This is a genomic window from Rouxiella sp. WC2420, from assembly GCF_041200025.1.
In the GTDB taxonomy this organism is placed as follows: Bacteria; Pseudomonadota; Gammaproteobacteria; order Enterobacterales; family Enterobacteriaceae; genus Rouxiella.
Genome location: NZ_CP165628.1, coordinates 3,276,684 through 3,388,592, shown reverse-complemented (window position 1 = coordinate 3,388,592; position 111,909 = coordinate 3,276,684). Strand labels below are relative to the sequence as shown.

General features: G+C 48.2%; 121 protein-coding genes, 1 tRNA gene, 3 pseudogenes and 1 other annotated feature (2 of these 126 running past the window's edge). Of the genes and pseudogenes, 65 read left to right on the top strand and 60 right to left on the bottom strand.

Annotation, left to right across the window (positions count from 1 at the left end; genetic code table 11):
* From sapB to pspF, 3 genes are all read right to left on the bottom strand, one after another.
* Nucleotides 1-909, bottom strand: the 5' portion of a protein-coding gene (gene sapB, locus AB3G37_RS15620; RefSeq protein WP_009635952.1) for a putrescine export ABC transporter permease SapB. Its footprint begins 57 nt before the window's first position; 909 of the gene's 966 nt are visible here — the first part of the coding sequence; it begins with the start codon at nt 907-909; its stop codon lies beyond the left edge, outside the window.
* Nucleotides 906-2,642, bottom strand: coding sequence for an ABC transporter substrate-binding protein SapA (gene sapA, locus AB3G37_RS15615; RefSeq protein ID WP_369788406.1), 1,737 nt, complete (start codon nt 2,640-2,642; stop codon nt 906-908). The genes sapB and sapA overlap by 4 nt, the downstream gene beginning before the upstream one ends.
* Before the next feature lie 282 nt (nt 2,643-2,924).
* The gene (gene pspF, locus AB3G37_RS15610; RefSeq protein WP_369788405.1) at nt 2,925-3,947 is read right to left on the bottom strand and encodes a phage shock protein operon transcriptional activator; all 1,023 of its coding nucleotides are present in this window, start codon (nt 3,945-3,947) and stop codon (nt 2,925-2,927) included.
* Between the two features lie 222 nt (nt 3,948-4,169).
* Here pspF and pspA point away from each other — a divergent pair, with 222 nt between their 5' ends.
* The 6 genes from pspA (at nt 4,170) to AB3G37_RS15580 (ending at nt 8,327) form a co-directional block, all read left to right on the top strand.
* Complete coding sequence (pspA, locus tag AB3G37_RS15605; RefSeq protein ID WP_009635955.1) at nt 4,170-4,841, top strand: phage shock protein PspA; 672 nt, start codon at nt 4,170-4,172, stop codon at nt 4,839-4,841.
* A 73-nt stretch (nt 4,842-4,914) separates the two neighbouring features.
* A complete protein-coding gene (gene pspB, locus AB3G37_RS15600; RefSeq protein ID WP_369788404.1) occupies nt 4,915-5,142 on the top strand; it encodes an envelope stress response membrane protein PspB in 228 nt (75 codons plus the stop codon).
* Nucleotides 5,142-5,501, top strand: a complete 360-nt coding sequence (gene pspC / locus AB3G37_RS15595; RefSeq protein WP_009635957.1) for an envelope stress response membrane protein PspC — start codon at nt 5,142-5,144, stop codon at nt 5,499-5,501. Before pspB ends, pspC begins: the two co-directional genes overlap by 1 nt.
* A 147-nt stretch (nt 5,502-5,648) precedes the next feature.
* A complete protein-coding gene (locus AB3G37_RS15590) occupies nt 5,649-5,894 on the top strand; it encodes a phage shock protein PspD (protein WP_009635958.1) in 246 nt (81 codons plus the stop codon).
* Nucleotides 5,875-7,272: a YcjX family protein gene (locus AB3G37_RS15585; protein WP_369788403.1), complete on the top strand. Its 1,398-nt coding sequence runs from the start codon at nt 5,875-5,877 to the stop codon at nt 7,270-7,272. Before AB3G37_RS15590 ends, AB3G37_RS15585 begins: the two co-directional genes overlap by 20 nt.
* Nucleotides 7,269-8,327, top strand: a complete 1,059-nt coding sequence (locus AB3G37_RS15580; protein WP_369788402.1) for a TIGR01620 family protein — start codon at nt 7,269-7,271, stop codon at nt 8,325-8,327. The genes AB3G37_RS15585 and AB3G37_RS15580 overlap by 4 nt, the downstream gene beginning before the upstream one ends.
* Before the next feature lie 185 nt (nt 8,328-8,512).
* Here the strand turns inward: AB3G37_RS15580 and AB3G37_RS15575 are convergent.
* The 3 genes from AB3G37_RS15575 to AB3G37_RS15565 all read right to left on the bottom strand — a co-directional run bounded on the left by AB3G37_RS15575 (nt 8,513) and on the right by AB3G37_RS15565 (nt 10,236).
* Nucleotides 8,513-8,597, bottom strand: a tRNA-Tyr gene (locus tag AB3G37_RS15575).
* Between the two features lie 204 nt (nt 8,598-8,801).
* On the bottom strand, nt 8,802-9,650 hold the full coding sequence (purU, locus tag AB3G37_RS15570; protein ID WP_009635961.1) for a formyltetrahydrofolate deformylase: 849 nt from the start codon (nt 9,648-9,650) through the stop codon (nt 8,802-8,804).
* 121 nt (nt 9,651-9,771) lie between these two features.
* On the bottom strand, nt 9,772-10,236 hold the full coding sequence (locus AB3G37_RS15565) for a YchJ family protein (RefSeq protein WP_369788401.1): 465 nt from the start codon (nt 10,234-10,236) through the stop codon (nt 9,772-9,774).
* Between the two features lie 136 nt (nt 10,237-10,372).
* Between AB3G37_RS15565 and rssA the strand changes: the two genes are divergently transcribed.
* The 4 genes from rssA to AB3G37_RS15545 all read left to right on the top strand — a co-directional run bounded on the left by rssA (nt 10,373) and on the right by AB3G37_RS15545 (nt 15,011).
* Complete coding sequence (gene rssA / locus AB3G37_RS15560; protein ID WP_009635963.1) at nt 10,373-11,284, top strand: patatin-like phospholipase RssA; 912 nt, start codon at nt 10,373-10,375, stop codon at nt 11,282-11,284.
* A 97-nt stretch (nt 11,285-11,381) separates the two neighbouring features.
* Nucleotides 11,382-12,395 carry a two-component system response regulator RssB gene (rssB, locus tag AB3G37_RS15555; RefSeq protein WP_369788400.1) on the top strand — a complete coding sequence of 338 codons (1,014 nt, stop codon included), beginning with the start codon at nt 11,382-11,384 and terminating at the stop codon, nt 12,393-12,395.
* 255 nt (nt 12,396-12,650) lie between these two features.
* Entirely contained in the window at nt 12,651-13,994 is a 1,344-nt protein-coding gene (locus tag AB3G37_RS15550; RefSeq protein ID WP_369788399.1) for a UDP-glucose/GDP-mannose dehydrogenase family protein, read from the top strand.
* Nucleotides 13,995-14,003: 9 nt separating this feature from the next.
* The gene (locus tag AB3G37_RS15545) at nt 14,004-15,011 is read left to right on the top strand and encodes an NAD-dependent epimerase (RefSeq protein WP_009635966.1); all 1,008 of its coding nucleotides are present in this window, start codon (nt 14,004-14,006) and stop codon (nt 15,009-15,011) included.
* A 210-nt stretch (nt 15,012-15,221) separates the two neighbouring features.
* Here AB3G37_RS15545 and hns read toward each other — a convergent pair whose 3' ends face one another.
* Nucleotides 15,222-15,629 (bottom strand): histone-like nucleoid-structuring protein H-NS, encoded by a 408-nt coding sequence (gene hns / locus AB3G37_RS15540; RefSeq protein ID WP_009635967.1) that lies wholly within the window; start codon nt 15,627-15,629, stop codon nt 15,222-15,224.
* A 648-nt stretch (nt 15,630-16,277) separates the two neighbouring features.
* Between hns and AB3G37_RS15535 the strand changes: the two genes are divergently transcribed.
* On the top strand, nt 16,278-16,856 hold the full coding sequence (locus AB3G37_RS15535) for a thymidine kinase (RefSeq protein WP_009635968.1): 579 nt from the start codon (nt 16,278-16,280) through the stop codon (nt 16,854-16,856).
* Between the two features lie 282 nt (nt 16,857-17,138).
* On the opposite strand, the pseudogene AB3G37_RS15530 reads toward AB3G37_RS15535, so the two are convergent.
* Together AB3G37_RS15530 and adhE are read right to left on the bottom strand one after the other, a co-directional pair.
* Nucleotides 17,139-17,360: pseudogene (locus tag AB3G37_RS15530) on the bottom strand (hypothetical protein); the annotation flags it as partial.
* Nucleotides 17,361-17,545: 185 nt separating this feature from the next.
* Nucleotides 17,546-20,248, bottom strand: coding sequence for a bifunctional acetaldehyde-CoA/alcohol dehydrogenase (gene adhE, locus AB3G37_RS15525; RefSeq protein ID WP_369788398.1), 2,703 nt, complete (start codon nt 20,246-20,248; stop codon nt 17,546-17,548).
* 542 nt (nt 20,249-20,790) lie between these two features.
* Here adhE and AB3G37_RS15520 point away from each other — a divergent pair.
* From AB3G37_RS15520 to oppF, 6 genes are all read left to right on the top strand, one after another.
* A complete protein-coding gene (locus AB3G37_RS15520) occupies nt 20,791-21,435 on the top strand; it encodes a YchE family NAAT transporter (RefSeq protein WP_369788397.1) in 645 nt (214 codons plus the stop codon).
* Nucleotides 21,436-22,560: 1,125 nt separating this feature from the next.
* Nucleotides 22,561-24,207 carry an oligopeptide ABC transporter substrate-binding protein OppA gene (gene oppA, locus AB3G37_RS15515; RefSeq protein ID WP_009635971.1) on the top strand — a complete coding sequence of 549 codons (1,647 nt, stop codon included), beginning with the start codon at nt 22,561-22,563 and terminating at the stop codon, nt 24,205-24,207.
* Nucleotides 24,208-24,291: 84 nt separating this feature from the next.
* Entirely contained in the window at nt 24,292-25,212 is a 921-nt protein-coding gene (gene oppB, locus AB3G37_RS15510; protein ID WP_009635972.1) for an oligopeptide ABC transporter permease OppB, read from the top strand.
* A gap of 18 nt (nt 25,213-25,230) precedes the next feature.
* Nucleotides 25,231-26,139 (top strand): oligopeptide ABC transporter permease OppC, encoded by a 909-nt coding sequence (gene oppC, locus AB3G37_RS15505; RefSeq protein WP_009635973.1) that lies wholly within the window; start codon nt 25,231-25,233, stop codon nt 26,137-26,139.
* A gap of 11 nt (nt 26,140-26,150) precedes the next feature.
* Nucleotides 26,151-27,173 carry an ABC transporter ATP-binding protein gene (locus tag AB3G37_RS15500; protein WP_009635974.1) on the top strand — a complete coding sequence of 341 codons (1,023 nt, stop codon included), beginning with the start codon at nt 26,151-26,153 and terminating at the stop codon, nt 27,171-27,173.
* Nucleotides 27,170-28,204 (top strand): murein tripeptide/oligopeptide ABC transporter ATP binding protein OppF, encoded by a 1,035-nt coding sequence (oppF, locus tag AB3G37_RS15495; protein ID WP_369788396.1) that lies wholly within the window; start codon nt 27,170-27,172, stop codon nt 28,202-28,204. The genes AB3G37_RS15500 and oppF overlap by 4 nt, the downstream gene beginning before the upstream one ends.
* A gap of 87 nt (nt 28,205-28,291) precedes the next feature.
* Here the strand turns inward: oppF and AB3G37_RS15490 are convergent, their stop codons facing one another.
* Together AB3G37_RS15490 and cls are read right to left on the bottom strand one after the other, a co-directional pair.
* Nucleotides 28,292-28,615 (bottom strand): HI1450 family dsDNA-mimic protein, encoded by a 324-nt coding sequence (locus AB3G37_RS15490; RefSeq protein ID WP_009635976.1) that lies wholly within the window; start codon nt 28,613-28,615, stop codon nt 28,292-28,294.
* An 83-nt stretch (nt 28,616-28,698) separates the two neighbouring features.
* A complete protein-coding gene (cls, locus tag AB3G37_RS15485) occupies nt 28,699-30,159 on the bottom strand; it encodes a cardiolipin synthase (RefSeq protein WP_009635977.1) in 1,461 nt (486 codons plus the stop codon).
* Between the two features lie 243 nt (nt 30,160-30,402).
* Here cls and AB3G37_RS15480 point away from each other — a divergent pair, with 243 nt between their 5' ends.
* Complete coding sequence (locus tag AB3G37_RS15480; RefSeq protein ID WP_369788395.1) at nt 30,403-30,579, top strand: YciY family protein; 177 nt, start codon at nt 30,403-30,405, stop codon at nt 30,577-30,579.
* Nucleotides 30,580-30,647: 68 nt separating this feature from the next.
* Here AB3G37_RS15480 and AB3G37_RS15475 read toward each other — a convergent pair whose 3' ends face one another.
* Nucleotides 30,648-30,812: a YnfU family zinc-binding protein gene (locus AB3G37_RS15475; RefSeq protein ID WP_009635978.1), complete on the bottom strand. Its 165-nt coding sequence runs from the start codon at nt 30,810-30,812 to the stop codon at nt 30,648-30,650.
* A 135-nt stretch (nt 30,813-30,947) separates the two neighbouring features.
* Nucleotides 30,948-31,244, bottom strand: a complete 297-nt coding sequence (locus tag AB3G37_RS15470; RefSeq protein WP_009635979.1) for a YciI family protein — start codon at nt 31,242-31,244, stop codon at nt 30,948-30,950.
* Nucleotides 31,245-31,476: 232 nt separating this feature from the next.
* Here AB3G37_RS15470 and AB3G37_RS15465 point away from each other — a divergent pair, with 232 nt between their 5' ends.
* Together AB3G37_RS15465 and AB3G37_RS15460 are read left to right on the top strand one after the other, a co-directional pair.
* Complete coding sequence (locus AB3G37_RS15465) at nt 31,477-32,232, top strand: energy transducer TonB (protein ID WP_369790972.1); 756 nt, start codon at nt 31,477-31,479, stop codon at nt 32,230-32,232.
* Nucleotides 32,233-32,530: 298 nt separating this feature from the next.
* Nucleotides 32,531-33,556: a hypothetical protein gene (locus AB3G37_RS15460; protein ID WP_369788394.1), complete on the top strand. Its 1,026-nt coding sequence runs from the start codon at nt 32,531-32,533 to the stop codon at nt 33,554-33,556.
* 135 nt (nt 33,557-33,691) lie between these two features.
* On the opposite strand, the gene yciA is transcribed toward AB3G37_RS15460, so the two are convergent.
* The 3 genes from yciA to AB3G37_RS15445 form a co-directional block, all read right to left on the bottom strand.
* On the bottom strand, nt 33,692-34,132 hold the full coding sequence (gene yciA, locus AB3G37_RS15455; protein ID WP_037377773.1) for an acyl-CoA thioester hydrolase YciA: 441 nt from the start codon (nt 34,130-34,132) through the stop codon (nt 33,692-33,694).
* A 138-nt stretch (nt 34,133-34,270) separates the two neighbouring features.
* A complete protein-coding gene (locus tag AB3G37_RS15450) occupies nt 34,271-34,819 on the bottom strand; it encodes a septation protein A (protein WP_369788393.1) in 549 nt (182 codons plus the stop codon).
* A gap of 243 nt (nt 34,820-35,062) precedes the next feature.
* On the bottom strand, nt 35,063-35,815 hold the full coding sequence (locus AB3G37_RS15445; protein ID WP_369788392.1) for a YciC family protein: 753 nt from the start codon (nt 35,813-35,815) through the stop codon (nt 35,063-35,065).
* Nucleotides 35,816-36,132: 317 nt separating this feature from the next.
* On the opposite strand from AB3G37_RS15445, the gene AB3G37_RS15440 reads away from it, so the two are divergent.
* Nucleotides 36,133-37,164 (top strand): glycosyltransferase family 9 protein, encoded by a 1,032-nt coding sequence (locus AB3G37_RS15440; RefSeq protein WP_369788391.1) that lies wholly within the window; start codon nt 36,133-36,135, stop codon nt 37,162-37,164.
* Nucleotides 37,165-37,271: 107 nt separating this feature from the next.
* Here AB3G37_RS15440 and AB3G37_RS15435 read toward each other — a convergent pair whose 3' ends face one another.
* Nucleotides 37,272-37,637, bottom strand: a complete 366-nt coding sequence (locus AB3G37_RS15435) for a YkgJ family cysteine cluster protein (RefSeq protein ID WP_009635986.1) — start codon at nt 37,635-37,637, stop codon at nt 37,272-37,274.
* Nucleotides 37,638-37,924: 287 nt separating this feature from the next.
* On the opposite strand from AB3G37_RS15435, the gene ompW reads away from it, so the two are divergent.
* On the top strand, nt 37,925-38,560 hold the full coding sequence (gene ompW, locus AB3G37_RS15430; protein WP_009635987.1) for an outer membrane protein OmpW: 636 nt from the start codon (nt 37,925-37,927) through the stop codon (nt 38,558-38,560).
* 83 nt (nt 38,561-38,643) lie between these two features.
* Here the strand turns inward: ompW and AB3G37_RS15425 are convergent, their stop codons facing one another.
* From AB3G37_RS15425 to AB3G37_RS15400, 6 genes and pseudogenes are all read right to left on the bottom strand, one after another.
* Complete coding sequence (locus AB3G37_RS15425; protein ID WP_009635988.1) at nt 38,644-38,958, bottom strand: BON domain-containing protein; 315 nt, start codon at nt 38,956-38,958, stop codon at nt 38,644-38,646.
* Nucleotides 38,959-39,229: 271 nt separating this feature from the next.
* The gene (trpA, locus tag AB3G37_RS15420) at nt 39,230-40,036 is read right to left on the bottom strand and encodes a tryptophan synthase subunit alpha (protein ID WP_009635989.1); all 807 of its coding nucleotides are present in this window, start codon (nt 40,034-40,036) and stop codon (nt 39,230-39,232) included.
* A complete protein-coding gene (gene trpB / locus AB3G37_RS15415) occupies nt 40,036-41,226 on the bottom strand; it encodes a tryptophan synthase subunit beta (RefSeq protein ID WP_369788390.1) in 1,191 nt (396 codons plus the stop codon). Before trpB ends, trpA begins: the two co-directional genes overlap by 1 nt.
* Before the next feature lie 22 nt (nt 41,227-41,248).
* Complete coding sequence (gene trpCF, locus AB3G37_RS15410) at nt 41,249-42,613, bottom strand: bifunctional indole-3-glycerol-phosphate synthase TrpC/phosphoribosylanthranilate isomerase TrpF (RefSeq protein ID WP_369788389.1); 1,365 nt, start codon at nt 42,611-42,613, stop codon at nt 41,249-41,251.
* 3 nt (nt 42,614-42,616) lie between these two features.
* Nucleotides 42,617-44,220, bottom strand: a pseudogene (gene trpD / locus AB3G37_RS15405) (bifunctional anthranilate synthase glutamate amidotransferase component TrpG/anthranilate phosphoribosyltransferase TrpD).
* Between the two features lies 1 nt (nt 44,221).
* Complete coding sequence (locus tag AB3G37_RS15400) at nt 44,222-45,784, bottom strand: anthranilate synthase component 1 (protein WP_369788388.1); 1,563 nt, start codon at nt 45,782-45,784, stop codon at nt 44,222-44,224.
* 21 nt (nt 45,785-45,805) lie between these two features.
* Nucleotides 45,806-45,907: a sequence feature (Trp leader region), on the bottom strand.
* Nucleotides 45,908-46,198: 291 nt separating this feature from the next.
* Between AB3G37_RS15400 and AB3G37_RS15395 the strand changes: the two genes are divergently transcribed.
* Complete coding sequence (locus AB3G37_RS15395) at nt 46,199-47,074, top strand: PHP domain-containing protein (protein WP_369788387.1); 876 nt, start codon at nt 46,199-46,201, stop codon at nt 47,072-47,074.
* Nucleotides 47,075-47,142: 68 nt separating this feature from the next.
* The gene (locus AB3G37_RS15390) at nt 47,143-47,763 is read left to right on the top strand and encodes an L-threonylcarbamoyladenylate synthase (RefSeq protein ID WP_369788386.1); all 621 of its coding nucleotides are present in this window, start codon (nt 47,143-47,145) and stop codon (nt 47,761-47,763) included.
* Here the strand turns inward: AB3G37_RS15390 and AB3G37_RS15385 are convergent.
* The gene (locus tag AB3G37_RS15385) at nt 47,723-52,615 is read right to left on the bottom strand and encodes a hypothetical protein (protein WP_369788385.1); all 4,893 of its coding nucleotides are present in this window, start codon (nt 52,613-52,615) and stop codon (nt 47,723-47,725) included. The two genes, AB3G37_RS15390 and AB3G37_RS15385, sit on opposite strands and share 41 nt — an antisense overlap.
* Nucleotides 52,616-53,479: 864 nt before the next feature.
* Here AB3G37_RS15385 and rluB point away from each other — a divergent pair.
* A complete protein-coding gene (gene rluB, locus AB3G37_RS15380) occupies nt 53,480-54,439 on the top strand; it encodes a 23S rRNA pseudouridine(2605) synthase RluB (RefSeq protein WP_369790971.1) in 960 nt (319 codons plus the stop codon).
* A gap of 78 nt (nt 54,440-54,517) precedes the next feature.
* Here rluB and cobO read toward each other — a convergent pair whose 3' ends face one another.
* Together cobO and AB3G37_RS15370 are read right to left on the bottom strand one after the other, a co-directional pair.
* Nucleotides 54,518-55,108, bottom strand: a complete 591-nt coding sequence (gene cobO / locus AB3G37_RS15375; protein ID WP_369788384.1) for a cob(I)yrinic acid a,c-diamide adenosyltransferase — start codon at nt 55,106-55,108, stop codon at nt 54,518-54,520.
* A 14-nt stretch (nt 55,109-55,122) separates the two neighbouring features.
* On the bottom strand, nt 55,123-55,884 hold the full coding sequence (locus tag AB3G37_RS15370; protein WP_369788383.1) for a YciK family oxidoreductase: 762 nt from the start codon (nt 55,882-55,884) through the stop codon (nt 55,123-55,125).
* A gap of 365 nt (nt 55,885-56,249) precedes the next feature.
* Between AB3G37_RS15370 and sohB the strand changes: the two genes are divergently transcribed.
* Entirely contained in the window at nt 56,250-57,293 is a 1,044-nt protein-coding gene (gene sohB, locus AB3G37_RS15365; RefSeq protein ID WP_369788382.1) for a protease SohB, read from the top strand.
* Between the two features lie 104 nt (nt 57,294-57,397).
* Here the strand turns inward: sohB and AB3G37_RS15360 are convergent, their stop codons facing one another.
* The gene (locus AB3G37_RS15360; protein WP_369790970.1) at nt 57,398-57,649 is read right to left on the bottom strand and encodes a DUF2498 family protein; all 252 of its coding nucleotides are present in this window, start codon (nt 57,647-57,649) and stop codon (nt 57,398-57,400) included.
* Nucleotides 57,650-58,086: 437 nt separating this feature from the next.
* Here AB3G37_RS15360 and topA point away from each other — a divergent pair, with 437 nt between their 5' ends.
* The 3 genes from topA (at nt 58,087) to acnA (ending at nt 64,981) form a co-directional block, all read left to right on the top strand.
* On the top strand, nt 58,087-60,684 hold the full coding sequence (topA, locus tag AB3G37_RS15355; RefSeq protein ID WP_369788381.1) for a type I DNA topoisomerase: 2,598 nt from the start codon (nt 58,087-58,089) through the stop codon (nt 60,682-60,684).
* Nucleotides 60,685-61,000: 316 nt separating this feature from the next.
* Entirely contained in the window at nt 61,001-61,975 is a 975-nt protein-coding gene (cysB, locus tag AB3G37_RS15350; protein WP_009636004.1) for an HTH-type transcriptional regulator CysB, read from the top strand.
* 333 nt (nt 61,976-62,308) lie between these two features.
* Nucleotides 62,309-64,981, top strand: coding sequence for an aconitate hydratase AcnA (acnA, locus tag AB3G37_RS15345; protein ID WP_369788380.1), 2,673 nt, complete (start codon nt 62,309-62,311; stop codon nt 64,979-64,981).
* A gap of 69 nt (nt 64,982-65,050) precedes the next feature.
* Here the strand turns inward: acnA and ribA are convergent, their stop codons facing one another.
* Nucleotides 65,051-65,641, bottom strand: coding sequence for a GTP cyclohydrolase II (ribA, locus tag AB3G37_RS15340; RefSeq protein ID WP_009636006.1), 591 nt, complete (start codon nt 65,639-65,641; stop codon nt 65,051-65,053).
* A gap of 209 nt (nt 65,642-65,850) precedes the next feature.
* Here ribA and pgpB point away from each other — a divergent pair, with 209 nt between their 5' ends.
* The 3 genes from pgpB to lapB all read left to right on the top strand — a co-directional run bounded on the left by pgpB (nt 65,851) and on the right by lapB (nt 68,366).
* Complete coding sequence (gene pgpB, locus AB3G37_RS15335) at nt 65,851-66,621, top strand: phosphatidylglycerophosphatase B (protein ID WP_009636007.1); 771 nt, start codon at nt 65,851-65,853, stop codon at nt 66,619-66,621.
* A gap of 260 nt (nt 66,622-66,881) precedes the next feature.
* Nucleotides 66,882-67,190, top strand: a complete 309-nt coding sequence (locus AB3G37_RS15330; protein ID WP_009636008.1) for a LapA family protein — start codon at nt 66,882-66,884, stop codon at nt 67,188-67,190.
* A 6-nt stretch (nt 67,191-67,196) separates the two neighbouring features.
* Nucleotides 67,197-68,366 (top strand): lipopolysaccharide assembly protein LapB, encoded by a 1,170-nt coding sequence (gene lapB, locus AB3G37_RS15325; RefSeq protein WP_369788379.1) that lies wholly within the window; start codon nt 67,197-67,199, stop codon nt 68,364-68,366.
* 11 nt (nt 68,367-68,377) lie between these two features.
* Here the strand turns inward: lapB and AB3G37_RS15320 are convergent, their stop codons facing one another.
* Nucleotides 68,378-68,680 carry a hypothetical protein gene (locus AB3G37_RS15320; RefSeq protein ID WP_009636010.1) on the bottom strand — a complete coding sequence of 101 codons (303 nt, stop codon included), beginning with the start codon at nt 68,678-68,680 and terminating at the stop codon, nt 68,378-68,380.
* Nucleotides 68,681-68,891: 211 nt separating this feature from the next.
* Here AB3G37_RS15320 and pyrF point away from each other — a divergent pair, with 211 nt between their 5' ends.
* Both pyrF and yciH read left to right on the top strand, forming a co-directional pair.
* On the top strand, nt 68,892-69,620 hold the full coding sequence (pyrF, locus tag AB3G37_RS15315) for an orotidine-5'-phosphate decarboxylase (protein ID WP_369788378.1): 729 nt from the start codon (nt 68,892-68,894) through the stop codon (nt 69,618-69,620).
* A gap of 11 nt (nt 69,621-69,631) precedes the next feature.
* On the top strand, nt 69,632-69,961 hold the full coding sequence (gene yciH, locus AB3G37_RS15310; RefSeq protein ID WP_369788377.1) for a stress response translation initiation inhibitor YciH: 330 nt from the start codon (nt 69,632-69,634) through the stop codon (nt 69,959-69,961).
* Nucleotides 69,962-70,164: 203 nt separating this feature from the next.
* Here the strand turns inward: yciH and osmB are convergent, their stop codons facing one another.
* Nucleotides 70,165-70,386 carry an osmotically-inducible lipoprotein OsmB gene (gene osmB, locus AB3G37_RS15305; RefSeq protein ID WP_037377785.1) on the bottom strand — a complete coding sequence of 74 codons (222 nt, stop codon included), beginning with the start codon at nt 70,384-70,386 and terminating at the stop codon, nt 70,165-70,167.
* Between the two features lie 274 nt (nt 70,387-70,660).
* Between osmB and araD the strand changes: the two genes are divergently transcribed.
* Both araD and kdgT read left to right on the top strand, forming a co-directional pair.
* A complete protein-coding gene (gene araD / locus AB3G37_RS15300) occupies nt 70,661-71,356 on the top strand; it encodes an L-ribulose-5-phosphate 4-epimerase (protein WP_369788376.1) in 696 nt (231 codons plus the stop codon).
* A gap of 253 nt (nt 71,357-71,609) precedes the next feature.
* Complete coding sequence (gene kdgT, locus AB3G37_RS15295) at nt 71,610-72,605, top strand: 2-keto-3-deoxygluconate transporter (protein WP_009636015.1); 996 nt, start codon at nt 71,610-71,612, stop codon at nt 72,603-72,605.
* A gap of 308 nt (nt 72,606-72,913) precedes the next feature.
* Here kdgT and AB3G37_RS15290 read toward each other — a convergent pair.
* The 4 genes and pseudogenes from AB3G37_RS15290 to AB3G37_RS15275 all read right to left on the bottom strand — a co-directional run.
* Nucleotides 72,914-74,025 (bottom strand): IS3 family transposase gene (locus AB3G37_RS15290; RefSeq protein WP_369788375.1). Its coding sequence is split into 2 segments (ribosomal slippage): nt 72,914-73,764 and nt 73,764-74,025, totalling 1,113 coding nucleotides; the frame shifts between segments, so codons are not numbered across the junction.
* Nucleotides 74,026-74,910: 885 nt separating this feature from the next.
* Nucleotides 74,911-75,465, bottom strand: a complete 555-nt coding sequence (locus AB3G37_RS15285; RefSeq protein WP_369788374.1) for a GNAT family N-acetyltransferase — start codon at nt 75,463-75,465, stop codon at nt 74,911-74,913.
* A gap of 117 nt (nt 75,466-75,582) precedes the next feature.
* Nucleotides 75,583-75,888: a YbdD/YjiX family protein gene (locus AB3G37_RS15280; RefSeq protein WP_369788373.1), complete on the bottom strand. Its 306-nt coding sequence runs from the start codon at nt 75,886-75,888 to the stop codon at nt 75,583-75,585.
* Nucleotides 75,881-76,831, bottom strand: a pseudogene (locus tag AB3G37_RS15275) (carbon starvation CstA 5TM domain-containing protein); the annotation flags it as partial. The gene AB3G37_RS15280 and the pseudogene AB3G37_RS15275, both read right to left, overlap by 8 nt.
* A gap of 193 nt (nt 76,832-77,024) precedes the next feature.
* On the opposite strand from AB3G37_RS15275, the gene AB3G37_RS15270 reads away from it, so the two are divergent.
* Entirely contained in the window at nt 77,025-78,293 is a 1,269-nt protein-coding gene (locus AB3G37_RS15270) for a tyrosine-type recombinase/integrase (RefSeq protein ID WP_369788372.1), read from the top strand.
* On the opposite strand, the gene AB3G37_RS15265 is transcribed toward AB3G37_RS15270, so the two are convergent.
* The 18 genes from AB3G37_RS15265 to AB3G37_RS15180 form a co-directional block, all read right to left on the bottom strand.
* Nucleotides 78,283-78,471 carry a hypothetical protein gene (locus tag AB3G37_RS15265; protein WP_369788371.1) on the bottom strand — a complete coding sequence of 63 codons (189 nt, stop codon included), beginning with the start codon at nt 78,469-78,471 and terminating at the stop codon, nt 78,283-78,285. The two genes, AB3G37_RS15270 and AB3G37_RS15265, sit on opposite strands and share 11 nt — an antisense overlap.
* Nucleotides 78,472-78,473: 2 nt before the next feature.
* Nucleotides 78,474-78,689 carry a hypothetical protein gene (locus tag AB3G37_RS15260; RefSeq protein WP_369788370.1) on the bottom strand — a complete coding sequence of 72 codons (216 nt, stop codon included), beginning with the start codon at nt 78,687-78,689 and terminating at the stop codon, nt 78,474-78,476.
* A 3-nt stretch (nt 78,690-78,692) separates the two neighbouring features.
* A complete protein-coding gene (locus tag AB3G37_RS15255) occupies nt 78,693-79,355 on the bottom strand; it encodes an MT-A70 family methyltransferase (protein WP_369788369.1) in 663 nt (220 codons plus the stop codon).
* Nucleotides 79,356-79,563: 208 nt separating this feature from the next.
* Nucleotides 79,564-79,827 (bottom strand): DUF3850 domain-containing protein, encoded by a 264-nt coding sequence (locus AB3G37_RS15250; RefSeq protein WP_369788368.1) that lies wholly within the window; start codon nt 79,825-79,827, stop codon nt 79,564-79,566.
* Nucleotides 79,828-79,865: 38 nt separating this feature from the next.
* A complete protein-coding gene (locus AB3G37_RS15245; RefSeq protein WP_369788367.1) occupies nt 79,866-80,051 on the bottom strand; it encodes a hypothetical protein in 186 nt (61 codons plus the stop codon).
* A gap of 65 nt (nt 80,052-80,116) precedes the next feature.
* Nucleotides 80,117-80,347, bottom strand: coding sequence for a DNA polymerase III subunit theta (locus AB3G37_RS15240; RefSeq protein ID WP_369788366.1), 231 nt, complete (start codon nt 80,345-80,347; stop codon nt 80,117-80,119).
* A 34-nt stretch (nt 80,348-80,381) separates the two neighbouring features.
* Complete coding sequence (locus AB3G37_RS15235; protein WP_369788365.1) at nt 80,382-80,633, bottom strand: hypothetical protein; 252 nt, start codon at nt 80,631-80,633, stop codon at nt 80,382-80,384.
* Nucleotides 80,634-80,767: 134 nt separating this feature from the next.
* Nucleotides 80,768-81,583 carry a hypothetical protein gene (locus AB3G37_RS15230; protein WP_369788364.1) on the bottom strand — a complete coding sequence of 272 codons (816 nt, stop codon included), beginning with the start codon at nt 81,581-81,583 and terminating at the stop codon, nt 80,768-80,770.
* Nucleotides 81,573-81,836, bottom strand: coding sequence for a hypothetical protein (locus tag AB3G37_RS15225; RefSeq protein WP_369788363.1), 264 nt, complete (start codon nt 81,834-81,836; stop codon nt 81,573-81,575). Before AB3G37_RS15225 ends, AB3G37_RS15230 begins: the two co-directional genes overlap by 11 nt.
* Nucleotides 81,836-82,330, bottom strand: coding sequence for a hypothetical protein (locus tag AB3G37_RS15220; protein ID WP_369788362.1), 495 nt, complete (start codon nt 82,328-82,330; stop codon nt 81,836-81,838). The genes AB3G37_RS15225 and AB3G37_RS15220 overlap by 1 nt, the downstream gene beginning before the upstream one ends.
* Nucleotides 82,327-82,707 carry a zinc-finger-containing protein gene (locus tag AB3G37_RS15215; protein WP_369788361.1) on the bottom strand — a complete coding sequence of 127 codons (381 nt, stop codon included), beginning with the start codon at nt 82,705-82,707 and terminating at the stop codon, nt 82,327-82,329. The genes AB3G37_RS15220 and AB3G37_RS15215 overlap by 4 nt, the downstream gene beginning before the upstream one ends.
* 34 nt (nt 82,708-82,741) lie before the next feature.
* Nucleotides 82,742-83,128 (bottom strand): hypothetical protein, encoded by a 387-nt coding sequence (locus tag AB3G37_RS15210; protein ID WP_369788360.1) that lies wholly within the window; start codon nt 83,126-83,128, stop codon nt 82,742-82,744.
* Between the two features lie 17 nt (nt 83,129-83,145).
* Nucleotides 83,146-83,745, bottom strand: a complete 600-nt coding sequence (locus AB3G37_RS15205) for a DUF669 domain-containing protein (protein ID WP_369788359.1) — start codon at nt 83,743-83,745, stop codon at nt 83,146-83,148.
* Nucleotides 83,742-84,401 (bottom strand): ATP-binding protein, encoded by a 660-nt coding sequence (locus tag AB3G37_RS15200; protein WP_369788358.1) that lies wholly within the window; start codon nt 84,399-84,401, stop codon nt 83,742-83,744. Before AB3G37_RS15200 ends, AB3G37_RS15205 begins: the two co-directional genes overlap by 4 nt.
* Before the next feature lie 8 nt (nt 84,402-84,409).
* Nucleotides 84,410-84,580, bottom strand: a complete 171-nt coding sequence (locus AB3G37_RS15195; protein ID WP_369788357.1) for a hypothetical protein — start codon at nt 84,578-84,580, stop codon at nt 84,410-84,412.
* A gap of 106 nt (nt 84,581-84,686) precedes the next feature.
* Nucleotides 84,687-84,815, bottom strand: a complete 129-nt coding sequence (locus AB3G37_RS15190) for a protease FtsH-inhibitory lysogeny factor CIII (RefSeq protein WP_369788356.1) — start codon at nt 84,813-84,815, stop codon at nt 84,687-84,689.
* Between the two features lie 14 nt (nt 84,816-84,829).
* Nucleotides 84,830-85,855 carry a hypothetical protein gene (locus tag AB3G37_RS15185; protein WP_369788355.1) on the bottom strand — a complete coding sequence of 342 codons (1,026 nt, stop codon included), beginning with the start codon at nt 85,853-85,855 and terminating at the stop codon, nt 84,830-84,832.
* Between the two features lie 290 nt (nt 85,856-86,145).
* Nucleotides 86,146-86,586: a hypothetical protein gene (locus AB3G37_RS15180; RefSeq protein ID WP_369788354.1), complete on the bottom strand. Its 441-nt coding sequence runs from the start codon at nt 86,584-86,586 to the stop codon at nt 86,146-86,148.
* Between the two features lie 448 nt (nt 86,587-87,034).
* Here AB3G37_RS15180 and AB3G37_RS15175 point away from each other — a divergent pair, with 448 nt between their 5' ends.
* Both AB3G37_RS15175 and AB3G37_RS15170 read left to right on the top strand, forming a co-directional pair.
* Entirely contained in the window at nt 87,035-87,541 is a 507-nt protein-coding gene (locus tag AB3G37_RS15175) for a hypothetical protein (protein ID WP_369788353.1), read from the top strand.
* 997 nt (nt 87,542-88,538) lie between these two features.
* Entirely contained in the window at nt 88,539-88,742 is a 204-nt protein-coding gene (locus AB3G37_RS15170) for a hypothetical protein (RefSeq protein WP_369788352.1), read from the top strand.
* Between the two features lie 459 nt (nt 88,743-89,201).
* On the opposite strand, the gene AB3G37_RS15165 is transcribed toward AB3G37_RS15170, so the two are convergent.
* From AB3G37_RS15165 to AB3G37_RS15145, 5 genes are all read right to left on the bottom strand, one after another.
* Entirely contained in the window at nt 89,202-89,753 is a 552-nt protein-coding gene (locus AB3G37_RS15165; RefSeq protein ID WP_369788351.1) for a hypothetical protein, read from the bottom strand.
* Nucleotides 89,750-90,271 carry a Panacea domain-containing protein gene (locus AB3G37_RS15160; RefSeq protein ID WP_369788350.1) on the bottom strand — a complete coding sequence of 174 codons (522 nt, stop codon included), beginning with the start codon at nt 90,269-90,271 and terminating at the stop codon, nt 89,750-89,752. Before AB3G37_RS15160 ends, AB3G37_RS15165 begins: the two co-directional genes overlap by 4 nt.
* Nucleotides 90,272-90,460: 189 nt before the next feature.
* Nucleotides 90,461-90,802 carry a DUF3024 domain-containing protein gene (locus tag AB3G37_RS15155; RefSeq protein WP_369788349.1) on the bottom strand — a complete coding sequence of 114 codons (342 nt, stop codon included), beginning with the start codon at nt 90,800-90,802 and terminating at the stop codon, nt 90,461-90,463.
* Nucleotides 90,803-90,882: 80 nt separating this feature from the next.
* The gene (locus AB3G37_RS15150; RefSeq protein WP_369788348.1) at nt 90,883-91,224 is read right to left on the bottom strand and encodes a DUF3024 domain-containing protein; all 342 of its coding nucleotides are present in this window, start codon (nt 91,222-91,224) and stop codon (nt 90,883-90,885) included.
* Nucleotides 91,225-91,592: 368 nt separating this feature from the next.
* On the bottom strand, nt 91,593-92,279 hold the full coding sequence (locus AB3G37_RS15145; RefSeq protein WP_369788347.1) for a LexA family protein: 687 nt from the start codon (nt 92,277-92,279) through the stop codon (nt 91,593-91,595).
* Between the two features lie 116 nt (nt 92,280-92,395).
* On the opposite strand from AB3G37_RS15145, the gene AB3G37_RS15140 reads away from it, so the two are divergent.
* The 17 genes from AB3G37_RS15140 to AB3G37_RS15060 all read left to right on the top strand — a co-directional run bounded on the left by AB3G37_RS15140 (nt 92,396) and on the right by AB3G37_RS15060 (nt 102,795).
* On the top strand, nt 92,396-92,629 hold the full coding sequence (locus tag AB3G37_RS15140) for a transcriptional regulator (protein WP_369788346.1): 234 nt from the start codon (nt 92,396-92,398) through the stop codon (nt 92,627-92,629).
* A gap of 119 nt (nt 92,630-92,748) precedes the next feature.
* Complete coding sequence (locus tag AB3G37_RS15135; protein WP_369788345.1) at nt 92,749-93,072, top strand: hypothetical protein; 324 nt, start codon at nt 92,749-92,751, stop codon at nt 93,070-93,072.
* Nucleotides 93,073-93,418: 346 nt separating this feature from the next.
* Complete coding sequence (locus AB3G37_RS15130; RefSeq protein WP_369788344.1) at nt 93,419-94,099, top strand: phage antirepressor KilAC domain-containing protein; 681 nt, start codon at nt 93,419-93,421, stop codon at nt 94,097-94,099.
* A 53-nt stretch (nt 94,100-94,152) separates the two neighbouring features.
* Entirely contained in the window at nt 94,153-94,992 is an 840-nt protein-coding gene (locus tag AB3G37_RS15125) for a replication protein (RefSeq protein WP_369790969.1), read from the top strand.
* Complete coding sequence (locus AB3G37_RS15120) at nt 94,989-95,693, top strand: replication protein P (RefSeq protein WP_369788343.1); 705 nt, start codon at nt 94,989-94,991, stop codon at nt 95,691-95,693. The genes AB3G37_RS15125 and AB3G37_RS15120 overlap by 4 nt, the downstream gene beginning before the upstream one ends.
* Nucleotides 95,694-95,871: 178 nt before the next feature.
* Nucleotides 95,872-96,558, top strand: coding sequence for a DUF551 domain-containing protein (locus tag AB3G37_RS15115; protein ID WP_369788342.1), 687 nt, complete (start codon nt 95,872-95,874; stop codon nt 96,556-96,558).
* A gap of 3 nt (nt 96,559-96,561) precedes the next feature.
* The gene (locus AB3G37_RS15110) at nt 96,562-97,026 is read left to right on the top strand and encodes a recombination protein NinB (RefSeq protein ID WP_369788341.1); all 465 of its coding nucleotides are present in this window, start codon (nt 96,562-96,564) and stop codon (nt 97,024-97,026) included.
* The gene (locus tag AB3G37_RS15105) at nt 97,023-97,421 is read left to right on the top strand and encodes a MarR family transcriptional regulator (RefSeq protein ID WP_369788340.1); all 399 of its coding nucleotides are present in this window, start codon (nt 97,023-97,025) and stop codon (nt 97,419-97,421) included. Before AB3G37_RS15110 ends, AB3G37_RS15105 begins: the two co-directional genes overlap by 4 nt.
* Nucleotides 97,422-97,692: 271 nt before the next feature.
* Complete coding sequence (locus AB3G37_RS15100; RefSeq protein ID WP_369788339.1) at nt 97,693-98,109, top strand: hypothetical protein; 417 nt, start codon at nt 97,693-97,695, stop codon at nt 98,107-98,109.
* Nucleotides 98,102-98,683, top strand: a complete 582-nt coding sequence (locus AB3G37_RS15095) for a recombination protein NinG (RefSeq protein ID WP_369788338.1) — start codon at nt 98,102-98,104, stop codon at nt 98,681-98,683. The genes AB3G37_RS15100 and AB3G37_RS15095 overlap by 8 nt, the downstream gene beginning before the upstream one ends.
* A 291-nt stretch (nt 98,684-98,974) precedes the next feature.
* The gene (locus AB3G37_RS15090) at nt 98,975-99,742 is read left to right on the top strand and encodes an antitermination protein (protein ID WP_369788337.1); all 768 of its coding nucleotides are present in this window, start codon (nt 98,975-98,977) and stop codon (nt 99,740-99,742) included.
* Between the two features lie 492 nt (nt 99,743-100,234).
* Nucleotides 100,235-100,537, top strand: a complete 303-nt coding sequence (locus tag AB3G37_RS15085; protein ID WP_369788336.1) for a hypothetical protein — start codon at nt 100,235-100,237, stop codon at nt 100,535-100,537.
* Nucleotides 100,538-100,539: 2 nt separating this feature from the next.
* Complete coding sequence (locus tag AB3G37_RS15080) at nt 100,540-101,034, top strand: lysozyme (protein ID WP_369788335.1); 495 nt, start codon at nt 100,540-100,542, stop codon at nt 101,032-101,034.
* Nucleotides 101,031-101,450 (top strand): hypothetical protein, encoded by a 420-nt coding sequence (locus AB3G37_RS15075; protein ID WP_369788334.1) that lies wholly within the window; start codon nt 101,031-101,033, stop codon nt 101,448-101,450. Before AB3G37_RS15080 ends, AB3G37_RS15075 begins: the two co-directional genes overlap by 4 nt.
* Nucleotides 101,440-101,565, top strand: coding sequence for a hypothetical protein (locus AB3G37_RS15070; RefSeq protein WP_369788333.1), 126 nt, complete (start codon nt 101,440-101,442; stop codon nt 101,563-101,565). The genes AB3G37_RS15075 and AB3G37_RS15070 overlap by 11 nt, the downstream gene beginning before the upstream one ends.
* Before the next feature lie 80 nt (nt 101,566-101,645).
* A complete protein-coding gene (locus AB3G37_RS15065) occupies nt 101,646-101,879 on the top strand; it encodes an Ig domain protein group 1 domain protein (RefSeq protein ID WP_369788332.1) in 234 nt (77 codons plus the stop codon).
* A gap of 229 nt (nt 101,880-102,108) precedes the next feature.
* A complete protein-coding gene (locus AB3G37_RS15060) occupies nt 102,109-102,795 on the top strand; it encodes a Rha family transcriptional regulator (protein ID WP_369788331.1) in 687 nt (228 codons plus the stop codon).
* A gap of 119 nt (nt 102,796-102,914) precedes the next feature.
* Here the strand turns inward: AB3G37_RS15060 and AB3G37_RS15055 are convergent, their stop codons facing one another.
* Nucleotides 102,915-103,103, bottom strand: a complete 189-nt coding sequence (locus AB3G37_RS15055; protein WP_369788330.1) for a YegP family protein — start codon at nt 103,101-103,103, stop codon at nt 102,915-102,917.
* A gap of 273 nt (nt 103,104-103,376) precedes the next feature.
* Between AB3G37_RS15055 and AB3G37_RS15050 the strand changes: the two genes are divergently transcribed.
* On the top strand, nt 103,377-104,105 hold the full coding sequence (locus tag AB3G37_RS15050; RefSeq protein ID WP_369788329.1) for a YoaK family protein: 729 nt from the start codon (nt 103,377-103,379) through the stop codon (nt 104,103-104,105).
* Between the two features lie 99 nt (nt 104,106-104,204).
* The gene (locus AB3G37_RS15045) at nt 104,205-104,393 is read left to right on the top strand and encodes a hypothetical protein (protein ID WP_369788328.1); all 189 of its coding nucleotides are present in this window, start codon (nt 104,205-104,207) and stop codon (nt 104,391-104,393) included.
* Between the two features lie 67 nt (nt 104,394-104,460).
* On the opposite strand, the gene AB3G37_RS15040 is transcribed toward AB3G37_RS15045, so the two are convergent.
* Both AB3G37_RS15040 and AB3G37_RS15035 read right to left on the bottom strand, forming a co-directional pair.
* Entirely contained in the window at nt 104,461-104,715 is a 255-nt protein-coding gene (locus AB3G37_RS15040) for a hypothetical protein (RefSeq protein ID WP_369788327.1), read from the bottom strand.
* An 87-nt stretch (nt 104,716-104,802) separates the two neighbouring features.
* A complete protein-coding gene (locus AB3G37_RS15035) occupies nt 104,803-105,009 on the bottom strand; it encodes a hypothetical protein (protein WP_369788326.1) in 207 nt (68 codons plus the stop codon).
* 179 nt (nt 105,010-105,188) lie between these two features.
* Here AB3G37_RS15035 and AB3G37_RS15030 point away from each other — a divergent pair, with 179 nt between their 5' ends.
* The 7 genes from AB3G37_RS15030 to AB3G37_RS15000 all read left to right on the top strand — a co-directional run.
* Nucleotides 105,189-105,824, top strand: coding sequence for a putative metallopeptidase (locus tag AB3G37_RS15030; RefSeq protein ID WP_369788325.1), 636 nt, complete (start codon nt 105,189-105,191; stop codon nt 105,822-105,824).
* A 33-nt stretch (nt 105,825-105,857) separates the two neighbouring features.
* Entirely contained in the window at nt 105,858-106,325 is a 468-nt protein-coding gene (locus AB3G37_RS15025; protein WP_369788324.1) for a DUF2280 domain-containing protein, read from the top strand.
* A complete protein-coding gene (locus tag AB3G37_RS15020) occupies nt 106,309-107,652 on the top strand; it encodes a PBSX family phage terminase large subunit (protein ID WP_369788323.1) in 1,344 nt (447 codons plus the stop codon). Before AB3G37_RS15025 ends, AB3G37_RS15020 begins: the two co-directional genes overlap by 17 nt.
* A gap of 3 nt (nt 107,653-107,655) precedes the next feature.
* Nucleotides 107,656-109,188 carry an anti-CBASS protein Acb1 family protein gene (locus AB3G37_RS15015; protein ID WP_369788322.1) on the top strand — a complete coding sequence of 511 codons (1,533 nt, stop codon included), beginning with the start codon at nt 107,656-107,658 and terminating at the stop codon, nt 109,186-109,188.
* Nucleotides 109,112-109,894 (top strand): phage minor head protein, encoded by a 783-nt coding sequence (locus AB3G37_RS15010; protein ID WP_369788321.1) that lies wholly within the window; start codon nt 109,112-109,114, stop codon nt 109,892-109,894. The genes AB3G37_RS15015 and AB3G37_RS15010 overlap by 77 nt, the downstream gene beginning before the upstream one ends.
* 63 nt (nt 109,895-109,957) lie before the next feature.
* Nucleotides 109,958-111,448, top strand: coding sequence for a DUF2213 domain-containing protein (locus AB3G37_RS15005; protein WP_369788320.1), 1,491 nt, complete (start codon nt 109,958-109,960; stop codon nt 111,446-111,448).
* Between the two features lie 10 nt (nt 111,449-111,458).
* Nucleotides 111,459-111,909, top strand: partial view of a hypothetical protein gene (locus tag AB3G37_RS15000; RefSeq protein ID WP_369788319.1) — the 5' portion only. Its footprint extends 32 nt past the window's final position; the window shows 451 of its 483 coding nt (coding positions 1-451); it begins with the start codon at nt 111,459-111,461; its stop codon lies off the right edge, out of view.

Genomic DNA, 111,909 nt, shown 5'->3' with positions numbered 1-111,909 from the left:
ATCTGATAGCACGTTCACCAGAATAACCAGCGAACCGACTACCATCACTCCCGCTGAAATGGCGGCGTAATCCTGCTGGCGAACGGCGTTAACCATCCAGCGTCCCAGACCCGGCCAGTTAAATACTACCTCGGTTATCATCGCCAGCGTCAGCATGGTTGAAAACTGTAAACCGAGCTGCGGGATGATTGGCGGCAACGCATTATGCAATACGTGGCGGCGAATAATCGAGAAACGCGACAGCCCACGAGTCGCGGCGGCCTTGACATAATTTTTCGATAACACGTCGTCGGTGCTGATCCGCATCAGGCGGATAACCTCGGTAGTCGGTGCGACCGCCAGTGCAGCAATAGGCAGAATCATATGTTTGACTGCACTGACGATCATTTCGTGTCGATAGGGCGAATGAGACAGCCAGGCATCGATCAGCGTAAATCCGGTCACTGGCTTGAGCTGATAAAGTAAGTCTATACGCCCCGATACCGGCAGCCAGCCTAATTGCAGAGAGAAAAATAGCATCATAAGCAGCGCCAGCCAGAAGACCGGAATAGAGAAGCCCAGTAGCGCCAGCGTGCTGATGGCCAGGTCCGGCCATTTGCCGCGCATCGCACCCGCAGTGAGCCCCAGAGGAATCCCGACCAGCAAGGCAAGGAAGAATGCGAAAATACACAGTTCCATCGTAGCTGGAAAAACGCTGACAAGCTGAGCGCTGATCGGCTCACCGTTGATACTGGATACGCCAAAATCCAGCTGACACAGGCCGCTAAAGAAGAAACGATAGGCGTCCCACAGCGAAGCACCCTGCAATGGAGCATGGGGGGTGAAATAACTCAGGCTGAACGCCACCAGACTCAGTAGAAACAGGGTGATGATAAACAGCAGCAGGCGGCGCAAAATAAAGATAATCACGGCGTTTTGTCTCCTGCCTGAACGGGAATGTTGGCATCGTTATCTCTGCCGGTAGAGGTGTCGCGGAACACCCCTGCAAACGATGAGTTACCGAATGGACTAAGAACTAACCCTTTGATATCGTAGCGATAAGCCTGCAAGCGTAGCGATGAGGCAAGCGGCAATACCGGTAGCTGTTTTTCAAGAATGGCCTGGGCCTGCTGGTAGTAATCAATTCGCTGCGACAATTGCTGTGAAAGCAGAGCCTGATGCAGCAGCCCGTCAAACTCCGGACTACACCAGTGAGCATAGTTGGTCTGCGAATGAATTGCCGCGCAGCTCAGCACCGGGCGGAAGAAGCTGTCAGGATCGTTACTGTCGGTGGACCAACCTGATAGCGTCAGGTCATGGTTCATCTCCATCAAACGCGCTTCCTGGAAACGACCTTCTACCGGCACGATAATCACTTTGATGCCGATCTGCCCCAAATCGGCCTGAATCAGCTCGGCAGTTTTTAGTGGGCTAGGATTATAAGATTGCGAGACAATCGGCACCCAAAGATGCAGCGTCATATTCTTTTTGCCAAGGCTTTCAAGGATCTGCCGCGCTTTTTCAGGATTGTATTCTGTGACTTTGGCATTGCTGTCATAGGCCCACGACGCGCGTGGTAATACCGACGCCGCCGTTTCTGCCGTGCCGTAATAAATAGACTGCATCAAACGCTGATTGTTAATTGCCAGCGCAACCGCTTCACGCACGCGGACATCATCCAACGGCGGTTTACTGGTATTAAATGCCAGATACGCCACGTTCATTCCCGGGCGCAGTGTCAGTCGCAAACGCGGATCATCACGCAAAATTGACAGCTGGCTGGCTGCAGGATAGGCCAACACGTCGCATTCTCCGGTAAGCAGCTTTGAAAGACGACCGGTGCCGCCAACGCCCATGTCGATCACTACCTGCTGCATGCGCGGCACGCCTTTCCAGTACTGGCCGTTACGCGCTAGCCTCACGTATTGCCCGGCGCGAAAATCGGCGAGCTGGAACGGGCCAGTGCCCACCGGCTGGCGATCGATCTGCTCTTCATTACCGCTTTTTTGCAGCTTGTCGGCATATTCGGCGGAGAGTATCGGGGCGTAATGAGTTGCCAGATGCCAAAGGAAGGAGGCATCGGGATTATTTAATTTAAATTCAACAGTATAGTCGTCAATCTTTTTAACGCTTTTTACAGTTTTTGAAAATTGTAAACTGTCGAAATAAGGATAATCGCTGCCGTTAACACTGTGATAATGATTATTTTCGTCGATCACGCGTTCGGTGCTAAACACTACGTCGTCGGCATTCATCATCCGGGTAGGAGTAAACCACGGCGTAGTTTGAAAGGGGACGTCTTTACGCAGATGAAAACGGTAGGTTGCGCCGTTATCAAGCACTTCCCAGCTTTGCGCCAGTTCGGGGATCAGGCGATAGGTATACGGGTCTACGTCGAGCAGGCGATCGTAAAGTTGTGCGGCGAGGGTATCGACAACCAGCCCGCTGCTGGCTTTTTGCGGATTAAAGGTATTAACCATACCGTTGACACAATAAACAAAGCCGCTGCGGCGGATATCACTCTTTGGTGCAGGATTGGTAACTGGAGGCGTTTTTTCGCTGGCTGAGTGTGCAACAGGCAGGACTTCAGCCAGCGTTGTGGCAGCAAAACAGGACGACACGAGGCCGGCGAAAATTAGCATCCAATGGGTTAAACGACGCATAAGGGCTTCAAATGTAAGTAAGCAATCTGCTAAGTGTACCGCACTCTGTCAGCCACCCAAACCATTGCTTAAAACTATCCCGAAGAGTAGCCGTAAACTTGGTGTGGTAATGAGAAAAATTCTCAACAAAGTGCTTTACAAATGGTACTGATAACTATTATCATCTTTTAATCGGCTGCGGAGCGACTCGCCCTGGGACGTAAAACAGTCGATACGACATTGCTCACATTGCTTCCAGATTTACTTGGCCAGCTCGGGTGCTGGCTTTTTTTTGCCTGCGATTTACGTCTTTTCTTCACTATTTTCCTGCGCATTGACCTGCATTCCAAGCTTCTTCAGTATTCCTCTAAGTTGATGATAAGTAAGACCCAAAAGGTCTGCAGCGCGACGCTGATTAAATTTTGCCTGAGTTAATGCGTGCTCTATCAATGTTTTTTCAACCGTGCCTAGCCAGCTTTTACTGTCTACCGGCAGGGTGGGCAAGATCACAGGATGTTCATCGGACGTCAATGTCGGCTGGAAAACGGGCTTTTGCCGGCTAAAAGGATTGAGCACAATATTATCCAACGGCGCATCGCTGGTTCCGTGGCGATACATAGAGCGCTCGACCACGTTTTTTAACTCCCTGACATTGCCCGGCCAGCCGTAATCCAGCAAGGTCTGCCGCGCAGTGGGGGTAAACCCGGGAAACAGCGGCAGTGAAAGTTCACGGCACATCTGAATGGCAAAATGCTCGGCCAGTAACATGATGTCCTGCTGGCGTTCGCGCAGTGGCGGAAGCTGGATGACGTCAAACGCCAGGCGGTCTAGCAGATCAGCGCGAAACTTTCCGGCGGCAGCGAGCGCGGGGAGGTCGTCATTGGTGGCACACACCAGACGCACGTCAACCTGTAAGGGCTGGCTGCCGCCGACCCGCTCAAGATGCCCGTATTCAATGACTCGCAGCAGCTTTTCTTGTACCAGCATCGGGGCAGTAGCCAGCTCGTCAAGAAATAGCGTGCCGCCATCCGCGCGCTCGAAGCGTCCGAGATGGCGCTTTTGCGCACCGGTAAATGCCCCTGCTTCATGGCCGAACAGCTCGGAGTCAAGCAGGCTTTCATTCAACGCCGCACAGTTAAGCGAGATAAACGGCCCCTGCCAACGCTCGGATAGATAATGCAGCCGGTGGGCTATGAGTTCTTTCCCCGTTCCGCGCTCGCCAGTCACCAGCACCGGTTTGTTCAAGCGGGCAAGTTGCGAGACCTGTTCCAAAACTTCAATAAATGAATTGGCTTCGCCGAGCAGATTGTCGATAGTGGCTGTCATGGTGAAATTTACCAACCGTTAGTTAAATTAATCACGATAGAAATAAGCCTAGCAGAAGCTCAAAGAAAAAAATTGTTTTTATTCAGGTGGATAAAAAAGATTCCAAGTTGGCACGACTCTTGTAATAGCCCTAGCAGGAATGATGACGCCAACACTGAGTCATCTGCATTTTTTACCATCGACCCTATTGGGTCAAAAATAAGTCAAAGAGGAATGTTAACTATGGGTATTTTTTCTCGTTTTGCCGATATCGTAAACGCCAACATCAACAACCTGCTGGATAAAGCTGAAGATCCTCAGAAGCTGGTGCGTTTAATGATTCAGGAGATGGAAGACACGCTGGTTGAAGTTCGTTCGACTTCAGCGCGTGCGCTGGCCGAGAAGAAACAGCTTAATCGCCGCATTGAACAGGGTGAAGCACAACAAGCCGAATGGCAGGAAAAAGCCGAGCTGGCTCTGCGTAAAGACAAAGACGATCTGGCACGCGCCGCTTTGATTGAAAAACAAAAACTGGCCGAGCTGGTGGCGACGCTGAAAAATGAAGTGATCACCGTTCAGGAAACGCTGGACCGCATGAAGTCTGAAATCGGCGAGCTTGAAAGCAAACTCACTGAAACGCGCGCCCGCCAGCAGGCTTTAACGTTGCGCCATCAGGCTGCTTCATCTTCACGTGATGTTCGTCGTCAGCTCGACAGTGGTAAAATTGACGAAGCGATGGCGCGTTTCGAGCATTTTGAGCGCCGCATCGACAGCATGGAGGCCGAGGCTGAATCTATGAGCATCGGTAAAAAGAAAACCCTGGACCAACAGTTTGCCGAATTAAAAGCTGATGATGAAATCAGCGCGCAGATTGAAGCACTGAGAGCGAAAATGCAGGCCAACAAGGACGCCTGATTGCCTGTATATCGCTTTTCGCAATTAAGTGGTTCGCCACAATACTGTTCGCCACAATACTAAAGGAGTAGACATGAGCGTTCTTTTTTTAGCCATTCCATTGACAATATTTGTGTTGTTTGTCGCGCCGATTTGGCTATGGCTACATTACAGCAGCCGTTCACAAAGCGGCGGCCAGCTAAGCCAAAATGAATTTCAGAACTTGCAGCAGTTAACCGGTGAAGCCCAACGCATGCGCGAGAGGATCCAGGCGCTGGAAGAAATCCTTGATGCCGAGCATCCGAACTGGAGGCAATCATAATGAACACAACGCTGTCAGAACGAAAACTGTATCGTGTGCCGGAAGAGGGGGTGTTCAAAGGCGTGTGTGCCGGGCTCTCGCATTATCTGGGCGTACCGGTCAAATTGCTGCGAGTGATTGTTGTCTTATCGATGTTTTTTGGCCTGTTCATGTTTACCGTCGTGGCTTATTTCTTGCTGGCCTGGTTGCTTGAGCCAGCCCCGTCCAAGAGTTTTGACGGTGAGCAGGCGTTGTCGTCACATGAACTTCTGGCGCAGGCCGACCGCGAATTGCATGCTAGTGAACAGAGGCTGAGGCAGCTTGAGCGCTACGTGACCTCGGAAACCTTTGGCGTTCGCAGCCGATTTCGGGAGCTTTAAGCTCGACTTAAGAAGTTAATGGCACAGTAATTTATACAATATTTTTAATAGTTTCCTACAAGCGCCTTCGGGCGCTTATTCAATTTCCAGTCAACTCGCTCGTAATCGAAAGCATAGTTTTGATGGAATATTCAGGAGGGCAGTTTTATGCGCTATGCGGCAGCCGTAACATCATCGGCAAAAAGTGGCCTGTTGAAGAAGGCCTTCAAATTTATCATTATGCTAGTACTGACTTTTGCACCGGCAGGAGTTGCCGCCAAAGTTCTTGGCATACTGGGCAGAGGCCCGCTGCGCTATGTGCTGGCGTTGGTGCTGGAGCCTTTGGTTAGAAGGGTATTAACTGCGCTGTTTGGGCGCTATGCCAGGGAGAGCAATGAAAAGATTCCAAAATGAATTCAACTCAATGGTCAACCGTGGATTAGACCGTCATTTACGTCTTGCCGTTACCGGACTTAGTCGCAGCGGCAAAACGGCTTTTATTACCTCGTTGGTCAATCAATTATTGCACGTTCACAGCGGTGCTCGCCTGCCGCTGTTTTCAGCAGCCCGTGAAGAGAGGCTATTGGGGATTAAACGCGTTCCCCAGCGCGATCTCGGGGTTTCTCGGTTCACCTATGACGAGGGTGTTGCCCAGCTCTTTGGTACGCCACCGGCCTGGCCGACGCCGACCCGTGGCGTAAGCGAGATCCGGCTGGCGCTGCGATTTCGCTCTAATGATTCTCTTTTGCGGCATTTTAAAGACACCTCCACCCTATATCTGGAAATTGTCGATTATCCGGGAGAATGGCTGCTGGATTTACCCATGTTGGAGCAGGATTACCTAAGCTGGTCACGGCAGATGGCCGGTCTATTGCAAGGGCAGCGTTTGGATTGGGCGCAGCCGTGGTTAACTCTTTGCCGGCAGTGTGATCCACTGGCACCGGCCGATGAAAACCAGCTGGCGGCTATCGCGCAGGCTTACACCGACTATCTGGTGCGTTGCAAAGATGAGGGGCTGCACTTTATTCAACCCGGGCGCTTTGTGTTGCCGGGCGATCTGGCCGGCGCACCGGCGCTGCAATTTTTCCCCTGGCCGGAACTGCATCAGTACAGTGATGCTCAACTGGCACAGGCCGACAAGCACAGTAACTTAGGCATGCTTCGCCAGCGTTTTGACTACTATTGCAACAGTATTGTTAAAGGCTTCTATAAAGAGCATTTTGTTCGCTTCGACAGGCAAATTGTTTTGGTTGACTGCCTTCAGCCGCTAAACAGCGGGCCACAGGCCTTCAATGACATGCGCCTGGCGCTGACCCAGCTAATGCAAAGTTTTCACTACGGTAAACGCACGCTATTGCGCCGTCTCTTTGCTCCCTGCATCGACAAACTGATGTTTGCCGCAACTAAAGCCGACCATATTACCGGCGATCAGCACGCGAACATGGTGTCTCTGCTCCAGCAGCTGGTGCAGGAGGCCTGGCAAAACGCCGCCTTTGAAGGTATCAGTATGGATTGCGCCGGGCTTGCCTCGGTCCAGGCGACCGAAAGCGGCGTTGTTGATTATCAGGGGCAGCCAGTTCCGGCTGTGAAAGGTCATCGACTTGACGACGGTCAGCCGTCGACGGTATTTCCCGGCGAAGTGCCTTCCCGCCTGCCGGGGAATGCCTTCTGGGAGCAGCAGGGATTCCATTTTGACGCCTTTCGTCCGCGCCAAATGAACATCGACGTGCCGATGCCGCATATTCGCATGGACGCCGTGATGGAATTTTTATTGGGAGATAAAATGCGATGAGTGAGCCATTAAAACCGCGCATCAATTTTGATCAACAGGTCATTGAGCAAGAAGAGCCGGTTCTTCGTGCGGCGCAAAACTTTGAAGGCGCTCAGGCTGAAAAATTTCTAGCCGTTGCCGAAGCCGATCCTTTGTTACCCCCCGAGGGCCAGGCAGAGGCGGTGATCAGCCGCGCACTGAAACCACGTCGCAGTCTGTGGAGTAAAATGCTCCGACTGGGCGCAGTAGTATTTGCCGCAAGCGTGGTGGGCCAGGGCGTGCAATGGGTTCATCAGGCTTGGGTCCAGCAGGATTGGGTCGAGCTAGGCGCCTGCACTGCTGGCGGCTTAATCGTGGTGGCCGGCATAGGATCGATTTTGACCGAGTGGCGACGTTTGTACCGCCTGCGCCAGCGGGCCGATGAGCGTGAAACCGCTACCGATTTGCTGCACAGCCACGCGTTGGGTCAGGGGCGCGCTTTTTGTGAGAAGCTGGCGCGACAGGCAGGGCTTGACCAAAGTCATCCGGCATTGCAACGCTGGCAGGCGTTGTTACATGAAACCCACAGCGATCGTGAATTGGTCGAACTTTATGCCCGTTTGGTGCAGCCAGTGCTTGACGGTCAGGCTCGACGCGAGATAAGCCAGTCTGCTGCCGAATCTGCGCTGATGATTGCCGTCAGTCCGCTGGCGCTGGTGGATATGGCATTTATCGCCTGGCGTAACCTGCGTCTGGTTAATCGTATTGCTAATTTGTACGGCATTGAGCTTGGCTATTACAGCCGAATTCGTCTGTTCCGCCTGGTATTGCTGAATATTGCCTTTGCAGGCGCAACTGAACTGGTGCGAGAGATAGGTATGGACTGGATTTCTCAGGATCTTGCTGCCCGGCTTTCTGCCCGCGCTGCGCAGGGGATTGGCGCCGGATTACTGACCGCTCGTTTAGGAATTAAGACTATGGAGCTCTGTCGCCCGTTGCCGTGGTTAGAGGGGGATAAACCGCGTCTGGGGGATTTCCGCAGTGAACTGATCGGCAAACTTAAGGCTACGATGAATAAAGGTGCAAAACAGAATTAATCTATTACCGCCCGGTGTGAATATTCATGTCGGGTAATTTTTTTTTGAAATAGTTACGAAAACGACCGGAAGATTTAATGGCTGAGGTTGGCTGTATAGGTGAAAATTAGTCTAATGCTTTGGATTGGCTTGAGATTATTGAGAAGATTAATTTCAGGAATAACTATTCACAGAATGTAGCGCGATGGTGGTGGGGGAAGGATTCGAACCTTCGAAGTCGATGACGGCAGATTTACAGTCTGCTCCCTTTGGCCGCTCGGGAACCCCACCACGAAATTCGTGGATTTACTATTTTTACTACTTATTTATTGCTGCAAACTTTTTTAATTCTCTCGCCGCGTGGCTTGTCGCGGTAAGCGGGGCGCATCATATCAAATGAATCGCTGCTGTAAAGTCTTGAAAGAAAGAAAATAGTTTGAGTGCCGTTTTTTTGCACGTGCGGGCGTTTTCGTGAACAAAAACGCCCGCTAATGCTTACAAAATAACCGTGCGATTACCGTAAACAAATACGCGCTGTTGCAGCACTTTATAAATCGCGCGACTGAGAACATTTTTCTCAACGTCGCGACCGGCGCGCATCATATCATCGGCAGTATAAGTATGGTCGACGTTGATAACGTCCTGCATGATGATCGGACCTTCGTCCAGGTTATCATTAACATAATGCGCTGTTGCGCCGATAATCTTCACGCCGCGTTCGTAGGCCTGATGATAAGGACGGGCACCAATAAACGCAGGCAAGAACGAGTGGTGAATGTTGATCACCTGATTTGGGTAATGCTGAACGAAGCCTGGCGTAAGAACACGCATATATTTAGCCAGCACCACGTAATCAGGCTGGTATTGGTCAATCTGTTCCATCATTGCGCTGTCGTGCTGCTCGCGGGTCAGGCCTTCATGGCTGACCAGATGGAATGGAATATCAAAGCGCTCAACCAAAGTTTGCAGGGTTTCATGGTTGCCAATGACCGCGGCAATTTCTACGTCCAATCCGCCATACACCGACTTCATCAGCAGATCACCCAGACAGTGGGCCTCTTTGGTCACCAGGATCACAATGCGGCGGCGATCGGTGCTTTGCAGTTCACGAATAGAGCCTTTTGGCAGCGCGCTGTCTAGATCGGCTAATAATGTTGAATCGTTGAAAATACCTTCCAGCTCAGTGCGCATAAAGAAGCGCCCGGTGCGGTGATCGACGTATTCATTGTTCTGCACGATATTTAATTCATGCTTGTAACAAATATTGGTGATTTTCGCGATTAGCCCTTTTGCATCGGGGCAAATAGTACGCAGAACTTTGGTTTGAACATTGTGATGTGACATCTTGATCCTGTCTCCCCGTCCTGTCTCTATAGCAGATATGTTGACTTGCTATCTGCTATAGAGAATTTTTCAGGGTGAATATATAAGTGTTTGTTAAATTTATTAGGCGCATTATGCCGCGTTATTGTCCGCAGCACTTCTTGTATTTTTTGCCGGAACCACAAAAGCAAAGATCGTTTCTGCCAAGCTGAGGTTTGATTCCATCGATATAATACCAGCGTTCGTTTAAACGAAGAAAGCGCGAACGTTCATGAATGATGACCGTCTGCGGACTGTCACCGTCCTGATAACGGGCTGAGAACTCGACAAACCCCTCATTGGCATTTTTTCCTGGCTGAGTGGCGATAACCTGCAGCCCCAACCATTGAGTAGAGGCGAAACCTTCTTTAAGTGCATCGCGAAACATGCTCGCTCCGCAGTCGGGATGCCAGCTGGCAATCAAATAATCGGCATTTTGAGTTACGTAAGCGCTGTAGCGAGAACGCATCAGCGCTTCAGGGGTAGCCGCAGGTTGCTCGCCGGAAATCGCCGGATGGCAACATTTTTCAAACTCTGACTCGCTGCCGCAGGGGCATAAAATGGTCACATTAACTCCGAAAGCTGGCAACGCGCAGAGTGCGCGCTTGAATGCATAGGGGCGTTATGTTACCTAACAAAGTCACTGGCTGACAACGCGCAAACGACAGCAAACATTCCGTCATCAGGTATAGATAGGAAAAATAATGGCACGACAGTTGAAGATTGGTCTGGCTTTGGGGTCAGGAGCCGCAAAAGGTTGGGCCCATATTGGTGTTATCAATGCATTGCATGAAATGGGAATTGAAGTTGATATTGTGGCCGGTTGCTCAGTGGGATCACTGGTTGGCGCGGCTTATGTGAGCGGTCGTCTTCCTGCGATGGAAGGATGGGTGAGGTCTTTCAGCTATTGGGACGTCCTGAGACTGATGGATTTCTCCTGGCGTCGCGGCGGCCTGTTGCGCGGAGAGCGGGTGTTTAACGCAGTATCTCAGCTATTACGCATTGACGACTTTGAGCAATGTAACCGCAAATTTGGTGCCGTTGCCACCAATCTCAGCACCGGCAGAGAGTTATGGTTAACCAAGGGAGATTTGCACCAGGCAGTTCGTGCCTCTTGCAGTATGCCAGGCCTGTTGGCTCCGGTATGGTTTAACGGATATTGGCTAGTGGACGGTGCAGTGGTCAATCCGGTGCCGGTTTCGCTAACGCGTGCAATGGGCGCGGATATTGTTATTGCCGTTGACTTGCAGCACGACGCGCATTTAATGCAGCAAGATTTGCTGTCAGTTCAGGCCAATCCAGAAAGTATCAGCGACGAGCAGGAACTTAACTGGCGAGACAAAATACGTCAAAAATTGGCGCGCCCGGTATTTCGCCAAAACAATCAGACGCCGACTGCGATGGAAATTATGTCCACCTCGATTCAGGTACTTGAGAATCGTTTAAAACGATATCGCATGGCAGGCGATCCTCCCGACGTTATTATTCAGCCTTACTGCCCGCAAATATCGACTCTGGATTTCCATCGTGCAGAAGAGGCTATAGAAGCAGGAAGGTTGGCGGTTGAAAAACAGACTGATCTGCTGCTGCCATTGATTAAAAACAATCATTTCTGAACGGCTTAGCAACATTTAGGCGTTATCTGATAATTCCGACGCGCAAAAGTGCGCGTTATAGGCCACTATTAGGAGTAAGAAATTCTGGGAGACCCTGATGGACAAGCCACTTACAAGCAAGCACATTCTGATCGTCGAAGACGAAGCCGTTTTCAGATCGGTACTCGCCAGCTATGTGAGTTCGCTCGGGGCGACGTTCAGTGAAGCCGTTAACGGGCTGGAAGCTTTATCTCTGGTTGAAGAGATCCCTCCTGATTTAATCCTTTGCGATTTAGCAATGCCTGAAATGGGCGGTATCGAATTTGTCGAAAATTTACGGTTACAGGGGAATAAAATCCCCGTGCTGGTAATTTCCGCCACCGATAAAATGACCGATGTGGCGACAATGCTGCGATTGGGCGTTGAAGACGTGCTGTTGAAACCGGTAAACGATCTTAATCGGCTTAAAGATGCGCTATTAACTACCCTTTATCCGAAACTGTTTTCCTCGCAGGCGATGGAAAAAAGCGATTTGATTCAGGACTGGGAAGCGCTTTGCCGCAATCCGCACGAGGCCGCCAGGCTGTTGCAAGAGTTGCAGCCTCCGGTTCAACAAACACTGGCCCACTGCCGCATCAATTATCGTCAACTGACAATGGCGCAACAGTCTGGTCTAGTGCTTGATATTGCCGCGCTGTCATCGAAAGATCTGGGTTTCTACTGTCTCGACGTCACTCGCGCCAATGAAAATGGCGTGCTGGCTGCCTTACTGTTGCGAGCTATCTTCAACGGTTTGCTGCGCGAGCATCTGAGTAATCAGAACCAACGATTGCCGCAAATGTCAGCTCTTCTCAAAGAAGTGAATCATTTATTTAAACAGGCACATCTGCAAGGGCAGTTCCCACTGTTGATGGGGTATTACAACGCCGAGCAGAAAAATCTTATTTTGGTATCGGCTGGCCTTCACGCCAATATCAATACCGGAACAAATCAAATCCAGTTGAGCAATGGGGTGCCGCTCGGTACGCTTGGCTCTTCATATTCGAATCAGGTCAGTCAGCGTTGCGAAGCCTGGCAATGTCAGGTTTGGGGAGCCGGTGGCCGCCTCAGACTGATGCTTTCCGCTGAATAAATGTGCAATTACTCTTGAATTTTACATCTCTCCTGCCTTAGTTAATCGATGTTAACCCCCAGTTTATACAGAATATTCTATAAGAGTATTATTAGAACTCACTCTAGCTGGAGTGCATGTTCTACGTCGCGTAGGCTTCTTAAGCTGTTATACTGCCGCGCAATAATATTCACGTCTCTTGTCCTCTAACCGGGAAATAGTGACGCTGGCGTATACTTAATTGTCTTACCCGTTTTCAATTTTGGGGAGTTGCTTATGAAAGTAACCGTTTTTGGCATTGGCTATGTTGGCCTGGTTCAAGCGGCAGTATTGGCAGAAGTTGGGCATGAAGTTTTGTGCATTGATGTCGATGCCAACAAGGTTGAAAACTTGAAGAAAGGCCAAATACCCATTTTTGAACCTGGCTTGACCCCCCTTGTTCAGCAGAATTTTGAGTCAGGGCGTCTGCAGTTTAGCACTGACGCAGAGCAGGGCGTTGCTCATGCCGAAGTTCAGTTTATTGCTGTAGGTACTCCTCCAGATGAAGACGGCTCGGCTGATTTAAAATATGTCACCGCTGTGGCGCGCACTATTGCTCAATATATGACTGCGCCCAAAATCGTTATCGATAAATCTACCGTTCCGGTTGGGACTGCCGATAAAGTTCGCCAGGTAATGAGTGAAGCTTTAGCACAACGCGGGCTGGAAATTGCGTTTAATGTGATTTCCAATCCGGAGTTCCTGAAAGAAGGTGCTGCCGTTGCAGACTGTATGCGCCCTGAACGTATTGTCATTGGTACCGACAATCCGCTGGCCATTGAGCCGGTGCGCGAGCTTTATGAACCTTTTAATCGTAATCACGATCGCATGATTGTCATGGACATTCGCAGTGCCGAGCTGACTAAATATGCCGCTAACTGTATGCTGGCAACGAAAATTAGCTTTATGAATGAAATGTCTAATTTGGCGGAAATGCTGGGAGCTGATATCGAGAAAGTTCGACAAGGTATTGGTTCCGATTCACGCATCGGTTATCACTTTATTTATCCAGGCTGTGGATATGGCGGTTCCTGTTTCCCGAAAGACGTGCAGGCGTTGATTCGCACTTCCGAGCAAATTGGTTATCAGCCAAAAATCCTCCAGGCGGTGGAGCAAGTTAATGCCCAGCAGAAATATAAACTGCCCGCGTTTGTCACCCGCCATTTTGGTCAAAATCTGAGTGGTAAAACTTTTTCACTTTGGGGTTTGTCATTTAAACCCAATACCGATGATATGCGTGAAGCCTCCAGCCGAGTGTTAATGGAACAGCTCTGGGCAGCCGGGGCAAAAATTAAAGCTTACGATCCTGAAGCAATGAATGAAGCACAGCGTATTTATGGTTATCGCGACGATTTAGAACTCATGGGTACTAAAGAGGCGGCTTTACAGGGGGCCGATGCGCTGATTATCTGTACTGAGTGGCAAAATTTCCGTGCTCCAGATTTTGATTTGATGAAAAGCTCTCTTAAGAGCCCTGTTATTTTCGATGGACGTAATTTGTATGATCCGGAGCGGCTCGAAAAACGCGGCTTTACCTATTATGGTATTGGCCGTGGCGCTTCAGTGGTTCCGGTATTGTAAGGAGAGGGCATGAATTATTTAGTAACAGGTGCTGCGGGTTTCATTGGTTATTTCGTTTGTCAGCGTTTACTCGCTGAGGGACATCAGGTAACGGGTCTTGATAACCTAAATGATTACTATGACGTCAATTTGAAATTAGCGCGCCTGAAACAGATGGAGGATAAACCTGGATTCACGTTTATAAAACTGGATCTTGCCGATCGTTCAGGAATGGCTGCGCTTTTTGCAGAAAATAAATTTGATCGCGTAATACATTTAGCGGCACAGGCAGGGGTGCGCTATTCAATAGATAACCCATTAGCTTATGTTGACGCAAATTTAGTCGGTTTCGTTAACGTGCTGGAAGGCTGCCGCCATAATAAGATTCAGCACCTGCTTTATGCTTCTTCAAGTTCGGTCTATGGAATGAACCGCAAGCAGCCTTTCGATACGCAGGATAATGTGGATCATCCAATTTCGCTTTATGCGGCCACCAAAAAGGCCAATGAATTGATGGCTCACACTTATTCACATCTTTATGGATTACCGACTACCGGAATGCGTTTCTTTACGGTTTATGGACCTTGGGGTCGCCCGGATATGGCTCTGTTTAAATTCACCAAGGCTATTCTCGCCGATCAAAGTATCGACGTTTATAACCATGGCGAAATGCGCCGCGATTTTACTTATATTGATGACGTGACTGAATCAATCATTCGCCTGCAGGGTATTATCCCAAAACCTCAGCCTCACTGGACCGTGGAGAGTGGTAACGGTTCGCAAAGCTCTGCGCCTTATGTGCTTTATAATATTGGAAATAATAACCCAATTAAGCTGATGACATACATAGAGGCTCTTGAGAGCGCCCTGGGCGTAGTGGCGAAGAAGAATATGATGCCGATGCAGCCTGGCGATGTTCACGAGACCAGTTCTGACAGTATGCCTTTATATGAGGCCACTGGTTTTAAGCCTAAAACGCAGGTGTTGGAAGGCGTGAAGAATTTTGTAGATTGGTATAAAGATTATTATCATTGTTAACTTGTTACGCTAGGCCATGAGCCGGACGCAAATTAACAATTGAGGCTGCTGATGCAGCCTTTTTTATGCCTGAGGCAGGTCGATATTACGGCATTGTTTAATGGCGGTTTATTATTGTTCGTCAAAACGTTTAGGCAATAAAAAAACCACCGCATTAACGGTGGTTTTTAGAATCATTATCTTGAGACTGGGTCTACAGCCGAAAAAAACTTACAGCAGGAAATCGTCCAGCTGTTTGCCTTCATCTTCGATAGCTTTCTTGATTACCGCAGGAGTACGACCCTGGCCAGTCCAAGTTTTGCTTTCGCCATTCTCATCAATGTATTTATATTTAGCAGGACGAGCAGCACGCTTGGTTTTACCCGTTGCTTTGGTAGCAGCCATAGTCTGCAGCAATTCATTTGGATCAATACCGTCAGCAATCAGCATTTCACGGTATTGTTGCAGTTTACGAGTGCGCTCTTCAATTTCAGCAGCAGCCTGAGTATCTTCTTCACGGCGCTCATTAACAACAACTTCTAATTTCTCTAGCATTTCTTCAAGAGTTTCCAGAGTACATTCACGAGCCTGTGCGCGCAGAGTACGGATGTTGTTCAGAATTTTTAATGCTTCGCTCATTATACTAGTCTCAATTTAAATTGGTGGGGGGCGTTTCGGTAATAATAGAATGCTCTTCTGTATTCTGCAATAGCCAATTTGTTATATTGACGGGAATTTACCATTTATAAGCAATAATATTTGCAGCACTTGTAAATATAAGGATGATTCCCGGTCTATTAAACTTAGAGCAGTAAGGCAAATTGATTAGCGGTTTGTGCGGTGTATCGCCCTTTTTTAATCAACCCGCTTTTTATAACCTTGCTAAAGTCATAACAAATATCCCCAGCCTTAACGTATAACTTACCTCACGTTTTCACGGATATGTTTGCACTGTTTTAGCTATATGTGCCCGGCTTGTTCAAGATTATCATCCGTACTACGGGGGAAGGTGTTTATAAGATACCGTTATTACCTGATTGTTTAATAATTGATTTATAGAGGCTGATTAACTGCTACTTATGCTGAGTTTAACGGTTGCGTAAACTAATTAGGACGAACAGTAATCACAATAGCTGATTGTAAGTTTCTGTAATTTTCGCATTTGTTTAATGTTGTGATACTTGGCACAGGAGACAGACCGCAGATGCCATTAGATGTCCACCGTGTGTTACAATTGAAAGTAAGAGGTGTTACCGGGTTTCTTTATACTTTTGGAGTTACGGGCACATGGCTCAGCTTTATTTTTATTATTCTGCGATGAATGCAGGAAAATCTACATCTTTGTTACAATCTTCATATAACTATCAAGAACGCGGGATGCGCACACTAGTGCTGACTGCCGCAATTGATAATCGTTTTGGCGTTGGTATCGTCAGCTCGCGGATAGGATTATCTTCATCAGCCGAACTTTATAATCAAGATACCAACTTACTTAAGCTCATTGCCGATGAACACAACAGTCAAACTTTGCATTGTGTGTTAATCGATGAGAGCCAATTTTTAACTCGCCAGCAGGTTGAACAATTAACCGATGTCGTTGACAGGCTAGATATACCCGTTTTGTGCTATGGCCTGCGCACAGACTTTCAGGGCGAGTTATTTAGCGGGAGTCAGTATCTTCTGGCGTGGGCCGATAAATTGGTTGAGCTTAAAACTATCTGCCACTGCGGCCGCAAGGCCAATCAGACCCTCAGGCTGGACGAGCACGGTAAAGCGCTCCACGACGGCGCGCAGGTGGTTATAGGCGGTAATGAGCGGTATGTATCGGTGTGTCGTAAACATTATAAAGAGGCGATGGGTGAGTAAAGAGCGGTAATTGCTGCAGAAAACATTTTTCTTTACTTAATACTTACATCGTCTTTTATTTATTTAGAGTGATAATAAAGAAGAATCATTAATAGTATTAATGATTAAACTATAAAAAAACCACCAAAAGGTTAATACCGTTCACTTAAAATGTTTTGAGTGAACGGTGTACTGGTTTTTAAGATTCGAGCATCCTTTTTTTGCGCCGTTTTTTTCTCTGGCTATCTGGCTCATTTCAAAACTCATCAGGTTATAAGCGGTCGGCAGGCCCTAAACTATCCTGGATAGCTGCTTCGTATCACTGACTTCCCCCGTATTGGCAGGGCCGAACCTGACACGTAGATTAACCGGCTGTGCAGTGACCTCTACGCGCATAATCGGACTGTTGGGTATTTGCCTGTCCGGGCGATGCTTTATATATTCAAAATGCTCTGCCAGCTCTGCCAGCTCTGCCAGCTCTGCCAGCTCTGGTGTCTCGGGCGTGCGAAAAAGTGTGCCGTCCAGCCAAGGTTTGTGTTTCGTCAAGCCAGGTCATGAGCATAAAAAAAGCCCCATCAAAAAATGATGAGGCTTATTGTGATGCACCTGCCGGATCGTTCAACTGATTATTTAGCTTAACCGATCAGTGTTACACCTATGACGGGCTTTGTTTTTTCACATCAGTAGCCGTATACGAATAGTCTTATCTACTATTTTTTAGACTTTTTGATGGCCGAAGCTGGAGCTGCTGCTGCAACGCGGGTGACAGGTTCCTCTCTTTCAGAGATGGCAGTCAGCGGCAATTCTTCACTAAATTTATTACCATAATAGGTATCCATCAATATCTGTTTTAACTCAGAAATTAACGGATAACGAGGGTTGGCACCCGTACACTGGTCATCAAATGCGTCTTCAGAAAGTTTATCAACTTTCGCCAGGAAATCGGCTTCCTGCACACCCGCTTCACGAATCGAAGCAGGAATACCCAGTTCTGCTTTGATTTCATCTAACCAACTAAGTAGATTTTCAATTTTCTGCGCTGTGCGATCTCCAGGAGCACTAAGACCCAGATGGTCGGCAATTTCTGCGTAGCGACGACGAGCCTGCGGGCGATCGTACTGGCTGAAAGCAGTTTGCTTGGTTGGGTTATCGTTCGCATTATAGCGAATGACGTTCGAAATCAGCATGGCGTTGGCAAGCCCGTGCGGAATATGAAACTCAGAACCTAACTTATGCGCCATTGAGTGACAAACCCCGAGGAAGGCGTTGGCAAATGCGATACCTGCGATAGTGGCCGCATTATGCACTCGTTCGCGCGCTACCGGGTTTTTTGCACCTTCTTTATAGCTTGCTGGCAGGAACTCTTTCAGCAGTTTCAATGCTTGTAATGCCTGACCGTCGGAGAACTCATTTGCCAGCACGGAGACATAGGCTTCAAGTGCATGAGTCACGGCATCAAGGCCGCCAAAGGCGCACAAAGATTTTGGCATGTTCATGACCAGGTTGGCATCTACGATTGCCATGTCTGGAGTCAGTGCATAGTCTGCCAAAGGATATTTCTGGCCAGTAGCGTCGTCGGTAACCACCGCGAATGGCGTGACTTCCGAACCCGTACCCGAGGTAGTAGTGATGGCGATCATTTTCGCTTTCACACCCATTTTCGGGAACTTGTAGATACGTTTACGGATATCCATAAAGCGCAGCGCCAGATCTTCGAAGTGAGTTTCAGGATGCTCATATAGAACCCACATGATTTTCGCAGCATCCATCGGTGAACCACCACCCAACGCGATAATCACGTCTGGTTTAAAGGAGTTCATCTGTTCTGCCCCTTTGCGTACGATACTTAACGTTGGGTCGGCTTCAACTTCGAAGAACACTTCCGTTTCGATACCGTGGCTTTTCAGCACTCGAGTTACCTGGTCGGCATAGCCATTATTAAACAGGTAGCGGTCAGTGACGATAAAGGCGCGTTTCGCTCCGTCAGTGGCCACTTCCTCAAGGGCAATCGGCAATGAGCCACGGCGGAAGTAGATAGATTTTGGAAGTTTATGCCACAACATGTTTTCAGCTCTCTTCGCCACCGTTTTCTTGTTGATTAGATGTTTTGGCCCAACGTTTTCTGAAATGGAGTTACCACCCCATGAGCCGCAACCCAGCGTCAATGAAGGGGCCAGTTTGAAGTTGTACAGGTCACCGATCCCCCCTTGTGAAGCGGGAGTGTTGATCAGGATACGGGCTGTTTTCATCTTGTCGCCAAAATAGCGAACGCGTTCTGGCTGGTTATCCTGGTCGGTATACAAACAAGAGGTATGGCCGATACCGCCCATGGTGACCAGTTTTTCGGCCTTATCTACAGCATCTTCAAAGTCTTTGGCGCGATACATGGCCAGCGTCGGTGAAAGTTTTTCGTGAGCAAAAGGCTCGGATTCATCGACTTTTGTCACTTCACCGATTAATACTTTAGTGTTGGCAGGCACGATGATACCCGCCATGGACGCTATTTTAGTTGCAGATTGACCGACGATATCAGCGTTTAAACCGCCATTTTTAAGAATGATTTCCTGTACGGCTTTCAGTTCTTTACCAGCAAGAATGTAGCCGCCGTGGGTTTTAAAGCGATCTCTAACCGTTTCATAGGCAGAATCAACCACAATTACTGATTGTTCAGAAGCGCAGATAACACCGTTATCGAAAGTTTTTGACATCAATATCGAAGCAACAACGCGTTTGATATCTGCTGTTTCATCAACAACAACCGGGGTATTACCGGCACCAACACCGATAGCCGGTTTGCCAGAGCTATATGCAGCTTTGACCATACCTGGCCCGCCGGTTGCAAGGATCAGGTTCAGGTCCGGGTGATGCATCAGTTCGTTGGACAGTGGCACGCTGGGTGCATCAATCCAGCCAATAATATCTTTCGGCGCGCCTGCTTTAACAGCAGCCTGCAAAACAATGTTTGCAGCGGCGATAGTCGCCTTGGCTGCACGGGGGTGTGGCGAAAAGATAATGGCGTTACGCGTTTTCAAACTGATAAGTGCTTTGAAAATCGCGGTAGAGGTTGGGTTGGTAGTGGGGACGATCCCGCAAATGATGCCGATAGGTTCGGCAATGGTAAGAGTGCCGTAAGTTTCGTCTTCTGCAACGACACCGCAGGTTTTCTCATCTTTATAGGCATTGTAAATGTATTCAGACGCAAAATGGTTTTTGATCACTTTGTCTTCAATGATCCCCATGCCTGACTCTTCTACGGCCAGCTTGGCAAGGGGAATACGTGCGTCTGCGGCGGCGAGAGCGGCGGCCCGGAAGATTTTATCGACTTGTTCTTGTGTGAACTCTGCATATTCACGTTGTGCTTTTTTTACCCGAGCAACAAGCTCGTTCAGTTCAGCGACGTTTGTGACAGCCATGGTGTTCTCCTGAGAATGTTAAATTTTTTTAGAAAATAGCCAAGTCAGGTTCAAAGTATAGTCACGGTCAATAATGCTGCAGATTACATTCAAAGTGGCTATTTATTAATTACTTATGTGTCCTGTTTCTCTATTTTCTCAAAAAATTCAGAAGACTTTCCTTTTATGCAGGATATAAGTTGTTAAATCCGAAGATGATCCAACGTTTGTCCTGTTGTTTTTTGTCTCTTAATTCGTGGGAATAGAGATAGCTTACTCACTATTGAAACGTTGAAATATGATCCAGATCAACGAAATTACACTAGCTGACACCTTTCAGCTAACTCATTGTTAATGCAAAGTCTTAAAAAATGCGGTTTTGTGACGATTATGTGGGAGGTTTTTATTTGGAAAATTGTGGTGGCAATTTAATCGTTAAATTGACTATTTTTTCCGTTGAATCTAGTCAAATATTCTGATTTTCTTCATGGCGTGAAAGCGGCAATTCCAGTACATTAGCGCCCATAAATAACTTCTTTCTTTATCCTGATGCGGGGCGATGCGTGGGCCAGACAATTTTGGATTTTTCAGGTTATATCAAGTTCTTTGTGGGTCTGTTTGCGTTGGTCAATCCGATAGGGATCTTGCCGGTGTTTATCAGTATGACCAGCTATCAGGCAGCTGCCGGGCGCAACAAAACCAACACAACGGCCAACTTTTCGGTAGCTATTATTCTGTGCGTTTCATTATTCCTGGGTGACGGTATTTTGCACCTGTTCGGCATCTCGATTGATTCTTTCCGTATCGCTGGTGGCATTCTGGTTGTGACGATAGCGATGTCGATGATTAGCGGCAAGTTAGGGGAAGATAAACAGAACAAGCAGGAAAAATCAGAAACTGCAATCCGTGAAAATGTTGGGGTTGTCCCCTTGGCTTTGCCCTTAATGGCCGGGCCGGGGGCGATCAGTTCTACCATTGTCTGGAGTTCCCGTTACCATAGTTGGGAAAACCTTTTTGGCTTCACCGTGGCAATTGCCTTGTTCTGTTTCTGTTGCTGGCTGCTGTTTCGGGCTGCGCCAATAGTAATGAAATTACTTGGCCAGACAGGGATTAACGTGATTACCCGTATTATGGGCTTGCTACTAATGGCGCTGGGAATCGAGTTTATTGTTAACGGGGTGAAAACAATTTTCCCCGGCCTGGTGTAAATTTTTATCTGGAGCGGCATAAAATTTAATTAAGCAGGAGAGATCACACTTCTGCTTATTATTACTAATACTAATATTCCCTCGCCTTATAATAGTGCATCTAATGTACCTAAAATGTGCTATTGCACCCAAATGTGGCATAAAATTGCATTCTAAAGCCTATTGCCAATCAACTCCCTATTTATACTACTTTTCTTTGTCGTTTCAGGACTTTTTTTCGACTTTTATTGCCCGTTTCGCCGTTTAATTAATCACATCATTCTGTAGCTCTTGTACATGCCGTTTCGAGATGTTATTAGTGTTTACCGCGCAGATAACAGGGGTTTATTCTTAAAAGTAACGTTATGTTAACGGAATCTGTTTGAACCGTTTTTAAGCAACTAAAACACTTAATTTTTGATTTGAATTTATAAAAATAACCATAAAAACAATAAGTTGTGTTTTTTTCATGTTGATAATCTCACTGGTCCGTCTACTTGTTACCGGTGATAAAAGAGAATCAGTTAACATTTCCGTAAAATTTATTCGCGCAGATTTTCTGCATCTGATAATTTTCGGCAACTTTTTAAATAGAAAATATTTCGGCGTTGTGCCGAATTGAGAACGGATCTTGCAAAGCTTTCTCAGCTAAGTTCTAAAGAATGGCCTATTTATTTTTTTTCAGGAGAAAAACGGTTGAAAACAACAAATACCTCTTCCATAACCGAGCTCTTCTCCTGGCGCTGTTCCTTTCAGCTTTGCTGCATATTATCGGCAATCCTATGTGAATTTAATTATTCTGATACTGATCTCCCCGGGATATGAGTACTCGTGTTTCCTGAATAAATTCCGGTGACTTATCAGAAATAATATGCACCTCAAGCTCAAAAAACTTTTCTGGCAATAAAAGAAATTTCGCAACGGATTTGCCGGCAGGTTTTTAGCAAAAATTCATTGAGCGGCAACAGATTCAGTAACAGGCAGTAAAAGTGACATCAGAGGTAATGCAATAAGGGGAGTCTATCCAACAGGAAAGACTGACAACTTGACGTTTCGAGGTGAGCAATTCGTTCCTGTTCATCAAGAGATTTAACCCGGTAGGGGTTGGCCTTAACAGGCAAATAATAACAATCGGAGTTGATAGTAATGACCAACATCACAAAAAAACACCTTCTCGCCGCCGGTATTCTGGCCGCAGTCGGTGCCGTTTCATCCTTCAGCACTTTTGCTGCAGTTGTAACAGCTGGCGTTCAGCTTGCTGATAAACAAGAGCTGGTACGTAACAACGGCGCTGAAGTTCAGTCACTTGACCCACACAAAGTTGAAGGTGTCCCGGAATCCAACGTGATCCGCGACCTGCTGGAAGGATTGACCGATACCTCGCCGAAAGACGGTAGTGTCATTCCTGGCGTTGCCGAAAGCTGGGAAAATAAAGACTTTACGGTTTGGACCTTCCACCTGCGTAAAGATGCAAAATGGTCAAACGGCCAGCCGGTTACCGCCGCTGATTTCGTTTACAGCTGGGAGCGCCTGGCAGACCCGAAAACTGCCTCTCCATATGAAAGCTACCTGCAATACGGCCACGTGGTGAATATCGACGATATTATCGCCGGTAAAAAAAGCCCGGACACGCTGGGGGTTAAAGCCCTTGATGACCACACTCTGCAGGTAACGCTGAGCGAGCCGGTGCCTTATTTCGTTAAAATGCTGTCGCACACCGCGTTGAAGCCGGTTTACAAGCCAGCGGTAGAGAAGTTTGGCGACAAATGGACCCAGCCTGAAAACTACGTCAGCAATGGCGCATTCAAGCTGAAAACCTGGACTGTTAACGAACGTATCGTTCTGGTACGTAACCCAGATTACTGGGACAATGCTAAAACCGTTCTGAATCAAGTCACATTCCTGCCAATCTCTTCTGAAGTTTCTGACGTTAACCGCTATCGCAGTGGCGAAATCGACATGACTTACAACAACATGCCGATCGAACTGTTCTCAAAACTTAAAAAAGATATTCCTAAAGAACTGCACGCCGACCCGTACCTGTGTACTTATTATTATGAAATCAATAATCAGAAAGCGCCGTTCACCGATAACCGCGTGCGTACCGCGCTGAAACTGGGTCTGGATCGCGACATCATCGTGAATAAGGTCAAGGCACAGGGCGACCTGCCAGCCTACGGCATTACGCCGCCTTACACCGATGGAACTTATGGCAAGCTGACTCCTCCGGCCTGGTTCAAAGAAACTCAGGAACAGCGTAACGCCGAAGGCAGAAAACTGCTGGCCGAAGCCGGTTATACCGCCGACAAGCCGCTGACCTTTAACCTGCTTTATAACTCTTCTGACCTGCACAAGAAGCTGGCTATCGCCGCCGCGGCTATCTGGAAGAAAAACCTGGGTGTAAATGTCAAGCTTGAAAACCAGGAGTGGAAGACCTTCCTTGAAAGCCGTCATGACGGCAACTACGACGTGGCGCGTGCGGGCTGGTGCTCTGATTACAATGAACCAACCTCATTCCTGAACATCATGCTTTCTGACAGCAGCAATAACTCTGCTCACTATAAGAGCCCGGCGTTTGACAGCATTATTGCTCAGGCTCTGAAGGCTAAAACCGATGAAGAGCGTGCTGATTACTATGAGAAAGCAGCGCAGCAGTTGGACAAAGACTCGGTGATCGTGCCTCTTTATTACTATGTAAATGCCCGTCTGGTTAAACAATACGTCGGCGGTTACAGCGGTAAAGACCCGCAGGATAACGTTTACGATAAAGATCTCTACATCATCAAACACTAGTAAGTGAAGGAACAGGGCGGTTACCCGAGCCGTCCTGTTCTGTTTGAGCAGGTAGTAACACGCTGAGCAAAGCAGGTACGAGCAATGTTAAAGTTTATTTTCCGTCGTTGTCTGGAAGCGATCCCAACGCTGTTTATTCTGATTACGATTTCATTTTTTATGATGCGTCTCGCGCCGGGAAGTCCGTTTACCGGAGAGCGCAATCTTCCGCCGGAAGTCATGGCCAACATTGAGGCGAAATATCACCTCAATGACCCAATGTACAAGCAATATTTCCATTATCTGGACCAGCTGGCGCACGGTGATTTTGGCCCGTCGTTCAAATATAAAGACTATAGCGTCAATGATTTGGTGGCGACCTCCTTCCCGGTATCGGCGAAGCTGGGTTTGGCTGCCTTTATATTGGCTATAGTGCTTGGTGTTTCTGCCGGGGTAATCGCCGCCCTTAACCAGAACACCAAATGGGACTACACAGTGATGGGCTTTGCCATGACCGGGGTGGTTATTCCGAGCTTCGTGGTTGCTCCCTTACTGGTACTGATTTTCTCTATCCTGTTGAAATGGCTGCCCGGAGGCGGCTGGCACAACGGTGGCTTCAAATATATGGTTCTGCCAATGGTGGCGCTGTCACTGGCTTATATCGCCAGCATCGCGCGTATCACTCGCGGCTCGATGATTGAAGTGTTGCATTCCAACTTTATCCGTACCGCGCGAGCCAAAGGCCTGCCGCTGAGTCGGATTATTTTCCGTCACGCGCTGAAACCGGCAATGTTACCGGTGATTTCCTATATGGGTCCGGCCTTTGTCGGCATTATCACCGGTTCTATGGTGGTCGAAAGCATTTACGGATTACCGGGTATCGGCCAGCTTTTTGTCAACGGTGCCTTAAACCGTGACTACTCGCTGGTATTAAGCCTGACCATTCTGGTTGGTGCGTTAACGATTCTGTTTAACGCGATCGTTGACGTGCTATACGCCGTTATCGATCCGAAAATCCGTTATTAAGGCTGGAGCACGCTCATGATGTTAACCAAAAAGAAAAGCAGCGAAGCTCTGGAGAATTTCACAGAGAAGCTCGAGGTAGAAGGGCGCAGCCTATGGCAGGACGCCCGTCGCCGTTTTATTCATAACCGCGCGGCAATTGTCAGCCTGATAGTGTTATTTTTTATCGCGCTGTTTGTGACTTTCGTTCCGATGATTTCGCATTTTCGCTATGACGATACCGACTGGAATATGATGTCGGCCGCGCCTGATTTCGCTTCAGGACACTATTTCGGTACTGACTCCTCGGGTCGTGACCTGTTGGTGCGCGTTGCGATTGGTGGGCGTATCTCGCTGATGGTCGGGGTTTCTGCTGCGCTGGTGGCCGTCGTTCTCGGCACACTTTACGGTTCGATTTCCGGGTATCTCGGCGGCAAAACCGACTCGGCAATGATGCGCCTGCTGGAAATCCTCAACTCCTTCCCATTCATGTTCTTTGTTATCCTGCTGGTCACTTTCTTCGGGCAGAACATTTTCCTGATTTTTGTCGCCATCGGCATGGTGTCCTGGCTTGATATGGCGCGTATCGTTCGCGGTCAGACTCTTAGCCTGAAACGTAAAGAGTTTATCGAAGCAGCGCTGGTCAGCGGGGTTTCAACGCGCAATATTGTGCTGCGCCACATTGTTCCCAACGTGCTGGGCGTCGTTGTCGTTTACGCCTCGCTGTTGGTGCCAAGCATGATCCTGTTTGAATCTTTCCTGAGCTTCCTCGGATTAGGCACCCAGGAGCCGCTGAGCAGCTGGGGCGCATTGCTGAGTGACGGCGCCAACTCAATGGAAGTTTCTCCATGGTTGCTGTTCTTCCCGGCTGGTTTTCTGGTGATAACGCTGTTTTGTTTCAACTTTATCGGCGACGGGCTGCGTGATGCGCTCGATCCGAAAGATCGTTAAGGAGTGTGAAGATGAGCACCATTGAATTTAGCAGTAGCACTCCGCAGGCGGTTGATGCAGCAAAAACGCCGATTCTGCTGGATGTAAAAGATTTGCGTGTCACTTTTGGCACACCGGACGGGGATGTTACCGCCGTCAACGATTTGAATTTTGACCTGCGTGCTGGTGAAACGCTGGGCATTGTCGGCGAATCCGGGTCTGGTAAATCGCAAACCGCATTTGCACTGATGGGGCTGCTTGCCAGCAACGGGCGCATCGACGGTTCTGCGAAATTTAACGGCAAAGAGATCCTTAACCTGCCGCCAAAACAGCTTAACAAGCTGCGTGCAGAACAGATTTCGATGATTTTCCAAGACCCGATGACCTCGTTGAACCCGTATATGAAAGTCGGCGAACAGCTGATGGAAGTGCTGATGCTGCATAAGAACATGAGCCGTGCAGAGGCGTTCGAAGGTTCGATTCGCATGCTCGATGCAGTAAAAATGCCGGAAGCGCGCAAGCGAATGAAAATGTATCCGCACGAATTCTCCGGCGGGATGCGTCAGCGCGTAATGATTGCCATGGCGCTGTTGTGCAGTCCTAAACTGCTGATTGCCGATGAACCGACTACCGCGCTGGATGTGACCGTTCAGGCACAGATTATGACGCTGCTAAACGATCTAAAACGTGAATTTAACACGGCAATTATCATGATCACTCACGATCTCGGGGTAGTTGCGGGTATTTGCGACAAAGTGCTGGTGATGTACGCCGGGCGGACCATGGAATATGGTCAGGCACGCGACGTGTTTTACCAGCCAAGTCATCCGTACTCTATCGGCCTGCTCAATGCGGTACCGCGTCTGGATGCCGAAGGCGAGTCGCTGTTGACTATCCCCGGTAATCCGCCGAACCTGTTGCGTTTACCGAAAGGGTGTCCATTCCAGCCACGCTGTCCTTACGCGATGGAAGTTTGTGCCAGCGCGCCGCCGCTGGAACGTTTTGGTGATGGCCGCTTGCGCGCCTGCTTCAAGCCTGTGGGGGAGTTAGTATGAGTGAAGTAACCGGTATTTATCCTCCAAAAGCTCAGCCAGAAAGTGACAGAAAAGTGTTGCTGGAAGTCGCCGATCTCAAGGTTCATTTTGCCATTAAAGACGGCAAGCAGTGGTTCTGGCAGCCTTCGAAAACCCTGAAAGCAGTAGACGGCGTAACCCTGCGTCTGTACGAAGGCGAAACGCTGGGCGTAGTGGGTGAGTCGGGCTGTGGTAAATCGACTTTTGCCCGTGCGCTGATAGGTTTGGTCAAAGCTACCGACGGGCACGTTGCCTGGCTGGGTAAAGATCTGCTGAATATGTCTGATGCCGAATGGCGCAACACCCGCAGCGATATCCAGATGATCTTCCAGGATCCACTCGCCTCGCTGAACCCGCGTATGAACATCGGCGAGATCATTGCCGAACCGCTGCGTACCTATAATCCTAAAATGCCTAAACAGCAGGTCAGGGAGAAGGTCAAGGCGATGATGCTGAAGGTTGGCCTGCTGCCTAACCTGGTTAACCGCTATCCGCATGAGTTCTCGGGTGGCCAGTGTCAGCGTATCGGCATTGCGCGTGCGCTGATACTCGAACCCAAGCTGGTGATTTGTGACGAGCCGGTTTCGGCGCTGGACGTATCAATTCAGGCACAGGTCGTTAACCTGTTGCAGCAGTTGCAGCGTGAGATGGGCCTGTCGCTAATCTTTATCGCCCACGACCTGGCGGTGGTGAAGCATATTTCCGATCGTGTGCTGGTGATGTATCTGGGACACGCAGTGGAGCTTGGGACTTATGACGAGGTTTATCATAATCCGCAGCATCCATACACTCGGGCGCTGATGTCTGCGGTGCCGGTGCCGGACCCTGACAAAGAGCGTAACAAGAAGATCCAGCTGTTGGAAGGGGAGTTACCTTCGCCGATCAATCCGCCATCAGGCTGTGTGTTCCGCACCCGCTGCCCGATTGCCGGACCAGAATGCGCCAAAACGCGACCACTGCTGGAAGGCAGCTTCCGCCATGCGGTGTCGTGCCTGAAGGTCGATCCGCTTTAATCACGTTTCGGCTTATTACAGATAATAAAAAACCCCGCGATTGTTAAGCTGAAAACATGGCGGGGTTTTTTTATGCGTGAAAGAGAATTACTCTTTCCACAGAATATGGCAAAGCTTGTGGTCTTTTTCACGGCACAGCAGCACGCGGGCAAAGACATCGTTGATCGGGTCGCCGTCGGCATCAGCCAGGCCAATGACTACTTCGGCAAAGAAGTCAGGATTGAGGTCATAATCGACGTGCTCGACCCAGTCTTCGGCCGGATCGTATAACTCAGCGCCGCCGCGTTCTTCAAATTGCAGGTTAAATATCAGGATGTCCGCAGGATCCAGGTTATCTCCAGCCAGTTCGAGAAAGATATCATAGGCTTGCTCAAGGGTTTCATCTTCGGTCAGGCGATTGTTCAGATCCATATTCTTCTCTTTCAATAGTTTGTGGTGCGAGTAGCGGCAGACCGCCCGTCACAGGGTCTATTAGAACATTGCCGCCGCCGCTATTACAATAACGGACTGAAAAAGTAGAACAGCCGTTCGACGATTCGGTGCCAGAAAGGCCTTTTTAGCCACTCTTTCGGGTCGAGCAAGCGCGAACGCGCGAGATAATCTTCCTGTACTACGGCCAGATCGGCACCAAAACCGGCATCGTCGATTACCAGTGTAATCTCGAAATTCAACCACAAACTGCGCATGTCGAGATTTACCGTGCCGACCAGGCTTAGCTGTCCGTCGACCAAAATGCTCTTGGTGTGCAGCAATCCGCCCTCGAACTGATAGACCTTCACGCCAGCTTCCAGTAATTCATTAAAGAATGCCCGACTGGCCCAATCGACCATCATTGAATCATTTTTCTTTGGCACAATAATACTGACATCAACACCGCGCTGTGCGGCAGTGCAAATTGCGTGCAATAAATCATCGCTCGGTACGAAATACGGCGTAGTCATCACCAGCTGTTCACGCGCCGAATAGGAAGCAGTCAGCAGCGCCTGATGGATCATGTCTTCCGGGAAGCCTGGCCCGGAGGCGATCACCTGAATTGTGTGGCCGCTCTCCTGTTCGAACGGCATCTGATTAACTTCTGGCTCTGGCGGCAGAATGCGTTTTCCGGTTTCGATTTCCCAGTCGCAGGAGTAAACAATACCCATGGTCGTGGCCACCGGGCCTTCCATACGCGCCATTAAATCGACCCACTGACCGACACCCGCATCCTGCTTGAACAGCAGCGGATCAACCATATTCATGCTGCCCGTATAGGCAACGTAATTGTCAATCAGTACCACTTTGCGATGCTGGCGCAGGTCCATGCGGCGCAAAAATACGCGGAAGAGGTTAACTTTCAAAGCTTCTACTACTTCGATACCGGCATTGCGCATCATCGCCGGATACGGGCTGCGGAAAAATTGCAGGCTACCTGCCGAGTCGAGCATCAGGCGGCAGTGAACGCCGCGCCGGGAAGCGGCCATCAAAGATTCTGCGACCTGATCGACTAATCCGCCCGGCTGCCAGATATAAAACACCATTTCGATGTTATGGCGTGCCAGCTCGATATCACGCATGATCGCTTTCAATGTGTCATCGCTGGTGGTTAGCAGCTGCAACTGGTTGCCTTTAACCCCGGCGATACCCTGGCGACGTTCACACAGTTGGAACAGTGATTTAGCCACGTCACTGTTTTCACTTGCGAAAATACGATGGCAACCCTTGAGGTCGTTTAGCCAGCGGGCGGTTGAAGGCCACATCGCTTTGGCTCGTTCTGCGCGACGTTTCCCCAAATGCAGTTCGCCAAACGACAGATAGGCAATAATCCCCACCAGTGGAATGATAAATATAATCAGCAGCCATGCCATGGCCGAGGGCACCGCGCGGCGCTTCATTAAAATGCGTAACGTGACGCCGGCAATCAATAACCAGTAACCGAAGACCATAAGCCAACTGATTACTGCATAAAATGTTGTCATAAGGGCGAAAAATCCTGTTCGCGAGCAATTTGGTGAGTTTACGCAGAGTGAATCAAAGGTTAAACCTTTTATATAATTTTATCTGCCGCTTCAATCAGCTAGCTCTGATTGAGTTGTAAAAAGGTGAGTAAATTTACGTAGCCTGTAATTAAGCGTAGCTAAAACTATCAATGGCATGAGCGGGATGATCTATAATGTCCGCATTATTTGAAAAGCGGCCCTTATTAAAGGAATAATTGTTGAATGAAACGCAGTAGGAACGAAGTGGCACGATGGCGCATGCTGCGTCAGACTCAAAGAAGGAAGAGCCGTTGGTTGGAGGGGCAGTCGCGACGTTACCGACATATTTATCGAATCCGCGCGATACATTCACTGCAACAACAACGTCTCAGTTTATACACTGTAATACATGAGTGGTAATCTGCAATCGGCGCAATCAGCGCCTTTTATTAGCACGTTTGGTGATTGAGTTTCGTGCCAAAAATCTCTCAGCCATTATCTTTCATACGAAACAAGGCGCCACATTTTGGGCAAACCAGCGTGGCGTTTTTACGCACTTTCTCGCTAATCTGTTCCGTGGATGCGTGACATTCAGGGCAATTGACCTTAGTTGTTTTACTGGTCAGAAACTTCAATCCGTCGAAGAATGACATAATTGGCTAGCCTCACAGGTAGGGGTACTTAGTCTACCACGTAAGCAGGAGGTTAGCTTGGCAGTTGAGAGTAAAGAAGCAGGACTGTCCCGCTTCTTCGAGTCATGCTCTTGAGTAGGGCTAATTAACTAAAAATTAGATAGTTTTCTTGAACGGCTTAACGGTGACTTTCTGGTATACACCCGCCAGCATATAGGGGTCAACTTCGGCCCAGCTTTGTGCTGCTTCAAGACTTTCAAACTCGGCAATGACCAGCGAACCGGTCATACCTGCATCACCAGGTTCTTCGCTATCAATTGCGGGGAGTGGGCCGCCAACCAATACGCGGCCCATATCTTTAAGCTTTTGCAGGCGTTCGATATGCGCCGGACGCGCAATACGCCTTTTTTCCAGAGAGTCGTGGACATCTTCAGAATAAATCATGTAAAGCATAGGGTCACCTTGTTGTCTTGTTTTAAAAAACCTGGCGCAGTACGCCAGTGAAGGTGTTTACAATATCGAAACCCCGCGCTGCTGAAAAGGGCGCCGAGTGAATCAAAATCGCAGTATTTGAGAATAGTTTTCATCTCCTTATTGAATATGATTGCTATTTGCATTTAAACTTGCGGATTCACGGGGAAACTGAATTACTATGCAGCCAAGAGCGATGTCTTTAATCAATGCTATGCCATTAAAAAAACAGTCAATCATTCGCAGAGTCACTTTGCCGGCCCTGTTGTCAATCGGGATACATGGTGCAGTCATCGCGGCTTTGCTTTATGTCACCATCAAAGATTCCGTCAAGATGCCGAAACAGGAAGAGCACGTCATGAGCGTGACGATGGTTAATCCGGCAACTTTTGCTCCGCCACCGCCTCCACAGCCCGTGGTTCAACCACAGCCAGAGCCGGAACCGGAACCTGAGGTAAGGCCCGATCCCGTGGTAACGCAACCGGTAGCAATCCCATTACCGGAGCCAAAACCTGAGCCGAAGCCCAAACCTAAACCAAAGCCGGTTAAAAAAGTCATCGAGAAGCCAAGGCCTCATCCACAGCCCAAGCCGGTCGAGAAGACCCATGAGACTGCAAAAACCGAAACCTCGCCGTTGATTTCGCAAAAGGCACCGGTAGCACCTGCGCCTAAACCAGCAGCAGCAACTCAGGGCAGCAGCAGTGGTCCACGTCCGCTCGACAGGACCAAGCCACAGTACCCGGCGCGCGCTTTTGCGCTGCGAATCGAGGGGCGCGTAAAAGTACAGTTCGACGTAGAAAGCGACGGTAGGGTAGACAACATTCGCATTCTCTCTGCCGAGCCGCGCAATATGTTTGAGCGTGAGGTCAAGATGGCGGTAAGTAAATGGCGCTACGAACCTAAAGAGGCTAAAAATCTGACCGTCACGTTGGTGTTTAAAATGAACGGTGGCGGTGGCGTAGAGGATTAAAACTCACTGCCCGTCAGGTCTGAATAAAAAGAGATAAAGCCGCGGTTTTATCTCTTTTTTTATTTGAATTATTCGACGAATTTCCAAACAGATTTCCGCTTTATTGTCTATCCTCTTAATTACCGATGGCTATTTATTCTTTTGATATCACTTAAATAAGAATAAGCGATCTGTAATACCCTTGTTTTTTATATGAATGATTATTGGCAGCCGCGTTTTTTGTCTGGCCCGGACGGGCAGTCAAGCTGGCTGTAGTGCCACGATCGTTTCATGTCATTAATTTATAGAGGAAATAATTATGACGCATAATGATCCGACTGTTTATCCGACGCATGATGAGCTAACAACCAGCGCCTACCGTATTAATATCAGACGTATTTCATGGGGCGCTGTGCTCGCAGGTGTCATTTTGTCGATTGTGACTTATATGCTGCTTTCGATGCTCGGCACGGCTATCGGTGCATCAACTATAGACCCTCTGCATGAATCAAATCCGGTTAATGGATTAGGAACCGGGGCATTAATCTGGATGCTTGCCAACGTGCTGATTTCCTATGCCGTCGGTGGCTATGTGGCCGGGCATCTGGCAAGAAGAGAAGGGGGATTGCACGGAGTATTGTCCTGGGGCGTAGTTACTCTGATTTCGGCCTATATTGTTGCCACGATCGTGAGTAGCGCGGTGGGCGGAGCCATGAATGTTGCCGGTGAAGGGCTGAAAGCGGTGGGCAGCGGTATTGCCAGCGCAGTGCCACAGGCAGGGAGTATGGTTAAGGACAGGTTGCAGGAGGCCAATATCAATCTTGACGACCTGCAAAATGAATTAACAACCACGCTACGTCAGACCGGTAAGCCGGAGTTGCAGCCTGAGAATCTGCAACGTCAGGCTCAAGCCGCAGGCAATAAGGCGATGCAGCAAACTAATAGCTCTCAGGCTCCCGATCAGGATTTAAAACAGTGGCTTAGCGGCGTCATGCAACGTGGAGACAGCACGCTGCAAGCGGCCGATCGTGATGCGTTGAAAAACATTATCAAGGCTAGAACCGGTAAATCCGACCAGGAAGCCGATCAAATAGTCGATAAAGCCCAGCAGGCCTACACTCAGGCTTATCAGAAATACCAGCAACTGAAGGCCGACGCGGAGCAAAAAGCGCGTGAAGTTGCCGACAAAGCTGCGGCTCAATTGTCAAAAGCCAGCTGGTTTGCTTTCGTGCTGCTTGTGATTGGTGGTGTGATCGCCGGATTCACAGGGCAATTAGGCTATCGTAAACAACCTGATCATCTGGTGTATGGTGAAACTAACACCACGACGCATCTCAAACGTTAATCAGCACCTTAAAAATGGTCAGCATCTACAGGACATGAATTAAAAAGCAACCGTGGGTATGAGGGTTTTGATGACAACCGTGATTCGCGGCCAGGCGATTGGCCGCGAATCACGCATTTAGAGGCAAATATTCACTTAATGTTCTAAGGTGTCACCCGAATCTACGCTGAAGTGACTGCGTCCGTCAGGCAAAGTACGGGATTTGCCCTCATCGTCTACTGCAACATAAGTAAAGACCGCTTCGGTGGCAATATATCGCTGACCGATCGGCTCTGAGGACACTTTTTTGACCCACACTTCAACATTGATAGTAATTGAACTATTACCGGTTTTAATGCAGCGCGCATAAACGCAAACCACATCACCAACGGCTACAGGTTTAAGAAAGGTCATGCCGTCAACGCGAACGGTAACAACGCGACCTTTGGCAATTTCTTTCGCCTGGATAGCACCGCCCATGTCCATCTGCGCCATTAACCAACCGCCAAAAATATCGCCGTTTGCATTGGTGTCTGCAGGCATCGCCAATGTGCGTAACACCATCTCGCCATTGGGTAATTTATGTTTATCGTTCATATAGGCTTCACATTGAAAGAATTGAGAATGCATCCCCAATCTTTCAACCTGCAGAAGCGTTGGCTTGTAGCATAATGCCGCCTCCCTGCAAGTTGAAAGCAAGTGGGGACCTTCAACTAGCTGACGTCGTAATGACGACTATTTTTTTTCTTCTTTTTCTTCTTCAGGCATATGTCTGAAGATGTAAATGCCACTTAACAGCGTGAATAGCAAGGTCAGAACGGTGAGTCCAAATACCTTGAAGTTAACCCAAACGTTTTCAGGCAACCAAAACGCCACATAAATGTTTGCCAGGCCACAAATCAGGAAGAAAATTGCCCAGGCGATGTTCAGTTTGCCCCAAACCGCATCCGGTAAGGTCAGCTCTTTACCTAGCATCCGTTGAATCAACGGTTTTTTTAAAATCAACTGACTCACCAACAGTGCGCCCGAGAACAGCACGTAGATCACTGTGACTTTCCATTTGATAAACAAATCGTCATGGAAGACCAGGGTCAAGGTGCCAAATACGGCGACCATAATGAAAGTAATCAGCGTCATTTTTTCCACTTTACGGTATTTGATCCAGGTAAAGATCAAAGCTAGCGCAGTGGCGGCGATTAACGCGCCGGATGCAACGTAAATGTCGTAGAGCTTATAAAAAACAAAAAAAACAATCAGGGGAAGAAAATCAAGGAGCTGCTTCATACTTCATTCCATATTATAGGTAAGCCCTGACTATACCTGATCCTTTTGTGCCTTCAAAATAGACACCGTTTTTCAGCCAGTACAGTACAGCATTACCGAATCTGACAACTTTGCCAGCGTTATTAGTCAATTGAGGCGCTTGTTTGCAGTTGGTTACATTATCCCCGTCAACGACGTAAATTAATGACCTCAGCGCAAAACAAAGGGGCGTCACAGCGCCCCTGATTCAAAAGCAAAACGCATTTAATCGCGCAGTTTGCTGTACAGCCGGAACAAGTAGATTAGCAAAAAGGCTGAAATCAAATTGCTCACCGCACTAAATACAACGGCAACGACCTGCGGCTCGAGGAATTTAAGATGACTCACGGCCAACAGCACCAGCATTTTAGCCGCTAACCACAGCATGATGGCTGGAACAATCAGGCGAGTGTTGGCAAAAGCCAGTTTGGCGCTGAGTTTGATGGATTTGAAGATGCCGATTTTTTCAGTGGAAACGATCACCGGAGCAAAAGATACAGCAACGGCGATGATCAGGCCCGGCACAATAAACAACGTCAAGCCAAGCTGAACGATCAGGGTACACAAGAACATCAGCAGCAAAATACGCGGTAAAGTTGGAGCGGATGCGCCAATCGAGCGCAGTGCGCTGGTGCGCGTTCCGGCAGAAACCTGCTGGATAAGCGTCATCATGCCACCCACCAGCAGCACATTTCCGACCAGAGCAGAAAACGTGGCCGCTGCCGAAACCTTAAGCAGCACCATTTGCTGCTCGGGGCTCATTGACTGAATAATCTCCTGGATACTCATGCCTGCGGTATCGGAAAGTGAACCACTGCCGCTGGTAAGCATGCTGAGCTGATCGCTATCCGGGGTGAAAGCGTGATTTAAAATGACGGTAATAAATGCGGTCAACAGCGCCAGCAGCAAAATACTGCCAAGTTGATTACGCAAAAAATTGAAACTGTCACGGTACAACGTACTGGCCGTGATAGGCATGAAGGCTCCTAAGGGTATCTGTAATATTTTCCGAACCCGGATTGTACCCTGTAATTGCTGCTCTGGCATCCTGACAATCCGAGTAATCCTGCTTCTTACGCAGTCTTACCTTTGGCGTTTTTTTGAGCAGCACCTATGGCGTGAAATTTAGCGTTAATAACAGGATTTTAAAGCAATAAATAAGCCGACAATCAAATTTTAAAATAATTCATGCATCGGATAAATAAATGAAAATTCGCACCTTTTGCGTAAAGAGGCTTGCTTGTTTCTTTTTGTAAATTTAGGATGCAGGGAGTTTATTCACCATAGCTGCGAATATGAAAATTCTATTAATAAGACGCGATAATATCGGGGATCTCATCCTCACGACCCCTCTTATTGCCACACTTGCAGGGCAGGAAAACACCAAACTTGATTTGTTGGTGAATACCTATAATAAAGATGTTCTGGAAGGTAATCCGCATATTGGCAAAGTGCATCTTTATTGCAAATCACATCACCGCAAGCCGGGACAGACCCTGTTAGGTGTTTACTGGCAGCGCCTTAAAACAATTTTCGAAATCCGCATGGCGGGTTATGACGTTGCAATTGTGGGCAGCAGCGACAAACGTCCTTTACAGTGGGCGAAAATGTCCGGTGCAAAACGTATTATTGCCGTTGGCGGCGAGGGTCAAGGGCCTGATTGTGTCACTGACAAGATAGCCAAAGTACAAGGCCAGCATATTGTTGAAGAGCTAAATTCGCTGGCGACTCCACTGGGGATCAACCAGCCGCCAGGCCCGCTTGAACTTTACGTATCATCGATTGAAGTCGCTAAAATGGCGGAAAAGTTCTCGATAAATCGTGACAAGCCGATTTATGGCGTGCAAATCAGTTCACGCAAGCCACAGCAGCGCTGGCAGATAGAAAAATTCATTGAGTTGATTCAACGGCTGAGCACGAAAGAAGATTGCCAGATTATTCTTTTCTGGTCTCCGGGTGCCGATGATAACCCAGAGCATCCTGGCGACGACCAAAAAGCGCAGCAAATAGTTGATGCCTGTAAAAACACGCAGTTGATCCCCTTACCAACCAGCAGTATTCGCGAACTGATGGCCGCGATGTCGCTGTGTGATCAGATTATTACCAGCGATGGCGGAGCGTTACACATTGCTGCGGGTGTTCAAAAGCCGGTTGTCGCACTGTTCGGCAACAGCGATGCTGAATATTGGGCACCGTGGAAGGTTCCTTGCGCAATAATCAAAGGGCCGGATGAAAACGTCGGCAAATTGAGTGTTGACCAAGTCTTTGAGCAGTTTATTGCCTTGCGAGTCAAAGTATTGGCGGCAAAGCTTGTTAATCACGGCTGATGTCCAATCCATAAGTCTTGCATCGCTAAAACTATTCTCTCTAGATAAACGCCGGAGCTTTCCGGCGTTTTACTTTGTGTGCAATCCCAATCAACTATTCATTTACTTCACATCACGATATCCAGCAGCGGTATTGCCGCGACCAGCGGTGGTAAACCGTAGCGTGCACGGGCCCGATCGCAGGCTTCATTAGTTACTCCGTTTAATCCCGATTGATCAAACTCCCGACAGGGCGTGGGGCGATTCAAATAGATAGAGCAGGAAACTGCCTCACCGATTTCCCCCTCCAGCGCGACGCAGCGGGGCGAACGAGCATTGGTGCCCTGCATACAGCTTAGAAAAGGAGTGACTTGTTCTGTCAATGCTTGCGGAACAACGCCGCCAGCTTCTTCAGATTCAGCCCAATAAAATGAAACGCGGAAATAGGCGCAACATGCGCCACAGGTAATACATGGGTTATCAATATCGCTCATCTTGGAAGCTACCGTAAACGGAAACATAAAACCAAAACCAACAGTGAGCGTAAAAATTACTCACTCCACATTTTTTCCGCAACTGATATTTGATTACCAGTCGTAAGGAGTAAAAAGACCTTTTATTGATCTAGATCAATTCCTTTGTTTTTAATGATTTAGAATCAATTTAACGAAGTGCATTTACATCAGTTTTCATATAAAAATCTGAACTTGATACGGTAAATGATTTGCGGAGTGTGGCTAAATACCCGCGGACACAGATAACCATAACGAGGGAAAGGATAATGAAAGCAGCATATTGGGCACTGCTCGCAGCAGCCGCTTTGCCAACGGTAGCCAGTGCCAATCAGGCAGGTGATGTCATCGTTCGCGTCGGTACCGCAACGGTAGTGCCTTCGGCAAATTCGCCGAGCGTATTGGGATCGCTGGGGTCATTTCACGCCAGTAACAATACCCAAATGGGCCTGACGCTAGGGTATATGTGGACAGACAACATAGGTATGGAACTGCTGGCCGCCACGCCGTTCAAGCATAAAATCGGCCTGCGCAGCACGGGTACTATAGCCTCGGTGCGCCAGTTGCCACCCACGCTGATGGCGCAATATTATTTCGGCAGCAAAGAAGACAAGCTGCGACCTTATCTCGGCGCGGGTGTTAACTACACCAACTTCTACGGTGCACATTTCAACCAAACGGGGAAAGACGCCGGGCTAAGCGACCTCAGCATGTCTAACTCCTGGGGTTTCGCAGGGCAGGCGGGTGTTGACTACAACATTGATAAAAATTGGTTGGTCAATGCTTCAGTGTGGTGGATGGACATTAATTCCAAAGCCAAATTCAAAGCTGGCGAAGACCAACAATCGGTACACACGCAGCTTAACCCATGGGTATTTATGTTCGCGGTAGGTTACAGGTTCTAATTATTGGCATGGCGTAAGGAACGAAAAAGGCGTCATCGCGACGCCTTTGAGCTAATGCTTGAATACTACTCTACACTAATCGGTTATTTGATTTGTGTATCATTTTCTACTGAACGAACACCGGCTACGCCACGGGTAACAGCGACGGCTTTTTGTGCTTCAGCGGCTGAAGATACAAAGCCACTCAGTTGAACGCGGCCTTTGAAGGTTTCGACACTGATTTCACGTGACTTGATATTGTCGTCCGCGAGCAGGGCAGATTTAACTTTGGTGGTCACCACGGTGTCATCAAGATAACCACCGGTTCCTTCCTGCTTAGGTGTTGGGGCACAGGCAGCAAGGGTTGTAACCACTACCGCTGCCATACAAATAGCCGAAAGACTTTTTAATAGCTTCATTTTTAACTCTCCATGCGATGTGTTATCACAAACTATCCAATTCACCCAATAAACTTATTCGGCACTTTATCTCTTAAAAGACCCTTTACAAGTATGGCAATACTTTAGGAGACAAGTACATGATTAAGAATAATAAACTATCTGCCCAGTAAGTGTGGTTCAAAAGTGCGGGAAGTACAGTGTCAGGCGGTAAAAAAGTTAAACAGGTTGAAAAAAATAAAGCCCCGCTCACAGTAATGGCGGGGCTTTGCAGACTGTCTGGCTAAAAAACTTAGCGGCGAGTGGCGGCTTTCATTTCAGTAACAAAACGCGACAGCTGAGCCAGCATCTCTGCCGGATCATGCTGATTATTCTCGATGATTCGTACAATTGCCGAACCTGAAATGGCTCCGGCAGCGCCTGCCGCCAGCGATTCTTTGACCTGAGAAGGTTCGGAGATACCAAAGCCCTGCAGCGGCGGCGCGGCGTTATACTCGCGCAGCTTGTCAATCAGATGGTTCAGTGGGGTAACCGCACGCTTTTCTGTGCCGGTAACGCCCGCACGAGACAGCAGATAGGTGTATCCGCGGCCATGAGAGGCGATTTCACGCAGCAGGTCGTCGCTGGCATTCGGCGGACAAATAAAGATAGGAGCGATGCCGTGACGCAAAGCCGCAGCGCGATAAGGTGCCGACTCTTCCAACGGTACATCAGCGACCAATACCGAATCGACGCCGACCTGAGCGCAGCGCTCGTAGAAGGTATCGATACCTTTGTGGAACACCAGATTGGCATACATCAGCAGGCCGATCGGAATATCCGGATGCTTTTCACGAATTTTTTCCAGCAGCACAAAACACTGAGTTGGCGTTACGCCAGCAGCGAAGGCGCGCAGGTTGGCATTCTGAATCGTCGGGCCGTCCGCCAGCGGATCAGAGAACGGAATGCCCAACTCCAACGCATCGGCACCCGCCTCAATCAACGTATCGATGATTGCGAGTGAAAGCTCTGGATTTGGGTCACCGAGGGTGACGAAAGGAACGAAAGCGCCTTCTTTTTGACTTTCAAGACGCTTGAATAGTTGTTGATAGCGCTCCATCAGATCTCTCCCCGGGCAGTCAAAATATCGTGTACGGTAAATATGTCTTTGTCGCCGCGCCCAGAAAGGTTGACTACCAAAATCTGTTCTTTCTGCGGATCCTGTTTGATCAGTTTCAGGGCATAGGCCAGCGCATGCGATGACTCAAGCGCGGGGATGATCCCTTCATTGCGTGACAGTGATTTAAACGCTTCCAGCGCTTCGTCATCGGTAATCGACACGTATTCCGCGCGGCCAATACTGTTCAGATGCGCATGTTGCGGGCCCACTGACGGGAAGTCGAGACCGGCAGAGATGGAGTAAGACTCTTCAATCTGGCCTTCTGAGGTCTGCATCATTGGCGCTTTCATGCCGAAATAAATACCCACCGGAGCGTGTTTCAACGGTGCGCCGTGTTGCCCGGTTTCAATCCCCAGGCCAGCAGGCTCAACGCCAATCAGCCTGACGCTGGTGTCGTCGATAAAGTCGGCAAACATGCCGATTGCATTGGAACCGCCGCCTACGCAGGCAATTACCGCGTCTGGCAGGCAGCCTTCACGCTCTTGCATCTGCGCCTTGGTTTCTTCACCGATCATGCGCTGGAATTCACGCACGATTGTAGGGTAAGGATGCGGACCCGCTGCGGTTCCCAGCATGTAGTGTGCCGTCTCGTAGCTGCCAGACCAGTCGCGCAGTGCCTCGTTACAGGCATCTTTCAGCGTGGCGGAACCGCTGTGGACCGGAATGACTTCGGCCCCCATCAAGCGCATACGAAATACGTTAGGTGATTGACGTTCAACGTCTTTTGCGCCCATATAAATACGACATTTCAGGCCGAGCAGAGCACAGGCCAGCGCCGACGCCACGCCGTGCTGTCCGGCACCGGTCTCGGCGATGATTTCGGTTTTACCCATGCGTTTGGCCAGCAATGCCTGACCCAGCACCTGGTTTGTCTTGTGCGCGCCGCCGTGCAGCAAGTCTTCGCGTTTAAGATAAAGCTTGGTGTGAGTCCCGGCAGTCAGGTTTTTACACAGCGTCAGCGCAGTAGGGCGGCCAGCGTAGTTTTTCAGCAGGTCGATAAACTCGGCCTGGAACTCCGGATCGCGCTGGGCGTTAACGAAAGCTTCTTCCAGCTGGATAAGCGCGGGCATTAGAATTTGCGGCACATACATGCCACCAAATTCACCGAAGTACGGATTAAGTAAAGTCATTTTCTGTTCCTTTAACACTCAATTAGTAAGCGCGCAGCGTCTGGAATACGGCGGTAATCTTGTCCGCATCTTTAATTCCAGGTTCGCGTTCGACACCTGAGTTGAAATCCAGTCCAGCGCAGCCAAGCTGTGCGGCCTGCACGCAGTTATCTGCACCCAGTCCACCGGCCAGCAGCACGTTATCAAGCTTTTCGCCAGCCAGTTTGCTCCAGTCAAAACGCTGACCCGTGCCGCCTTTGCCGTTATCCAGCACATAGCGCTCAACATGTTGCAGGTCGCGGGCCGGGACCGAATCTTTCACGCTCAGCGCTTTCCAGACCTGGCATCCCTGCGGCAAGATTTCGCGCAGATGATTGATATAAATCTGGTCTTCATCACCGTGCAGCTGTACCGCAAACAGGTTCAACGCCTTGGCTTTTTCTGCAACTTCGGCGATATCGGCATCGCGGAACACGCCAACATACTTCAGTGGCGCACCGCTTTGAACCTGGCGCGCCTGAGTGCTATCGATAAAACGTGGCGAACCTGCAACGAAAATCAATCCGCCATAGATAGCACCCGCCTGATAGGCCACGTTGGCATCCTGTGGTCGAGTGAGTCCGCAAACCTTGTTTTCGCCAAGCAGTACGCGGCGAACCGCGCTGGTCAAATCTTTTTCCGACATCAGAGCACTGCCGATCAAAAAGCCGTTGGCAAAGCGGCACAGTTCGCGAATATGTGCATAATCGTTGATGCCTGACTCGCTAATGACTGTTACGCCGTGCGCCACGCGCGGAGCCAGTTCGCGGGTGCGGTTGAGATCGATCGACAAATCGCGCAGGTCGCGGTTATTAATGCCGACCACTTTGGCGTTAAGTTCATTCGCTCGCTCAAGCTCTTCAGCATTGCTGGCTTCGGTCAACACGCCCATGTTCAGGCTGTGTGCAACGGCGGCAAGCTGGACATATTGCTCATCATTCAAGACTGAAAGCATCAGCAGGATGGCATCGGCCTGATAAAAACGCGCCAGGTGAATCTGATAAGGGTCAATAATAAAATCTTTGCACAGCACTGGCTGAGTGACCGCTGCGCTGACCAGCGGCAGAAAATCGAAGCTGCCCTGGAAGTATTTTTCATCAGTCAGAACCGAAATAGCTGAGGCGAAGTCTTTATAAACGCCTGCGATTTCAACCGGGTCAAAGTTTTCGCGAATAGTGCCTTTTGACGGCGAGGCCTTCTTGCATTCGAGAATGAAAGCGGTTCTGGCCCCTTTCAGCGCATGATAAAAGTTGCGTTCGCTGGGTTTGATATCGTTCTGAAAACTGGCCAGCGGTTGCTGTTCTTTGCGTGCCGCGACCCAAACTTCTTTATCGCGGACAATCTTGTGGAGCACGGTTTCCTGCTGCATCACTTATCCTCTTGCTGCCAATGCGGTAACACGCTGGAAAGGTTCTCCGCTGCGCATTACTGCCAAAGCTTTTTGTGCGTTTTGTTTTAAATCTTCCTGGCCAAACAGGCGCAGTAACATGGCGACATTTACAGCTACTGCGGCCTCGTGCGCCGGTTCGCCATTACCTTGTAACAAGCGTGCCAGAATGTCACGGTTTTCTTCAGGTTCGCCGCCGAGCAGGGCAGAGATAGGATAATTATCCAATCCAAAGTCCTGTGGCGTCAGTTCATAAGTCTCAATTTCGCCATTTTTCAGTTCGGCAACCTGGGTAGACGCGTGGATAGCGACTTCATCCATGCCGCCACCGTGAACTACCGCGGCGCGCTCATAGCCAAGCGTGCGCAGGGTTTCGGCGATCGGGCGAACCAGCTCGGGGCTGTAAACGCCAATCAGCGCCAGCGGCGGTCGTGCCGGGTTAATCAGCGGACCCAAAACGTTAAACAGCGTGCGCGTTTTCAGCGCTTTACGTACCGGCATTGCATGGCGAAAACCGGTGTGATATTGCGGTGCAAACAGAAAGCAGACACCCAAGTCATCCAGCGCGGAGCGCGACTGTTCTGCCGGCATGTTCAGATTGATGCCAAAGGCGGCCAGCAAATCCGAAGAACCTGAACGACTCGACACACTGCGGTTACCGTGTTTGGCAATTCTTATGCCACAGCAGGCAGCGACAAAAGCACTGGCAGTCGAGATATTAATGCTGTTGGTGCCGTCACCGCCGGTCCCGACGATATCGGCGAACGGGTAATCAGGACGCGGGAAAGGCAGGGCATCAGCCAGCAAGGCCTGCGCGGCTCCGGCAATCTCTGCCGGCTGTTCGCCGCGCACTTTCATACTGATTAGTGCGGCCGCCAACTGTGCTGGCTCAAGCTCGCCGTTAACAATTGCAGTGAACAGCGCATGGCTCTCTTCCTGCGTCATCGTTTTTGCCTGGTAAAGGTTTTCCAAAATACCTGGGATAGTTTGCGTTTCCATGACAAATCTCCTTACGCCAAAGCCCAGGCCAATGTCTGTTCTAACAGACGGGCACCCTGAGAAGTTAAAATAGATTCCGGGTGGAACTGGAAACCGCAGACTCGGTCTTTATCATGACGAACCGCCATCACCATATCTCCAAAGCGGGCATTGACTGTCAGCCCCTCGGGAATATTGCTGCCGACCAGTGAGTGATAACGTGCGACCGGCAGCGGATTATTCATGCAGGCGAACATACCCTGATTGTCGTGAGTAATAGATGAGGCTTTACCGTGCAGGATTTCCCCTGCCTGCCCGACGTGGCCACCATAGGTCTCAACAATCGCCTGATGGCCAAGACAGATGCCGATAATCGGTAGATTACCGCGCAGACGGCGCAGCAACTCAGGCATGCATCCGGCCTCGGAAGGCGTTCCCGGACCTGGCGACAGCAGCAACACCGGTTTTTCCATCTGACTCAGTTTGTCGATAATCACGTCGGCAGGGATCTGATTACGATAAATCACCACGTTGTGTCCGCTGGAACGCAGCTGATCTACCAGGTTGTAGGTAAATGAGTCTACATTGTCGATCAGTAAAATGTCGGCCATCTTAAAACACCTCTTTAACATGATGGGCAGTGGCGATGGCGCGCAGCACGGCACGGGCTTTATTACGGGTTTCGTCGGCTTCGGCTTGTGGAACGGAGTCGAGCACCACACCGCCACCGGCCTGCACTGTTGCAATGCCGTCTTCTACATAAGCGGAGCGGATAACGATGCAGGTATCAAGGTCGCCGTGGGCTGTAAAGTAACCCACCGCGCCGCCGTAGCTGCCGCGGCGCGATTGTTCTGATTCGGCAATAAGCTGCATGGCGCGCACTTTCGGCGCTCCGGTCAGCGTGCCCATATTCATGACAGCCTGATAGGCGTGCAGCACGTCTAGATCGGCGCGCAACGTGCCGACGACGCGAGAGACAAGATGCATTACCACAGAATAGCGGTCAACTTTGGTCAGGTCGGCGACATAGCGGCTGCCCGGCTCGCAGATGCGCGCCAAATCGTTACGCGCCAGGTCAACCAACATCAGGTGCTCTGCCAGTTCTTTGTGATCGGTACGCATTTCCAGCTCGATGCGGCTGTCGAGATCGGCATCCAGTGAACCGTCGGCGCGACGACCGCGAGGGCGAGTTCCGGCAATTGGATAGATCTCTATCTGGCGGTTGGTGGCATCATATTTCAGCGCACTTTCCGGTGAAGCGCCAAACAGCGTAAAATCGTTGTCCTGCATAAAGAACATGTAAGGGCTTGGATTGCTGTTTTTTAGCGTTTCATAGGCTGCCAACGGCGCCGGGCAAGGCAGGGAGAAGCGGCGAGAAGGCACCACCTGGAAAATCTCTCCGATGCGAATCGCCTCTTTCATTTGTTCAACCACGCCGCCAAACTCTTCGTCGCTTTGATTGCAACTTAGCTTCATATCGTGAACGGTTTGATGAGGAATGGCGTGTGGAGGCTGTTGCAGCTGGTGTTGCAGCTGTTCCAGGCGTTGGACCAAACGTTGTTTCTCTTCTAGATTCGGCGTGAACAGGCTGGCCTGGAGACGGCTGGTGCGTTTCTGATGATCCAGAACCAGCAGCGTTTCTGCCAGATAAAAACAGAAGTCAGGGCAGCGCTGATCGGCGCGCAGCTGAGGCAAATCTTCGAATCCAGCGACTAAATCATAGGCAAACAGGCCGCCGAGGAACATCGCTTCACGTTCTTCCTCTGGTGACTCGACGAGGTTCAGCACGTTTCGCAGCGCATCGAAAACAGATTTTGAACGCAGACGCGCGTCTTCGTCCTGCATGGTATCAATCACCGGGAAAGTCAGTTCACGACCGTTCGGGCGTACCACATTTTGCACATCGGCAGGCAAAGACTCATCAAGCAGCGGCAGCAAAGAAGCCCCGTTAATGGTCAGCGCCTGAACGTTTACCACGCGACCCATCGCAGTGATACGCAGCGCGCTGTCAACGATCAGCAGGCTTTTCAGGCTCTCTTTGGTATTAATTTCAGCACTTTCCAATAGCAGTGTTGCAGGGCGTGCGCCACACAGCTGATGGAAGATAGCCGTCGGATCACCACGGTGACTTCCTTGTGATGTCAACAATTCTAATTTATGTCGTTGATTGCTCATGATTATTCCTAAATTTTATCCACAAAAAAGCCCGCTTTAAGCGGGCTTCGGGTATCTGCAGCGTCTGATGACAGCTATGCGCAATTACACCGCCCGCGAAGGGGAGGCGCGCCACCAGCTGTTAGAAGAAGTCATGTTGTTTTTCATCATCAGTCACTCTTGTAAGTTGTGCTTGCCTGAATTCGGTTGTCACGATCTGTTGTGAACTTGCGTACTAGTTAACTAGTTCGACGGTGTAAAGTCAACCTTCTTTTTTACACTCTTTAAGCAATTTGGGCGTATGGCACAAAGCATGTGTCGAATCGTTTAAAAAGCCATCGATTTAAAAACTCTTAGCGAGATAGCGGTAACCCTGAAGAGGCTTACACGTTATGATAGGTGCAGTTTTTTATAATAGGTCTTTCTGTAATCATTATGACATCCAGTTTATCCGACAATCCTGCATTCACTCTTTACGACCTGCACAGCCACACCACTGCCTCTGACGGTTATCTCACCCCGGAAGCGCTGGTCGCCCGTGCAGTTGAAATGCGTGTCGGGGTTTTAGCTATTACCGATCATGACAACACTGACGGGCTGGCGCGCGCGGCAGCGGCAATCGAGCAGCATAATCTGCCGCTGCAACTGATTAACGGCGTTGAAATCTCAACGTTGTGGGAAAATCACGAAATCCACATTGTTGGACTGCGTATCGATCCGCAGCACCCGGCAATGGTCGCGCTGCTGGCGAAACAGGCGCAGCTGCGAGTCGAGCGTGCTCAGGAAATTGGCCGTCGTTTGGCCAAGGCTCGCATAGAAGGTGCCTGGGAAGGTGCATTACGCCATGCCGATGGGGGAGCCGTTACCCGTGCGCACTTTGCGCGCTATCTGGTTGAGATAGGCGCGGCAGAAAACATCGCCAAGGTGTTCAAAAAGTATCTGGCAAAAGGCAATACCGGCTACGTTCCGCCTCAGTGGTGTACAATAGAAGAAGCTATTGAAGTTATTCACCAATCTGGTGGACAGGCTGTTGTTGCTCATCCGGGGCGCTATGACTTGTCTACCAAGTGGCTAAAGCGGCTGCTCGCCTACTTTGCTGCACAAGGCGGCGATGCGATGGAAGTTGCACAGTGCCAGCAAGCGCCGCATGAGCGCACGCAGCACGCCGCATTTGCCCGTGATTATAATTTACTGGCGTCACAAGGGTCAGATTTCCATCAACCCTGCTCGTGGATAGAACTAGGTCGTAAGCTCTGGTTGCCGGCGAATGTCACCGCCGTGTGGCATGACTGGCCCGTTCTTCGTCCTTGAAGCTGCAACAGCGTTGGCTTCTTTTTCAAACGAGTAAATGTGTCGCCCAGAAGTGAAGAGGATTTGTTATGAGTCAGTATTTTTATGTCCATCCCGAGAACCCGCAACCGCGTCTGGTCAAACAGGCTGTAGATATGCTGCGCAAAGGGTCGGTAATTGTTTACCCGACAGACTCGGGTTATGCGCTGGGCTGTCGTTTGGAAGATAAAGGCTCGATGGAGCGTATTTGTCGCATTCGCCAACTTGACGGTAATCACAATTTCACCCTGGTCTGCCGCGATCTGTCGGAGCTGTCGACCTATGCTTATGTCGATAATACCGCTTTTCGCCTGATCAAAAACAATACTCCGGGCAGCTACACCTTTATTCTCAAGGCGACCAAAGAAGTGCCTCGACGTTTGATGAATGACAAACGCAAAACCATTGGTTTGCGCGTGCCATCCAATCCCATTGCTTTGGCGTTGTTGGATGAGCTTGGAGAGCCGTTGATGTCGACGACTCTGATGCTGCCGGGCAACGACTTTGCGCAAGCCGACCCGGAAGAGATCAAAGATAGCATCGGTAAGCTGTTGGATTTGATCCTCGACGGCGGTTCAATTGGCCAGCAACCGACCACGGTTATTGATTTGACCGACTCGATCCCTGAAGTTATCCGCGAAGGGGCGGGCGATCCGGCACCGTTTCGTTAATCATTGAGTCTTTTAAAGCCTTTTGATAGTCATAAGACACAATAAAGCGGTCATACTGCCGGTAAAACAATCGATTAACGTCTCTTCTAGCGGATAGAAAAACCTCGTCAGCGGTAATCTGAGACCAAATAGTAGTGGGAACTGCATTTGGTCTTCCTTCCCTTGCGTCAGTAAAATCTGCATATTTTGAAAGTACAAATATAGCGGGCAATCTATGAGTTAAATCCTGCTGGTGAACCCTGCAGGCATTGAACATCTCGGCGCGCTGTTGGGGGGAATAATCACGATATTCTGGACCTGTGCTTTTTTTTAGAAATGGTAGATAAACACATTCTGCATTAGTGAAGTCGAATGCTTTTTTTAGATCCGCTACTAGCGTCATAACAAAAGGGCGTAACTTTTCAGCAGTAATACTTGCTAAAAATAGCCTCTGTTCAATAAGAGTATCGGTCAATAAATTAACTGAAAATTCTTTATCCCAATCCTGATAATTTATGAATGTTAATTGACTGAATGCTTCACTGATATAACGAGCACTCACACGGTCGTCCTCCATATCAGGCAAGGAACATGTCCATTGTATGTTTTGCACTAACTCATGAAAATACAACTGCAAATGAAGGGTATTGGGGTTGTCAAATAATTGAGTGAGTTGATTACTCAGTGAAGTGTCATGTTTCCCTTCGATTCGATTAAGCAAAAAATCCCATAACTCTGGTGCAGCGACAGTAATCCGTTTATTTGTAATCATTTGCAATAATGCGTCGAAATCGTGCTGCCAAAGACGAACGTAATAGTTATGTAAATATTGAATTTGTTGCATTACGCTTGGTTTAACCGAGAAGAAGCTGACCAAACGGGTCTCATTTATCTTATTAATTTCCATCGTTACGCTGATGTTTTTTAAAGATTGTTGCCAAAGTTGTGTATTATTATTGCTAAATAGGGCTATAAGAAGCTTTGTATAGATTTTACGCTTAATCGCCAATTGCTCAACTGTCGTATCATTTTCATTCCATATCGGTATCAACTGGTCCAGGGTCGTCAGATCGCAATGGAAACGCAGTTCGTTAAAAGTACATTTATTTTCTAAGAAGGTAATAGCATAAGGCAGGTAGGAATCAGGGTTGGAAAATTCACTAATAATATTTTGATGTTGCTGTTCACCCGATTCAGCCGAAGAACTCTGAAGTTTTTTTCTAACGCTGCGAAATACTTTAGGTGCAATCTTTTGACCAATAAAGCCCACAGCGGGCGCTGCGTTAGCTTTGACTCCCTGGGCAACAGTCTTAAGGAGCAGCCCTTTATTCATATTGCTAAATGCATCAACAAACCCGTGCATATTCCATTTAAAAAAATTGGGCAGGGGAATTGGCGAGCCTCTGGAAATAAAGTTATAAACGCCATCGATAAAAACGTGGCTAACTTTTTGCTGTGGCAGATTGAACATTTCCTGACTATAAATGTTTTTATAAAGTCTTTTAAACTCGTCAAGCGTTTCAGGGGAAATTCCTGAGATTCTCTTTGAGAAAAAACTTTCGACAGACTGAAAAAATGTATTTCTAAATGCTTTTTCAGTTGGATAGACTAATTTTCTTACCCCTTTAATCGCGATCCTGAATGGGAAAGAGACGATTTTTCCGGCTGGGATGAAATTTAGCCCGCAGGTTAAACCGTCAATTGCTGTTATCCAAAGGCTATCTTTATCGTTGGCCAAGCCTGAAGAAAAGTCATAGCATTCTATAAAGGGTAGCCAGGGTCGAAAAGCTAACCAGCGTGGATCTGTTGACAATTCTATTTCTTCAGACGTTTCACCATAAGCATTAACTTTTCTATCTACTCGGGGTTGTAGTTGATGTTGTTGCAAACGACGAAAGACTTTATCTTTGCTATCAAATTCTTCAATGTCTAATTCATAGGTGTAGTAGAGAATAGAAGCTTGATGGATAATGCATTTTATTTCAGTATTGGTTTCAATGTAACTAGCTTTATTTTCCGTCATATATTGGCGTAAGAAATCATGAATGTACAAAACGCCAGTATCATCGCTGCACTGGGTTAACCTTTCAATTAATACGTTTTCATGCGTTTTTAAATGGAATCGACGATTGAAAGAATAAACTCTGCGGCTATTGTTACTTTCAGCAATGACCATGGAAGCCAAATTCCATGTTTCGAATTTTTCTTTTTGTCTCCCTTCTAATTGAGCAAACAGGTTCAACAAGGTGTGGGCATATTTTGTTAAGTTGATAATTTGGAATTTGGTTGAATTACTAATAAAATCTTGATCGTTTTGCGATAAAAGCTTCAAAGAAAGTAAAATTGATTGGTAAATAAGCTTGGATTCTTGAGTGAGGTTATCATCATATTTAACGTTGAAAATCTTCTTGATACTGCGATGGCTGATTATTTTTTTGAGATATTGATCAATATCTTGTAAAGGATATTTTTTAGCTAAAATGTCAAAAACATTGGGATCAATTTTCAGCATTACCTCTAAGTGTCCGTTCAATGCAACGTATTGTTCCAGCCAGGTGCGGTATTTTTCAACGGCAATCATATGGCTCCTCGGAATCATTGCCCCAGTTCGTCCGCTGTTGCTTTCTCTTTTTTCAAAATCATTATGAATGACTTTAAAAGCATTTTCTTTGGATAAATTCCCTGGGTAGGGAATAATTTTCTTTGCCGTCCAAGGGACCTTTTCATTAAAGCCAAGCTCTGATACCGCTAATGCAATCATTGACATTCGATCTATATAAGTCAAAGCACCAATACGCTGTTCGATCTCGGCGATTTCATACTCAGTATTAAAAACCATCCGGTGAATTTGGGCAATAAAACCTTGTTGTTTAAATGCTGCTGCATAGGTCTCACTGTGCGTTATTAGGTTGATTATTTTTAAATCTTCATTTCTAACCTCATTTAAGGTCTGCAAAAAATTGTCATAGCTTAATTCATCACCTTTAGTTTTAAGATATAGGTCGCCATGAATAGCATAGGAGTTTTGCTTACTGATAGCCGGTGAGTTTTTGCCATCGAATTGAATACCAATACATACATTGGGCATTTCCAGATAAATCAAGAAAAAAATCAGTCTCCGGGTATCTACATTTTGTGGATTAAAAGGAGCTAATAAAGAACCCATTATATCCTGTAGGTGATCATAAAATTGCTGCATGGTTTGATTTTTATAGTTGCTTTCAACAGTATCATTTTTCGGCGAATGCCGGTTATGAATATACCACTGATAATAAAGGCCTACAGCGGAAGTTTTTATCCGAGAGAGGGCGTCAAGAATTGAGTATCGGGTTTCAGTAGACCTTAGTATCAGGTGCATTATCAACGCCAAGGCGTCCCGCAGCTCAGGGCGAGTAAATTTTTTGCTTTTAATATCGCAAGTAAGATCGATACTTTGATTATGCGGCCATATCATTAAACGCAACTTGCCTTGGCTGCTCTTTTTCGAGCGCAAAAGCCCAATAGTTTTGTTGCCACCCAGATCTTTGATTTGCGTAAATAATTCATTGATTTTACGAAAATTGAAATCTCCACGAGCGTTAATGATTTCATCTGCCAATCTGGCAATAATTTCGACGCCGTTTGACCGAGTGTTATTAATAGGTATTGGCAATATGTTGATAGCCGCGGCGAGAATCAACTCATCGATCTGCTCCCTCGGCGTAAAATTAGAGATGTGCAAGCTACGCGTTCTCGCTAAGCGATTTAAAGCTTCACGCCGTTGATGACTGCTAATTTTGACTGGCAAGTTGGTTTTATTTTCGGAATTTGCTTCATGCACCAGATACGTATACAGGGCTGAAACAGCTTGATATCCGACATAACTGATCGCCCCTGTGGTACTGATTAAGGCGAAAGCAATGATTGCTGGACTCGGGTTAACAGATTTCCTTTGAGCAAAATGTGCAGCTTGACTACTTAGGATCACAGGAAGGAGTGGACTATTTACTTGACCTTGAACAGTGGAGCCGCTGGTTATAACCGGCCTATTTACAACGTAATAGGGTATTAACTCAGTACTAGCAGCACTAGCAGTACTAGGATTATCACTATGCCGAGAGCCGTAATATCTTCGTGGTTGAAATTGGATTGAGCTGGCGTGTTTTTCAAATTGAGAGGAAATCCGAAGCGGAATATCAGTAGCCTTCCCGAGCCTTGGCGAGGAGTGTGTAATGTAGCGGCTGATCTCGAGCAATTTTATTGCGATATATCCCATCTCATTAGTCCCGGCGGGTAGAGAATATGGCGAGGGTTTTCGGGATATTGTCCACATTATATAAGCAGCAAGCATTGAGACAGTCGCTAAAGGTGAATAGCTATTAAAAAATGGCAACGAGCCGCCCCCATCAATTGTACCAATCACCCATTCTGTATAACGATAAATAACCTCTGGCAACGGAATATCGCGATAATGCTGCAAGGCGGCCCACGCTTGTGGTAATTCTAAAATAAATGCCAGCCCTGAAGCAGTTCTGCTGATAAGACTCGCCTGTATGATATTGACCACCGCACTTGCTGACTGGCAAAGCCAGGTTTTAGTCTCTTCCTCCATTGACGCCAGCCGCACAGGATGAGTAATAAACATTCTCAATAACTCGGCCTGAAAAATAGTATCTAGCAGGTTTATCAGAGGCGCTAAATTAGGGCGGAAATAGCTTTTATCCATTATCGAATTCAGCAGAGCAGTACTGGATAACGCGCCCAGTGCTGTACCGAGTGAGAGGCTGGTGGGGGATAAAGATAATGAAGACAGCAGCGGGTTCATAGCGCGGGAATAAGAATGCACCAAAAGGTCTGCAGCTTTGACCGTAGCCAAATGATGACTCGAAGCCAAAATAATTTCATAGCCATTGCTTCGCGACGAGGTCGAATCTAGGTACGACCGTTGCGGACCATTACTGGTTAGACTCGCGACAGTATTTTTTATCAGCGATAACAGATAAATCAACGGGTTAGGAGATAGATGTGACGGCCTGATCGGCCGTAAATCTGAGCCTGTAGTCACGCGCATAGTGATACACTCACTAATAGGTTGGGCAGCATTTTTTTGCTGGCTAAACGCTAAATCCTATCCACCATTTTTTTAAAATACTTTAAAATTTCACCCATTCATCTACAGAGAGTTGAGTATTTTTGAAACGGCCCATATTAAATAGCCGCCCTCAGATTTATTTACTTGGCGCTTACAGAAACCCTCATGCCATTAGAGGCATCTTTTAGCATAAAAATCGTGTAATATGTCCGACCACATAGCATAAAGTTGACGCCAGTACTTTGAGCCGAATTGAATGACTTTATTGAAAAATGTGATAAGAATTATAGGGTTAGGGCTATTCAGCCGTAACTTTCTGCAAGTAGAATAGATAATGACGCCTGTGAAGGCGACAAATGAGGCTGCTCAATGAGCGAGAAGTTTAATTCCAGTAAGCAAAAAAACGATAAATTTTCGTCTGACAAGCCGCGTTCACAGCGCAGCGATTCGGATAAGCCACGCGGTAAAAAACCTGGCACTGAAAAATCACGTATCGAAACCGTTCGTGGTGGCAAGCCTGCCGCGGATAAATCAGGTGCAGACAAAGCACGAACCGGCGGTCGTAATGACAAGCCGCGCACCGACAAGCCTCGCAGCGATAAGCCGCGTTTAGGCAAACCAGCAGGCGACAAGCCACGCAGCACCAAGCCGCGCGCCGAATCTCTGATGGTAAAAAAAGTCAACGATGAAGAAGTAGAAGACGCACCGAAATACGAAAAGCCGAAGAATGCGCTTGACGACGGTGATGGCCTGCAAAGCGAAAAACTGCAAAAAGTCTTGGCTCGCGCGGGCCACGGTTCTCGTCGTGAAGTTGAAGCAATGATTCAGGCAGGGCGCATCAGTGTTGACGGTAAGATTTCTACCCTCGGCGACCGTGTAGAACTGGTTGCTGGCACCAAGATCCGTCTCGACGGTCACGTGCTGTCAATCCTTGAAGCCGAGGATACGGTTTGTCGCGTCCTGGCTTACTACAAGCCGGAAGGCGAGCTATGTACCCGCAGCGATCCCGAAGGTCGTCCTACCGTGTTCGACCGCCTGCCGAAAATGCGCGGTTCGCGTTGGGTTGCTGTTGGCCGTCTCGACGTTAACACCTCAGGTTTGTTGCTTTTCACTACCGACGGTGAGCTGGCTAACCGCCTGATGCACCCAAGCCGTGAAGTAGAGCGTGAATACGCGGTGCGCGTATTTGGTCAGATTGATGACGAAAAAATCAAACAGCTGAGCCGTGGCGTTCAACTGGAAGATGGCCCGGCTGCCTTCCGTACTATCAAGTACCAGGGCGGTGAAGGTCTGAACCAGTGGTACAACGTGACTCTGACCGAAGGCCGTAACCGCGAAGTGCGTCGTCTTTGGGAAGCTGTAGGCGTTCAGGTGAGCCGATTGATCCGTGTTCGATACGGTGACTTGAATCTGCCAAAAGGTCTGCCTCGTGGCGGTTATAAAGAGTTGGATCTTCCAGATATCAACTATCTTCGTCAACTGGTTGATATGACTGAAGAAACCGTGAGCAAGCTGCCGGTTGAGCGCGATCGTCGTCGCGTCAAGGCTAATCAGATTCGCCGTGCGGTTAAGCGCCATACTCAGGTTGCGCCAGCACGTCGCAGCAGCGGTCCTGGAAAACGTTAATCGTTAACCAAACTGTGAGTTGAATAGAGAACCGCAGCCTGAGTGCTGCGGTTTTTTTTGCCCGGAAAACCGCAGTGGCTACCAGTCAATACCCTGTTGCGCCATGATTCCAGCGTCGAAGGCGTGCTTTACCGGGCGCAATTCGCTAACCGTATCGGCCAATTCCAGCAAATCACGATGGCAGCCGCGGCCGGTAATAATCACCGTCTGATGCGCCGGGCGATTATTCAGCGCATCAATGACCTCTTGCAGATCCAGATAGCCAAAGCTCAGCATGTAAGTTAGCTCGTCAAGCACGACCAAATTAAGCGATGCATCAGCCAGCATACGTTTACCGTGCTGCCAGACCGCCTGACACGCCACGGTATCGGTTTCTTTATTCTGCGTTTCCCAGGTAAAACCCGTGGCCATCACCTGAAACTCAACCCCGTGCGGTTCGAGCAGATTTCGTTCACCGTTTGGCCATTCGCCCTTGATAAACTGGATCACCCCCGCACGCTGCCCGTGTCCGACGGCGCGAGTCACAGTGCCAAAGGCACCGGTAGTTTTGCCTTTACCGTTACCGGTTAGAACAATCAGAATACCGCGAGCTTCTTTGGCAGCGTCGATACGCGCATCGACCTGTTCTTTCAATTTTTGCTGGCGCTGCTGGTGCCTGTCTGCCGTCATCTTTTTTGCTCTATTTATTCAGCTGGGCCAGCTTTGCGGCCGGGTTGCGCATCAAAACTGGTGCCGGTTTTGCGACGACTATCATCGCCCATCAGATACAAATATAGAGGCATGATATCAGCAGGGGTTTTCAGCTTCTGGCTGTTTTCGTCAGGGAAGGCCGAGGCGCGCATACTGGTGCGCGTTCCGCCTGGATTGATGCAGTTAACCCGCAAATTGGTGTTTTTATACTCGTCGGCCAATACCTGCATCAGCCCTTCGGTAGCAAACTTGGACACCGCATAGGCTCCCCATCCGCTGCGGCCCTCACGACCCGCGCTGGAGCTGGTAAATACCAGAGACGAGCTGGCTGATTTCAACAACAGTGGCAGCAGACTTTGGGTCAGCATAAAGGTTGCGTTGACGTTAACTTGCATCACGTCATGCCAGTCTTGCAGTTTTATCTCGCTGACCGGCACAATTTCACTGAGCAATCCGGCATTGTGCAACACACCGTCGAGGCGCGGCACCCATTGGGCAATGCGCTCGGCTACCTGATTACAGTCATGCTGTGTGGCGTGGAGTAAATCGGCGGTAATAAACTCGGCTGGCAGCCAGCCTGCGCGCGCAATCTCTTGCTGTACGGCCACCAGTTTACTCTCTGTGCGACCAAGCAGGATAACGCGTGCGCCAAAGCGAGAATAGGTCAGAGCGGCCTCACGGCCAATGCCGTCACCAGCGCCGGTAACGAGAATAATGCGCTGGCTGAGTAAGTCGGATTTTGGATGATAATGCACGGGAAATGTCCTCTGTTAGGTGTCAGATGCGGTGGCAAAGGCCAACAACGCACCAGCACAACGCGTTTGCCGGGAGCTGAAACCTCAACCGAGACCAAACGAATTGCCGGAATATGTTTTATCAATAGTTTGATAATTGCTGTTATATGCCTGAAATGGACATGACTTTCAATAATTAACCCACTATTGAGTAGATCATTTGTAACAAAAATGAATCTCAGGCGCATCATCTTTAGCAAAATTAACGCGATAATGGTGCAAGTCCAGCGTTTATGTGCTGTCAGTCTTTGCAGAAGCGAGACTCATGAGCAACGATTGTCTAGAATGGACCTCGTCACTTATCAGAATGTTATAAGGCGGTATTTGTGGATTTACTTTCTCTGTACGGGCTGTTTTTGGCCAAGATTGTCACCGTAGTGGTCGCGATTGGTGCGCTGGTCGTTCTTTTTGTTGGGTTGCGCCAGCGTAAATCAGCAGGTAAGGGCGAATTACGTCTGACTGACCTAGGTGAAGAATATCGTGAAATGCAGCGTGAAATGCGCACCGCCCGCCTGAATCCGGCAGAACAGAAGTTAAGCCTCAAGGCGTTTAAAAAAGAAGATAAGGCTGATGCCAAAGCCAAAAAGCAGCAGGCTAAAACTGGAACGGTTAAAAGCAAGCCATGCCTGTATGTACTGGATTTCAAAGGCAGCATGGACGCCCATGAGGTGACTTCGCTGCGTGAGGAGATTTCGGCAGTTCTGGCCGTGGCGACTCCGCAGGATGAAGTGCTGCTGCGTCTTGAAAGCCCTGGCGGCGTGGTGCACGGTTATGGGTTGGCCTCCTCACAGCTGGCTCGCCTGACTCAGGCGGGAGTGCGCTTGACAGTAGCGGTTGATAAAGTGGCCGCCAGCGGGGGGTATATGATGGCCTGCGTTGCCGATCGCATTGTAGCTGCTCCCTTTGCCATCATTGGTTCCATTGGCGTGGTTGCGCAGATCCCTAACTTCAGCCGCCTGCTGAAAAAGAATAATATTGATGTTGAGTTGCATACCGCTGGTCAGTTTAAACGTACCTTAACGCTGTTTGGTGAAAACACGGATGAAGGTCGTGAAAAATTCCAGGAAGATCTTAACGAAACTCACGTGTTGTTCAAAGAGTTTGTTCATCAACATCGCCCATCTTTGGACATCGATGCGGTTGCTACCGGCGAGCACTGGTTCGGCTCTCAGGCGCGTGAAAAAGGGCTGATTGACGCCATTGGCACCAGTGATGATTTACTGATCGCAGAAATGAAAAACCACGAGGTGATTTCAGTACGTTATAGCCGTCGTAAACGCATGATGGATCGCTTTACCGGTAGCGCAGCAGAGAGCGCCGATCGACTGTTTTTACGCTGGTTACAACGCGGTGAAAAACCACTTTTGTAAGATATTTAGAAGGGACTTCGGTCCCTTTTTTAATCACTAAAATTACCTGGTATAAAAAGATGAAAATTTAATTAAAGACCTAATCTTTTCGACCAAAAAATAAACTAAATTTCCAGGTGGTATTTATCTGAAAAAAGAGTGGCGAGAAGTTTAAACATATTAAAAACGGCGGTGGTTTTTCCGGTCGGTAATCCTTGTTCATCCAGAAAGAATTCCCCACGAAAAACCAGCACATTTCCCTTTTGTTCAACTTCTGTTGCTTTCATTCCCGATAGATAATGTTCATGCTGGCGAATTACTTTATTTGCTTCTATAAGTAGTGCTCCAGGATTTATAGCTGCGGTGTGTAAGTGCATAACAATACTCCTCGCGTTAATCTCTTGGGCAATTGTAGAACTCTGGCCTGCAAGGCCGCAACCCTGCTGGGACAGGGCTGGAAGAATTTTGAACATATAATGTTCTGATTGGCAGAAAGCGCATTTACGTGCTAATTAAGTTGCGTGGCGATTTTTATCAGGTAGAGTGTGGGATTTTCTGGCGTAGGGTGGAATGATTTGTTTACGCCCTGAGATTATTTCAGGCTATGATCCTTGCACTTTTAACACTGTTCGGGCTGCAAACGCATAAAAACTCATTGGGTTGCCCCTCTGGAGGACAGTGATAAAAGGTCATGAAAAAAAATGGTTGATCTCCTGACTGAGTGCCGCAATATAAAAAAAGACATTAAATGTGCCGCGGCATAAACAAGACAAAATCTTCTTTTCGAGAAGAATAATTTAGGTAAAAGGTAATTATGGGCAAAGCTCTCGTAATAGTTGAGTCCCCGGCAAAAGCCAAAACGATTAATAAATATTTAGGAAATGACTACGTGGTTAAGTCCAGCGTCGGTCATATCCGCGATTTGCCTACCAGCGGATCCGCGAGTAAAAAAAGCGCTAGCTCAGCCGAAGATAAAACAAAGAAAAAAGTTAAAAAGGATGAGAAAACCGCGCTGGTAAATCGCATGGGCGTTGACCCATTCCATGGTTGGGAAGCGCAATACGAAATATTGCCAGGTAAAGAAAAGGTTGTAGCCGAGTTAAAATCTCTCGCAGAAAAAGCTGACCATATCTATCTCGCAACCGACCTTGACCGCGAAGGAGAGGCGATTGCCTGGCATTTGCGGGAAGTGATTGGTGGTGATGATAAACGCTTCAGCCGTGTTGTTTTTAACGAAATTACCAAGAATGCCATTCAACAGGCATTTGAGCAGCCGGGCGAGCTAAATATTGATCGTGTGAATGCCCAGCAGGCGCGCCGTTTTATGGACCGCGTTGTGGGTTACATGGTTTCTCCGTTGCTGTGGAAGAAAATTGCTCGTGGGCTTTCAGCGGGGCGCGTTCAATCCGTCGCGGTGCGCCTTGTCGTTGAGCGAGAAAAAGAGATTAAGGCCTTCGTTCCCGAAGAATATTGGGAACTGCACGCCGATTTGCAGTCTAAAGAGAACATTGACCTGCAAATGGAGGTGACTCATCACCTCGAAAAACCTTTCAAACCGGTTAACCGCGAGCAGACTCACGCCGCCGTTGCGCTGCTTGAAAAAGCCCGTTACGACGTGGTGGATCGTGAAGACAAACCGACCAGCAGCAAGCCAGGAGCCCCTTTTATTACCTCCACCTTGCAGCAGGCGGCAAGCACGCGTCTGAGCTTCGGCGTCAAGAAAACCATGATGATGGCCCAGCGGCTGTATGAAGCCGGTCACATTACTTACATGCGTACCGACTCAACCAATCTGAGCAAAGACGCGGTAGAAATGGTGCGTGGCTATATTGGTGACAATTTTGGCGAGAAGTACTTGCCAAAGGCGCCTAATCAATACAGCAACAAAGAAAATTCACAGGAAGCGCACGAAGCGATTCGTCCATCTGACGTGAGTGTGGTGTCTGAGCAGTTGAAAGACATGGAAGCCGATGCGCAAAGATTGTATCAGCTGATCTGGCGTCAGTTTGTCGCCTGTCAGATGGTGCCAGCGCAGTACGATTCCACGACGCTGACTGTCAAGGCCGGTGATTACTCGCTGCGTGCCAAGGGCCGCACATTGCGTTTCGATGGTTGGACTCACGTCATGCCAGCGCTGCGCAAGGGCGATGAAGACCGCACGCTGCCACCGATCGAAGTCGGCAGTACATTGAATTTGCAACAGCTGCTGCCGACTCAGCACTTTACCAAGCCGCCTGCACGATTTAGCGAAGCGTCTCTGGTGAAAGAGCTTGAAAAACGCGGTATTGGCCGTCCGTCTACCTATGCATCGATCATTTCTACCATTCAGGATCGCGGTTACGTTCACGTTGAAAATCGCCGCTTCTATGCCGAGAAAATGGGCGAGATCGTTACCGATCGTTTGGAAGATAACTTCCGCGAGTTGATGAACTACGATTTCACCGCCCGAATGGAAGACGGCCTCGACCAGGTTGCGAATAATAAAGCCGAGTGGAAAGGCGTGCTGGACGATTTCTTTGCCCAGTTCAGTCAACAGCTTGAAACCGCCGAGAAAGATCCGGAAGAGGGCGGTATGCGCCCGAACCAGATGGTGATGACCAGCATTGAATGCCCAACCTGTGGGCGTCCAATGGGGATCCGTACCGCAACTACCGGCGTGTTCCTGGGCTGTTCTGGCTACGCGTTGCCGCCGAAAGAGCGCTGCAAAACCACTATTAATCTGGTGCCGGAATCAGAAGTCCTGAACATTCTCGAAGGGGATGATGCCGAAACCAATGCCCTGCGTGCTCGTCGTCGCTGTATCAAGTGCGGCACAGCGATGGACAGTTACCTGATCGATACCGGCCGCAAACTGCATGTCTGTGGTAACAACCCGGCCTGCGACGGTTATGAAATCGAAGAGGGTGAGTTCCGCATCAAGGGTTACGATGGTCCAGTGGTTGAGTGCGATAAGTGTGGTTCCGAGATGCACCTGAAAATGGGGCGTTTTGGTAAATACATGGGCTGCACCAACGAGACCTGTAAAAATACCCGCAAGATTTTGCGTAACGGCGACGTGGCTCCACCGAAGGAAGATCCGGTTCCATTACCTGAACTGCCGTGTGAAAAATCGGATGCTTACTTCGTGCTGCGTGATGGTGCTGCAGGCGTGTTCCTGGCGGCCAATACTTTCCCTAAATCGCGCGAAACCCGCGCACCGTTAGTGGAAGAGCTGCTGCGATTCAAAGATCGCCTGCCGGAAAAATTGAGCTATTTGGCCGATGCGCCAGTGGCCGATCCAGAAGGGAACAAGTCGATGGTGCGTTTCAGCCGTAAGACTAAACAGCAGTATGTTTCTTCTGAGAAAGACGGCAAGGCGACAGGCTGGACGGCATTTTATGTCGACGGCAAATGGGAAGAAGGCAAAAAATAACTTTCTGCCTCGCGCCTATGAAGTTAATCTTAAAAACCAGCCTTGATGGCTGGTTTTTTTATTGTAATCAGGTCAATCGTCGTTAGATTTTGCTGCGGGTCGGTCAGTGTCTTCGTTAAAGTTAAGGAATCTTGAATTTTTTATAACCAGACACGAGACAAAATTGTTTGATAAATGATACTGTTGATATATAAAATATTGTTTTTATGCATTATTAGAATTAATCGGCACAAACAATTGAGAATACCCCCTTCCTTTCTGTCAGCAAAGAGAAGGAGAGTGGTGGGCAGGGTTTAACACTAGGATGGTATAAGATATGAAATTGCAGCAACTGCGTTACATCGTAGAAGTTGTTAATCACAATCTGAACGTCTCTTCGACGGCAGAAGGCCTCTACACCTCACAACCGGGCATCAGCAAGCAAGTGCGTATGCTTGAAGATGAACTAGGGATTCAGATATTTGCCCGCAGCGGTAAACATCTCACCCAGGTCACCCCCGCGGGTCAGGAGATTATCCGCATTGCCCGCGAAGTGCTGTCAAAAGTTGATGCGATTAAAGCCGTAGCCGGAGAACATACCTATCCTGATAAAGGGTCGCTGTATGTGGCCACCACCCATACTCAGGCGCGATACGCGTTGCCTAATGTGATTAAGGGATTCATCGAGCGTTATCCGCGTGTTTCACTGCACATGCACCAGGGGTCGCCGACGCAAATTGCCGAAGCAGTGTCCAAAGGCAACGCAGATTTTGCCATCGCCACCGAAGCGCTGCATCTTTATGATGATCTGATTATGCTGCCTTGCTATCACTGGAATCGTGCCGTAGTCGTGCAGCCAGATCATCCGCTGGCAGGCAAAGAAAAGGTCACTATTGAAGAGCTGGCCTCCTATCCGATTGTTACCTATACCTTTGGTTTTACCGGCCGTTCGGAACTGGATACCGCGTTTAATCGCGCCGGTTTGACACCGCGCATCGTCTTTACCGCCACTGATGCAGACGTGATCAAAACCTACGTTCGCCTCGGATTGGGCGTTGGGGTCATTGCCAGCATGGCGGTGGATCCGCTGCAAGATCCCGATCTGGTCACTGTGGATGCCAGCGATATCTTTACTCATAGCACCACTAAAATTGGTTTCCGCCGCAGTACTTTCCTGCGCAGTTACATGTACGATTTCATCCAGCGATTTGCGCCGCACCTGACTCGCGACGTGGTCGACAGTGCTATCGCATTGCGCTCCAATGAAGACATTGAAGCTTTGTTTAAAGATATTAAACTCCCGCACAAGTAATGCGATATCAGGCCGCGTCTCAGGCGGCCTGATGCCTTTTTCAAAGCCAGCACCTGCGTTTAACCTACTCCCAATCATCTGCAAATCCGCTCAGAATTCTGTCTTATCCAATTTCACCAAGCCAATTTCCAGCCTCAATCCTGCATGATCCTATTTGCGCCTTTGCCGGAAGCTTAGGTTGCCAATATGTAATTAGCACTTCGTGTTGTTATTAAAATGTTAATTATATTTTGTGTTATCTTTATAAGAACACGCACCGTCTGGCGGGTCTTTCCTGTCATTTGGTCTAAAATGTTAAGCCACACACAAAAAAGAGCGTCAAAAGGAGAAGCTATGTCGTCCGATCTTCGCAAGAATAGTCAGGATAAGCTGGCAGATCTTGATAAGGAATATCACTTTTACAGCTTACCCAAAGCTGCCGCCACCCTCGGTAATATCGATAAACTCCCGAAATCCATGAAGGTGCTGCTGGAAAACCTGTTGCGTAACATTGACGGAGATACCGTCACGGAACAAGACTTGCAGGCCATTGTTGACTGGCAAAAAACCGGGCACGCAGATAGAGAAATTGCCTACCGTCCAGCGCGCGTGCTGATGCAGGATTTTACCGGTGTTCCTGCCGTGGTGGACCTTGCTGCCATGCGACAGGCGGTCGAACGCCTCGGCGGTAACGTCAATCAGGTCAATCCTTTATCTCCCGTTGATTTAGTGATTGACCATTCGGTGACTGTCGATGAGTTCGGCGATCGCGCCGCTTTTGGTGAAAACGTCAAGCTCGAGATGGAGCGTAACCACGAGCGTTATATTTTCCTGCGTTGGGGCCAGAAAGCCTTTAACCGTTTCCGCGTCGTGCCGCCGGGCACGGGGATTTGTCACCAGGTAAACCTTGAATATCTCGGCCAAACCGTGTGGCACGAGCAGCAGAACGGCGTTGAAGTTGCTTACCCTGACACGCTGGTCGGCACCGACTCACATACCACGATGATTAACGGCCTGGGCGTACTGGGCTGGGGCTGTGGTGGTATCGAAGCCGAAGCGGCTATGCTGGGTCAGCCAGTCTCGATGCTGATCCCTGACGTTGTAGGCTTTAAGCTTTCGGGCAAGCTTGGTGAAGGTATTACCGCAACTGACCTGGTGTTAACCGTTACCCAAATGCTGCGTAAGCACGGAGTAGTGGGTAAATTTGTAGAGTTTTATGGTGATGGTCTGGCTGATTTGCCACTGGCCGACCGTGCGACGATTGCCAATATGTCCCCTGAATTTGGCGCTACCTGCGGCTTTTTCCCGGTCGACGAAGTAACCTTGAGCTACATGAAACTCAGCGGCCGCAGCGACGAGCAGATTGCGCTGGTTCAGGCCTACAGCAAAGAGCAGGGACTGTGGCGTAATGAAGGTGACGAGCCCATTTTCACCAGTACTCTTGAGCTGGACATGGGAACCGTTGAGTCGAGTCTGGCGGGCCCTAAACGTCCACAGGATCGTGTGGCATTGCCCAACGTGCCGCAGGCATTTAAGTTGGCTACCGAGCTTGAACTGAGTAACTCAACCTCACACAGCGACAGTGTCGATTTTAATTATAAAGATCAGGCGCTGCAGCTCACTACCGGCGCAGTGGTTATCGCCGCAATTACTTCCTGCACCAATACCTCCAACCCCAGCGTTTTAATGGCCGCCGGTCTGCTGGCTAAAAACGCCGCTGCGCGCGGGCTGAAAAGCAAGCCATGGGTCAAGACCTCGTTGGCACCTGGCTCAAAAGTGGTGACCGAATATCTTAATGCCGCTGGCCTGATGCCAGAGTTGGAAAAACTCGGCTTTAACCTGGTGGGTTACGGCTGTACCACTTGTATTGGTAACTCAGGCCCGCTGCCGGAACCGATAGAAACCGCTATCAAGCAGGGCGATTTGACCGTCGGTGCCGTACTTTCCGGTAACCGTAACTTTGAAGGTCGTATTCACCCGTTGATCAAAACCAACTGGCTGGCCTCGCCGCCGCTGGTGGTTGCTTACGCTTTGGCAGGGAATATTTCGGTCAATTTGACTCACGATCCGCTCGGCATCGGCAGTGACGGCAAACCAGTCTATTTGCGTGATATCTGGCCTTCGGCCAATGAGATCGCCAAAGCGGTCGAGCAGGTGAAAACTGAGATGTTCCACAAAGAGTACGCCGAAGTGTTTAACGGTGATGAAAACTGGCAGAGTATCAAGGTTGAAGGCACGCCTACTTACGCCTGGCAGGAGGACTCGACGTATATTCGCCACCCGCCATTCTTTAGCGACATGAAAGTTAAACCGGATCCCGTGCAGGACATCAAAGATGCGCGCATTCTGGCTATTTTGGCCGATTCGGTAACCACTGACCATATTTCCCCGGCGGGTAATATCAAAGCCGAAAGTCCGGCGGGGCGTTATCTCAGCGAGCACGGTGTAAAAACCGGTGATTTCAATTCCTATGGTTCACGACGTGGTAATCATGAGGTGATGATGCGCGGGACCTTTGCCAACATCCGTATTCGTAACGAAATGGTTCCCGGTGTAGAAGGTGGGGTAACCCGCCATATTCCTTCCGGCGATCGCCTGGCTATTTATGATGCGGCAATGCGCTATCAGGCAGAGGGCGTGCCGACCGCGGTGATTGCCGGTAAAGAGTATGGCTCCGGCTCCAGCCGTGACTGGGCAGCCAAAGGTCCTAGATTACTCGGGGTTCGCGTAGTGATCGCCGAATCTTTTGAGCGTATCCACCGTTCAAACCTGATTGGCATGGGGATCTTGCCTCTGGAGTTTCCACAGGGAGTCAGCCGTAAGACACTGAATCTCAAAGGGGACGAGACCATTAGCGTCAGTGGTATGCAGTCATTGAAACCGGGGCAGGACGTGCCGGTGCACATTACTTACGCCGACGGCAGGAAAGAGGTCATTAATGCGCGCAGTCGTATCGATACCGGCAATGAGCTGACCTATTTTGAAAACGGCGGGATCCTGCACTATGTGATCCGAAAAATGCTGTAGCTTATTGAAATATTAGAAATAAAAAAGCACCGATTATCGGTGCTTTTTTGTGTTCATTGGCTGGAAAGATTATTTATCCAGCAAATGACCCATTTTAGCAGCCTTGGTCGCCAGATAATTTTCATTTTTCGGGTTACGACCGACAATCAGCGGTACGCGTTCGATAATGTTAATCCCGGCTTCTGAAAGAATTTCGACCTTTTTCGGATTATTAGTCAGCAGTCGAACGGCATCAACGCCTAGCAGTTTGAACATATCGGCGCACAGGGTGAAGTCACGCTCATCGGCGGCAAAACCTAACTGATGGTTGGCTTCAACAGTATCGTAGCCCTTGTCCTGCAACGCGTAGGCACGAATTTTGTTCAGCAGACCGATGTTACGTCCTTCCTGGCGGTGATACATCAGGATCCCGCGTCCCTCTTCGGCGATGTGATTCAGCGCCGCTTCGAGTTGAAAACCGCAATCACAGCGCAGGCTGAAAAGCGCATCGCCGGTCAGACATTCTGAATGCACACGTGCGAGCACCGGCGTTTCGCCGCTGATATCGCCGAATACTAGTGCCAGGTGATCGTGTCCGGTTGCCAATTCTTCAAAACCCACCATCAGGAAATCGCCCCATGGTGTTGGCAGTTTGGCTTCTGCCACCCGTTTCAGCTGCATGTTACTCTCCAAAACCTACAATATATTGGTCAATTCTTGTGGCGCATCCTACGTAGAGATGCACGGCTTGACCAGAAAAAACAGTGTGACTCGGCGCAAAGTATGAGTCACAAGTATAACATTCACGGCTGGACTGCGTTGCAGGCCGCTGCGTAGAATGCGCATTATACATTTCATTTTTATGAATCTTTAGATATTAAGGCCATACAATGCTTCAAATCGCTATAAGGACGTCGTGTGCAGCTTTACTCCTCCTCATTATGCCTGCCTTGGTCTGGGCAAGCGGCTGGCTATGGTCGCCGGGGATGAGTGGCCTTATCTTACGCCCATTCTACTGGATGACCGAGACGGTTAGTGCTCCGTGGGGCACATTGACGAATATCGTACTATGCGCCTGGTTTCTTTGGTGCCTGCGTTATCGAATCAAACCGGCGATCGTGCTGATTGTGTTGCTTAGCGCGGCGGTACTGATTGGCCAGGGGGTGAAAAGTTACGTCAAGAAAGAGGTGCAAGAGCCGCGGCCTTATGTGCAATGGCTGGGTAAGTCTCAGGAAATGGACGTTACAGCTTTCTATCTGCAAAAAAGCAAGGCGCGCAGTGCTCAAGTTAAAGAAGAGTTGGGCAATGTAAAAGACAATGCGCTTATCCCACAATGGCTGGGCAAAAGCTGGCAAGCCGATACGGGTTTTGCGTTCCCTTCCGGCCATACAATGTTTGCCGCCAGTTGGGCGCTGTTGGCCGTGGGATTACTGTGGCCGCGTCGCCATTACAAGACAATCGCGATTTTGCTGGTTTGGGCGAGCCTGGTCATGGGCAGTCGTCTGTTGCTGGGCATGCACTGGCCTAGAGATTTGATGGCATCAGTGGGGATCAGTTGGGTATTGATCACCTTCGCCAGCTGGCTGGCACAAAAACTCTGCGGGCCCTTCACTCCGCCAGTTCAGGAGCAGCAAGAGATTGAGCAGAGAGAGCCTGAATGACCTCTTATGCCTTTAAATATGAACAATTGACCCCATATAATCACAGAGCTATTGCTTAGTACGTCTGATAAACGCAATGCTAAGATTCCGTAAAGGAGTATTTATGGAACGAGTCTTTAGAGGTTGTATGAACTTTCCGCAATCTCGGGATATTCAGGCCTCAATATTTCCCTGCGGCGGTGGGAAATGCTAACTTATTAGGTTAGGACGTCAGTTTTTGGCATAATTTATCCGGACTCTCCGGCATTACAGGAATGAATGTGAAATATTTGCTGATTTTTTTGTTCGTGCTGGTCATCGTCGTGATTTCTATCACATTGGGTGCCCATAACGATCAGGTTGTAACCTTTAACTATTTACTGGCGCAGGGTGATTATCGCGTTTCCACGCTGTTAGCCGTGCTGTTCGCGACCGGCTTTGTGCTGGGCTGGATTATCTGCGGCCTGTTTTATTTGCGAGTGCGCCTGTCATTGGGCCGCGCACAGCGTAAAATCAAACGTTTAGAGCAGCAAGTTGCACCGACCACGACCGAACCCGCTGTTGCACAGTCGCCGGTCATCAAGGAATAACCTTATATGTTAGAACTGCTGTTTCTGTTATTACCCGTTGCTGCCGCCTATGGCTGGTATATGGGGCGCAGAAGCTCACAACAGGATAAACAGCAGAATGCCAACCGTTTATCTCGGGAATATGTGGCGGGAGTGAACTTTTTACTTTCGAATCAGCAAGATAAAGCGGTTGACCTGTTTCTTGATATGTTGAAGGAAGACAGCAATACTGTTGAGGCGCATTTAACTCTAGGTAACCTTTTTCGCTCACGTGGCGAGGTTGACCGGGCGATTCGTATTCACCAGTCGTTGATGGAAAGCGCCTCATTAACTTTCGAGCAGCGACTGCTCGCAATTCAACAGCTTGGCCGAGACTACATGGCGGCAGGCTTTTACGATCGCGCCGAAGACATGTTTAACCAGTTGGTCAAAGAGGAAGACTTTAAGCTGCTTGCCTTGCAGCAGTTGCTGGTTATCCATCAGGCCACCAGCGACTGGCAGAGCGCGATAGACGTTGCCGAAAAACTGGTGAAACTCGGTAAAAATGATAAACATCAAGAAATCGCCCACTTCTATTGTGAACTGGCGTTGCAGGCGATGTCTTCCGATGATCTTGATAAAGCTACGGCAATTTTGAAAAAAGCCGCTGCGTCAGACAAACTTTGTGCTCGCGTTTCGCTGATGCAGGGTCGCATCCTGTTAGCTCAGGGCGAATACAGCAAAGCCGCCGATGCACTGAAACGTGTGCTTGAACAAGATAAAGAAGTGGTCAGTGAAACGTTGCCCATGCTGCAAGAGTGCTATCAGCATCTTGGTAATCACACGGAGTGGGCGGAGTTTCTTAAACGCTGCGTGGACGAAAATACCGGGGCAACTGCTGAACTGATGTTGGCCGAGATCCTGCAACAGGAAGAAGGTCGCGAGGCTGCTCAACTGTATATCAATCGCCAATTACAGCGCCATCCGACGATGCGTGTGTTCCATCATTTGATGGACTACCACCTTGCAGACGCAGAGGAAGGGCGTGCGAAAGAGAGTTTGATGCTGCTTAGGGATATGGTCGGCGAACAAATCCGCACCAAGCCGCGCTACCGCTGCCATAAGTGTGGATTTACCGCGCATTCGCTGTATTGGCATTGTCCGTCATGTCGCGGTTGGGCAACGGTGAAACCGATCCGAGGTCTCGACGGACAATAAAGAAGCAAGAATTACTTCTTTTTGCTGGTAGTTTTAGCTGTGGATTTATTAAGAAGTTGACGTAATTTTTTCAGCTCTTTCTGGGTGAGCGCAGGCTCGGTATGTTCGCCCAGATGCTGATTATCGATTTCGATGGCAGGTTCTTCGTGCTTTTCAACTTTTTTGCTTTTCTTGTCTTCAGTAATGGCAAAGCTTTGTTCAAGACGGGCGCAAACTTCAACACTGAGAGAATGTTCGCCTTGCAACGCTGCTTCTCTGATTTGTTCTTTGAGCGCCAGCGGTATCTTAATGGTTAATGTAGATATCTCACTCATATTTAAGAATTCCTAGATTAAAACAACAAACTAAGCCAGCGATGCTTTGCTGTCTACCCGTTCACAAAAAATTCATAAAAATGTAACAAAAATATCAACGATCTGTCGTGAAACGAACGGCTGGGCTTTAGGTCCTACGCCATGTAGAATGCGGGCGTCAGAATTTTGTCCTACTCTCTTTTTCGTTTAAAACTCACAAAAGGTTGAAGAAATGAAGTCAGAAAATAACCCTCACAACAACGACTTGAAATCATCTCCTATTGTGGTCGCGCTTGATTACGCTAATAAGTCAGCCGCGCTTGATTTTGTTGACCGGATTGATCCTCGCGATTGCCGCCTTAAGATCGGTAAAGAGATGTTCACTCTGTTTGGTCCACAGTTGGTCAAAGACCTACAATCTCGCGATTTTGATGTGTTCCTCGATCTTAAATTCCACGATATTCCCAATACCGTGGCGCACGCTATTGCCGCCGCGGCCGATTTGGGTGTGTGGATGGTAAACGTACACGCAAGCGGCGGCGCGCGCATGATGACAGCAGCCAAAAATGCCTTGCTGCCGTTTGGCAAGGATGCGCCGTTGCTGATTGCCGTCACTGTACTGACCAGCATGGAGGCCAGTGATTTGGCAGATCTCGGTATCTCACTCAGCCCTGCAGATTACGCTTTACGCCTTGCAACGTTGACGCGCGATTGCGGCCTGAATGGTGTGGTCTGTTCTGCGCAGGAAGCTGCAGCATTTAAAACTCAGCTGGGCCAGGAATTCAAATTAGTCACACCGGGCATTCGCCCTGCGGGCAGCGCGGCCGATGACCAGCGTCGTGTGATGACCCCTCGTGATGCCCAGCTTGCTGGCGTAGATTACATGGTGATTGGTCGTCCGATTACGCAATCCGGTGATCCGGCGCAAACGCTGCGTGAAATCCGCGCTTCGCTGGTGTAAGGAGTTGATTGATGAGAAACGATGATAATAGCCGTTTAGTTTATTCTACTGAAGGCGGCAGGATTGATGAGCCGAAAGCCAAGGTTGAAAGGCCCAGGGGAGACGGCGTGGTTCGCATTCAGCGCCAGACCAGTGGCAGAAAAGGCAAAGGCGTGTGTCTCATCACGGGCGTTGATTTGGATGACGCGGCATTGGATAAACTGGCCGCCGAATTAAAGAAAAAATGTGGCTGTGGCGGTTCACTTAAAGATGGCGTGATTGAGATTCAGGGCGATAAGCGTGACTTGCTCAAGCAGCTGCTGGAAGCCAAAGGGATGAAAGTGAAGCTTGCGGGCGGATGAAGTTAAAAGTGTCTTTAAGTCTAATTACAATCTGCTGCGTTTTTTATTTCGCAGCAGATTGTGAATAACAATTCATATTATCTTTTCGCTCCTGCAAATTTTATTATGCAGGAGCGATTACCGCAGAGGAAAAATAGTAATATTTTCTCTTTATACCAACGACGTCAAAATTATTTACTTTTTTTATCTGACCAGGTTTTTTCTTATCGGTTGATCTGATGACCCACAACGCCACCGACAGCTGCGCCACCAAGAGTACCTAATGCGCTACCATTGGTTAGCACTGCGCCACCCAATGCACCTGCACCAGCACCAATTGCCGTATTACGGCCGCGATTAGACATGTTTCCACATGCACTTACTGACATCACAACTACAAGCACTAAACCAATACTGGCAATACGTTTATTTAAGAGCATTGTCATTCTCCTCAAAAAGGATCTCACTTTTGAACATCAATAAGTATAGTTAATAAATGGCATCTCCGCGGGATTAACATAAATTACTGGTAAAGGATTTTTGCTAATAGGTAAATAGTCTTAATTCCCGCGGGGTCATAACCAAGACAGCACAATTGGCTACCTCACAGACAGTTTTTTAATTGCAGCAGGACAGTACGTACTCTTCAGCTATTTTCACCATACCCCCCGATGCACTGTGCTCCGAGAATAGAGGAAAGGGCTGATAGAGGATGAGCCAATGCTCAAACAATTGAAAGAACAAGTACTTGAAGCCAATCTCGCGCTTCCTCGTCATAATCTGGTGACTTTTACCTGGGGCAATGTCAGCGCAGTTGATCGCCAGCTTGGATTAATGGTTATTAAACCCTCTGGAATCGAGTATCAGCATATGACCCTGGAAGATATGGTGGTGGTTGAGATTAAGAGCGGCAGAGTGGTGGAGGGCAATAAAAAGCCGTCCTCCGACACTGATACTCATCGTGTTTTATACCTCAACTTTGCCGATATTGGTGGTATTGTGCATACCCATTCCCGTCACGCTACTATTTGGGCGCAGGCCGGCCTGGATATTCCGGCTTGGGGAACGACTCATGCCGATTACTTCTATGGCGCCATCCCCTGTACTCGCCAGATGACCAAGGCCGAAATTGCCGAAAGCTATGAATGGCAAACCGGTGAGGTTATCGTTGAAACCTTTGCCGAGCGTCGGCTTTCCGCCCAGGAAATCCCAGCGGTGCTGGTCCATTCGCATGGCCCGTTTGCCTGGGGAAAAGATGCTGACAATGCAGTGCACAACGCGGTAGTGCTTGAAGAAATTGCCTACATGGGGATCTTTTCGCAACAGCTGTCTCCGCAGTTAGAGACTATGCAGCAGTCGCTGCTTGATAAGCATTATTTGCGTAAACACGGCAAGCATGCCTATTACGGCCAATAGCTGTAAAAATTTCGCCTCAAAGTTAAACGAAATAAAGCCGCATCTTAAGAGTTGCGGTTTTTTTTTGCCTGCATCACAAAATCAAAACTATAGACCTTTTAAAAAGAAACATCGTTTCATTAATATGTTGTCGATCACTTTTATTTCGTCAAGAAGCCGTTAATTTAGCGCTCAGCAGCAGAAATTTTTAAGTTTTAATCCGAATAAGGCTCATTCATCGTACTTCACGATCTATTGACCAGGTGGGTATTACATGCAAATTAAACGTGCAATCGAAAAAATCCCCGGTGGGATGATGCTGGTACCACTTTTTATTGGCGCGGTATGCCATACGTTGGCACCCGACTCCGGTAAGTATCTGGGTTCTTTCTCCAACGGACTCATTACTGGCACGGTTCCAATTCTGGCTGTGTGGTTTTTTTGTATGGGCGCCTCCATCAAACTCAGCGCCACGGGGACTGTATTACGTAAATCAGGCACGCTGGTGGTAACTAAAATCGCCGTAGCGTGGGTGGTTGCCGCATTGGCCTCGAAGTTTATCCCTGAGCACGGAGTCGAGATTGGCTTCTTTGCCGGACTCTCTACGCTGGCTCTGGTTGCCTCGATGGACATGACCAACGGCGGTCTTTATGCCTCGGTGATGCAGCAGTACGGCACCAAAGAGGAAGCCGGTGCTTTCGTTTTGATGTCGCTGGAATCTGGGCCATTAATGACGATGATCATCCTTGGCACGGCGGGGATTGCCTCCTTTGAGCCACACGTTTTTGTCGGAGCGGTGCTGCCATTCCTGGTAGGCTTTGCCTTAGGTAATATCGACCCGGAATTGCGCGAATTCTTCGCAAAAGCGGTGCAGACTTTGATTCCTTTCTTTGCCTTTGCCTTAGGCAATACTATTAACCTCAGCGTGATAGCTCAAACTGGCCTGCTTGGCATCATGCTTGGGTTGTCGGTCATCGTCATCACTGGCATCCCGTTGATGCTGGCTGACAAGTTCATCGGAGGGGGAGATGGCACGGCGGGTTTAGCCGCGTCCAGTTCTGCAGGTGCCGCGGTGGCAACGCCAGTGTTGATTGCCGAGATGGTACCGCAATTCAAAGCCGCAGCACCAGCCGCCACCGCGCTGGTTGCCACTTCGGTAATTGTAACCTCAATATTGGTACCGATCCTGACTGCTATGTGGTCACGTCGCATCAAGAATCGTGCGATAAAAGGTAAGGTGATTGAAGATCAAATGGCGCGGATTAAATAAATCCTCGTCATCTTTTAAACGGCAGCTGCGTTGGCTGCCCTTACTTACCCCGGTCACTTACTAATGTAAGCTCCCGGGGACGCGCGCGGTTGCCGCCTTGCTGTCGCTTAAAATATTTAGAGGATTCCAGCGAGTGGCTATCTTTTAAACGGCAGCTGCGTTGGCTGCCCTTACTTACCCCGGTCACTTACTGATGTAAGCTCCCGGGGACGCGCGCGGTTGCCGCCTTGCTGTCGCTTAAAATATTTAGAGGATTACAACGAGTGGCTATTTTTTAAACGGCAGCTGCGTTTGTAAGTATCCCAGCTTTAGTTCCACGCACTTTTTGAGATTTCCGGTTTCTCAGCCATCAGCCGATATTCCTCCGGCGTCAGGTTTTTCAGGGATTCATGAGGCCGCTCACTGTTGTACTCATTCAGCCAGCGTTCTGTTATTTCTCGTACTTCATTCAGTGTTCTGAACAGGTAAAAATCCAGTATTTCTGTCCGGTATGTTCGGTTAAACCGTTCTATAAACGCGTTCTGTGTTGGCTTACCCGGCTTGATAAATTCCAGCATCACGCCATGCTCTTCAGCCCATTGTGCCAGCGCCAGTGATATCAGTTCCGGCCCATTATCCATTCGCATCTTCAGCGGATATCCACGGTTTGCCACTATCATTTCCAGCACCCGGACGACACGCTGCGCTGGGATATTTAGGTCAATTTTCATCGCCAGAGCTTCACGGTTAAAATCATCGACAACATTGAAAGTCCGAAAACGTCGGCCACATGTCAGCGCGTCGTGCATAAAATCAATCGACCAACTTTGGTTGAGTGCTTCCGGCGTTGCCAGCGGAGCTGGATTACGCACCGGCAGGCGTTGTTTACCCTTACGACGAAAATTCAGTTTGAGAAGACAGTAAATCCGGTGGACACGTTTGTGGTTCCAGCCGTGCCCCTGCCTGCGAAGTACCTGAAAAAGCTTCTTAAAACCGTAGCGGGGATAGCGCTCAGCGACCTCTGTCAGCCTCTGGATCACCGCTTCATCACGTCGCGTATACGGTTGATAACGAAACACCGTCCTGCTCAGCGATAACGTCCTGCATGCCTGGCGTATGCTCATCGTAAATTGCGTGGTCAGATAGTTGACGAGCTCACGCTTTATCGCTGGTTTTAAAGCTTTTTTTCGATGACGTCTTTCAGCGCACGGCATTCAAGACTCAGATCGGCAAACATCTGCTTCAGGCGACGATTCTCGTCTTCAAGATCTTTGATCTTTTTGATATCAGCGGCTTCCATCCCGCCATATTTCGCCTTCCAGTTGTAATAGCTGGCTTCAGAAATAGCAGCCTCACGACACACATCTTTGACGGTTCGACCAGCTTCTACAGATTTCAGGACGGCAACGATCTGATGCTCGGTGAATCGGATCTTACGCATAGCGATCTCCTCAGGTGGACATAATCAGTATGTCGGAAGATCTCTAAAAGTGAATGGTCCGTTTTAGTGGGATATTACACGTTGGCTGCCCTTACTTACCCCGTCACTTACTGGTGTAAGCTCTCGGGGATGCGCGCGGTTGCCGCCTTGCTGTCGCTTAAAATATTTAGAGGATTCCAGCGAGTTGCTGTTTTTTAAACGGCAACTGCGTTGGCTGCCCTTACTTACCCCGGTCACTTACTGATGTAAGCTCCCGGGGATACGCGCGGTTGCCGCCTTGCTGTCGCTTAAAATATTTAGAGGATTACAACGAGTGGCTATTTTTTAAACGGCAGCTGGGTTGGCTGCCCTTACTTACCCCGGTCACTTACTAATGTAAGCTCTCGGGGACGCGCGCGGTTGCCGCCTTGCTGTCGCTTAAAATATTTAGAGGATTCCAGCGAGTTGCTGTTTTTTAAACGGCAGCTGGGTTGGCTGCCCTTACTTTCCTCAGTCACTTACTAGTTTAAGCTCTCGGGGATACGCGCGGTTGCCGCCTTGCTGTTGCTTAAAATATCTAGAGGATTCCAGCGAGTGGCTGTTTTTTAAATGGCAGCTGGGTTGGCTGCCCTTACTTTCCTCAGTCACTTACTAGTTTAAGCTCTCGGGGATACGTGCGGTTGCCGCCTTGCTGTCGCTTAAAATATTTAGAGGATTACAACGAGTGGCTATTTTTTAAATGCCAGCTGGGTTGGCTGCCCTTACTTTCCTCAGTCACTTACTAATGTAAGCTCTCGGGGATACGCGCGGTTGCCGCCTTGCTGTTGCTTAAAATATTTAGAGGATTCCAGCGAGTGGCTATCTTTTAAACGCCAGCTGAGTTGGCTGCCCTTACTTAATGGCGACCTAGGATTTTATGAGATAGTTCATCTTCTTGTGCCTCACTCCATCCAAGATGATTTCCTCTACTACCTCGAATCCATAACTGCGATACATTTTCTCCAGATAGGGTTTCGCGTCGTCAGCCAGTAGTGAAAGTTTGCTGAGCTGATACTTTTTAGCCTGCACCTTAACCGCATCAATTAAATAGCGTGAAATTTTTTGCCCACGAAATTCAGGATAGACGGCCAGAGAGTCAATATATAGCTCATCGTCTTCCGCTTCTCGAACATCAGGTAAAGAAGAACCAGCCTCTGAAATAAAGTCAGGCTCAAGAAAACCGGGGAAAGCCAGAATACAGCCAGCTAAACGTCCATTGACAAAACAAACCAGCGTGAACCTGTAGCTGTAATAAACATCTTCACGACTAAAGCCCTGCCGATACACCTCTTTTGCCTCATCAAGACTGTTCTTGCCAGTGAGGTAAAGCAGGGCATTCTCGTCTGCTGAGCTGATTAAATCGATAACTTGCAGTGCATCTTCCCAGACAGCTGGGCGAAGAAAAGGAGTGGTCATTTCCATGGTTATGACAATATTCAGTGGCGGGACATAAGGAGTGATACTACGCCTGTCGGGAAGAACAGGCGCAGCGTGGATCATGAAATCACAAAAAAATCAGATCTGATGTTGCTTATTTCTTTAACAAGGACACTTACCTAACTTTCCAGCTTCACTAGGGAAGCGGGCATTGAGGCAGTAACGATGAAACTCCTTCTCGCTCATCGGTTGCTGTAGCGGGTGATGTATCCGCATATGCTGCACATAATTAGGGTAATCCTGTACTCCAACCATCAGGCGAAAACTTTGTGCAATTCCCTTACCAATAAATCTCACCCATTGGCGAAAGTTTTCAGGACGAGGCGGGCGTGATACCCACGGATAGCAGCGAATAATGATCAACGGCTGCCGGGGTGGCATGCGATAAGGCAATCCATAGTCAGACATGACGCGCCTCCCGACTAGCTAATGGGCTAGTTTCATGCACTGTGGGTTTTGGTGATTTCAATGCTCGACGGATAACAAAGAAAGCAGAGATGAGCATCGTCACTGCAACCAGCATGAAGAAACCGCACAAAGCCGCGTTAATTTGATTATTGAGGACAATGGTGTGCATATCTGCCAGCGTTTTTGCCGGTTTAATAATGGTGTTGCTCTCGATTCCAGCCGAGAATTTGTTTGCCTGTGCCAGGAAACCTATTGACGGATTCTGATGGAAAATTTTCTGCCATCCGGCTGTCATTGAGGTTATAAACAGCCAGACAGTCGGCAATATGGTGACCCAGGCATAGCGCTGTTTCTTCATTTTGAATAAAACTACGGTGCCAAGAATCAGTGCCATCGAGGCCAACATCTGGTTACCAATGCCAAACAGGGGCCACAGGGTGTTGATCCCGCCTAACGGGTCGACAACACCCTGATAAACAAAGAATCCCCAACCCGCGACTGATACGCTGGTCCCGGCAATAGTACCAATCCAAGAACGATTATTCGCTAGAGAAGGCACCGCCACGCCGACCAGGTCTTGCACCATAAATCGACAGGCGCGAGTACCGGCATCTACGGCAGTCAGGATAAACAAGGCTTCGAAAAGAATGGCGAAGTGATACCAGAAAGCCATCAGCGCGGTGCTGTTAAAGACGTCGCTGATGATATGCGCCATGCCTACGGCAAAGGTTGGAGCCCCACCTGCGCGGGAAAGGATCGAATGTTCCCCTACGTCACGAGCGATAACCGTTAACATATCTGGCGTGACAACAAATCCCCAGCTGTTAATCACCTGTGAAGCAGTCTCAACTGTGGTTCCAATCAGCGCGGCGGGTGAGTTCATGGCAAAATAAACCCCTGGGTCAATCACCGATGCACAGATAAGTGCCATGATCGCCACGAAGAATAATAGCTACTCATTACATAAGTTCCTTTCCATTTATCACACTTCCCAAATCTGCAGCACAAGTCCAGTTTTCCGCATTATCTCCACCATCCATCATTGATGAACACTTCCAATACTTTCTTACTATTGATACAAAGTATGTACACTTTAAAGTACATAAATCATAGGAGATTGAGTTTTGGCCTAAGCCATGTACTCAATTACAGTAAAAATGCCAATATCAGACAGCTATCTTCGTTCAGTTCACGGAAAAGAAAGTGAGAAGGTCACCGAGAAAACAGATCGCGATGGCCTTTCAGTTCGTATTAGCAAAAAGGGAAAAGTGGTATTTCAGTTGCGGTTTTATTTTGCCGGGAAACAGAAGCGTCTGGATATAGGCACATACCCAGGCATGACCCTTAAAGAGGCTCGTGATGAAGGTGTTAGATTGCGTCGCTATGCTGAGGACGGTTTCGATCCGGCATTAATGCTGAATGAGAGGCGGTTAGCGAATTCTGAACTTTATACTGTCGAGAGGTTGATAACTGAATGGATAGACGTTTATGCGTCTAAAAACGTTAAGGGTTATAGACAGATATTGCGTACTTACCAAATCCACATTTTCCCTAAGATCGGCAAATTATTACACGATAGAGTTGGCACCCATACCTGGCTTGACCTGATTGAGTTTATCGCTAAAGAAAGGGCTTCAATAGCGCGTCGAATACTCACTACTGCCAACCAGTGCCATGCATGGGGTCATCGCAGAAAGTTAATTGAGATAAAACCGCTTTTAGACATAAAACCTCGCGATATTGGACTGAGGATAAGATCGACAGACAGAGTTCTAAGTGACGAAGAAATAATTATGTTGTTTGACGCTACAGATACGATGGCCATGACGCGTAAAAATGTTCTTTTCCTTCGACTAGTTCTGCTTTTTGGTTGCCGCACTGGAGAATTGGCCGCATCTGAAGTGAGCCATTTCAATTTTGATGACGCAGTATGGACAGTGCCACCAGAGAACCATAAGACAGGAAAGCGTGGCAAGCCACTTTTGAGGCCAATCATCCCGGCAGCAGCGGAAATGATAAAGGAAGCAATGCAGCTAAATGGTAGTTCAAAGTTTCTTTTTGTAAGGAAGGCAGGCTATGAGGATAGAAATGAAACACCAATGACGAGCAACTCATTCCTTTCTGTACCAATTCGCATTAGGGCATTCTCGCTGAATAAACGCGGTAAGATAATGCCACACTGGTCAATGCATGATTTGAGAAGGACAGCGAGGACGCGGTGGTCGGTTCTGGCACCACCGCATGTATGCGAAATAATGCTGGGGCATACTTTGCCTGGGATATGGTCCGTATACGACCACAATGATTATCTTGATGAGCAGCGAAAAGCTTACTCCGCGTGGTGGGCTGAGGTGATGCGGATAATACATGGCGACAGCGTGACAGGGATAACTATCAGAGCGTGATGCCAAAGAAATCCTCAATCTCTTGCGTTTTATAAAAACCTTTATGACATTGATCTGGAAAGCCGGGCTTGTACTTTTCACCGGTCTTTTTATTGCGACAAGTCCATTTATTTATCGTGGTTGGCGCCACCTGCGCCACCTCTGCTACTTTTCTGGTCGGAATGAATGGTGACTTCATAATTACCTCTCTTTAAACTGCCCATTCATCACGCCAATCGTCCACAAAAAATCAACCAGTCGAAAGAGTGGTTTAATCGCGGAGTAGTGGCGTTGGATGATAGGGCCGGATAGGGTGTCGAAATTAACTTTGGGATTGTCGGCTATCGCCTGGTGAAGTTCGTCGTTGCATCTTCGCGCAGCGGAGCGCAGGGCGTTGCGGGATTCTTCGGGGGTCATGGATTACTCCGCTTTAACCTCGACTGGCTGCGCTGTTTGTTGAAAGTTAGCCGGTGAAATTTGAATGCTGCTGACGGGTGATTCATCCCCCCACGTGTCCCAACCAGGTACTTCCTGTCTGGCAAAAAACTCAATGCGTGACACATCACCGTAAAGCAGCTCAAGCCGGTGCCTCGCCTCCCAAGGCTTCTCGCTGTGCTCTCCGAGAGGGGAGTAGATCACTTGCTTCTGGCTGGCGTTTTGCCTTTCTAGGCCCGCACCGCGCACCGCGATCAGCAGGTCCTCGCTATTTGCCCGGGTGTAGTTCCCGCCATTCATGCGCGTCTGCTCATTCAGCAGATCGAGGAAATCATAAAAATCCTCAACCTGACCGGCTTCCAGTGCTTTGTTTATATGCTGCTCAGCGAGCTGGTTCAGCTTCACCCAGGTGAAGCCCTTCATCGTTTTAACTTTAAAGCCCCACGCCTCAGCAAGCTTGACGGCCTCGGCATTGTGAGTGCCGGTGTACCACATCGCCAGCACTGCATTATCTGCTGCAATAGACCATACCGGTAGCCGAATAAGGTCAGTGAGCGACATCGTGCTGTAGTGATTGCCAGCGGCACCATTGCTAATCACGTTGTCATAGCGCCACGGTGGGTCAGCGTAAATTAACTGGTAGCTCATGCCGCCTTCCTCTGCTGTTTGGCCCGTGCTACTTTCTCGGCATCTTCCCTGCATTCACTGCAGCAATAACTGGTACCAGGCAATGACTGCTCACCGCAATCGCCGTTCCTGCAAACAGGCGAGGGCGGTACCGGCTTTGCTCGATTGGCAATTGCTGCGTTGAGGTGTTGTTCGAATTCTACTGCTGCGTCGTCTGCTACATCAGCCATTATGCGGCCCTCGCTGTGTCAAATAGTGTTGCGGGTGTCATGCTCAACAGCACGTAACCCTCTGCAAAATCACCCACGTCAGCAACATGCGTAACACGCCGCCATACGTAGCTGCCGGTGTAATCCCCATTGGAAAACTCACGCAGTTTCAGCAGGTCCCCAGCTTTATATCCACGGTCATTGATTCGAAGCTCTGCGGTTTTTACCCCGGTAAAAACAGGGTCGAAGTGCTCAGGTTTTATTTTCAGTTCGTGAGTTTGCATTAGGGATTACCTCGAATTTCAGGCACAAAAAAACCGCTCTAGGCGGCTTCGTTCGGTTTCGGCTTAGCTTGCCGGATAGCGTCGTCATAACCACGCTGGTATGCGTCACTGAATATTTTCTCAATCAGCGGCTTCAGCGGTATAGCAAAAGTATGCCGCCTCTTTATGGTCATGCCGGATGCGTCCTCTGCGAATTCCTCCATGTACTCATCGAATTTAGTCATGGGAACCTCGATGTTTGGGCAATAAAAAACCCCGATTTTCGAGGTTCGCTAGATACAGGCATTAATTATGGATTTGGTGGCGGAGGGTCCATTTTCCCAAGGCTATCTTTCATGCTGCGGTAATACGAGAGTCGTTCCATGAAGTACTCCCGCAAGTGTTCCGGCTGCTCCTTGGCGCTGATTTCGGCGACAACCGGCATGTTGTAGCGCTCTTTGAACGCGACAGCACCCGCTGCTTTATCAACGTTGATTTTGTCCATTTCTTCTTTTGGTAAATTGGCGAGATTCTTTGACATGATTCCTCCTGATTAGGAGGAGTATAGCAGGGTGTTAATTTTGCTCTTCTTCTATTGTACCGCCAGCGGCTTTGATGGCTTCTAATAATTCAGCGACTGTTACAACAGGCACACCACCGTAACCCCCCATTTCCATCTGAATTATTTCAGGCAACTTCACCGGCTTAACCTCGGCGGCGCGACGGGCGAGGAGTTCACGCGCCATTAAAACAGCGGCTGAATGTTTGGGAACGAAACGCCCAGTAGCTATTTCCTGAATTAATTCGTCACTGATTTTATCGCTCATGGTTTCACCTAAGAAAAATATAATTTACATCCACATTTTGGACAGCAGCGCTCTTTTACTCTCAACCGCCTTGTGACGACTAGCGGAGCCGATGACTGCTCGTAAACATATAAACACCGAAAGCAGATTACCAATCACTCCTCCTCACCATTGGTGGAGGATATACTATGAAAGACCGCAGCCCCTGACACCAAGGCATTTCGGAAATCATTAAGCATCAAGTCAAAAAACTTATCGCTGGGGGCAGCTTTTTTATTTACTTTTTCTAAAAGCGAGATGGCCGCTCCTAATGCAACCAAACAGGTAAGTATTTCATCAGGCAACGCCACGACAGGCGGCGCAGGGTGGGTGAATAGTTCAGAAATCGCGCTGTTGTCACCAATCGCTAGAACTGCTGAATTTCTATCTGTCCAAACAGAAAGCTTGCATCGTGTGTCTAACCATCGGGTAGGAGCCCAAGCCACAGGCACCGCACCCCCACGAATCGCGGCAAGCTCGGCCTCTGCTTTCTCGGTGCGATACTTCAAGACATCACGAATCCCGCGAAGCGATACTACATGACGCTCTAACTCAGCAATGCGGGCCTCTGCTTTCTCTGCTCTCGGTTTCCACCCATCATGAGATTCTTTCAGTTGCTTAACCTGAACACCAAGGTGCTGGACGGGTACAGATTCTGCTTGTCCCAAATGACTACGGACAAGGTTAACGAACCATTCATAATTAGGTTTGGCATTTAACTCTTTTCTAAGCAGAGCGTTCTCTTGTTCCGCTTTCGTAGCACGGCGGCGGTACTCACTGCTTTCCAGTTCAACAATGTGGGCCTCTGCTGCTTCGAGCTGGTCTAGAATTTCCTCCAACAATACAGGATGTATTTTTATTTCCGGCGTCCAGTTATCGCGTGCTTTTGCAATGGACAATCGCAGCTCTGCTATCTGGGTTTTATTGGTCATGAGGTTGCTCCTTATTAAGGCTACGGTAACTAGTCGCAACGTAATATTCCCCAAACGCCAAAATTAAAACCTCAGCTGGAGTTTGTTTCACATCAATCACGTCGCCTGATATCAGTCTTATTCGAGTAAGTCCAGCAAAGAAAATGGATTCAATCGCATGCGGTGAAATCCAGATTGACTCGAACTCCTGCCTACGGCCCCAGCCATCTTCATCATGCCTTTCAATAATTACTGATTGTTGCAATTCGATCATCACTTCACCCCCGCACGCCGGTTGGCAGAAAACTGCTCTATAGCGGCAAAGGCGAGACCCAGCCCGCTATTCTTTGCCCATATACGGAATTCGCTTAGCTGCTGCGCCTTTAACTCAGCGATAGCGGAGTCGGTGACTGGGGTTTTAACTGGGAAGTAGACATCATCACCATTTTCAAACAATGATGCGTCATTGACTAAATCGCTGTGTTTATCAGAATCGTAAATTTCCGATTTCACCAAACCAAGTTCAATCGATAAATCTTGAATGCTCGCGCCGTCAAAATCACATGCTTCGATAGCGAAAGACCATGCGTGTTCGAAGAATTTTTTATAAGGAGCACACTCAGCCGCCAGCTTGTCATAGTCAGCCTTCATAATCTTAATTAGCTCAGCAAGAATCTCAGCGGTTCCGGCTATTTTAGCTACGGCGTCATAGTCCGACTTTAGAACCAGCTCTTGGTTCTGTACGCCTTTGAATGTTTGAATGGTCATGATTCATTCCTTTCTTCACAGGTGGCGACCACGCGCTCACACATTTCAATGTTGAACATCCCGATATGGCAATCCTTAGCCAAAATGCCTAACTCCGTGGCCAGCCAGCCATAGGCATTTTTCCTGCTCATGGTGCGACCCTTCCAAATTGGATCGAAAGCAGCATGGGCTTTGCTTTTAGCTGCCCGCAGCTCAGCGTTAGCCAAGCGACCAAGAGGAACGCCGTTGCTGTCCTTATGGCATCCGACATGAGCCTTGCATGGCTCGCACTGATAAAACTGGAGTGAGAAAAGGTCAGGGCGGTGAGGGTAAATTTTTCTACCAGTTACGAATGCAGCATCATTGCCGCAGTAATCGCATATAACCTTGCGGGTCATGATTAATTCCTTACGAGGGTTAGGCGGCAAGCTTTTAGTTGATTAACTGGCGGCATTCTTCATGCCATTGATCGAGTTGCTGCTGAGTTTTGAACTGAGCGGGGTGGTCATGTGCGAAGTATTCAGGCTTTAACCGGTAGATTGTTCCCTCAGCCTTGAGGTGCGGAATACTCCATTTTTCTTCCGTAAGCAGGTGCTGAATTTGCTGCACATAGACTATCTGAATAAATATCGATGCCTCTTCCATGAGGCGACCCCAGCCTGCGTAATTAGGGTTTGTGTAATTTATTGTGCACCCCACGGTTGCGCCGCCTGACAAGCGCCCACCAACCTTCCCAACGCTTGATGCATTGCGCTGAAAAAATGTGATATTTGCGTCAGGATGCTGGCGGAGGAGTGCCAGTATTCCGACTGGCGTCATGGTGATTACCCTAAAATTTAGATGTTATCGTATTGATTGAAGAACTGATCATCACCCGGATATCCACCTGAATGCTGAGGTTGGTGATTATTCCCCCGCTTACGCTCGTCTTTGTCTTTTAGGGTAGATGCTATTTTCGCAATGGTTTCTGCAGGCTTACCGTCAATTTTTTCTTGCAGAGTCTGATTGGTCTGGGCAATAAACGGAATGCGGATGTCGAAATTATAAGTATCAGAGCCATCCTGTTTACTCTTGAGCGTTTTTTGCAGAACAAAACCAACCCTCTTACCTATAAGCTCTGGAACCAAATGGGTATTAATATCTTTCATTACCATGGTCAGTGAATTTACTGATGTGCAGCCCATGATGGCGTTTATCATGTTGATGCCGAACTGGTTTGGTGTCTTATCTTTTTTCTCCGTATAGACATTCAGGTAGTTCGCCTTACGCCCGTCATCAGCTTCAACAGAGAGTTCAATAGATTTCGCACCGCCAGAACTGGTCATGCACTTAGCTTCGGTGATGGTGAAGATGTAAGCGCCAGACTCGTTTATAAAACCACTTTGCCCTGCAGAAAGCGCCTGCTCTTGGTTGTATGTAAAAATTACATTGCTCATGCTTTGTCCTCTATTTTATTGATACCGTAGTAGTCGCTAATAACTCCATCAACAAGAGATAAGTCATTATTTACCAAAAGGTCTGTGAACATTCCCATCGGGCTTTTACAGCAGTCCTGACCGTTTGTTTGGGTGGAAAACTGATAGCTACCATTCTGTACCTGGGTACGCAGAACTATAGTGAAATAGCCCTCAGGGACTATGGTTTGATCAACCATTTTTCCTACTGTTTTCATCCGTGTGCTGCCGAAATCGTCAGTTTGAGTGTGCGCCATAATGTAGACTCGCTTATTCTCAGCGAGCGATCCGGCTGCATTGAATACGTTCCATGCATTTTTTCCAATGTCAGTAAACTTGTCATACCCACGCTCACCAGAACGCTCCATCAACTCGTTAACCATGACCGCCTGATAATCATCAATAACGATGATATCTCTTTTGGTTTTTTTGATGATTTGCAGAATTTCTGCTGATTTATCGGTTCGGAAAACGTTACCTTTTGGGTTTTCTGTGGTGAAAGTTTTCCAGTCAGGTGACCGAAAGGGTAGTGATTTACTTATGCACTGTATTAGCAAGGTATTTTCTGGATTTAGGTTGCGCAGGCTGGTTGATTTACCTGTTCCTGACTCACCAAGTATTAATGTTGCGATGCTCATATAACACCTCAGAATGGTTGTTCGCCCAAGAAATACTGCTGATTCATCTTTTCAATCTTTGCTCGCATTAATGCCGTCTGCTTTGCTTTAGTCAGTTCATTTCTGCGAAAGTACAGCGCGTCTTGTAGATGCCCCTTGCGCTTTTCCTCGCTTTCTTTGATTGATAACGCAAGTGTCATTTTAAATTCTCCCGTTGGTTAAATAGGCAGCGCGCAACGCTGAATAAGTCGTTGTCATGCTTCTCGATAGCCAAAGCTGCTAAAAGCTGAATTGCGCGCTTAATATTCATGGCTCGCCCTTCTGTTGGAGTGTCTGCCAAATGCGCTTTGCTGCGTCTTTAGCGTTACGAAAGATGATATCGAGCAGTGATTCAGAGCAGCCCACGCAAGGCCACCCTGCAAGTTGCGTTTGCATGGGATACTCCGGTTTCAGTATTGAATTGAGGTGTGGGGGATTTTTCTTTCCATAAGTGCTTTCAGGGTTTCGATAGCCTGATCGCGGGTGAGTCCAGCGTGCTCGGTTAATGCGTTAACGACTGCGGTTCCGATAACTTTGCGGTGAGCAACGTCTGCAGCGCGTCTGTCAGCTTCATCCTTGATACGCTTTTCCTCTGCCAGGCGGCGCTGTTCAGCTTCCTGCTGCTTGCGTTGCTCAGCTTCGATAGCTTCCTGCTTTTCACGCTCGGCCTGCTGAGCTGCTGCTAACCGGTCGGCCTCAGCTTTGGCTGCTGCGTCTTTGCGGTCTTGCTCGGCTTTCTGTTCCGCTGCAATGCGGTCGATTTTAGCTTTCTCCAGTGCGGCAATGCGGTCGCGCTCTGCCTGTTCAGCCTGCGCCTTGAGAGCTGCTTCACGTTGTGCGGCTGCTTCAATCTCCTGCTTTGCCTTAAGCTCTGCATCAATGCGGGCCTGCTTTGCTATCTGCTCGTCACGTTCTCGCTGCTGGCGTTCTGCTTCTGCTGCTTTGTCGGCAGCGTCACGGTCGTGCTGAATATTCAAGAGCAGGGCCAACTCATGATCGGCCTCTTTCTGCTTCCTCTGCACTTCTGCCGCCGCTAATTGCTCGGCCTCAATGCGCTTACGCTCTTCTTCTGCTGCTTTAGCCGCGGCGATGCGTTCCTGTTCAGCTTCCCATTCGGTCAGCGGGCGGCGCGTTTCATCACGCAGCAAATCACATGCATCAACAAAGCGCTTAATTTCCTGCTCAGCAGGCCGGACAGCTTCTTTAAGGCGCTTCAGGTACTCACGACCTGGCTTTTCCACTGCGGTCTTACTGCGGCCTACCTGAGCTGCCAGCGATGCGACACGATCGCGGCCTTTCTTTGTACTCAGATCTGGCGCTTCACTGACGCTGGCCTTGATGTGCTCAAAGTAGCTTTCCAGACCGTTGGGGATGTACAGCGCCGGAGCCTGTTCCGGCTTAATCTCAATTACTGATAATTCCGTTGTCTCGCTCACGGCGATCTCCTTGGTTGATGTGCATATTCGAAAGAGGGTGCTTTGGGATATGTACAGGCGACAAAAAAAGCCCCAAGGATTAGTTGGGGCAAGCAGGACATTAACGAGGGGGTTTCACGCTGAGCACTCAGTGAATGCGCAGCAGGAAGGGGCTCACATCAGAAAAATAAATGCCAGAAAGCCCAGCACTGAAGCAGAAATCATAAGGCTGCCAGGCACCAAACAAAGCCAAAACTTTTGAGCTTGAGTCATATAGGCTCCGATACTGAGTTGGGTCGTAAGCCGGGAAATTAAGCATTCACCAAGTCAGAAAATGTTTGACGCCAGATATGACCGGCACTTAATCCAAGCTGCCTAGCAAGGTTTGCCATTGCCGAAAGTGCTGTATCACCAAAGCCAGCTGGAGAGCATTGCAGATCGATAAAATCTTTCTTATGTGCACACCAAGAGTTGCCATCGATTGCCAAATTAACTCCAACAACCTCAGCAAACTTTTCTGCATCGATGTCGCTACATTTCCATTTAGTAGCTAATTCAGAAATTCTTTCCTCCTTAGCGCCAAGTGCTAAAGCTTCCACAAGCAATTCCCATGCGTTTTTTCTGTCTGATGGGTCGATAGGCCACGAACAGCTGGCGAAATCTGAATCACGGATATCAGCGATTGAGTCAGGGTCGGGCTTATAGATAAGGTCGCCATTTACGTGCAGGTAGTACCATCCGGCTATACTCATTTTTCAATCTCCAATAGGTATAAAAAAAGCCGCCTATTGGCAGCTCGCTGTTGATGCTCTTTGGTGGTGTGGTGGCCTGACCTATTTCAATTCAGGCACGTTGATGCGCTTCTCAGTCCGGCAGCCCTACCTGTCCTTAGCTCCACGCATTCACCACACCTCCCGTTTTCGCTCGCCAGCGTTACGATTCACATTATCTCCCCCTTGGTTACTTGCCCGTGGCTCTGTTCGCCGTGGAGTGTCGGCTCGTCACAACCCGTCATCGCCGAAGCTGATAAGTTGGTGCCAGTTAAAGAGACTTTATTCAAGCGCCTGATAGAGTAGGCGCAGGGTAAAGTCACTGGATGGTGCCTGCTTTTAGCCACGTCAGGCGAGGTGGTTCGCGCTATACCCCTACAGCGAGAAGCGGTGTAATATTTCATCACCCTTACAGTGATGAGAATACGAAATGGATAAGTTTGATAGGACTATTCAAAATAGAATTTTGCAATGTCTATATGAGGCACACCCAGAGGCTCCTGAAAGCAGCGATTTCAAAAAGTTTGAAGAATTATTAGGTGGATTTGAAATTCTTGTATCGAATATGCTTTATCTTTCAGGTCACGGGCTTATTTCAACGGAAGTAAATTCATATCTTGGTGGCAAGAAAGCGCTTAACTTACAAAAAACAATTATCTCTAGTAAAGGCATAGATTTCTTGAGAAACGATGGTGGGCTTGGCGCGATACTTAACGTGATCAACGTCAGGCTTCACAGCGATACAATAAATAAACTAGAGTCTATCATTGGCGCATCAAATGTTCCTGAAGAGGAGAAGGCGTCAATGATTTCAACACTTCGCAAGCTTCCTGAAGATGCCATAAAACATTTGAACCTGAAATTACTAGATCTGGGGCTTTCTCGCTTGCCGGACGCAGTTCACGTAATTCAAACAGCCTTGCACAACCTGTTTTAAGTGATGGGTCACCGTCACCAATATTGACAAATTTACCCCACCCAAGGCTTTTACTCAGAAGAATCCAGAAATAATCTGATTGTTCTGCATGTATAAAAAAGCCATTTGGGTGGAAATAAGCGGTTAGTATTTTCATTTCCTACCTCGCTGTTATGTTTTCACTCTTACGATGGCCGGCTGCGAAGCTAAACACCCCAAACAGCAAACCACCATTTAAAGAAAATTATAAACGCCGGCATAGCGAGAAGGGCGCACAGTCCAATCACCACCCCCATAATTAGACCGCCTATAGCACCGCTATCTGGATTCCAAAATTTCCAACCCTTCATAATTACCTCGCTGTTATTGTTTCTGCTGATTTACGATGGCCAGCTGCGAACCTTGCAACATCCGGTATGCATATCGCTCCGTAATCAGGTTCAGGCTTACTGCGTGGCTTCGCTTTGTACTCAATCAGCGTTATTGCTTTGTAAACCCTCGCAGAACAGCCTGAGAGGCTCACAGCGACGTTCTTTTCTAACTTGATATCCTTGCCAGCCTTAGATGCTTTCGCTGCGTTGTGAGCTGTCATGCGACGTGCGTTATACCTTTGCTTTGAGTTCATCATGTGTTCCTCGGTAAGTACTTTGGTGGTAGATGGTCGGCACCACATCCTTAAGCCCGACAGGTTCAGGGAATCATCTACCCCGAAGCACTTTCCTTCGGTCTCCTGAGTTCAGGAGAAATCATATTGTTAAAGAAGCAGCCTGACATCCTGTCTGGCGTGGCTGATAGTTCCGTCTGCCACATCGATGTTTCGTTTCGATGGGATAACTTTATCGAAATGATAAATTATTGGCAATAGCAAAATGATAAATTTATTGGGGTGTTAGATTATCATTTTGATTAAATTGATAATTTATTTTCTTACTTCTTCATTCATTGCTCATCACCACTAGCCAAAAGAAGATTTTCGGGGCTAGGATTGTATGAAAGTTAATCAATTGCGAGGTGTTTGATGGAAAATTCATGGGAAGAAGAGCGTGCAGGCTTCATTGCTAGCGAGATTGGCGGAGCTGTGTTTGAGTTGATCATTGAAGGGGTAGTCATTAGTCGAGATTCGATTGTTGACAGTCTGGAGGCTAAGCGAAGGGTAGTTGGCAATACGATACACAAAGGGATACTACGAGAGGCGGCAGAGCATGTGAGGAAGGGGAGGTGACTTTGGGTAAAAAAAACCGGCACAATGGCCGGAAGTATCGGATTATCAGGTATCAGAAAATAAGAAACCAATTGGAGGGATAATGCTTGACCACATCACTGGTCTCACATTAACAGATTAACAATAATTTTGCTTATGGTCAAAGTTTGGGCAAAAAAAAGCCGGTGAACCCGGCGTCAAAAGGAATGCTACACACAGTTTTATTATAAGTATTTAATGGTAGGCTTCAATTGGAGGCCTTTGATAACAGCATAATATTACATTTTACAAAAAATACACACTGTGTATTTATCAGGGTAATGGATGGCTCTAGGTAATTGCTGTGCATGCACGACTTCTGGTAAGGCGCGTCCACAAAAAAGCCGGGATAGGTCCCGGCGAACAGCATAGTACGGACTGGTGTTGTTAGTGGTATTCGGGTAAGCAGTCACAAGAATTCGGATTGGTGGTTAGGTTTAATCAATCTTCCTTGGCCGGTTTAGATTCTTTCGCAACTTTTGCGTCCGAAGGGAACAGATTACGTATTACCACAACAAAAACAGCAACAATGTTAACTGTAACACCAGATATCAGTGCTATCAGAATCTTGGGATCTAAGTCGAAAGCTGGAATGTTAATATCCCAATGCCAGAACTTAACAATCGGAGTTTTCAAACCTTCCAGAAGCAGGATAGCTATAAGGGCTATCGACCATAACCAAACAAATCTATACGCTTTTGAGGCATATTTAGAACGCATTTTTATATGCTGTTCTTTTAATTGATTTTCTAATTCCTTAGCACGCGTATCAACACTTTCAACGGCGGTCGTAAGTTCCTCGACCGCCGATTTTAACTCATCAATCAAGCGCTCATCCGTGCCTTGATCGCCTTCAAGAACTGCTTTTTCATTTCGAGACTTATCCGTTGGCGAATCCACGCCGCACAAGGCATTTGTTTGCTTTTTTGCTCGATTTGCAAGCTCTGTTAAATTTGCCTTTTTAGACTGAAAACTTTGTTTACTTTCAGTCATTCAATGCCAAGTTCCTTTTTCGTTGTTTCTCCGATAATTGCATCGGGAATGACAAAACCCTTATTTTCACCGTCTTGGTGATGCTCACGCGTAACTGCCCAAGCTGAACCCTTTTCGTGCGTGAGGTTTGATAAGTAGTAAGCGCTTTTATCACCATAAACTTCCAGAATAGTATCGATAATTGCGTTAGCCATTTTATCGGTTTTCGGTACGGTAGGTGCGACAAAGCGTGATCTGATAAGCCGTTCACCGTCGTCTTCATAGAAGAATTCAGTTCCAAGCTTAGTAATATTGTTTGAACCATATGATTTGAACTCTTGGTAAATAGAGTCTATCACTGGGCCGAACTTCCAAGCTTTAACCTGGTCATTGATTAACGGTTCATTTCCGGCAGCAAGACTCCATGCATGTGCAAAGTAAACGAGTTTTTGCAATTTCATTGGTGTCAAATCAGAAATTCGTCTTTCTTTTGCCTTCTCTATGAAGGCATTAGCTACTGCGATTGCAGAATAAGCCATTTTATACCTCCTTAAGGTAGTCGTTCCCATCCAAAATGATATCATCTTGGATCTTGCTGTATATCCATACAGTAAATTTATTACCAACTATCATATCAGATGGTAAAAGTTAGTACATTATTTAAATGTATATACTGAATAGACGATCTCAGTTCTGCCCATTGAGTTCCAAGCTTCATCTCTGCGACCTCACCCAAAGAAGAACCCGCTCTCATCATCCCGCATGATATCGATGGCTTCTTTTAACGTATTCACCTGAGTCAGCATCTCCCACTTTAAGTTGGAGCGCATCCAGTAGAGTTGCCAGGATTTCTGCTCACGGATGAAGGTAATCTTTACGACTGCCAATTTAAACATCTCGCCGGACTCGCCATACAAAACTGGCCGGCACTCTTCAATCTCAATCGACTGACCCCATATGCTGTAGGATATATCCAGTTCGCTACGGATGGATGCTGGGGGCCGGATGCTTTCAACAAAAGCCCCAATTTCTTTCTTAGCCCTTTGACGTTCAATATCATTAAAAGCCATCCATCCCTCTCAATCGAGCATCCTTTGATACATCCATTTTAGTTTAGGTAAGGCTTGTTTACCCAAACGTCTCTTCAGCCTCACCCAAAGAAGCAGCCGTGAATATCATCACGCACTTGGTTAAGCGCTACGGCGAGGGTTCTTTCTGCCGAGTACAGTTCCCACTTCAGCGTTCCCCGCATCCAATATAGGTTCCAGATTTTTTCTGAGCGCACGTAGGTAATCTTGGCTGATGTGAGCACGGACATCTCACCCGGCTCACCTCGCCATACTGGACGTTTCTCGCCTATCTCGATAGTTTGGTCGTTGATTGTGAAGACAATATCGATCTCTTTTCTAATATGCGGAGCAGGGCGGATACTCTCTAAAAATGCGGCAACTTCTTTTTGGACTGCGTGATATTCAAGGTCATTGAATGCCATACCTTCTCCGTGATTTAAACAAGTGTCTCTCACTCCCACATCCCTGTGACACAGCTCCTATCAACCAGAGCCTCTCCACTCTTGATTGCTGCTGTTTATTTTAATGCTTAGGACCTAGCACCCTCGATAAGGGCAACAATTAAAGCCACTGAAATAAACGACATATAGCCAATTATCAAAGCTCTTTTCATAGTCAAATAACCTTATCTAGGATTAGTTTTCACCCTCCGTGAGCAGCAGCACCACTTGCAAAGAACCAGATCATGAAGCCAGCCGCACCAAGAAGCACGATGACTGGGGGTAGGAATCTAATTTTCATGTGATACAACTCCTTCTGTTAGAGGAACGTCTCTTCAGGCCACTGAGCCTTAAGGTATGTGCTCCCACTTGATATCAACAACAACCCCTATAATTTTGCAGTTGCCGTTTATTATTGTCAGCGGGTGCTGTGGGTTTAGCGCCTTCAAATACTTCCTGCCTGCATCAATCATGTACTGCTTGAATGTGGCCTCGTTGTCACTCTCGAGTTTTGCAACGACCAATTTTCCACTAATCGGCTCGCGTTCTGGGTCAACCAGGATAATCATCCCCTCTGGCACTGTAAAACCAGCAGGCGCTGTCATCGAGTCACCCTTAACGCGCAACCAGAACGAATTTTCGCTAGCATCTACGGTCGTTTCCGGCCAAACATCTATCTCGTCTTTCCTGTAAGGCTCCACCGCCTCCAGCCAGCATCCAGCGCTGACCCAGCTAACAAGGGGGTACTGACCTTTACTTTCTTTTACTCCAACGTAAGAAACATTCGACGTATTTTCTGAGGTTCCGTTTTGAAGTGTATCAAGCCATCCGTTAGGAAGTTTAAGTGAAGCTTCAATCTTTCTCGCTAGATTCCCGCCAATATTTCTAAACGATTTCTCCCCAGTCAACTGGCTTAACTGCGCCGGAACCAAACCGCATAAAACAGCAAACTCAGCCCTAGTGGATTCTGGGTGCTTGCCGAGGTGATCTTTTAATAAGGCTGCAAGATTCGCTCGCCTGATGTCTTTAGTTTCCATTTGCCAATTTTTACACTATATAGCAATGCGATAAATATGCAAATTGATAAATATCGGTTGCAGTAAATTTATCATAACGATAAACTTGCCTTTGAAATAACCAAGAGGACAAGACCATGAACAACGATTTGCTCCGATGGAGAAAGGAAGCTAGCTCTGATGAATGGTCAAAGCTCGCCATCCTCGCAAATACCTCAGTTGGTTACCTCGATCAAATCGCATATGGATTTCGTCGTGCTTCACCAGGTAAGGCAAAGCAGATTGAAGCGGCTACTAAAGAATTTTCCGCTATCGATCCGGTAACCAAAGAAAACCTAGTTTTCGCGCAGGTACGCGCAACAGCAGCCTAATCACCACCGCTCTTTAAACAATCTGGCCGCTCTCTGAACTCAGGAGCAATAACAACAGTGATAACCCCCACGGGCTGATCACGCAAACACACAACTAACCAACAACGGAATTATCTCTCATGGATGTAGCAAAACCACGCAAAACAGGAAGCGTTGCTTTCATTGGGCGGCACCTACTTGCCGCTGCCCACCACGCTTTAACCAGTACACGCCAGTCGGTAGTCGCCAGACTTCTTGACGTTGCTGATTCAACCGTCCTACGCCGTACCGAAAAATACCCTGAAATTATGGAAACTCTCGCCGCCAGCGGTGTAGAGGATTTTGTCATGCGCGGGGAAAGGAAGATGCCATTGGAGCACTACCGGCATCTGATTTGGATACAGCTGGAGTATTCAAGGCTGCAACTTGAAATGACGGGTGAGGAAAAAGACTTTGCCGCCTAAGAGGAGTTCCCATGAACGCAATGGAATTTATCGAAAAGAACGTCAAGCAGGTGCTTGTTAGCGAAGGATTTACCGTTCCGCTGGCACAGGGGGGGCGAGGCAGGCTGTCGAGTATTACAAGCAGGCTTCACAGGCCAGCAAGAAGGGAGCGATGTTTGATGACTGCTTATATCGAGCAAGAGTGTGGGCAGAAACAAACGCCACCAAAGACGAGAAGCCAGCGAAGAAAACCCGAGCCAGAAAAACAGTCGGCACACTTTCGCTCTTCTAAATGAAAACGCCCCAACAGTTACAGGCCTGTCGGGGCGGGCGTAATCAAGTATGCAAGTCAATTACGGAGTTAATTATGAACTATTTATCAAACGTAGTAAACCCGACCATGAGCAGCTTAGATATTGCTGATCTTGTTGAATCTCGCCATGACAAGGTTAAGCAGTCTATCGAAAGACTGGCAGCGAGGGGGACGATTCAACTCCCCCCAATGGGGGAAGTTAAAAATCATCTGGGTCAGTCTGTTTCTGTATTTCTGGTTGGCAAGAGAGATAGCTATATCGTAGTTGCTCAGCTGTCCCCAGAGTTTACCGCTCGACTTGTAGACCGCTGGCAAGAGTTGGAGGCCGGATCCCAATTACCGACTGACTATCTCTCAGCACTAAAGGCCTTAACCGCTGAGGTAGAGCAAAGACAGGTTCTTGAAAACCAGCTTGCGATTGCGGCACCAAAGGTTCAGTTCGTTGACAGCTACGTCAATGCGACCGGATCACTCGGTTTTCGTGAGACCTGCAAACTACTTCACATCAAAGAACCCGCCTTCCGCAAGTTTCTGCTCGACAGCGAGATCATGTATCTACTGGCGGGCAAGTTAACGCCTTACGCTCAGCACATCGACGTAGGCCGCTTCACTGTCAAAACTGGCGAGAACCAGACTAACGGTCACGCCTTCACACAGAATAAATTCACGCCGAAAGGGATTCAGTGGATTGCTGGCCTTTGGGCTGCAAATCAGGTTCAGGAGAGGGCCGCATGAATACAGCAGAAATTATTGATATTGGCGCAGCACGCCAACTCAGGAGCAACCGGATGGAGAACCAGAAATTGGGTTTCGTCCAGTTGTACCGCAGCATCACGAAGAAGTCTTGGGCGAAGGACGTATTTCTTCGCACCTTATGGGACAACCTGCTGCTAGCGGCTTCCCACGCGCAACGCACAGTTAATTTCAAAGGTAACACGTGGATTCTTCAACCCGGTCAACTGGTCTCAACAGCGGCTGATTTAGGACTATCTCTTTGTGATAGAAAAGGGGTACCGACCAGCCGCGATACAGTGGAAAGGATGCTGGCATTTTTCACCAAGGAAGGAATGATTTCTATCGATGGTGAGAAGCGAAAAGGCAGGGTGATAACCATTCTGAATTACGCCGAATATGCCGAAAAAATAGACAATTTACCCGCACATAACAGCGCACATATCTCCGCACATAACAAACCCAGCAATGGCGCGGCTTCGGAGGGTGGTGCCGCACATAAAGCCGCACATAAGCCCGCACATCATGAACAAGAATGTATTAACAAGAATATAAATACTAACCCCCTTAATCCCCCAACAGGGGGCAAGAAAGTTTTCAACCCTCTCGACATTCCGATCCCTGAATGGCTGAACAGCACAGCCTGGCGGGAATGGGTCCAATATCGAGGTCAGACCAAGAAACCAATCAAGACAGCCATCACCGTGACAAAAGCATTCGGTCTGCTGAAAGAATGTTTTGACGAAGGGCATGATCCTGTTGAGGTGATTAACGCAAGTATCGCAAACGGCTACCAAGGCCTGTTTAAACCGAAGTTCCCAATCAGACGACAAGCCGCAGAAAGTGAGCCAGAGCCTCACTGGAACAGCGAGGAGTCTTGGAAGGAGTTCTTATGAGCAATCGCCTGCTAAAAGTTATTGAACAGCGTGACAGTACGCTGCTTGCGAAAATGGCCCCGCCCGATAACACACCGGCCAAGGTAGTTAATCTTGAGGCTGAGCGAATGGTGGATTCTCTATTTCGCCAACTGATGAAAGTTTTCCCAGCTGCCGCGCAAACGACGCTTAAAACTGATGCTGACCTCAGCGCTGCCAAGAAACAATGGATCGCCGCTTTCGCCGAGAATGACATCCGCACCCGAGAGCAACTGTCAGCTGGTATGCAGCATGCTCGTGCCAGCGAATCACCGTTCTGGCCATCACCTGGTCAATTCATCGCATGGTGCAAAGAGGGTGCTCTAAAGGCTGCTGGTTTGCCTGACGAGAATGAGCTGTATGTTTTGACAATGACCTATGCCAGAAAGCGCGGTGGCTACGTCAGTCCAGAGGCTTACCCGTGGCCGAGTCCGGCGGTTTATTGGATGGTGACCACACTGTGCGATCACATGCGTCATGAGAGCTGGTCCGAGGCACAGTTGCGCAAAGGTTGTGGCACAGAATTGAAGCTGATGGCAAAGCGCATTGATGCTGGCGAAACCATTCCTCAACCCCGCGCCCGCATTGCTCAGATGAGTGTTAAAAGCGCCTTGAGCAAAAGTGATAATCTCAAAAAGCTTCACGAAATCTGCGCCAAGCATGGACTGAGGACTAAGCCATGAAAATAACCAATAAAACACTAAGTCATTGCGATATGTTTTTTACAATTATCGCAGCAATAAGCCTATGGATATCGTTTTACAGAGAAACTGTTGGATGGGTAATTGCTGGTTTATTGTTTTTTGCTTTGTCTTTTGTCTTCGAGGTTTGGGAGATGCAGAGATTGTGGAGGAGAGCGCCATGAACCTACTCGATAGCTTTACTGTAGAGCGCCTTGAGGATTTGGTAGCCTATTCGATTGATAATGAAGTTGCAATCCTCGCCAAGATAGCGTTGGCAGTTAAGCTGGTTGAGAATCAGCATGTTCGTCTTGAGGTAAACTCCGGCGTTAACAATTGGGTTCAGTGTTCTGAACAGGCCTATAAGCGATGCAAATTAGAGGGCAAGGTGGTGCGGAAATTATATGAGCTCCCACAAATCCCGCAGCCACCTGATGGCTGGGTGATGGTACCGAAAGAGCCGACAATAGAAATGAGAGAGGCGTTCCACAAATCTTATGAGGATTTTGAGAACTGTATCGGGGAATGCCCTGATAGCCAATGGTCTGCCATGCTCGCCGCCGCACCTAAGCCTGACCATATTGTTGCTGCTAACGAAAAGGTTAGCGATGTCTCCCTCATCAATGAAGGTAACAATGGCTGGATTAAGTGCAGCGATCGGATGCCTGAACCATGTGAACCGGTGAATTTTTACGTTCCGGGTTCAGTTGAAGATGATATCCCAGGAAGTTCATACAATGGCCATTGGGATGACAGTTCCTGGCTGCAGGATGCCACCTTAACTGGATTGGAAGATTCTCTTCCTTTACGAAAAGGAGCAATCGTAACCCACTGGATGCCACTACCTGCCGCACCTAAACCGGAGTAACCAATGGATAAACAGGTTTATTACCTACGAAACACCCAGATACGCCAAAGCCTACTAGACCAAATAAGACAACTTCCGTTAGACCCCTCCAAGCCATTTGAAATTGAAGTATCCCCACCAAAACGCACCCTTTCACAAAACCGGAAAATGTGGCCACTTCTGCATGACCTGTCTTTGCAAGTCGTTTGGTATGGGGAGAAGTACGACGAGGATGACTGGAAAGACATGATTACCGCATTGGTAGCAAAAACCAAAAAGCAGGAGCAGAGAACAGCACCTGGTATTGGCGGCGGGGTAGTCATGTTTGGAGAGCGTACAAGCAAGATGCGGGTAAGTCAGATGGTCGATGTCATTGAGGCAATCTACTGGTTTGGCACTGAGCAGGGCGTGAAGTTTAGCGAAGAATCCCGCCTGCGCATCGAATGGGCGCAAAGGTGGGGAGAGCAGAACAAGAGGGCAGCAGCATGACAGCATCCGTAACAGGTAAAAAGCTTGATGAACGCAAAGGCCAAATATTGAAATTTCTGGCAATAAATCCAGGCTCTAAGAAAATTGATATCGCAGAGCACCTAGGCCTGACATATAGGACAACCACCAAACTTATAGGCGTTATGAAAGCTGCTGGCGAGGTCTTCTATACCGGTTCAAATCACGGCATCCAGTACTGGGTTGAGCCACAGGAATCGGGTAACTATGTCTGCTCCAAAAGAGATTACGTGGTGACTGGGGATAGCCTAGATGGCGGATTGATATTTCTTAATCGTTGTCGGCCATCTGGTAAAAACGTCGTTTTTGACCAATGCAAAGAAAACTACACCTTATTGCCGGTACTCCGTGTTATGGCAGGGAGGCCGTATGGCTAATTCTCCATGGCAAAGAATCGAAGACAACGCAATATTCATTAAACCCCGCCGCAAAACTCGCAAGTCCCCAGAACCCAGTCAGATAAAGACATTCGATTATGTCCACGGTCTTTTGCAGGCCAAGTGGAATCGCATGAGGTTAACCCGATGAATGACGACCCTTTATGCCAAGGCTGCGGTATTCCGCTAAGTGAAGATGAGGTTTATGCGTGCAGTGACTGTGCTGATTGGTGGGCCATGTGTGGATATGACGTAGAGAGGAATCGAGACGATGAGTGATGAAAGTGAAATCGATAATAGCGATAACGTGCTGGCATTCACTAAGCGATTTGATGCTAATTCTGACATAAAAGAGAAGTTGAATTTCGTTAAAACCGATAAGTCACCTCATGCGCCTTACCGCTGTAGCCATACAAGTATTCTGGTCGATGACCATCTTCGGCAGCTTACCTGTCGCAGCTGTGGCGCTGTCGTTGAAGCTTTCGACTGGATCAATGCGCGCGCCGAGGGAGAGCAGAAAATCGAGTGGGAACTCAAATCATTACGCAAAGAAATTAAAGAGCATCGAGACGGACTGGAAAATCTGAAACGTGAAGAGGTTAACTGCAGGGCTAGAATCAGAACAGCCCAATTCAAGCTCAATGAGCTAAATATGGGCATCTATAAAGCGGAGAAAGAGAATGGCTAAAGGCACAAAGCCGACGAAGCCCCGCAAGCCAAAATCCTGCTCCATCTGTGAAACAGAATTCCTTCCCTGGTCTACCACTCAAAAAGTTTGCAGCCCTCAGTGCTCGATTGTTTACGGCAAGAAAGTTGAAGCTGATAAACAAGCAATAGCACAAAGCAAAGAGTGGAAAAAACGAAAAGCCGATTCGAAGCCATTAAGCCACTGGATTGATATGACCCAGAGAGCTTTTAACGACTTTATTCGTGCCCGCGACGGGGAGGTTTGCATCAGTTGCGGCAGCACAACGGCAGCGACTTATCACGCAGGGCATTACAGGACGACAAAAGCGGCCACACAACTCAGGTTCAACGAAGATAACTGCCATAGCCAATGTGCAGCGTGCAACATACATCACTCTGGCGCGATAGGCCCATACCGTATCAGTCTCATAGAAAAAATCGGCCTTCATCACGTCGAGGCGCTTGAAAATAACAATACCCCTCATCGATACACCCGCGAAGAACTTGAAACGCTTAGGGCGTTTTACAGGCAGAAAACCAGAGACCTCATCAAACAACTCGGAGAAGCAGCATGACATTCGACATTGTGATGACAGCAACCCTCTACTCGGTAGTTCTATTTATTTGGTTACCTCGGAAAATCTTATCCCATAAGTATCAAGTGAAGGTCACCAAAATAAGAATTAGGGCTCATCTGTTTGCAAAAAAATACAGAACAGTGAAATCACTAAGCGAGAAACCCAAGCCATTCGGAGAAGCAGCATGATCTTACTCTCGGCAATACTCCGGCTGTTCAAACCAATTAATCCGGAAATTCAGCCAACAAGCATTCAATCGTGGGATGCCCAGCCTAAGCGGAGAAAGAAATGAGCCTTGAGTCGAGCGTTAAATACCACTTCCCGAAAACTCAGAACTTTACCAGCATGCCTCCTGCAACAGCATCAGACGCTTTATCTGGCACGGATATGATGGGAGCTATGGGATTGACTCAGAGTTTAGCGCCGCTGGGATATAGCGCTTTCATGGGAAAGGTTGGGATAAGCAAAAACGACGCAACTCGCGCCGTTTCACTACTTCAAGAAATTGCACTGCAGACCTGCGATAAGGTGGCCGCCTTACGTAAGCTCGAAATTGATATTAAACCAATCGTTATGCAAATCCTTGCAACTTATGCGTATCTGGATCACTGCCAAAGTGCAGCCAGTAAAAAGCCATGCCCAAGCTGCCAGGCATCGGGATTTATTGATGCTGAAGTTTTCACCATGAAATCGCCGTTCTCCGGTGGAACAAGGCGCAATGTGCGTGAGGTGGTTAGGGTTAAATGCCATCAGTGCGATGGGAAAGGGCTTGTGTCTTCATCATGCAATGACTGCAAGGGGCGCGGGCGGGCGGTAAGCCGGAAGCTAAGTGAGGAACAGGGTGTTCCAGTGCTATGCAACTGTAAGCGCTGTAGCGGTCGAGGTTATGAGCGCATCCCATCAACTGATGCTTTTAACGCAGTGTGCCAGATAACCGACGCGCTCACGCTGGATACCTGGAAAAAGACAATAAAGCCTTTTTACGACGAACTCATTACCAAGCTGGAAATTGAAGAAGGGTATGCGAATAGCGTTTTAGCGAAGGTTGCTAGATAGCGAATGAAAAAATAGCTCACAAAATTATTGCGGGCTATTTACTTTTCCCGAATCTGTGTGTATTGTTCTCTAACGCTGGGATTCCGTTGATTCGTTGCGGGACCTAAAAAACATAGAAAAGCCCTGATCTTAACCGGTCGGGGCTTTTTGATTTCTACGCAACAGGTAAGTAAGTGCCACCTATCCGCCTGCAATCTCCATTGAATGAGATTGTAGGGGCGCTTACTTATCGTTGTGGTGAAGGTCTTACGTACCAAAACAATAGGAAGTGGTTGGATGGAAGGGCCAACCTAAGTCGGGACAGGCCATCCGACGTGCAGTGATTTTCTGCCATCACAACCTTCTTTTTAGAGGCTGCCAACTTGGCGGCCTTTTTTTATGCCCAAATTTAGCGCCGAGTGCTCACCCTCATATGACTCCATGTCTACCTGCATTCCGGCGCTAATCCTTTCGACTACTGACACAGCCCATCTAAACAATGGGAGTGGAACCATGAAAATGAATCAACAGAATGACGGCTTCTGGACACATTTCTGGGCCACGCTGACGGCTATTGCCAGTGCTGCGGGCCTATCAACCGAGCAGTGGATATACGTCTTGTGCGCACTGTTCGGCGCAATGCTTTCATTCAGCACCTATTTGAACAATCGCAACGCGCTCAAGGTAAAGCAGAAGCTTGATGAGAAGCGGACAGACGCTATGGTCTCATTTTTGGCTGGGCGAAAAGACAATTCTGAAGTTGACCCTGCTCACGTGGCGGAAGAAGTTAAAAACGCAATGGAACAGGTGGAATAGCCATGCCGATGTCACCGGAACTGCGGAGCAAGATAGTTAAGTTGGGCGGAGCAACCGCGTTAACAATAGCGATTGCTCTGCTCGGTGGCCCGGAAGGTGTTGAAGGGCAGAAGAGCACACCTTATCGAGATGTGGGCGGAGTCTGGACGGTATGCAGCGGTATTACTGGCCCAGACGTTGTGCCAGGCAAATATTACTCAGACAAAGAGTGCGATGCGTTACTGGTTAAGCATCTGGTGCCGGTGAAAAAGGCAGTAGACTCGGCGGTAAAAGTCCCCATCGATAATTACACCCGCGCCGCTCTTATGTCATTTGCTTACAACGTCGGTGTCACTTCATTCAAGCGATCATCTCTTCTAAGACATATCAATTCGGGCCAAACAAAAGAGGCCTGTGATGACCTGCGTCAGTGGGTTTACGTCAACAAAAAACGTAATCGCGGTCTGATTAACCGGCGCGAGATAGACAGGCAGGTTTGCCTGATGGGGCAAAAATGATTAACAAAATCGCCGTTGTCCTGACCGCAATCATCCTGCTGATTATTGCCCTGCTGCTGTGGGCGGCATTCCACTACTACGGCAAATCAGTAGCGACCGCTGACAAACTCACTACTGCGGTACAGCAAAAGAACGAAGCCCAATTCATTACCAACTCCCAGGCACTGGCAGTATCCACCTTCAACACGATTGCCGGAGCCACGCTCAATGACCAGAAATCAGATAAGACGGCAAGTCAGGATAGGCAGACGATCATTAAAACAGTGCTTCAAACAGCACCGTGCAATCTGGAGCTTGTTCCTGCTTCCGCTACTGACAGCCTGCGCGACCACTACAACGCAGTACGTCAAGGTGCCAGTCACTCCAATACCGGCCAGCCTGTTAAGTCAGTGTCAGCCGTCACCCATGCCAAATGACCCATTAACTTACGGCGCCAGCGTGCTGTGGAATGAGCTATTGCTGACTGACCTGCAGAACTGCAATAGCCAAATTGACGGCATCAAACAAATCGAAGAGGCCAGACAGAAATGATTAAGCAATTTTTGGAATGGCTGAAAGCTATCTATTACACCCCAGTCACATCGACTGAAACCCCATCATCAGGAGTTACCATGACCGACGTAGCAGTAGACACCGCAGCACAGACAGCAGCTGCCACCGTTGCAGCAGTAGCAGAGACCGCAGTGGCTGACACAGCAACAACCGCTGATACCGCATCCACCTCCGCCCTGGCTGAAGTTAAAGCCAAGTTTGAGGCGTTCGTGGAATTCGTTGAGCACGGCATCAAAGTTCTGGGCGCTGACGCTGAAGCCGAGCTGGTCGCGCTGAAAGACAAGTACCTGTAAGCCATTACAGAGCATTCTTTCCAGAGTGCTCGATAATGATTTGCCCACCAAATATTAAGATGTCGCCAATTGGCGGATTTTTTTTATGCAGTAAATCCCCGCGCACTCACCCGCGCTACCAGTCCTGAGACCATTCACAAAAGCGACCTCTGAGAACGCCATCGCAGCATGGTGCGCTCAGGCATGGCGTTCTGGTGAGCAGAGGTCTCTTTTTTGAAAGGTAATAACCATGCAATTAGTTGAAATTAAAAAACTCGACCTTGTAACCAATACTGTGGCTATCGCTGATGGGGTTGGTCGCGACCATGACACCATCATCAAGTTAGTGGATCGTAACAAATCGGACCTTGAAGAATTTGGTGGGGTCGGATTTGAAATCCGCACCTTTGATACAAACGGCGGCAAGCAAAAGCAGAGAGTTGCTTTGATTAACGAGCTGCAAACAACGTTACTGATAACTTATATGCGGAACAATGATGTGGTGCGTGCATTCAAAAAACGCCTCGTATCCGAATTCTTCAGAATGCGTGGAGCGCTTGCCAGCAAAAAGCTTGACCGCAACACCTCACGGCTCGAATACAAGCCAATGACTGATGCCATAAAGCATGAGCGTGAGGCAGCGGGTAAGTCCATTGCTCCGCATCATTTCAGTAATGAGGCTGATCTGATTAATCGACTGGCTATAGGCATGACGTCAGCAAAATTCCGTGTCCATCATGAGATAGACAAGAAGGAGTCTATTCGTGATTACCTGACCCCGATGCAGATCCACTGTGTTACCGAGTTGCAACGCGCCAATACGGTATTTATCAGTATGGGGTGGGACTTTGACCAGCGTAAAGAGGTGCTGAAAGGAATGTTTGATCGCAACCACCGTCAGCCATTGATTGAAGAGCAGCACCGACTGGCGGCATAACTAACATGCGCGTAAGCCATTACATAGCTCATTTTAGAGTGAGCTAGATAATGACAGAAAGAGAATGAGCAATTGTTCACCAAAAAGGCCCTGTATTCGGGCCCGAGATATATCAGATGTTACACAGTCTGATCGCGAATATCAGCTGAAGGGCCATTCTTCTGAACAGACGAAATCCCTTTCTTAGCGGCATCCTTTGAAGAATACATTTCGCTGGTTGCGATAGTCTCATGGTTATCGGCTTTAAGCAGGAAGTAAAACGGTTGAGATACAGCTTTTTCAGATTTCTTAATGACAAAATAACCCATATTAATCTCCTTCCATGCCCCATGCATGGTTCCTCTATTTAACCGACATGCACAGTTAAAACAAGAGGATATTTCCCAACATTTCTTCATGACAAAGTGTCTGCCTGTCGGACGTTTGATAATGATAATCAGCCTGAGATGTCTCTAGGTATTAAGCCGGATCAATATGAACATGATTTTCTATCAGCGACAGAAGAATAAGTTTCAAATTTCTTGTCCATTTGGAGCAATCAGCAGACTATATCTGCATGTAAAGTCACCATGGTAATCACTATGCTCACTAGTACTGAGGATGCTCGCAGTAATCGTGCCGATAGACGCTTGGCAAGCACGCTTGCTGCAGTTGCTGGAGCTCTAAATACTGCGGCATTTGAGTCTGTAGGTTTTTTTTCTGCAAATATGACCGGGAACGTCTCATCATTGTCAGCAAATCTTGCGACGTTAAACCTTGTACCAGGCATTTTTTTTCTGTGGATTGTAGCTACTTTTATCTCCGGCGCGGTGTTCTCAACAATTATTATAAATGCAGGTCGAAGAAAGAATATTCGTTCCGTATATGCTTTAAATATCTTGATTGAGGGGGGGGCTCTGATGTTACTGGGTATTGTTGAATGCTGGTTAACACCGTCTTCTCCTGGCGTAGTATTGATCTTGAGTCTGAGTTTTTTAATGGGATTACAGAATGCAGTAGTGACCCGGATATCCAATGCACGCGTGAGAACGACTCATGTGTCAGGGACATCTACGGATATTGGTATTGAATTAGCTATGCTTTTTGACGTAGTACGTAGAAAAGAATCACCAAAAGAAGCTCCACTTTATCTCGAACGTCTTAGGCTTCATTCTTTTACACTCATTTCATTTCTATTAGGGGGGGTGGGAGGAGTATGGATTTTTAACGCACTGGGATATCGTTTTTTAATTTTAATTGGTTTCGGACTAATCTATCTGGCAATGCACGCTACACTCAGAAAGCATTCCGATGAGAATATTAATATATAGCCGCCTCCAGTCGGTTTTTTATTGCCTTTAAATTAGGAGTTAAAAATCACCGTAGACGTAACCACCGACGAACTGAAATCCGCGATTGCCGACTCTGAAGTGACCGCGCTGATCGTAAGTAAAATCACCGAGGCCAAAACCGTTGGCCTGGCTGATGCAGTAACAGCTTCAATTGCTGCGTTGTTCCCTGACGCCACTGTAGCGACTGCTGATGCATCTGCTTCCAGCACTGATGTTGCTGTTGTGGGCGAAGATGCTGACGATAGCTCCGTAGCAGTGGTAGTTTAAAGGTTTACTGGACAACTTTAAGCCATTACAAGAGTCACTAACTTTTCCAAGTGGCTCTGATAATGATTTATGCGCTGCCAAGTAATTTACATACTGCCTGTTTGACATCCTCTAACATAGTAACATCGAGGTTTTCAGGGTTTTCCCTTATCATCTCCCCAAAGGAGGATTCGAAAAGCCCTGAAATAGAAAAATCTTTGCCAGCAAGCGTATCAGTAACAATGCTTAATTGTCGCAGTGCAATCTCAAGCGTGATCATGCGAAAGCCATAGTCTTCATTTTTTTGTTCCAGCTCAGCAATTCTTTCTTCAAGTTCTTTCATTTTATTCTCCAGAGGAAGCCATGGCACTCACCGACAAGCAAGAAATGTTCTGCAGTGAATGGCTCATTGGTTTAACTCAAAAAATGGTCATTTTGAAAGTTCACGTGTCAAGATAGTTTGTTCTTTGTCGCTCATCTCGACGCCCCATCTAGCTAAATAGATACTGATATCTTCAGAAGGGTTTGAGTTAAGCGTGTACTCACGATCACCAACAGTTTCACTGGCGGTGTGCCAACAAAATATATTATTAATAACGACTGACAGTGACCATCTTGCTGTTTGCATAGTGAACATGATTACTCCTTAGTTATTGGCAGATTAACTATCGTTTTTGGTTGCAAATTAATCAATTGAATTATGTAGTTTGAAAGAAAATTTCTTTAAAAAAGTATTAAAACGGTTCGTATAAATTATAAAAACAATGAATATCAAGTATTTGAGGGTTAATTATGGAAACTTAACAGGGAATTCAAATGGCCGATCCAAGAAGCTTGACGAGCAGACCACTCCCTCCCATAGAGTTATTGGAGGTATTTAAGCCATATAACCGTCTGATACCTGCTGAGGAAGTGCTTGAGTGGGTAAACAGCCAAATCCTTGATGAAGATGGTTCGCTCTATAACGAAGATCATGCTCACCTGATTGAGGCCGACTTAAAAATAATGTGGGCAGCTTCAGCTTTTGAGAAGCAAGGCAGAACAGTTCTTGGTCAATCGGAGCAGGTCATGATGCGTGCCGGTGGCTGGCAGAAGGCAAGAATGGAACAGCAGATGCATGAATGGTTCGGTGATGTGCCGAAATTCATCATTACGCTGGCAGCTGATTACTGCTCTCAATGCACTGACCTCGAATTCTGCGCATTGGTCGAGCATGAGCTTTATCACATTGGCCAGGCCAAAGACGAATTCGGTGCGCCTAAGTTCAACAAAGAAGGTCAGCCGGTATTAACGATGCGTGGCCACGACGTTGAAGAGTTTGTTGGCGTTGTTCGAAGATACGGTGCGAGCGTTGAAGTCCAGGAGATGTTAGACGCCGCGAAAAATAGACCAGAGGTAGCGGGAATCGACATTGCGAGAGCATGTGGGACCTGCCTGCTAAAACTTGCATAAACAGTTTGACTGAGTAGGACGGGAAGGAAACCTATGGCAGCACTTTCAGTAGAGGTGAAAGCCTTTATCGTCCAATCTCTTGCCTGTTATGACACTCCATCGCGAGTGGCGGAGTTAGTCCAACAGGAATTTAGCCTAAAGGTTTCTCGTCAGCAGGTTGAGTCTTACGATCCCTCAAAAGTTACAGGTAAGAATCTTGGCGATAAATGGGTCGAACTATTCAAGTTAACCCGCAAACGATTTCAGGATGAGATATCAGACATTCCTATTGCCAACAAAGCATACCGTCTTCGAGTTTTGGATCGCATGGCAACAAAAGCGGAAAGCATGAAAAACATCGCAATGACCGCTCAGCTAATGGAACAGGCGGCCAAAGAGGTTGGAGAGGCTTACACCAATCGTCAAAAGGTTGAGCATACCAGCCCAGATGGAAGCATGAGCCCGAGGCCTACAACAGTCAGATTAGTAGGGGTCGAGCCAACAAATGGAAAGCCAAGCTGATCTGCAAATACCCGCCAAACTCGTTCCTGTTTTCTCAACTGAAGGTGTCCGTTACCGTGGTGCTTACGGTGGCCGTGGTTCTGCTAAAACTCGCACCTTTGCGCTGATGACTGCCGTAAAGGCCTATCAGTGGGCTGAGGCCGAGATAAGTGGCGTAATACTCTGTGCTCGTGAATACATGAACTCTCTTGAAGAGTCGAGCATGGAGGAGATTAAGCAGGCCATACGTTCGGTTCCTTGGCTTGACGACTATTTCGACATTGGCGAGAAATACATTCGCACCAAGAACAGGCGCGTTTCATATGTCTTTTGCGGCCTTAGGCATAACCTCGACAGTATCAAATCTAAAGCTCGAATTCTGGTCGCTTGGGTAGATGAAGCTGAATCAGTTTCCGACCTGGCTTGGAAAAAACTTCGCCCGACCGTCCGTGAGGCTGGGTCTGAAATCTGGGTAACATGGAACCCCGAAAAAGACGGCAGTGCAACTGATAAGCGATTTAGAAAATCTCCACCTAAAAACTCCATGATTGTCGAGATGAATTTTAGTGACAATCCTTGGTTCCCTGATGTACTCGAGGAGGAACGGCAAGATGACCTTGCATCCCTGGACTATGCTGACTACGCGTGGATCTGGGAGGGTGCTTACCTAGAGAACTCCGACAAACAGGTGCTGGCCAACAAATATGTTGTGCAGAGTTTCGAAGATGATTTATGGCAGAAAGCTGATCGATTGTTCTTTGGTGGAGACTTTGGCTTCGCTAAAGATCCGAATGTGCTTACGCGTACCTTCGTTTATCAAGATTGCCTATACGTAGAATACGAGGCGTTTGGAGAGGGCACGGAGCTTGATGATATGTGGAAGCTTTACGCTGGCAAAGAGGGAGCCACCGCTAAACAACTTGAAAACTGGACCGTTCTGGATGAGAACAAATACCCCGGCATTCCAGAGTCAAGGAACTGGCCAATTAAGGCTGACTCTTCGCGACCAGAGACAATCAGTCATATCAAAAAGCAGGGCTTCAATATTTCATCTGCTAAGAAATGGGCTGGCAGCGTTGAAGACGGCGTGACTCATTTACGTGGCTTCAAAAAAATCATTATTCATCCGAGATGCAAAGAGACTGCCAAAGAGTGCCGCCTGTACTCCTACAAGGTCGACCGCATTACCGGGCAGGTTCTGCCGGTTATAGTGGATGCTAATAACCATTGCATCGACTCAATTCGGTACGGGTTAGATGGCTACATAACTGGCCGCGCTCCGTTGAATATGAACAAAGCTTTAGTCGCTAGAGCTCAATCTAGAACCCCTCACTCTTCACGCCGGTAATCTATGACAAATAAAACACAACGTCGTAATGCTCGGCGCGCCTCTGCTCGTCCAGAACGCAAGAGGTTTGCTGTCTCGCAATCTCTGCGGGATAAAATCGAGCAGAATGGGTATATCCCTACCTATAACGAAGTTAAGGCGCTTTATGGCCCCGCAAAAACTTTAGGGGCACCTAAAGAAGCTGTGCTGGCAATGGATCACTCACTCGATTCTGGCGGCGCTTACTCGCTCTTACAACATGCCTTTGAACATGGGCAATTTCCAGCGCTAGGCCCATCGTTCATGGGTTATGCGGCTTTGTCTTCACTTACGCAGAATGGGCTTATCCGTGCCTGCATTGAAACTCTCGCGGACGACATGACCCGAGAGTGGATCGAGATCGACGCTGTTGATGATAACGGGCTTGGGGAAGAGAAGAAGAAACTTCAGGACGCCATGATCGACTATCGAATTCATGATATTTGCCATAAGGCTGCTGAATTTGATGGGTACTTTGGTGGCTGTCTGATTTTCATCGATACCGGCGCTAAAGATGACTTACTTTTAACTCCGCTGGATATCTCTGAAAAATCTGCGGAACTTAAAGACTTCAAGCGATTCACGCTGATCGAGCCAATAAATATTTTCCCTGGCACTTACGAATCAACGGACCCGTTAAGCCCTAGTTACTACAAACCTCAAACGTGGTGGGTGCTCGGGAAACAAGTCCATTCCAGCCGGTTAATCCGCGTCTGCGGGAATGAGGTGCCGGTAATTCTTAAGCCGACTTATAACTTCCTTGGTCTTCCTCAGGCGCAGATTCTTTACGACTACGTTATCCATTTCCAAGATGCTCGCCAGGCTGAAGCTAGGTTGCTGGAAAAGTTCTCTCTAACAGTTTTGAAAACTGATATGGAAGATATTTTAACGAACCCCAACGCAACTGGTTCACTCGACCCACGCCTTGAATACATGGCGGCATATAGGACGAACGACGGCGTGCTGGCCATCGACAAGGAAATGGAAGACATCGTTAACATCGTCACGCCAATGAATGGAGTGACGGATATCGTTAGGCAGCAATTAGAATTTGTCGTGATGATCAACCGAACCAATGTGGTTAAAACTCTCGGTCTGTCTCCGGCAGGATTTAACAGCGGTGATGCCGATATAAAGAACAACAATGACCACACGTCATCGCAGCAGGAAAAGGTTCTTCGCGGGCCGCTGCAGAAAATGCTGGATGTGCTGCAAATTGTCGTTCTGGGTTCTTATGAAAAATCGGTCAAGTTCAAGTTTGTTGGTTTGAATGAAGAAGATGACGCGGCGATCGCAACCACGCAGAAAACGAAAGCTGATACCGATGCCGTGCTGATTGAAGAAGGCGTTATTTCACAAGCTGAGTCAAGGAAACGCCTTTCTGAAGACCCGCACAGTGGCTACAGCGGCATAGAGATTGGTGATTTACCGGAGTCAGGACATGGCGATGAAACCCAAGGCGGCGAAGGCGACCAGGGCAAACGTTGGGCTCCAGTTGGAGTATCAAAAGAAGCTTAAGTCGTTAATTGAGGAAATGAGCAATTCAGTCGATTATTGGTTAACTGCCGAGTACAAGCGACATGAGCCAAAAATTGTCGGTGATGCTACCCCGTCCAAACTAATGAATAGAAAGTTAATTTCAGTTATGGGTCGCTGGCAACTCACTTTCAGGCAAAAGGCAGAGGATATCGCCGCCTGGTTTGTTCGCCGGGCCGACGCTTACTCATCTGGATCAGTGGTGAATAAACTTCGGGCAGAGGGCATGAGCGTGAATATGCAACTCACCCCCGAGGTTCGCAATGTCCTCGACAGTATTTATGAAACACAGGTTTCATTGATTAAATCCATACCGGAACAATATCTAACTCAGGTTAGTACTTTGGTGCAAGAAAGCGTTAGCCGCGGTAGAGACATTGGCTATTTGAAAGAAGAGCTAAAGCAGCGGTATGGAGTAACTGAACGAAGAGCTAAGGTTATTGCCCGAGACCAAAATAACAAGGCCAGCAATGCTATATCACAGCAGCGTTGCCAGTCTGCCGGAATAACTCACGGCATTTGGGTGCATCGAGCTGGCGGCAGCAAGTCATTTAGACATTCGCATGTAAAGATGAATGGCACCGAATTTGAACTCAGCAAGGGATGCTATGACCCTCATGAGGGAAGAATGGTTATGCCAGGGGAGTTGGTTAACTGCAAGTGTGAGTTCAGGCCAGTAATTAAATGACAAACCAATAACAAAACAGGTCACTCAGGTGGCCTTTTTTATTGCCTGCAGAAAGGTAAAAAAATGCCAATCCGAGAAATAACCTTAAAAGGTGGCAAGGCAGGGTTTCGCTTTGGTGCGCACGGGAAAATACATTCTACACGCGAGCAAGCCGAAAAAGGCTCGCCAACTGGAGTTGCTCAACTTAGCTCAATGGCCTTTGACGAAGCGTCACGTCGTCGTATTGACGAAAACGGGTATCTGCACGTATCCCAGACCCACCTCACTAAAGAGCAGGTAGCCCCATATTATGGGCGAGAAATTCCTGGGTTTGATGAGCAAGGTTTAGACCCTGAAAAAGTTTACTACGGATACCGGTCTGCCGAAGAGTTAGAGAAATCTAAAGACATGTTTAATGGCATGCCATTGCTGATTATTCATAAGCAGGACTCAGCGCACGCTCCATTGAAAGAGGAAAGAGTCGGCTCAATTGGCACTACGCCAGTGTGGGACTCACCTTATCTCGACAATGCCTTGATAGTCACTGACCAGTCAGCCATTGAAGCGATTGATAGCAAAAAACTAAAAGAAATTAGCTGCGGCTATTTCTTTGATCCGGATTTCACTCCTGGTGAGTTCAACGGCGTTGCTTATGACTTTGTGATTCGAAACATCCGAGGTAATCACGTAACGCTTGTAAGGGAAGGTCGGGCTGGTCCCGAAGTTTCTGTCCACGACGCAATGCCGTCAAAACCAATAAAGGTGCAAAAAATAATGCAACTTACCCGTAAACAGGTGGCGGTGCGTGCAACGCTGGCTGCCTACTTAAAGCCGCGTCTAACTATGGATGCTGTCCCCGCCGATCTGACCAAACTGGTTGGTTCATACAAAAAACCTGCAACCCTGGCAAAAGCAGTCGTTCGTCAATATGGGGCTAAGATTGCTCAGGACATGGATATCGAGCCGGAAGAGCTTGCTGAACTAATGGAGGCGGCTGAGGAAGTCGTAGAACCAGAAGAGAAGCCGGCAAGCGCTGCAGAAGAGCCTGCTTTTGACGAAGATAACGCTTCAGAAAGTCTCAAAGCATTGCTGGAAGGTAAGGTGCCTGACGATGTGCTGGCTAAAATTCTGGCCTGCATATCAGAGCCAACTGGCGACGAAGATCTGACGGAAGAAGAGAAAGCCGCCAAGAAGCAAGCCGAAGAAGAAGCGGCAGCGGCTGAAGAAGCCAAAAAGAAAAAAGAGGGTGAGCCGACAATGGATGCCAATTCAATCAAATTGCAGGCGCGTACTGAAGCCCAGGCTCACTTCCGCAATCTCAATGAAGCAGGTCGCAAGGTGCGTGACCTGATCGGTGAGGTCGATGTTATGGCATTCGACAGCGCTGAAGATATCTATGGGCATGCTCTGAAACAAAAAGGCGTAAAAATCGGTCAGTATGAAAAGTCATCTTACAAAGGCATGGTGGATATGCTGGCATCGAATAAGCCAGCAAATCCGTCCCCTGTCCTCGACTCTTCCCTGGATACTTTCGAAGGTCAGTTTGCAGGCCTTGGCAAAATCAAAATTAATTAAGGGGCAATAAATGGGCCTTCAAACTCAAGTAAATCTTTACTACTCTGGCGCAGTTGTTGGTGATCGAGCATCACACAACCCCGTCGTATATCTTCCGACAAATCCGCTGGCAGAAGGTGTTGTGACCGTCGGCAACTTTGTTTTCCAGGGTACCGATCCATCATCTCAGGTTAGTGCGGCAGGCACCGTGCTTGCAGGCTTTGTAGAGCGCTTGCTTAATTACTATAACTTCGCGCTGCTCTCTGGTGGCACGCTCGGTATTCCAGATGAAACGCCGGTGACCGTGGCGACAATCGGCGAGTTCTACACGAGCTTCGGAACCACAGCACCAACGGTTGGGCAGAAGGCATTCGCTTCCACAACTGATGGCAGTGTTTCTTATGCTGCAGCGGGCGCAACCGTTGCTGGCTCTCTAGAGACAAGTTTTGTAGTAAGGGAAGTGCGTACCAGCGATAACCTGG

Bases quoted from the DNA above. Each gene is read 5' to 3' on its own strand.
- sapA (WP_369788406.1), bottom strand. From the start codon at position 2,642: ATGCGTCGTTTAACCCATTGGATGCTAATTTTCGCCGGCCTCGTGTCG.
- pspF (WP_369788405.1), bottom strand. From the start codon at position 3,947: ATGACAGCCACTATCGACAATCTGCTCGGCGAAGCCAATTCATTTATT.
- pspA (WP_009635955.1), top strand. From the start codon at position 4,170: ATGGGTATTTTTTCTCGTTTTGCCGATATCGTAAACGCCAACATCAAC.
- pspB (WP_369788404.1), top strand. From the start codon at position 4,915: ATGAGCGTTCTTTTTTTAGCCATTCCATTGACAATATTTGTGTTGTTT.
- pspC (WP_009635957.1), top strand. From the start codon at position 5,142: ATGAACACAACGCTGTCAGAACGAAAACTGTATCGTGTGCCGGAAGAG.
- AB3G37_RS15590 (WP_009635958.1), top strand. From the start codon at position 5,649: ATGCGCTATGCGGCAGCCGTAACATCATCGGCAAAAAGTGGCCTGTTG.
- AB3G37_RS15585 (WP_369788403.1), top strand. From the start codon at position 5,875: ATGAAAAGATTCCAAAATGAATTCAACTCAATGGTCAACCGTGGATTA.
- AB3G37_RS15580 (WP_369788402.1), top strand. From the start codon at position 7,269: ATGAGTGAGCCATTAAAACCGCGCATCAATTTTGATCAACAGGTCATT.
- purU (WP_009635961.1), bottom strand. From the start codon at position 9,650: ATGTCACATCACAATGTTCAAACCAAAGTTCTGCGTACTATTTGCCCC.
- rssA (WP_009635963.1), top strand. From the start codon at position 10,373: ATGGCACGACAGTTGAAGATTGGTCTGGCTTTGGGGTCAGGAGCCGCA.
- rssB (WP_369788400.1), top strand. From the start codon at position 11,382: ATGGACAAGCCACTTACAAGCAAGCACATTCTGATCGTCGAAGACGAA.
- AB3G37_RS15550 (WP_369788399.1), top strand. From the start codon at position 12,651: ATGAAAGTAACCGTTTTTGGCATTGGCTATGTTGGCCTGGTTCAAGCG.
- AB3G37_RS15545 (WP_009635966.1), top strand. From the start codon at position 14,004: ATGAATTATTTAGTAACAGGTGCTGCGGGTTTCATTGGTTATTTCGTT.
- hns (WP_009635967.1), bottom strand. From the start codon at position 15,629: ATGAGCGAAGCATTAAAAATTCTGAACAACATCCGTACTCTGCGCGCA.
- AB3G37_RS15535 (WP_009635968.1), top strand. From the start codon at position 16,278: ATGGCTCAGCTTTATTTTTATTATTCTGCGATGAATGCAGGAAAATCT.
- adhE (WP_369788398.1), bottom strand. From the start codon at position 20,248: ATGGCTGTCACAAACGTCGCTGAACTGAACGAGCTTGTTGCTCGGGTA.
- oppA (WP_009635971.1), top strand. From the start codon at position 22,561: ATGACCAACATCACAAAAAAACACCTTCTCGCCGCCGGTATTCTGGCC.
- oppB (WP_009635972.1), top strand. From the start codon at position 24,292: ATGTTAAAGTTTATTTTCCGTCGTTGTCTGGAAGCGATCCCAACGCTG.
- oppC (WP_009635973.1), top strand. From the start codon at position 25,231: ATGTTAACCAAAAAGAAAAGCAGCGAAGCTCTGGAGAATTTCACAGAG.
- AB3G37_RS15500 (WP_009635974.1), top strand. From the start codon at position 26,151: ATGAGCACCATTGAATTTAGCAGTAGCACTCCGCAGGCGGTTGATGCA.
- oppF (WP_369788396.1), top strand. From the start codon at position 27,170: ATGAGTGAAGTAACCGGTATTTATCCTCCAAAAGCTCAGCCAGAAAGT.
- AB3G37_RS15490 (WP_009635976.1), bottom strand. From the start codon at position 28,615: ATGGATCTGAACAATCGCCTGACCGAAGATGAAACCCTTGAGCAAGCC.
- cls (WP_009635977.1), bottom strand. From the start codon at position 30,159: ATGACAACATTTTATGCAGTAATCAGTTGGCTTATGGTCTTCGGTTAC.
- AB3G37_RS15480 (WP_369788395.1), top strand. From the start codon at position 30,403: ATGAAACGCAGTAGGAACGAAGTGGCACGATGGCGCATGCTGCGTCAG.
- AB3G37_RS15475 (WP_009635978.1), bottom strand. From the start codon at position 30,812: ATGTCATTCTTCGACGGATTGAAGTTTCTGACCAGTAAAACAACTAAG.
- AB3G37_RS15470 (WP_009635979.1), bottom strand. From the start codon at position 31,244: ATGCTTTACATGATTTATTCTGAAGATGTCCACGACTCTCTGGAAAAA.
- AB3G37_RS15465 (WP_369790972.1), top strand. From the start codon at position 31,477: ATGCCATTAAAAAAACAGTCAATCATTCGCAGAGTCACTTTGCCGGCC.
- AB3G37_RS15460 (WP_369788394.1), top strand. From the start codon at position 32,531: ATGACGCATAATGATCCGACTGTTTATCCGACGCATGATGAGCTAACA.
- yciA (WP_037377773.1), bottom strand. From the start codon at position 34,132: ATGAACGATAAACATAAATTACCCAATGGCGAGATGGTGTTACGCACA.
- AB3G37_RS15450 (WP_369788393.1), bottom strand. From the start codon at position 34,819: ATGAAGCAGCTCCTTGATTTTCTTCCCCTGATTGTTTTTTTTGTTTTT.
- AB3G37_RS15445 (WP_369788392.1), bottom strand. From the start codon at position 35,815: ATGCCTATCACGGCCAGTACGTTGTACCGTGACAGTTTCAATTTTTTG.
- AB3G37_RS15440 (WP_369788391.1), top strand. From the start codon at position 36,133: ATGAAAATTCTATTAATAAGACGCGATAATATCGGGGATCTCATCCTC.
- AB3G37_RS15435 (WP_009635986.1), bottom strand. From the start codon at position 37,637: ATGAGCGATATTGATAACCCATGTATTACCTGTGGCGCATGTTGCGCC.
- ompW (WP_009635987.1), top strand. From the start codon at position 37,925: ATGAAAGCAGCATATTGGGCACTGCTCGCAGCAGCCGCTTTGCCAACG.
- AB3G37_RS15425 (WP_009635988.1), bottom strand. From the start codon at position 38,958: ATGAAGCTATTAAAAAGTCTTTCGGCTATTTGTATGGCAGCGGTAGTG.
- trpA (WP_009635989.1), bottom strand. From the start codon at position 40,036: ATGGAGCGCTATCAACAACTATTCAAGCGTCTTGAAAGTCAAAAAGAA.
- trpB (WP_369788390.1), bottom strand. From the start codon at position 41,226: ATGACTTTACTTAATCCGTACTTCGGTGAATTTGGTGGCATGTATGTG.
- trpCF (WP_369788389.1), bottom strand. From the start codon at position 42,613: ATGCAGCAGGAAACCGTGCTCCACAAGATTGTCCGCGATAAAGAAGTT.
- AB3G37_RS15400 (WP_369788388.1), bottom strand. From the start codon at position 45,784: ATGAGCAATCAACGACATAAATTAGAATTGTTGACATCACAAGGAAGT.
- AB3G37_RS15395 (WP_369788387.1), top strand. From the start codon at position 46,199: ATGACATCCAGTTTATCCGACAATCCTGCATTCACTCTTTACGACCTG.
- AB3G37_RS15390 (WP_369788386.1), top strand. From the start codon at position 47,143: ATGAGTCAGTATTTTTATGTCCATCCCGAGAACCCGCAACCGCGTCTG.
- rluB (WP_369790971.1), top strand. From the start codon at position 53,480: ATGGTAAAAAAAGTCAACGATGAAGAAGTAGAAGACGCACCGAAATAC.
- cobO (WP_369788384.1), bottom strand. From the start codon at position 55,108: ATGACGGCAGACAGGCACCAGCAGCGCCAGCAAAAATTGAAAGAACAG.
- AB3G37_RS15360 (WP_369790970.1), bottom strand. From the start codon at position 57,649: ATGCACTTACACACCGCAGCTATAAATCCTGGAGCACTACTTATAGAA.
- topA (WP_369788381.1), top strand. From the start codon at position 58,087: ATGGGCAAAGCTCTCGTAATAGTTGAGTCCCCGGCAAAAGCCAAAACG.
- cysB (WP_009636004.1), top strand. From the start codon at position 61,001: ATGAAATTGCAGCAACTGCGTTACATCGTAGAAGTTGTTAATCACAAT.
- acnA (WP_369788380.1), top strand. From the start codon at position 62,309: ATGTCGTCCGATCTTCGCAAGAATAGTCAGGATAAGCTGGCAGATCTT.
- ribA (WP_009636006.1), bottom strand. From the start codon at position 65,641: ATGCAGCTGAAACGGGTGGCAGAAGCCAAACTGCCAACACCATGGGGC.
- pgpB (WP_009636007.1), top strand. From the start codon at position 65,851: ATGCTTCAAATCGCTATAAGGACGTCGTGTGCAGCTTTACTCCTCCTC.
- lapB (WP_369788379.1), top strand. From the start codon at position 67,197: ATGTTAGAACTGCTGTTTCTGTTATTACCCGTTGCTGCCGCCTATGGC.
- AB3G37_RS15320 (WP_009636010.1), bottom strand. From the start codon at position 68,680: ATGAGTGAGATATCTACATTAACCATTAAGATACCGCTGGCGCTCAAA.
- pyrF (WP_369788378.1), top strand. From the start codon at position 68,892: ATGAAGTCAGAAAATAACCCTCACAACAACGACTTGAAATCATCTCCT.
- yciH (WP_369788377.1), top strand. From the start codon at position 69,632: ATGAGAAACGATGATAATAGCCGTTTAGTTTATTCTACTGAAGGCGGC.
- osmB (WP_037377785.1), bottom strand. From the start codon at position 70,386: ATGACAATGCTCTTAAATAAACGTATTGCCAGTATTGGTTTAGTGCTT.
- araD (WP_369788376.1), top strand. From the start codon at position 70,661: ATGCTCAAACAATTGAAAGAACAAGTACTTGAAGCCAATCTCGCGCTT.
- kdgT (WP_009636015.1), top strand. From the start codon at position 71,610: ATGCAAATTAAACGTGCAATCGAAAAAATCCCCGGTGGGATGATGCTG.
- AB3G37_RS15285 (WP_369788374.1), bottom strand. From the start codon at position 75,465: ATGGAAATGACCACTCCTTTTCTTCGCCCAGCTGTCTGGGAAGATGCA.
- AB3G37_RS15280 (WP_369788373.1), bottom strand. From the start codon at position 75,888: ATGTCTGACTATGGATTGCCTTATCGCATGCCACCCCGGCAGCCGTTG.
- AB3G37_RS15270 (WP_369788372.1), top strand. From the start codon at position 77,025: ATGTACTCAATTACAGTAAAAATGCCAATATCAGACAGCTATCTTCGT.
- AB3G37_RS15265 (WP_369788371.1), bottom strand. From the start codon at position 78,471: ATGAAGTCACCATTCATTCCGACCAGAAAAGTAGCAGAGGTGGCGCAG.
- AB3G37_RS15260 (WP_369788370.1), bottom strand. From the start codon at position 78,689: ATGACCCCCGAAGAATCCCGCAACGCCCTGCGCTCCGCTGCGCGAAGA.
- AB3G37_RS15255 (WP_369788369.1), bottom strand. From the start codon at position 79,355: ATGAGCTACCAGTTAATTTACGCTGACCCACCGTGGCGCTATGACAAC.
- AB3G37_RS15250 (WP_369788368.1), bottom strand. From the start codon at position 79,827: ATGCAAACTCACGAACTGAAAATAAAACCTGAGCACTTCGACCCTGTT.
- AB3G37_RS15245 (WP_369788367.1), bottom strand. From the start codon at position 80,051: ATGACTAAATTCGATGAGTACATGGAGGAATTCGCAGAGGACGCATCC.
- AB3G37_RS15240 (WP_369788366.1), bottom strand. From the start codon at position 80,347: ATGTCAAAGAATCTCGCCAATTTACCAAAAGAAGAAATGGACAAAATC.
- AB3G37_RS15235 (WP_369788365.1), bottom strand. From the start codon at position 80,633: ATGAGCGATAAAATCAGTGACGAATTAATTCAGGAAATAGCTACTGGG.
- AB3G37_RS15230 (WP_369788364.1), bottom strand. From the start codon at position 81,583: ATGACCAATAAAACCCAGATAGCAGAGCTGCGATTGTCCATTGCAAAA.
- AB3G37_RS15225 (WP_369788363.1), bottom strand. From the start codon at position 81,836: ATGATCGAATTGCAACAATCAGTAATTATTGAAAGGCATGATGAAGAT.
- AB3G37_RS15220 (WP_369788362.1), bottom strand. From the start codon at position 82,330: ATGACCATTCAAACATTCAAAGGCGTACAGAACCAAGAGCTGGTTCTA.
- AB3G37_RS15215 (WP_369788361.1), bottom strand. From the start codon at position 82,707: ATGACCCGCAAGGTTATATGCGATTACTGCGGCAATGATGCTGCATTC.
- AB3G37_RS15210 (WP_369788360.1), bottom strand. From the start codon at position 83,128: ATGACGCCAGTCGGAATACTGGCACTCCTCCGCCAGCATCCTGACGCA.
- AB3G37_RS15205 (WP_369788359.1), bottom strand. From the start codon at position 83,745: ATGAGCAATGTAATTTTTACATACAACCAAGAGCAGGCGCTTTCTGCA.
- AB3G37_RS15200 (WP_369788358.1), bottom strand. From the start codon at position 84,401: ATGAGCATCGCAACATTAATACTTGGTGAGTCAGGAACAGGTAAATCA.
- AB3G37_RS15195 (WP_369788357.1), bottom strand. From the start codon at position 84,580: ATGACACTTGCGTTATCAATCAAAGAAAGCGAGGAAAAGCGCAAGGGG.
- AB3G37_RS15190 (WP_369788356.1), bottom strand. From the start codon at position 84,815: ATGCAAACGCAACTTGCAGGGTGGCCTTGCGTGGGCTGCTCTGAATCA.
- AB3G37_RS15180 (WP_369788354.1), bottom strand. From the start codon at position 86,586: ATGAGTATAGCCGGATGGTACTACCTGCACGTAAATGGCGACCTTATC.
- AB3G37_RS15175 (WP_369788353.1), top strand. From the start codon at position 87,035: ATGGATAAGTTTGATAGGACTATTCAAAATAGAATTTTGCAATGTCTA.
- AB3G37_RS15170 (WP_369788352.1), top strand. From the start codon at position 88,539: ATGGAAAATTCATGGGAAGAAGAGCGTGCAGGCTTCATTGCTAGCGAG.
- AB3G37_RS15165 (WP_369788351.1), bottom strand. From the start codon at position 89,753: ATGACTGAAAGTAAACAAAGTTTTCAGTCTAAAAAGGCAAATTTAACA.
- AB3G37_RS15160 (WP_369788350.1), bottom strand. From the start codon at position 90,271: ATGGCTTATTCTGCAATCGCAGTAGCTAATGCCTTCATAGAGAAGGCA.
- AB3G37_RS15155 (WP_369788349.1), bottom strand. From the start codon at position 90,802: ATGGCTTTTAATGATATTGAACGTCAAAGGGCTAAGAAAGAAATTGGG.
- AB3G37_RS15150 (WP_369788348.1), bottom strand. From the start codon at position 91,224: ATGGCATTCAATGACCTTGAATATCACGCAGTCCAAAAAGAAGTTGCC.
- AB3G37_RS15145 (WP_369788347.1), bottom strand. From the start codon at position 92,279: ATGGAAACTAAAGACATCAGGCGAGCGAATCTTGCAGCCTTATTAAAA.
- AB3G37_RS15140 (WP_369788346.1), top strand. From the start codon at position 92,396: ATGAACAACGATTTGCTCCGATGGAGAAAGGAAGCTAGCTCTGATGAA.
- AB3G37_RS15135 (WP_369788345.1), top strand. From the start codon at position 92,749: ATGGATGTAGCAAAACCACGCAAAACAGGAAGCGTTGCTTTCATTGGG.
- AB3G37_RS15130 (WP_369788344.1), top strand. From the start codon at position 93,419: ATGAACTATTTATCAAACGTAGTAAACCCGACCATGAGCAGCTTAGAT.
- AB3G37_RS15125 (WP_369790969.1), top strand. From the start codon at position 94,153: ATGGAGAACCAGAAATTGGGTTTCGTCCAGTTGTACCGCAGCATCACG.
- AB3G37_RS15120 (WP_369788343.1), top strand. From the start codon at position 94,989: ATGAGCAATCGCCTGCTAAAAGTTATTGAACAGCGTGACAGTACGCTG.
- AB3G37_RS15115 (WP_369788342.1), top strand. From the start codon at position 95,872: ATGAACCTACTCGATAGCTTTACTGTAGAGCGCCTTGAGGATTTGGTA.
- AB3G37_RS15110 (WP_369788341.1), top strand. From the start codon at position 96,562: ATGGATAAACAGGTTTATTACCTACGAAACACCCAGATACGCCAAAGC.
- AB3G37_RS15105 (WP_369788340.1), top strand. From the start codon at position 97,023: ATGACAGCATCCGTAACAGGTAAAAAGCTTGATGAACGCAAAGGCCAA.
- AB3G37_RS15100 (WP_369788339.1), top strand. From the start codon at position 97,693: ATGAGTGATGAAAGTGAAATCGATAATAGCGATAACGTGCTGGCATTC.
- AB3G37_RS15095 (WP_369788338.1), top strand. From the start codon at position 98,102: ATGGCTAAAGGCACAAAGCCGACGAAGCCCCGCAAGCCAAAATCCTGC.
- AB3G37_RS15090 (WP_369788337.1), top strand. From the start codon at position 98,975: ATGAGCCTTGAGTCGAGCGTTAAATACCACTTCCCGAAAACTCAGAAC.
- AB3G37_RS15085 (WP_369788336.1), top strand. From the start codon at position 100,235: ATGAAAATGAATCAACAGAATGACGGCTTCTGGACACATTTCTGGGCC.
- AB3G37_RS15080 (WP_369788335.1), top strand. From the start codon at position 100,540: ATGCCGATGTCACCGGAACTGCGGAGCAAGATAGTTAAGTTGGGCGGA.
- AB3G37_RS15075 (WP_369788334.1), top strand. From the start codon at position 101,031: ATGATTAACAAAATCGCCGTTGTCCTGACCGCAATCATCCTGCTGATT.
- AB3G37_RS15070 (WP_369788333.1), top strand. From the start codon at position 101,440: ATGCCAAATGACCCATTAACTTACGGCGCCAGCGTGCTGTGGAATGAG.
- AB3G37_RS15065 (WP_369788332.1), top strand. From the start codon at position 101,646: ATGACCGACGTAGCAGTAGACACCGCAGCACAGACAGCAGCTGCCACC.
- AB3G37_RS15060 (WP_369788331.1), top strand. From the start codon at position 102,109: ATGCAATTAGTTGAAATTAAAAAACTCGACCTTGTAACCAATACTGTG.
- AB3G37_RS15055 (WP_369788330.1), bottom strand. From the start codon at position 103,103: ATGGGTTATTTTGTCATTAAGAAATCTGAAAAAGCTGTATCTCAACCG.
- AB3G37_RS15050 (WP_369788329.1), top strand. From the start codon at position 103,377: ATGCTCACTAGTACTGAGGATGCTCGCAGTAATCGTGCCGATAGACGC.
- AB3G37_RS15040 (WP_369788327.1), bottom strand. From the start codon at position 104,715: ATGAAAGAACTTGAAGAAAGAATTGCTGAGCTGGAACAAAAAAATGAA.
- AB3G37_RS15035 (WP_369788326.1), bottom strand. From the start codon at position 105,009: ATGTTCACTATGCAAACAGCAAGATGGTCACTGTCAGTCGTTATTAAT.
- AB3G37_RS15030 (WP_369788325.1), top strand. From the start codon at position 105,189: ATGGCCGATCCAAGAAGCTTGACGAGCAGACCACTCCCTCCCATAGAG.
- AB3G37_RS15025 (WP_369788324.1), top strand. From the start codon at position 105,858: ATGGCAGCACTTTCAGTAGAGGTGAAAGCCTTTATCGTCCAATCTCTT.
- AB3G37_RS15020 (WP_369788323.1), top strand. From the start codon at position 106,309: ATGGAAAGCCAAGCTGATCTGCAAATACCCGCCAAACTCGTTCCTGTT.
- AB3G37_RS15015 (WP_369788322.1), top strand. From the start codon at position 107,656: ATGACAAATAAAACACAACGTCGTAATGCTCGGCGCGCCTCTGCTCGT.
- AB3G37_RS15010 (WP_369788321.1), top strand. From the start codon at position 109,112: ATGGCGATGAAACCCAAGGCGGCGAAGGCGACCAGGGCAAACGTTGGG.
- AB3G37_RS15005 (WP_369788320.1), top strand. From the start codon at position 109,958: ATGCCAATCCGAGAAATAACCTTAAAAGGTGGCAAGGCAGGGTTTCGC.